This is a genomic window from Kitasatospora sp. NPDC028055 (assembly GCF_040637885.1).
In the GTDB taxonomy this organism is placed as follows: Bacteria; Actinomycetota; Actinomycetes; order Streptomycetales; family Streptomycetaceae; genus Kitasatospora.
The window spans coordinates 1-111,254 of sequence record NZ_JBEZXE010000030.1 but is presented as its reverse complement, the minus strand read 5'-3'; the positions used below and the strand labels follow the sequence as shown (position 1 = coordinate 111,254).

The following is a 111,254-nucleotide window of genomic DNA, read 5'->3' as shown; positions in this document are numbered from 1 at the left end:
CGCCGTCCCACCCGCATCCACGCACTCTGCACCCAACACGGCATCGCAACGGCAGCCTGAGCCTGACCTAGATCAAATACTTCGCCAGCAGAGTCAACCCGCCGACTTCTTACGCAGGCCAACCGGCCACCTGGCGCTGGAAAGGCCACTTGGCCCCGCCGCAACCAACACAAGAAGTCGAACCCGTCGACTTCCCACTCACAGCCACCGAATACACGCCGGGCAACCCGTGCGCGCGGCTACTGCCCGCTCGGCAGGGACGCAGACCGCACAGGACGTCGGTCCGGCCGACGTTTCTTGCCGCGAAGCCGGGCCGACGATGCAGGAAGTCGGGGCCGCCGACTTTCTGTGCAGGGCCCGGCCCGCGAGTGGGGGGCCGCGTCGGTGGGGTTGGTGAATCGTCGGGCATGGAGGGTCTACGGGTGGTTGGGGCGTGCGTGGGCGACGGGGCGTCGCGTAGCTGCCCCGGGCGGGGCCGGGGGTGATGTCCGGTGCCGGAGCGGGTTCAACCCACTCGCGCGCCCGGCCCGGCCGGGTGCGGGGCCACGAGGGGCGGGGCGTGGGGGCTGCGTGCGAGGATGGCAGGGCTGGTGGGAACGAGCTCCGGGCGGTTCTCTGGCCATGGTGGACGATGACGCGCAACGCCGGGGGGAGCCGCAGCAGGGCGCCCTGCTGATGGTGCCGATCGCCACGGCGCTGATCGAGGCCGACGGGCGGATCCTGCACTGGAGCGGCGACGCGGAGGCACTGCTCGGTTACCGTGCGGACGAGGCGGTGGGGGCGAAGGCCGCCCGGCTGCTGACCTCGGACGAGCACCGGCCGGAGGTGCTGGAGCTGTTCCGGGAGATCCTGGCGGGCCGCGAGTGGTCCGGGGTGTTCCCGGTGCGGCACCGGGACGGGCACCTGGTGAACCTGGAGTTCCGGACGCATCCGGTCCGGGGGCCCGGCGGTGAGCCGCTGGTGCTGGCGGTGGCGTCGGAGGTGACGACGCTGCGCCGGATCCAGGCGGACCTGGCCGTGCTGGACGGGTTCTTCACCCAGTCCCCGGTCGGCATGGCGGTGTTCGACACCGCCTTGCGCTACGTCCGGCTGAACGAGGCCCTGGCGGTGTCGAACGGCCTGGCCGTGCCCGAGCACCTGGGCCGCCGGCTCACCGAGGTGCTGCCCGGGATCAACGGCGACGAGTCCGAGGCGGTGATGCGGCAGGTGCTGGCGACCGGCCGGCCGGTGGTGGACTTCCGCACCCATGGCCGTACGCCCGGGGACCCGCGGCGGGACCGGGCCTGGTCGGCCTCGTACTTCCGGCTGGCGGACCGGAGCGGGCGGGTGCTCGGGGTGAGCGCGACCGTCATCGACGTCACCGAGCGCTACCGGGCCGATGCCCGGGCGGCGAAGGCGCAGGAGCGGCTGTCGCTGCTGGTCGACGCGACCGCCTCGATCGGCACCACGCTGGACCTGCGGCAGACCGCCCGGGAGCTGGCGGACGCGATGGTGCCCCGGGTCGCCGACATCAGCGGGGTGTTCGCGCTGGAGGCGCTGATCGCCGGGCGCAACGTCGAGCCGCCGGCTCCGGACGAGGCCCAGCTGGTGCGCCGGCTGGCGCTGGCCACCACCGATCCGCTGTACCCGGCCGACGCGCTGCCGGTGGACTCGGTGTACGAGCTGCCCGCGGACTCCCCGTACGCCCGGGCGCTGATCACCGGGCGGACGGTAGTGGTGCCGTCCTGGGAGCTGTCGCCGCTGGCCGACGCGCTCAGCGAGAGCCGTCGCCGGGCGTTCCTGGGCGACCGGCCGCGCTCGGTGCGGATCACCCCGCTGGTGGCCCGGGGCACGACGCTCGGCATGGTGGTCTACTCGCGGCGCGGCGAGCGGGAGTCCTTCGCGGAGGCGGACATCACGCTCGGCGACGAGCTGGCGTCGCGCGCGGCCGTCGCGATCGACAACGCCCGGCTGTACCTGCGCCAGCACCAGACGGTACTGGCCCGGCAGCAGGCGCTGCGCGAGGCGAAGGCCGCGCAGGAGCGGCTGGCGCTGGTGAACACGGCCTCCGCCCGGATCGGCACCACCCTCGATCTCGACCGCACCGCCCACGAGTTGGCCGAGGTGGCGACGCCCCGGCTGGCGGACACGGTGGTGGTGGAGGTGTTGGAGGAGCTGGTGCGGGGCGAACGGGAGCCGCGCGCCCCGGCGGACGGTTCGGCGCTGCTGCGGCGGATGGCGTTCCACTCGGTGAGCGGTTCCACCCTGGCGCCGATCGCCCGGCTGGGCGGGGTGCACCGCTTCCTGCCCGGTTCGCCGTACGCGTGGAGCCTGGCGCACCGCAGGCCGGTGCTGGTGCCGCGGATGGACGAGGAGGGGCTGGCCTGGTTCGCCGACGATCCGGTCCGCACGGCCGCGGTGCGGGAGCAGAACGTGCGCTCGTTCATGGTCGTCCCGCTGATCGCGCGCGGTAATCCGGTCGGTGTGGCGGGCTTCTACCGGACCCTGGTGGAGCGCCCGTACGAGGACGAGGACCTGGCGCTGGCCGGGGAGTTGGCCGTGCGCGCGGCGGTGTCGATCGACAACGCGCTGCTGTTCACCCGGGAACGGGACGCGGCCGCCGCCCGACAGCGGGCGCTGGACGAGGCCTGGGCCGCCCAGCAGCGGCTGGGCCTGCTGAACGAGGCCAGCAACCGGATCGGCACCACGCTCGATCTGCACCGCACCGCAAGGGAGTTGGTGGAGGTGGTGATCCCGCGCTTCGCCGACTTCGTGACGGTGGACCTGCGCGACGCGGTGCTCGGCGGCGAGGAGCCCGGGCCGGTGCCGAGGGACGGGCCGGTGCTGATGCGGGCGGTGGCGGTCGGCGAGTCGGCGCCGGACGGCAGCATGACGGCGGCCGCGGACCAGGTCGGCGCGACCTCGCAGTCGGCCGAGGTGTACGCGCAGAGCCTGCGCTCCCGGCGCTCGATCCTGGTCTCCGAGGTGACGGAGCAGGAACTGCGGCGGATCGTCGCCTCCCCCGACCGGGTGGAGCCGGGGCTGGCCGCCGGGGTGCACTCGTACCTGATGGTGCCGTTGGTGGCGCGCGGACTGGTGCTGGGCGGCGCGGAGTTCGTCCGCACCCACAATCCGGCGCCGTTCGGCCCGGCGGACCGTTCGCTGGCCGAGGAGCTGGCCGCCCGTACCGCGCTGGCGATCGACAACGGCCGGCTCTACCGGCGGGAGCGGGACACCGCACTGACCCTCCAGCGCAGCCTGCTGCCGCAGGAGATCCACCGCACCCTCGGCCTGGAGCTGGCCTACCGCTACCTGCCGAGCAGTGTGGTCAGCGAGGTCGGCGGCGACTGGTTCGACGTGGTGCCGCTGTCCTCCGGCCGGGTCGCCCTGATCGTCGGCGACGTGATGGGCCACGGCATCAGGGCCGCCGCCACCATGGGCCAACTACGGACGGTGGCACGGACGTTGATCACCCTGGAGCTCAACCCGGTGCGGGTCCTGCACCGGCTGGACGAGGCCACCGCGGCGCTCGGCGAAGGACAGTTCGCGACCTGCGTCTGCGTGATCTACGATCCGGCGGACCGCAGTTGCACCGCCGCCTGCGCCGGTCACCTGCCGCCCGTCGTCGCCGACACCGAGGGCAACGCCCACCTGCTCGAACTGCCGCCGGGTGCACCGCTGGGCGTGGGTGGAGTCCCGTTCGAGAGCGTCGAGTTCACCCTCCCCGAGCAGGCCATCCTGACCCTCTACACCGACGGACTGGTCGAGCGCCGGGGTCACGACCTGGACGAGGGGCTCGAGTTGCTCTGCCGCACGGTCGCCGACCGGCGCCGCTCGCTGGAGCAGACCTGCGACGTCGTCCTGACCCGGCTCACCGGCAGCACCCCGGAGGACGACATCGCCGTCATCATGGCGCAGGTCCGCCCGGCCGGCGCCGACCGGATCGCCGCCCTGCCGCTGACCGGCGACCACGCGATGGTCGCCCACTCCCGGCGCTTCACCCGCGAGACGCTCACCGCGTGGGGCCTGGCCTCCCTCGCCGACTGGGCCGAGCTGCTCACCAGCGAGCTGATCACCAACGCCCTGGTGCACGCCGGGTCGCCCGTCCAGCTGCGGATGTTCTGCGACCGGGTGCTCACCGTCGAGGTCGCCGACCGGGAGAGCGAGACGCCCCGGATACGGCGTGCCCACAACGAGGACGAGGGCGGCCGCGGCATCCACCTGGTCAACGAGCTGGCGTACCGCTGGGGCAGTCGCCGAACCGGGGACGGCAAGGTGGTCTGGTTCGAGCTGGAACTGCCGCCGGACTTCCCCCCGCCTGCGTGAACAACCGCGGGTTGTCGGCCCGGGCCGGGGGTTGTTGGCCGCCGGGGTGGCCGCGGGGCTTTGCTGGTGCCACGGCCGGGGAGCCCCGACCGGACGGACCACGACGAGCCCCAGGAGCCCAGCATGCCGCAGAACGATGCCCGCACCGTCGTCACCGAGTACGTCACCCGGCTCGCCGCAGGCGAACTCGACGCCGCCGTGGCCCTGTTCGCCGAGGACGCCACCTGGACCTACCCGGGCAACCTGGCGCTCTCCCGCACCTGGCGAGGCAAGCAGGAGATCTTCGGTGACTTCCTCGGCCAGGTCGGCACCCTCTTCGCCTCCGACGGCCTGCCGAGCCTCACCCTCACCGGCGTCCTCGCCGACGGCCCCCAGGCGGTGGCCGAGTGGACCGCCGTCGGGACGGCCGCCAACGGCGCCCGCTACGAGAACCACTGCCTGGGCGTGTTCACCGTCGAGAACGGGCTGATCACCGCCGTCCGCGAGTACCTGGACACCGACCACGTGGCGCGGACCCTGCTGGCCTGAACCGCTGCCGGCCTGAACCCCGGCCGACCGACCGGCAGTCGGCCGCGGCACCGGCTCAGCCCGGCAGCAGCACGGCCTCAGTTCGGCAGCAGCAGGTTGACGTCCCCGAACTCGTGCCACAGGTACCGCTGTTGCACGGCCTCGCGGTAGCAGGCCGCCAGCAGCGGGCGGCCCGCGACGGCCGCCAGCATCAGCAGGTGCGAGGCGAGCGGCTCGTGCCAGCCGGTGAGCAGGCCGTCCACCGCGCGCACCCCGCGCTCCGGGGTGATCACCAACTCCGTCCAGCCGTCCGCCTCCTGGAGCGTGCCGTCCGGCGCGACCGCCGACTCCAGCGCGCGGACCACGGTGGTGCCGACGGCGATCACCCGGCCGCCCTCGGCCCGGACGTGGCCGACCAGCCGGGCGGTGGCCGCCGGAACGTGGAAGCGCTCCGCGTACGGGGCCTCGTGCGCCTCCGGCGAGGCCACCCCGGTGTGCAGGGTGACCGGCGCCACCAGCACGCCCCGACCGGCCAGCCGCGCCACCGTGTCCGGCGTGAACGGACGGGCGGCGCTGGGCATTTCGCTGCTGCCGGGGACGGTCGCGAAGACCGTCCGGTAGGCCTCGATCGGCCAGTCGCGGTCCACGTAGCCGTACCGGATAGCCCGGCCGTGCTGGTCCAGGTACGGCAACAGGGGTGCGGGCAGCGACAGTTCGGCGTACCAGAGGCGGGCGGTGAAGGGCTGCACCAGTACCGCCGCGCCGCCCGCCGGCAGGGCGACCCGCAGGCCGGGGTGGGCCGGGGACTCCTGCGGCGGGTAGTAGGCCGCGGCCGCGCCCGGCACCGACCGGCGCAACTCGACCAGGTGGGAGCCCTGTCGGTCGGGCTGGGCGGAGGACAGGTGCAGCGCCGCCGGGCTGCCGTCGGGCAGTCGGCCCGGCAGGGCGGCCGGGACGGTGGCCGAGTTGTTCACCACCAGGAGGTCGCCCGGGCGCAGCACCTCGGGCAGCTCGGTGAAGAGGCGGTGCTCGACGCCGCCGGTGTCGCCCCGGCCGACCAGCATCCGCACACCGTCCCGGGCCGTGCCGCGGGCCTCCGCCGGTGCGCGGGCGGCCAGTTCGGGCGGGACGGTCACGTCGAGGCCCAGGGCGGCCAGGCCGGTCATCGCCCGCCCCGACCGAGGGCAGGGGCGGAGGCGGGGGCGGGACCGGGGGCGGGAAGGGCCGCCAGGTCCTCGGCGCGGTAGCGGCCGGACGGCGTACGGTGGTGCAGCAGGTCGAGCAGCAGCGGGGCGACTTGTTCGGGCAGCGGCTCGCCGGAGATGTCCTCCCCGGGGCTCGCCTCCTGCAGCATCTCGGTGCGCATGCTGCCCGGGTCGACCGCCCAGACCCGCAACTCCGGCTCCTCCCGGGCGAGTACGGCGGTGGCCTGGTCGAGCGCGGCCTTGCTGGCGCCGTAGCCGCCCCAGCCGAGGTAGGGCTCCACGGCGGCGTCCGAGCTGATGTTCAGCAGGGCCCCGGCGTGGTCGCGCAGTTGCGGCAGGACGAGCTGGGTGAGGGCGATCGGGGCGAGCGCGTTGACCTCGAAGAGCTCCAGCAGGTCCGGCAGCGGGAAGTCGGCCAGTCGGGGCAGCGGTTCGCCGCCGGGCGCGGCGGCGCCGTTGAGCGAACCGGCGTTGTTGATCAGAAGGCTCGCGCCGCCGAGGCGGTCGGCGGCCGTGGCGAGGTGGGCCCGGTGGTCGTCGTCGACGATCGAACCCGGCAGGGCGACGACCTTGGTCAGGGCGGACAGTTCGGCCGCGGCCCCGGCGAGTGCGGTCGCGCCCCGGGCGGTGATCACCAGCCGCCAGCCCTCGGCGGCGAGGGCGCGCGCGAGGGCCAGTCCGAGGCCGCGGGAGGCACCGGTGACCAGGGCGACGGGAGCGGAATCGGTGTGCTGCGCTGCGTTCATGGCCCAACCATCGCGCCACCGGGCGGGCCGCGGATCGGCCCCCGGGACCGGGACCCGGCCCTCCGTTCGTCCTAGACCGCCAGCCGGACCTAGGACCGGGACCCTGGTCGCCCGCACCCCCGTCAGCCGGTCGGCCCAGACGGCCCGCACCCCCGACAGGAGATCAGCCCCCGGCCGCCCAGCCGGACGGGTCGTCCCACGCGGCGAGCGTGCGGCGGCTCTCGAAGCGCCGCTCCCGGCCCGTCAGCGGATCGGTGAACTCGACCGTCGAGGCCAGCAGTTGCAGCGGTCGCCGGAAGTCGTCCGGGGCCGGTTCGGGCAGCACCACCGGGTAGACCGGGTCACCGAGGATCGGCACGCCGAGGCCGCTCATGTGCAGCCGCAGCTGGTGGGTGCGCCCGCTGAGCGGCCGCAGCCGGTAGTGGCCGAGGCCGTCGCGCCGCTCCAGCAGCTCGATCCGGCTCTCGCTGTTCGGCGGCGCGTCGAGCTCCCGGGCGGCGATCACCCCGCGCTCCTTGACGATGTGGCTGCGCACCGTGCGCGGCAGTGCCAGGTCCGGGTCGTACGGGGCGACCGCCCGGTACTCCTTGCGCACCTGCCGGTCGCGGAAGAGCGTCTGGTAGGCGCCGCGGTCCTCGGGGCGGACCACGAACATGGCCAGGCCCGCGGTGAGCCGGTCGATCCGGTGGGCGGGGCTGAGCGCGGGCAGGTCGAGGGCGTGCCGCAAGCGGGAGAGCGCCGTCTCGATGACGTGCCGGCCGCGCGGGGTGGTGGCCAGGAAGTGCGGCTTGTCGACCACCACCAGGTGCTCGTCGCGGTGCAGCACCACCAGTTCGAAGGGGACGGGCACCTCCGCCGGGAGGTCCCGGTAGAACCACAGGTGCGCGCCCGGGCGAAACGGTTCGTCGGGGGCGACCGGGCCCTGCTCGCCGACGATCTCGCCCGCGCGCAGCGCAACGTCGATCCGCGCCGCCGCCACTGCGGGCAGCCGCTCGACCAGGTACTCCCGGACGGTCGGCCAGTCGCCTTCCAGGGGCAGCCGCAGGTGCACCGGGTCCACGCCGAGGCGCTGCGGGAGGGGGGAGGCCGGGCGGCGGTTCTTGCGTCTCATCTCCCGGCCCAGCCTAGTGCGCGCCCCGGCCGCCCCCGGGGTGAGGTGCCGGGAGGGTCCGAGCACCGGCACGCCGCCGGTGCGCCCCCGCGCCGAGGTGCTGACCCGGGGCGGGGCGGGGAAAGTGGTTCGAAGGCCCTCGGGCCCTGGAGCTTCCCGACCACTGGAGGAGAACGCGTGAGCGCCGACGGCCCGGACGGGCTTCCGCCGCTGCACCTGCCACGGCGGACCCGGCTGCTGCTGTACGGCGCCCTCGTCCTGCTGGTCGCCGCCGTGGTGGCCGCCCTGGCGATCGGCCCCGGAGCGACCCTGTCCCCGTTGCTCGCGGTGGCCCCGGTGCTGGCCGGGGCCACCACCCGCAAGGCCCGGGTGCCGCTGCTGGTCGGCGCGGCGGCGCTGCTGGCGGTCGGCGCGCTGGAGTCCGACAACACCCAGCTGCCGCTGTCGGTGCGGATCAGCGTGCCGGTCACGGTGCTGGCGGCGACCCTGGCCAGTGCCGCCAGTGTGGTGCTGGTGGCGGCCCGGGAGCGGCAGCTGTACCAGGTCCGGACGGTGGCCGAGGCGGCCCAGCGGGCCCTGCTGCGGCCGCCCGCCGAACGGATCGGGCCGCTGCGGCTGGCCGTGCGGTACGTCGCGGCGACCGCGGAGGCCCGGATCGGCGGGGACCTGTACGCCGTGGTGGAGACCCGCTTCGGGGTGCGGATCCTGCTGGGCGACGTGCAGGGCCACGGGCTCCCGGCGGTGGAGACGGCCGCGGACGTGCTGGGGGTGTTCCGGGAGGCGGCCCGCACCGAGCCCGACCCCGGGCGGCTCGCCGAGCGGCTGGACGCGGCGCTCACCGCGCGGCCGGGCGACGGCCGGTTCGCCACCGCGCTGCTGCTGGACGTACCGGCCGGCCGGGAGCCGGTGCGGGTGGTGAACTGCGGCCACCCGCCGCCGCTGCTGCGCCGGGCGGGCCGGGTCGAGGAACTGGCGCCGGCCGTCCCCGCGCCGCCCCTGGGCCTGCGCGAGCTGACCGGGGAGGACTACTCGACCAGCCGCTTCGATCCGGGCCCGGGCGACCTGTTGCTGCTGCACACCGACGGGGTGTCCGAGGCCCGGGACGCCGAGGGCCGGTTCTACCCGCTGGCGGAGCGGCTGCCCGGGCTGCACGGCAGCAGCCCCGCCGACCTGCTGGACGCCGTGCTGGCGGACGTCCGGGGCTGGGTCGGGGACGCCGGGCTGGCGGACGACGCGGCCCTGCTGGCCCTGCGCTGGGACCACTGAGGCGGGGGCGCCGGGAGTGCGGGAGGCGGCTGCGGACGCGATTGTCAGTGGCGTGTGCAACGCTTCACGCACGGTCGCCGGAGTCGACCGTCGGGGTCGGAGTGCGTGCCGGGCGGCGTGTGTCGACGGCGCCTGAGGACGGACGAGGGGAGCGTGTCATGGCCGAGGTCAGTGGGTCGTTCGAGGTGACGGCGTTCGAGCCGGTGGAGACGGAGCAGCGCGAGGGCGCGGCGTTCGGGCGGGTGCGGATCGCCAAGACCTTCACCGGTGGGCTGAGCGGTCGCGGCGAGGTGCGGATGCTGTCCGTCGGCGACGCTTCGGGCGGGCCGGCCTCGTACGTCGCGGTGGAGCACGTGACGGGCGAACTGGACGGGCGCAAGGGCTCGTTCGTGCTGCAGCACGCGGCCTGGGACACCACGGGTGTGACGATACGCGTGGTGCCGGGCACGGGGGCGGGTGAGCTGGCCGGGATCACCGGCGAGTTCCGGCTGTCCGTCGACGCGTCCGGCGCCCACACCTACGTGCTGGCGTACGAGCTGGGCTGACGGCCGGCGGGCCGGTCCAGAGCGGGCCGGGGCCGGTGCGGGGCGGGCCGGTGGCGGGCCGGGCCGGGCCCGGCCGCGACACGGCCCGCACCGTGTCCGCTGCTCAGAGGATGGGCTGGGTCGCCTCCAGGCGCTGGATCGCGGTCCGGACGGCCGTCGCGAAGCTCCAGAACAGGGGCAGCGTGTTGGCGGCGCGCTCGGCCCGGGTGTTCTTCCCGGGGGCGAACATCGCGGCCCGCAGCTCGGTGGTCAGCTCCAGCTGGGCACCTGCGCCGAGCATGCTGCGGTTGCAGATGTTCTCCGGAGAGACGCCGGCGATCTCCTCGTCCGCCGTGGCGGTGACGGCGCGGATGCCCGCTGCGCCGAACTCCTCCATCAGGTACTGGCGGAGGGTGGAGTTCAGTCCGCCGACCAGCACCGCCCGGGCGCCCGCCTCCAGACCGGCCTGGCCGGTGGTGCAGCCGTGCAGCGAGAGCACGTTGAGGCTGCCGGAGCACATCGCCCGGACCACGGTGTCGTCGCAGTGGGTCGAGGTGACGTGCAGCGCGCTGTTGTTGGAGGGGCGCAGGCCCTCGAACATCCAGAAGTCGTGCACCGGCCCGGCGGCCGGGGTCGGGGCGAGGTCGGCGGGGTGGTATCCGGCGACGGCCAGGCACAGCTCGGAGGTGCCGGCCTCGATGCCGCCGCCGTGCGGGGCGATGACGGTGGTCCGGATGAACGCCGGACGGCCCTGCGGGCTCTGGTCGTCGATCAGGTGCCGGCGGTAGCGGCGGCCGTAGTCGACGCCCTCGACCAGGCTCGGGTCGGAGTACAGCGCGGTGTTGGAGGGGTACTGGTCGGCGGCGCTCGCGGGGGTGCTGCCCACGACGGCGCCGAGGGTGCTGAGGGCCGGGGCCGCGGCGAGCGCGGCGATCAGGGTACGACGGTTGATCACGTTCGGGATCATGACAGGAGGTGGGGCATAGGTAAAGTCAGCACAAAGCAACGACCAAGTCTGCACCCCACTGCGGTGGGGACGGCCTGAACGTGTGACACCGGCTCCGCGGACGCGCGCCGCGACCGCCGGGCCTGTCACCACGCTGCCACGATGATGCGATCAGTGCACGATCCGCATCGGAGGGTGGCACATGCCCAGCACAGCGACAGGCCCTGCCGCAACAGTTCCTGCAGCAACGGCCGCCACGCTTGCGGCCCGCACGCCGGCGTCGGTCGAGGAGGTGGTCGGACGGCTGCGGGAGATCGCGGCGGCCCTGCCCCTGGCGGACGGGGTGGCGGTGTTCAACCGCCTCTACCTCACCGTCACGGAGGCGGTCCGCGACCGGCTGGCGGACGGGTACTTCACCGACCCGCCGGCGTTGGCCGAGCTGGACGCACTGTTCGCCGGGCGGTACCTGCTGGCCGTGGCCGCCGACGCGGCCGGGCAGGACCCGCCCGCCTGCTGGCGGCCGCTGTTCGCGCTGCGCGCCCACCCGGGCGTGCACCCGCTGCAGTTCGCGCTGGCTGGAATGAACGCCCACATCCAGCACGACCTGCCGCTCGCGGTGGTGGAGCTGTGCCACCGCCGGGGCTGCGCACCGGCCGGGGTCGAACAGGACTACCACCGGATCAACGGGGTGCTGGCCGAGGTGGAGTCGGTGGTCCGGGAGCAGCTGCTGCCGGGGCCCGAGCTGCCCGGGTGCGCCGAGCCGCTCACCCACCTGCTCGGCGCCTGGTCGGTCGAGGCCGCCCGGGAGGGGGCCTGGTCCGCCGTCCAGGCGCTCTGGGAGCTGCGCGGGCTCCCGGCCGCCGCCCGGGCCTTCGCCACGATGCTGGACGGCTCCGTCGGGCTGCTCGGCCACGCGCTGCTGCTCCCACTGGTGCCGTACGACGACCGCGACGGCCGTACCGAGCACAGCGGCCGCACCGACCGTACCGACCCCGACGGCCGTACCGAGCACAGCGGCCGTACCGACCCCGACGGCCGTACCGGGCACGACGGCCGGCACAGCGAGGGCGGGCCGGGCTCCGGAACGGCCGCGGCCGCCCGGTTCCCCGAAGCGAGGAACCGGACGGCCGACGGTACGGACGCGGGCGGGCTCGACCGGCTCGGCTAGCCCGCCGGCCCGATCAGGCCCAGCTGGAGTGCAGCGGCTTGCCCTCGGCGTAGCCGGCCGCGCTCTGGACGCCCACGATCGCCTTCTCGTGGAACTCCTCCAGGGTGTTGGCGCCCGCGTAGGTGCAGGAGCTGCGCACGCCGGCCACGATCGAGTCGATCAGGTCCTCGACGCCCGGGCGGGCCGGGTCGAGGAACATCCGGGAGTGCGAGATGCCCTCCTCGAACAGCGCCTTGCGGGCCCGGTCGTAGGAGGAGTCCTGGGCGGTGCGGTTGCTGACGGCACGGGCCGAGGCCATGCCGAAGCTCTCCTTGTACTGACGGCCGTCGGCGGCGGTCTGGAGGTCGCCCGGGGACTCGTAGGTCCCGGCGAACCAGGAGCCGATCATCACGTTGGAGGCGCCGGCGGCCAGCGCCATGGCGACGTCGCGCGGGTGGCGCACGCCGCCGTCGGCCCAGACGTGCTTGCCGAGCCGGCGGGCCTCGGCGGCGCACTCCAGGACGGCGGAGAACTGCGGCCGGCCGACGCCGGTCATCATCCGGGTGGTGCACATCGCGCCGGGGCCGACACCGACCTTGAGGATGTCCGCGCCCGCCTCGACCAGGTCGCGGACACCGGCGGCGGAGACCACGTTGCCGGCCACGATCGGGATCTGCGGGTCCAGGCCGCGCACGGCGCGCAGCGCGCTGATCATGCTCTCCTGGTGGCCGTGCGCGGTGTCGACGACGAGCACGTCGGCGCCGGCGTCGATGAGCGCCTTGGCCTTGCCCGCAACGTCGCCGTTGATGCCGACGGTGGCGGCGATCCGCAGCTTGCCGTTCGCGTCCACGGCCGGGGTGTACAGGGTGGCGCGCAGCGCGTTCCTGCGGGTCAGCAGGCCGACCAGCTTGCCCTCGCCGTCGACGACGGGGGCGAGCTTGCGGTGCGCCTCGGTGAGCTTGTCGAAAGCGGTGCGCGGGTCGAGGCCCTCGTCGAGCAGCAGCAGGTCGCGGGACATCACGTCGGCGAGGCTCGTGAAGCGGTCGACGCCCTGGCAGTCGGACTCGGTGACCACGCCGACGGGCTTGTCGTCCTCGACCACCACGAGGGCGCCGTGGGCGCGCTTGGGCAGCAGCGAGAGGGCCTCGGCGACGGTGGCGCCGGGGGCGAGGGTGATCGCGGTGTCGACCACCAGGTGGCGCTGCTTGACCCAGGAGATGACCTCGGCGATGACCTCGGTGGGGATGTCCTGGGGGATGGCGACCAGGCCGCCGCGGCGGGCGACGGTCTCGGCCATCCGGCGGCCCGCGATGGCGGTCATGTTGGCGACGACCAGCGGGATGGTGGTGCCGGTGCCGTCGTTCGAGGAGAGGTCGACGGCCTGCCGGGAGCCCACGGAGGAACGGCTGGGGACCATGAAGACGTCGTCGTACGTCAGGTCGTACGAGGGCTTGAGGTCGTTCAGGAAGCGCATGAAGGGGGCTCTCCGGCTGGGGGAAGGTACACCTCGGGTGCGGTTGCGGCGATGCCGCCGGGGCGCACTCGGGCGCCCGGCACCCAGCATTCGATTGTCCGTGAGGGTGGGGGCAAATGCCAGTTCGAGCAGCATTGCTGGGTGTGCACACAAAGCATGATCAATGCTCCGCGCGTAGACATGTGCGATCCTCCAAGGCCCGGCTCCCAGCTCCGGCTTTCGCCCCGGCCTGGGCCGCTCCCGTAGCATTCAGGCGGTAACGGCGGGGCGATCGGGAAAGCAGCGGGCGTGAGCATCGAGCAGATGGACATCGAGCAGGGTCAAGGCGAGGAGGAGATCGACTACGGTCCGGGCCTCGACCCCGAGCGGCTGAAGCTCTGCCTGGAGGTGCTCGCCGAACTCGACACGCTGCACGTCGACCACCCGGACGCGATCACCGTGCGCCAGGCCGTCGGCGGCATATTCCGGACGCTCAAGCAGCGCCGCCGCCAGGAGACCCGGGCCCGCAAGACCGCGAACGACCGCGAGGTCACCGCCCGCACCGCCACCGGCGCGCCGACCCGGATCGACGACGAGACGGCCGGCGCCTTCGGCCTGACCACCGTCACCACCACCGAGATCGCCGGCATCCTGGAGCGCCCGCGCTCCTGCTACACCTGCAAGACCCGGTACGTCGAGGTCGACGCCTTCTACCACAACCTGTGCCAGAAGTGCGCCGTGCTGAACCGGTCCCGCCGGGACGCCCGGACCGACCTCACCGGCAAGCGCGCGCTGCTCACCGGCGGCCGGGCCAAGATCGGGATGTACATCGCGCTGATGCTGCTGCGCGACGGCGCCCACACCACCATCACCACCCGCTTCCCCAACGACGCGATCCGCCGCTTCACGGCGATGCCGGACAGCGCCGACTGGATCCACCGACTCAAGATCATCGGCATCGACCTGCGCGACCCCGCCCAGGTGATGGCCCTGGCCGACGAGGTCGCCGCCGACGGCCCGCTGGACATCCTGATCAACAACGCGGCGCAGACCGTGCGCCGCCCGCCGGAGTCCTACCGCGAGCTGGTCAACGCCGAGTCCGCCCCGCTGCCCGCCGGCGAGCTGCCGCAGGCCACCACGATCGGCCGCTTCAACAGCGGCAGCGTCGACCTGCCCGCCCTCCCCCAGCAGGCGGGCGGCGGCGAGCAGCGGCTGGCCGCCGAGGACGTCACCTCGCTCGCACTGGTCACCGGCTCCGCCACCCCGGCCCGGATCGAGGCCGGGACGGCGATCGACGCCGGCGGCCTGGTACCCGACCTCGCGCCCACCAACAGCTGGGTGCAGACCGTGAGCGAGGTGGGCCCGGTCGAGCTGCTGGAGGTCCAGCTCTGCAACTCCACCGCGCCGTTCATCCTGATCAGCCGACTGCGCCCGGCGATGGCCGCCTCGGCGTCCCGCCGCAAGTACGTGGTCAACGTCTCCGCCATGGAGGGCGTGTTCCAGCGCGGCTACAAGGGCGCCGGCCACCCGCACACCAACATGGCCAAGGCCGCGCTGAACATGCTGACCCGCACCAGCGCCCAGGAGATGTTCGAGTCCGACGGCATCCTGATGACCGCCGTCGACACCGGCTGGATCACCGACGAGCGGCCGCACCCGGACAAGATGCGCCTCGCCGACGAGGGCTTCCACGCCCCGCTCGACCTGGTCGACGGCGCGGCCCGGGTGTACGACCCGATCGTGCGCGGCGAGGCCGGCGAGGACCTGTACGGCTGCTTCCTCAAGGACTACGAGCGCGGCAACTGGTGACCACCCGAAGGAGCTGACGGCGAAGTGACGACCGCACCGGTGCTGGGCGCCGGGATCATCGTGCCCACCGGGGACGGCCGGGTGCTGGTCGGCCGCCGCACCACGGCCGGCGAACCGCCGACCTGGAGCCTGCCCGGCGGCAAGGTCGACCCGGGTGAGTCCTTCGAGCGGACCGCGGCCCGCGAACTGGCCGAGGAGACCGGGATCGTGCTGCCGGCCGAGCGGATGCGGGTGCTCGCCGTGCACCTGGACCACGAGCTCGGCCGGCCCCGGCTGACGGCCGCCGTGCTGGCGCCGCCGAGTCTGGCCGAGGCCGTGGTCACCGAGCCGCACGCGTGCGCCGGCTGGGAGCGCTTCCCGGTGGACGCGCTCCCGGAGCCGATGTTCTACCCGTCCGCGCTGGTGCTCGGCAGCTGGCTGTCGCAGTATGCCCCGGCGGTACGGCCCGCGACGCACGGCTACCCCGTCGCCCGCTGAGCGCGGGCGACGGGGCAAGCGACGGGGGCAACCGGCGGAGTCAAGCGACGAGGCACCCGACAGGGCAAGCGACGGGCCACCCGACGGGCCACCCGACGAGGCACCGGGCGGAGCGGTCAACTCGACTACCGCGCTCAGCCGTTGCGTGCCGCCTCCGGCCCGGTGATCCGCCGCAGCAGCGGCAGGGTCGAGGCGATGATGCCCAGCGAGGCGACCAGACCGAAGCCGGTCAGTCCGTAGTACGTCAGGCCCGGCGAGGCCAGGGCGTAGTCCATCTGGGACTTGAGGAACATCGCCGCCGCGGCGAAGCCCGTCCCGATCGCGAGCGCCGAGACCACCAGCAGCGGCAGCGCGCTCTCCAGTCCGATCACCCGGCGCAGCAGCCGCAGCGGCGCACCGGTCAGCCGGAGCATCGCGAACGGCCTTATGCGGTCGGACAGTCCGGCGACGACGCTCACCGCGAGGCTGCACCCGGCGACCGGCAGGGTGGTCAGCAGCACCACGTTGGCCAGCTGCCGCCAGCCCTGGAGCTTCCGCTGCCCCTCGGAGGAGTAGTCGTCGGCCATCCTGGTCACGTACGCCGGGAACGCCTCGGTGAACAGGGTCCGCAGCTGCTCCTTGGCCGCCTGGGAGTCGTCGGTGGTCGCGTAGACGATGAACACCGGGAGGGCGGCGGCCTCCTCGGCGGAGAGCGGCGCCGCCGGCCACTCCTTCTCCGGGTGCGCCTGGAGGTCCAGGACACCGTTCCGGTCGACGGCCGCGACCTCGGCCCCGGGGGCGCAGTGGCCGACGGCGGGGATCTGCGCCAGTTCCGAGCAGCGGACCAGGACGGGCACGGTCCGTTCCCGGCCGTACCGTGACGCACCGATCCCGGCCGGGTTGTCGTGCAGCAGCGCCATCCCCTCGAAGCCGGGGACGGCCCGGGCTCGCGCGATCACCCCGTCGGGCACCGAGGGGAGCACGGCGGACCGCTCCGGGCCGAGCAGCGGGGTGGCCACGACCGCCTTGCGGACCTCGGGGGCGCCGTCGAGCGAGCCCCGGTTCAGGTTGATGGTGGTCATGATGCCCAGGGTCGCGGTGGTCACGAACAGGGCGAGCACCAGGCCGGCGATCGAGCGGAAGCCCGCCCGTGGATCGTCCGACAGACGGCGCATCGCGATCAGCGAGGCCGGCCGACTGGTCCGCCGGGCCACCGCCCGGGCGGTGGCCATGGTGAGCCAGGGACCGGCGATCACCAGACCGAGCATCACCAGGACGAAGCTGGTCAGGTACGCCAGGGACTGCCCGTCGGTGGTCTTCGGGTGGTCGCCGACGAAGTAGCCGAGCTCGGCGAGACCGGCCACCAGCGGCGCCAGCCGCCAGGGGCTCGGCGGCTTCGGGGTGACCCGGCGGGAGACCCCGAGCGGCGAGACGGTGACCCGGCGCAGCGCGAACCGGGCGGCGAGCGCGGCCGCCAGCGGCACGCCCAGCGCCGCACCGACGGCCTGCGGCAGGCTCAGCGAGAGATCGGTGGCGAAGAACCGGTCACCGGTGAACGGCACGTCGGCCGCCAGCGGCCTCAACGCGAAGTACAGGCCGAAGCCGAGGACCGTACCGGCCACCGCCGCCACCGCGGACTCCACCGCCGAGATCACCGACACCTGGCCCGGTGTGGCCCCCACCAGCCGCATCGCGGCGTAGCGCTGCTCGCGGGTGGCGACGGACAGCCGGGTGGCGGTGCCGATGAAGATCAGCACCGGGAAGATCAGCGCGGCGGCCACCACGGTGAGCACCAGGACGAGCGCGTCCCCGTGCACGCCGGCGCCGTAGCAGCCGTACTCGCAGTCGGTGGGCAGCGTGGTGGCGATGCTGGTGACGGTGGTGGCCCGCGGCATCGCCCGGACCTCGTCGGCGGTGCGGCCGATGACCACCGCGAGGGTGTCCGGGGAGGGCAGCGCTTCCTCACCGAGGGTGCCGACCTGGCGGCCCGGGAAGCGGTCGCCCAGTTCGACGGCCGGGGTCTCGCGCAGCAGCTTCGCGAGCGCCGGGGAGGCGTAGTACTCGCCTGGCGCGGGAAGCCGGCTCAGGCCGGGCACCACCGGCGGGTGGGGACCGGTCGGGGCGAGTTCGGCCTGGAAGACGCTGTTCCCCTGGTAGTAGTCCATCCGCGCGTGCCACCAGAGCGGGTCCGCCGGGGCTGCCGCGGTCGCGCCCTTGGCACCCGTGTTCATCCAGGTCTGCCGGGCGTTGCTGCGGTCGATCGCGTTGATGCTGGAGAGCACCGACAGCAGCAGCCCGACCCCGATCGCCACCGCCGCAGCGATCATCAGCAACCGGGCCACGGCCTCCCGGCCGCCGCTGACGGCCAGGCGGAGCGAGAAGCGGATCACGGGGCCACCGATCCGGTGGAGAGCGTACGGGCCTGGCCGTCGCGGACGATCGCCTCGCGGTCGGCGTAGGCGGCGACCCGCGGTTCGTGGGTGACCAGGATGACGGTGGTGCCCTGCTCGCGGGCCGAGGCGACCATCAGCTCCATCACCTGCTCGCCGGTCAGCGAGTCCAGCGCGCCGGTCGGCTCGTCGGCGAACAGCACCCGTGGCCGGGCCACCAACCCCCTTGCCAGCGCGACGCGTTGGGCCTGGCCGCCGGAGAGCTCGCCGGAGCGGCGCTGCTCCAGGCCGTCCAGGCCGAGCCGCGCGAACCAGGGGCGGGCCTGGGCCAGCGCGGAGCCCCGGCGGACGCCGTTCAGCAGCAGCGGCAGGGCCACGTTCTCCTCGGCCGTCAACTCCGGTACCAGCTGGCCGAACTGGAAGACGAACCCGAACTTGTCGCGGCGCAGGGCGCTGCGCTGGGCCTCGCTCATCCGGTCCAGGCGCTGCCCGTCGAACAGCACCTCGCCGGCGTCGGGCACCAGGATGCCGGCCAGGCAGTGGAGTAACGTCGACTTGCCCGAGCCGCTGGGGCCCATGACGGCGAGCACCTCGCCGGCCCGGACGGACAGGCTCGCCCCGCGCAGGGCGGGCGTCTCGCCGAAGGCGAGGGCGAGGTCGCGGGCCTCGATGACGGCACTCATGCGCCCGCCTCGCTTCGCTCGGCGGGCGCTTCGCGCAACTCGCACCTCTTGATGATTCGCTCACTCCGTTCACTCATGCGCGCACCTCCGCGGCGAGCGCGTCCAGCCGGGCGGCGGTGAGGTCGATCCAGCGCAGGTCGGCCTCCAGGTGGAACAGGCCGTGGTCGGCGAGGAGGGCGTCCACCAGGGCGCCGGTGCGGCGCAGTTCGGTGAGTTCGCGCATCCGGCGCAGGTGGGCGGCGCGCTGGGTGTCCAGGTACAGCTCGGCGTCACGGCCGAGCAGCAGGGCCAGCACCACCTTGGTGAACAGCACGGACTGCAGGGTGGGTTCGGGGGCGACCGGCTCCTGGAGCCAGGTTTCGAACTCGGTCGCCCCGGTCTCGGTGATGACGTAGCGCTTGCGCTCGGGCCCGTCGCCCGGCTCGGCCTCACCGGCCATCACCTTGCCGTCGCGGGCCAGTCGGCCGAGGGTCGCGTAGACCTGGCCGTACGGGAGGGGCTTGCCCCGGCCGAAGAGGGAGTCGTAGTCGCGCTTGAGGTCGTAGCCGTGGCTCGGCTCCCGCTCCAGCAGCCCGAGGAGGGTCAAAGGAACACTCATGCGGAGGACCATACACCAGGGATATACACCGAGTGTATATCCGCCGAGAACAAGCCGCTGACCTGGTGGAACGTCAACTCCTCGACAGGGGCGGGCAGGAGGCGGCCCCCACGGCCGCCCCCTGCTCCGCCGCGGCACGGCCCGGTACCCCCACGGTCGCCGGACCCGGGCCGCACCCAGGCACGGAGGGCGCGGCCGGAGTCCAGCCTGCCCGGCCCGGCGGCCGCTGCCGAGGGCCGAACGTCCCGGGTGGACCGGGCCCGGCGGGCCTGGTGGTCCGGGGCTTGACCCAGGCTTGGCCAGGGCTTCGCGCGGGCTCGGCCAGGGCTCGGCCAGGGCGAATCGGGTCGAACCGGGTGGACCGGCACCGCGCGCACACCCCGGTCTTGTGCGAGGGGGGCGGTCGGGTGGAGATTGGGTAACGAAACCCCGTACGCGCCCGCGTCCTTGAGGAGACCTCAGCGTGTCCAGCACACCCCGCCCGGCCCGATCGGCGTCGCTCCCGCGGCGAACCGGCCGTCAGCTGCGGCGGGCCTTCGGTGCCCGGCACGAACCGTTGGCCCGTCCGCTCGACCGGTCCCGCGCCCGCGCCTGGCTGCTCACCGTCGTCGGCGGGCTGCTGGCCGCCGCCCTCTCCGTCGGCGGCGCGCTGCTGCTCTTCCGCGCCACCGCCCCGCAGGCCGACACCAACCGGACCCGGCTGCACCGGATCGACGCTGTGGTGACCGCCGGGCCCAACCGCGGTTCGGCCCCCACCAGCCGGTTCTCCGGCGGCTACGGCAACCAGGTCGAGGTCGAGGCCGCCTGGACCTACCCCGGGGCCACCCCGCACACCGGCACCGTCGAGGCCTCCGGCTCACCCACCGTCGGCGGCGTCGTCCAGGTCTGGGTCGACCCGGCCGGCAACCCCGCCAATCCCCCGCTCGACCGCGCCGCCCTCGCCGTCTCCGCGGCCTGCACCGGCGCCGGCGCGCTGCTCGCGCTGTCCGCCCTGATCGCCTTCGCGCTGCGGCTGCGCCTGAGCGCGCTCAACCGCCGGGCCGAGGCCGGCTGGACCGCCGAGTGGGCCCGGCTGGAGCCGCTCTGGAGCGGCCGCGCCGGGCACCGCCGGGAGGAGTGATCGAGGCCGGTCCGCTCACGTCACCGTCCGTTCAGGGGGGCCGAGCAAGGTCCGGAGCCGTCAGCGGCGCGCCGTCCAGGCCGGGGCCGGGACGGGCTTGGCGGCGTGGTGGGTGAGGGCGGCCACCGCGACCAGCAGGGCGAGCGCCAGGCCCAAAGCAACCGGGACGGCGGCGTGCAGGACCAGTACGGCACCGAGGAGGGCCCCGGCGAACATCCACACCGTCGAGGCGAGCCGCCGCAGTCCGGTGCGGTCCGCGGCGAGGGCGGTGATGGTCATGGTGAGCACGGTGGTGGTGAGGTCGGGGACCTTGAGCGAGCGGACCACCGCGTTCTGGCCGCCCATGGCGAGGGCGAGCAGCCCGATCAGGGTGTAGCGGGCAGGGTCGGAGCCGTGGCCGAGCACGGCCGCGAGGACGGTGCTCGCGGCGAGGAGCACCGCCTGGGCGGCGACGGCGGCGGTCAGCAGGTGCCCCCGGTGGCCGGGCAGGTGCCGGGCCAGGTGGCCGCCGGCCAGGGCGCCGAGCACGAAGGCGGCCAGGGCGGCCAGCGAGGCGGTGGCGGACAGGCCGGGGGCACCGGCCAGGGCGAAGCCGAGGAAGACCACGTTGCCGGTCATGTTGGCGACGAAGACGTGTCCGAGCTCCAGGTAGCTGACCGCGTCCACCACCCCGGTGACCAGCGTCAGCACCAGCAGCATCGGCACCAACGGTCCGTGCTCGGGGTCGGCTTTCAGCATCGGACGGCCTCCGGGGGGGTATGCGTGACGGTCCGTCCGTTCTACTACCTCGGCGTGCTCAGGCGAGCGCAGGGCTGCCCGGGTCGTCCGACTCGTCGTCCAGGTGCCAGTGCAGGTCCCGGACGCCGGGCTCCAGCGAGAGCCGGCTGACGACCTGCTCCAGCGCGGGGGCCACCTGCCCGCCGATCGCTACGGTGGCCCGCAGGCTGGTGGCGTCGCCCTCCTCGGTGCGGCGGGCGCGCAGGCCGGTCGGGGCGAGGCCCGAGGCGGTCAGGGCCTGGAGCAGCAGGGCGCGGATGTGGGTCTCGGACTTGCGGTCGCACTCCACGTGGACGGTGGCCCGGACGGTGGAGTCCGGGTCGCTGCCGGACTGCGGGGAGCGGTCGAGCAGCCGGCCGGCCGGGCGCAGCACCAGGTGGACGGCGAGCACCGCGAAGGTGCCGAGGGCGGCGAGCTCCAGCTTGCCGGAGGCGGCCAGCACCCCGACCGCGGCCGAACACCACAGCGTGGCAGCGGTGTTGAGGCCGCGTACGCCGGCCCCGTCGCGCAGGATCACGCCACCGCCGAGGAAGCCGATGCCGGAGACCACGTAGGAGGCGACCCGGGTGGGGCTGCCGGTGTCGCCGACCGCCTCGCTGTACAGGACGAACAGGGTGGCACCGGCGGCGACCAGGGCGTTGGTCCGCAGGCCGGCCATCCGGGCCCGCCACTGGCGCTCGATGCCGATCAGCGCGCCGCAGGCGACGCCGGTGGCGAGCCGGACCAGGAACTCGACGGTGGTCAGGGTGTGCACGACGGCACCTCCTCCAAGGGATTCACGGGGAACACGGACAGCAGGGGAAGCAAGGGGACCACAGGGATCGCGGGGATCACGGGAAGCACGGGGATCGCGGGGACCCCGGGCCGGGGGAACGGAGCCAGAAGGTACGGACGGGTGGCGAGCCGCTGCCCGCCACCCGTCCGTACGGGCTCCGCTCGGCGGCTCAGTGGTTGAGCGCGGTCTGGACGACCTTGATGATGACCATGACCATCGCGATCAGCAGGTAGGCGCGCAGGGCGCCCATGCCGACCTTGCGGGCGGTGGACATCGCCGGCTGGCTCAGCGTCTCCAGCGGGGGCATCCGCCAGTCCTCCCGGCCGGTGCGGTCGATGGGGTCCTCCTTGGTGCCGGTACGGCCGGCGGTGAAGAAGTAGCCCGCGACCAGGACCCCGACCATGCCGCAGCTGCCCATGATCCACAGGATCGCGTCCGAGCTGATGCCCGGCCAGACCACCGACGCGGTGAGGATCAGCGAGAGCATCACCAGGACGCCGACCACCGTGGAGGTGAAGGCGTTGGTCCGGGGCCCGTTGGCCCAGGGGCCGAGCACGGCCCGGTCGTTGCAGAGCAGCAGCAGGAAGACGGTGGCGGAGGGCAGCAGCACCCCGGCCAGCACCTGGACGAACTGGGTGATCAGGCCCTGGGTGTAGCCGTTGGACAGCAGGGTGATCGTCGCGGCGACGGCCACCAGTCCGGCGTAGACGGCGTAGAAGCCCTTGGCGCCCTTGACCCCGCGGTGCAGGGAGTGCTTGATGCCGAAGACGTCGCCGATGGCGTAGGCGGTGGAGAGCGAGACGGCGAAGGCGCCGATGATCGAGGCGTCCAGCAGGGCGATGGCGAACAGCACGCCCGCCAGGTGGCCGGCCTTGTCCTCGATGCCCTTGGCGACGGCGGCCGTGTCGGAGAATTGGCCGAAGCCGTCGGTGCCGGCGAAGGCCGCCGCCGTGAGGCCGATCAGCGCGGCGGCGCCGATGATCACGATCGCGATGCCGATCCACAGGTCGACCTTCTCGTACTTCATGAAACGCGGGGTGATCCGCTTGTCGATGACGTACGACTGCTGGAAGAACAGCTGCCAGGGGGCGACGGTGGTGCCGACGATCGAGATGATGACCATCATGACGGCCGCGAGCTGGCCGGCGCCGCCGGGCATCTGCGGCGTCACGAAGTCGTGGGCCAGCTGCGAGGTCTTGGGGTGGACCATGAAGTAGATCGGGACCAGCAGCAGCGAGCCGACGCAGAGCGTGATGGCGACCCGCTCGAAGCGCTGGAAGGAGCCGGTGAAGGCCGAGGCGATGATGATCGCCGCCGCCAGGACGACGGAGAGGACCTTGGGCAGGCCCAGGTACCCGGCCGCCATGGTGACGCCGATGAACTCGGTGACCAGGGTGAGGGCGTTGAGCAGGAAGAGGTCGATGACGCTGAACGCGCCCCAGAACTTGCCGAACCGCTCCAGGATCAGCCGGGCGTGGCCGACGCCGGTGACCGCGCCCAGGCGCAGCACCATCTCCTGGTTGACGTACAGCACCGGGACGAGCAGGAGCAGCGTCCACAGCAGCTGGGTGCCGTAGTTCTGGCCGGCCTGGCCGTAGGTGGAGAAGGCGCCGGCGTCGTTGTCGCCGACCATCACGATCAGGCCGGGGCCGACGATCGCCAGCAGGGTCTTGAGCCGGGCGGAGAGTCCGTGGCGGGGGGTGGTGTCGTCGAGCCGGATGGTGCCGAGCGCGCCCTTGATGTCGCCGACGTGGGCGTCGTCCAGCACGGCGGACTTGGCGGGCGCGACGGGCGCTGCGGGGGCGGTGGGGACTGTGGCGGCGGTGGGGACCTTCGGGTCCAGCATCACGTTGGTCATGGCGGGGCCTCCCTCCCCCTACCTTGAGGGGGCGTCAGGGGGCACGCAGCGGCAAGCCTCCCTGCGGGCGCACGGCATCCACGGCCGTACGGCGACGCTGAGCGGCGGCGGCCGTGCGGGCACGATGATGCTGACGACGCGTCAGTCGACCTGCGTCCGGGCATGGTTGAGCGCAGGACGAAGCGTCGGGTGAACGCGCAGGGAAGGTTGTTACCGCGTGCCGGAGGTGTTCGAGAGCATGCGGAGGTAGGGGCTACTGTGGCCCGGACTATCGCAGTCCATGTCTCTCGCCTCCTCCCGGTCGGGGGCGCACCGTCTGTGCGCCGCATCACGACACGGCAAGGAGCACACCGGTCTTCGACGACCGGTACACCCCAACTCGTCAGAGCTTTGGCACTCCACGGCGTGTCCAGCCGGATCGGCCGGAAGCCACTTGGGGTCAACCCTTAACTCGGGAAGACCTGTCCTGAACCTGGGCGTCTCTCGACGTCGTCGGGTCAGTGGCCTGTGTCCGTGAAGACGCCTCACCGAACGAGGTGCCTTTTCAAACCTCCCAAAGCATAGACCCGGCACGGCGACCCCGAGTCACCTTTTCGGCTGATCTTCGACAGCTTTGTAGAACCTTGACCAAACCTGCGGCGACTTGCTCATCCCCCACCGGCATATATAGTTCACCGACATATGCAGCTGAACAGCTCACGAGGGGGAACCATGTCCCACATCGATCCGAGCCGACCCGCGCCCGTCCTGCAGCTGGCCGGGGTCTCCCGGGTGCACGGCCGCGGCGCCGCCGAGGTGCACGCCCTGCGCGAGGTCGACCTGACCGTCCACGCCGGCGAGTTCGTCGCCGTGATGGGGCCCTCCGGCTCAGGCAAGTCGACCCTGCTCACCCTGGCCGGCGGGCTGGACCTGCCCAGCGGCGGCGAGGTGCTGGTCGAGGGCGTGACCCTCGGCGGCCTCAGCCGGGGCAAGCTCGCCGACCTGCGGCGGCGCTCCGTCGGCTACGTCTTCCAGGACTACAACCTGATCCCGGCGCTCACCGCCGCCGAGAACATCGCCCTGCCGCGCGAACTCGACGGCGTCTCCGGACGCACCGCCCGCCGGGAGGCCCTCGCCGCCCTGGAGGAACTGGGCATCGGCGAGCTGGCCGACCGCTTCCCCGACGACATGTCCGGCGGCCAGCAGCAGCGCGTCGCCATCGCCCGCGCCCTGATCGGCGAACGCCGCCTCGTCCTCGCCGACGAACCCACGGGGGCGCTCGACTCCGCCACCGGCGACGCCGTGCTCGCCGTGCTGCGCGCCCGCTGCGACGCCGGGGCGGCCGCCATGATGGTCACCCACGAGGCCTCGCACGCCAGTTGGGCCGACCGGGTGGTCCACCTGCGGGACGGTGCGGTCGCCTCGGAGAGCGTCGGACGCCGCTCCGGCAGCTGCCAGGCCGCCGTCCACCGCGACCACTCCTTCGGCTCCTTCGGCGAGGTGGCCCGATGAAGTTGGGAGCGTGGAAGCTCGCGCTGCGGATCGCCCGGCGCGACGCCCTGCGGGCCAAGGGGCGCAGCGCCCTGATCGTGGCCATGATCGCGCTGCCCGTGCTCGGCGTCACCGGCGCCGACGTGGTCCACCGCAGCGGCCAACTGTCCCCCGCCGAGCGGGTCGAGCGGGTGGTGGGCGGCGCGGACGCGCTGGTCACCGCGGTCAGCCCGGGCCAGACCGTCGAACAGGCCCCGATCGCCGAGGACGGCGCGTTCGCCGTCCAGCCGCGGCCCGGGCAACAGCCCACGCCCGAGCAGCTCAAGGGCGCGAGCACCGACCCGACCGCCCTGGTCGGCTCGCTGCTGCCGCCCGGCAGCGCGCTCACCCCGGTCCGGACCGGCCCGGAGACCGGCGCGAGCTCACCCGAGGGCCTGGTCCGCACCCTCACCGCCGAGGCCGACCTGGGCGACCCGGTCTGGCGCGGCCGGGTCGACCTAGTCAAGGGCCGCGCACCCGGCGCACCGCACGAACTCGCCGTCACCCAGGCCTTCCTGGACCACTCCGGGCTCCGGCTCGGCAGCGACACCACCGTCCAGGGACTGGAGCGGACCACCTTCCGCATCACCGGCCTGGTGGAGTACCCGGACGACCTCAACCGGGTCGAACTCATCGCCCGGCCCGGCGAGTTGCTCGACCAGCTGGCCGCCGCGGCGGAACCCGGACAGCCCGCCCCCGGGCAGGGCCGCACCAACCACAGCTCCTGGCTGGTGCACCTTCCGGGCGGGGCGACCCTGGACTGGGCCACCGTCCAGTCGTTCAACGCCCACGGCTACACCCTCACCGCACGCGCCGTCGCGCTCGACCCACCGCCGTACGGCGCCGTCCCCTACTACCGGGACTCCACCGTCTACCGCGACCCCGCCGGCGGCAACAGCACCAAGGTCGTGGTCGCCACCGTCACCGGCATGGGGCTGCTGGAGGTCGCCCTGCTCGCCGGCCCCGCCTTCGCGGTCGGCGCCCGCCGCTCCCGCCGCCAGCTCGCACTGCTCGGCGCCGCGGGCGGCCGGCGCACCCACATCGGCGCGGTGGTGCTCGGCGGCGGCCTGGTGCTCGGCCTGGCCGGGGCGGCCCTCGGTGTGGCGGTCGGCACCGGACTGGTCGCCGCGCTGCGGTCGGTGATCGAGGAGGTCGGCGGCGCCCGCTTCGGCCACTTCGCCCTCCCCCCGGTGGACCTGCTGGCCATCGGCGGGATCGGCGTGGTCACCGCCCTACTCGCGGCCGCACTGCCGGCCTGGCAGGCCGCCCGGCGCAGCGTCACCGCCGGCCTCACCGGGCGGGACACCGTCCGGTCACCCAACCGCCTGGTCACCGTGCTCGGCGTGGCGCTGCTCCTCGGCGGCGGCGCGATCGCGATGTACGGCGCGGGCGCCGTCCAGCACGGCTCGCCCGTGGTCAGCACCTACGACGCCCGCACCCTCACCGTGCTGGTCGGCTCGGTCTGCGCCGAACTCGGGCTGCTCGCCTGCACACCCGTCCTGGTCGCCCTGTTCGGCCGGCTCGCGGGGCGGCTGCCGCTCGGCCCCCGGCTGGCGCTGCGCGACTCCGCCCGCAACCGCTCGCGCACCGCACCGGCCGTCGCCGCGGTGATGGCCGCCGTGGCCGGAGCCGTCGCCATCGGGGTGTACAGCACGAGCACGGACGCCGAGAACCGGCGCGACTACCGGCCGGAGGCCCCGTACGGCGCCGTCCAGCTGATCAGCCACCGGGAGGGCCCGGAGTCCGCCCAGCTGCTGGCCGAGGTGGAGAAGCAGCTCTCCGGGCTCGGCCCGCGCGCCGAAGTCGGCCAGGCCCTCTACAAGTTCTGCGACAACTGCTCCAGCACCGTCACCCTCAAGGGCCCGGTGGAGCTGCGCCGGCTCGCGGCGATCCCGCACCTCGCCACCGGGGACGCCACCGTGCTGCACAACCTGTTCGACGTCCGGGACCAGGCGGCCGAGCAGGCGCTGGCCGCCGGGAAGCTGCTGGTCTTCGACCGGTCGCTGATCGGCGCCGACGGCAAGGCCGTGCTGCTGCTGCGCGGGGGCGGCGGCGCCCCACTGCAGCCCGGGCAGGTCCCCAAGCCCGACCTCCAGGAAGTCCCGGTGGACGCGGTGCTGGTCGACGACCCGGACGCCGCCCGCTACGCCCAGGGCCTGCTGCCGACCACGGCGCTGAGCAGGCTCGGCCTCGCCTCGGCACCCCAGGGCGCCGTCTGGCGACCGGCCACCCCGCCCGACCGCAAGGCCCAGCAGCGGGCCGCGGCCGCCGCCGCCCGGCTGGACCACTATGCCGAGCTGGACGTCGAGCGCGGCTACCAGCCCAAGAGCGACGCGCTCACCCTCGCCCTCAGCGGCTTCGCCGGACTGGTCGTGCTCGGCGCGGCCGGGATCGCCACCGGGCTCGCGGCCGCCGACTCCCGGCAGGACCAGGCCACCCTGGCCGCGGTCGGCGCACCGCCGCGGATCCGCCGGACCATGGCGGGCCTGCAGTGCGCACTGATCGCGCTGCTCGGGGCGCTGCTCGGGGCGGCGAACGGCTTCGTCCCGGCGGTGGGGCTGTTGAAGTCCCGGGCCAGCGGGTTCGGTTCGAAGCCGATGCTGCTCACCGCGCCCTGGGGGGAACTGCTGCTGGTGGTCCTGGTGCTGCCGGTGGTGGCCGGGCTGCTCGCGGCGCTGTTCACCCGTTCCAGGGTGCCGCTGGGGCGGCGGCTGTCCTGAGTCGTCCAGTCCGTGGGCGCCCGCTCCCCTCACCCGGGGGCGGGCGCCCGGTGCGTTACGTAGCATGGGCCGCGTTCCAGCGGGCGAAGGGCGCCGGCGGTCGGTGCGGCGAGGGAGACGAGGGCGGTGCTACGGGGTTTCGGCGATCTCGAGGCCGAGATCATGGACCGGTTGTGGGCCTGGGGCCGTCCGGCCACGGTGCGCGAGGTGGTCGACGACCTCCAGCAGCAGCGCCCGGTCGCGTACACCACCGTGACCACCGTCGCCGACATCCTGCACACCAAGGGCTGGCTGCGCCGGGACAAGGTCGGCCGCGCCTGGGTGTACGAGCCGACCTGCACCCGGGAGGCGTACACCGCCCAGCTGATGCACCAGGCCCTGGAGACCACCACGGACCGGGCCGGCGCCCTGCTGCAGTTCGTCGACCGGATCAGCGGGGACGAGGCGTCCGCACTGCTCGCCGCCCTCGAACAGGTGAAGGCCCGGGACGCCGAGTGACGCTCGCCCTGCTCGGCCTCTACCTGGCCGCGACCGGCGTGCTGCTCCCCCGCCGCCTGGCCGGCTCGGCCCGGCTCCAGGCCCGGCTCCAGACCCGCCCGCTGCTCGGCGTCGCGCTGTGGCTGGCACTGATGGCCTCCTTCACCGTCGCCCTGGTGCTCGCGGCGCACCACGCGTTCGAGCCCGCCACGCACGAGCCGGCCGGGCTGATCGGCCTGTTCCCGCACCTCGAACCGACCGGGCCGGTCCTGCCGCACACCCACGACTGGTGGCTGCTCGCCGCCACCGGGGCCCTGCTCACTGGGCCGGCGGCCGCCGTCGGCGTCCGGACCGGGCGGGCCCGGCGGCGGCACCGGGCGGTGCTGGACGTGGTCGCCGTACGGGACCGGCGCTGGGGTGCCCTGGTGCTGGAGCACGCCCACCCGACGGTCTACTGCCTGCCCGGCCGGCGCTCCCGGGTGGTGCTGTCCCGCGGGGCGCTGCGGCTGCTGGACGAGCGGCAGCTGGCCGCGGCCGTCGCCCACGAGCACGGGCACATCCGCGGCCGCCACCACCTCCTCCGCCTGCCCGTCGACACCTTCGCGCTGCTGCTGGGCCCCCTGCCACTGGCCCGGCTGGGGCGCTCGGAGGTGGCACTGCTGCTGGAGATGGCGGCCGACGACGCGGCGCTGGCCGAGGTGTCCCGGAGCGAACTGGCCTCGGCGCTCTGCGCGTTGGCGGCCTCCGGGCCAACTCCCGGGACAACTCCCGGCACCGCTCTGGGAGTCGCCTCCACCGGAGTGCTGGCCAGGGTCCGCCGACTGGCCCGCCCGGGCAACGGCCGGCGACGCCAACTGGCCTGGCGGCTCGGGGTGTTGGCGCTGCCGACCCTGCCGTACCTGCTGGCCTGCGCACCGCACCCGTAGCAGGTGCGGCGCGCAGCCGCCGGGCTCAGCGCTCTGGGCTCAGGGCTCTGGGCTCAGGGCTCCGTGGCTACGGGCTCCGTGACCACGGACTCCGACTACGGCCGGACGGCACCCATGTACGGCATCGCGGAGATCGGCAGGACCTCGACGTTCTTGCCGGTGCGCGGGGAGTGGATCATCTTGCCGTCCCCGATGTAGATCCCGACGTGGTGGATGTCCGGATAGAAGAAGACCAGGTCACCGGGCTGGAGGTCGGAGCGGGCGACCCGCGGGCCGTCGTTCCACTGGTCCTGGGACATCCGGGAGAGCTTGACGTTCGCCGCGCGGTAGGCGGCGCCGGTGAGGCCGGAGCAGTCGAAGCTGTTGGGGCCGGTGGCGCTCCACTGGTACGGCTTGCCGAGCTGGGCGTAGGCGAACTGGACGATCGCCGCGGCCCGGCCGCTGGCGGCCGCCGGCGGGGCCGGGGTGTTCAGGTCCGGGCGCGCGTCCGAGCGGGAGGCCCGGTCGGCGGCGGCCGCCTGCTGGGCCTCGGCCTTGGCCTTGTCGGCGGCCTGCTGGGCGTTGACCTTGGCGCGGTCCTCGGCGCTCAGCTTGTTGAGGGTGGCCTGGGCCTGGGCGAGCTTGGTCTGGATCTGCTGCTTCTTCGCCGCCAGTTCGGTGCCGACCGAGTCGAGCTGGGCGAGGGTGGCGGTGGCCTCGGCGCGGTCCTGGTCGAGCTTGCGCTGCTCGCCCTGGGCCTGCTTGAGCAGGGCCGTCTGGGTGCCGGCCGCCTGGTTCTGCGCAGAGGCGCGCTCCAGGTAGCCGGCCGGGTCGGAGTCGAACATCAACTGGACGGAGGGGTCGATGCCGCCGTTGCGGTACTGGTCGGCGGCGACCGCGCCGAGCCGGGTGCGCAGCTCGTTCATCGCCTCCTGGCCACGGGCGACCTTCTCCTGGATCCGGTTGGCCTCGCCCTGGAGCTTCTGCTGCTTCTCCTGGAAGCCGTTGTACTGCTCGACGGACTGCTCGGCCTCCTCGTTGAGCTTGTCCACCTGCTCCTTGACGGAGGCCAGGTTCGGGGCCGGCTCGGCGTGGGCGGTGCCGGCGGCGAGCACCGCACCGCCGGCCATCGCCGTGGTGAGGACCGCCATGCGGGCCCGGCTCGGGGGGCTGGGCTTACGGCGCTTTCCCATCGAGATGGCACTCCTTCGGGGGACGGGCGGGGGGAGGTGCGGGGGGAGATGCGGGGAGGTGCGGTGACATGCGGTGACACTGGAGGAACGTCCGAGGGGCATTCGCACGTTCATCCGACCATCCGGGAATTCGGCCGAGGCCCCGGCGGCACGCCCGGGTAGGGGTGCGCAGACGCGCAGGGGACGGCGAAGGACGGGCGGGGCCGTACGGGGGATGCCGTCCCCACCCGCCTTCTTCGAAGTAACTTAATAGATGAGGGGCGGGGTTCCGCAATCCCCCTGATCCAGGGCACTTCCGGGCGGCCGACCGACCCTCCGCCGGGCCCCGACCCCCGCCTCGTGACACTCCCCGCCGGACGGAGTGCTGGCCACGCGCCGAAAGCGCGCCAAATCGAGAACAAGGTCACACTTAACGACCCTCCTTCCGCTCCGCTGACGGGCGCTAACCTGCGGACATGAAGGTCCCGCCCGAAAGGCTCCCCCTCGCCGCCGAGTTCCCGGCCGCGCACCGTGAGCAGTGGCAGCAGCTCGTCGAGGGCGTGCTGCGCAAGTCCGGTGCCCAGCCGGAGGACGGCGCCGCCGCCGAGCAGGCGCTCACCACCGCGCTCCAGGACGGGCTGCGCGCCCGCCCGCTGTACACCGCCGAGGACACCTCGGTCGAGCCCGGCTACCCCGGCTTCCCCCCGTTCATCCGGGGCGGCCGGCCCCAGGGCTCCGCCGTCGCCGGGTGGGACGTACGCCAGCGGCACGCCGACCCGGACCGCCGGCGCGCCAACGAGGCCGTACTGGCCGACCTGGAGCACGGCGTCGGCTCGCTCTGGCTGGAACTCGGCGACGCGGGCCTGCCCGTCGCCGCCCTGCCCGAGGCGCTCGACGGGGTGTACCTGGACCTCGCCGCCGTCGCCCTCGACGCGGGACCGGACTTCACCGAGGCCGCCGAGCGGCTGTTCGCGCTGTACGAGGAGCGCGAGGTCTCCCCCGCCTCCGCCGCCGGCAACCTCGGCGCCGACCCGCTCGGCCTCCAGGCCCGCACCGGCTCCGCCGACCGTACCGAGGCCCTGCTCGCCGAGGCCGCCGCGCTCGCCGCCCGCTGCGCCGAGGGCTACCCGAACGTCCGGGCCCTGACCGTGGACGCCCTTCCGTACCACGAGGCCGGCGCCTCCCCCGCCCAGGAGCTGGGCTGCGCGCTCGCCACCGGCGTCGCCTACCTGCGCGCGCTGACCGCCGCCGGCCTGTCCGTCGACGCCGCGCTCGGCCAGCTGGAGTTCCGCTACGCCGCCGACGCCGACCAGTTCCTGACCATCGCCAAGTTCCGCGCCGCGCGCCGCCTCTGGGCCCGCGTCGCCGAGGTGTCCGGCGGCTCCGCCGAGGCCTCGGCGCAGCGCCAGCACGCCGTCACCTCCCGGGTGATGATGACCGCCCGCGACCCGTGGGTGAACATGCTGCGCACCACCGTGGCCTGCCTGGCCGCCGGGGTCGGCGGCGCCGACGCCGTCACCGTGCTGCCCTTCGACAGCGCCCTCGGCCTCCCCGACGCCTTCGCCCGCCGGATCGCCCGCAACACCCAGTCGATCCTGCTGGAGGAGTCCCACCTGTCCCGGGTGATCGACCCGGCCGGCGGCTCCTGGTACGTCGAGCAGCTCGGCGAGGAGCTGGCCCGGGCCGCCTGGGCCTGGTTCCAGGAGATCGAGCGGGCCGGCGGCCAGCAGGCCGCGCTGGCGTCCGGGCTGGTCGGCGACCGGATCGCCGCGACCTGGGCGGAGCGGTCCGCGAAGCTCGCCAAGCGGCGCGAACCGGTCACCGGCGTCAGCGAGTTCCCGCACCTGGACGAGCAGCCGCTGGTCCGCGAGCCCGCCCCGGCCGGGCACACCGGCGGCCTGCCGCGGGTGCGCCGCGCCGAGGCGTACGAGGCGCTGCGGGACCGCTCGGACGCCCACCTGGCGGCCACCGGCGCCCGTCCGGCCCTCTTCCTGGCCTCGATCGGCACGGCCGCCGCGCACACCGGGCGCACCACCTTCGCCGCCAACCTGTTCCAGGCCGGCGGCATCGCGACCACCGCCACCGAGGGCGTCGACCCGGCCGCGTTCGCCGCGGCGTTCCGGGCGTCCGGTGCGACCGTCGCCTGCCTGTGCTCCAGCGACGCCCTGTACGGCGAGCACGCCGCGGCCGTCGCCGTAGCCTTGAAGGAGGCGGGCGCCCAGCGCGTGCTGCTGGCCGGCCGCCCGGCCGAAGTACCCGCCGGAGTGGACGAGTTCATCTACGCGGGCGGGGACGCGATCGCCGTCCTCACCTCCCTGCTGGACCTCATTGGAGTGGCGCGATGATCCCCGACTTCACCGGAATCGGGCTGGACGACTCCTCCGCCGGTCCCTCCGCCGGAGACGTCACCGACGCCCAGTGGCAGGCCGCCTGGCGCCGGTCCACCGGCAAGGACGTCGACGAGCTGGTCTGGGACACCCCGGAGGGCATCGGCGTCAAGCCGCTGTACACCGCGGCCGACCTCGAGGGCCTGGACTTCCTGGAGACGTACCCCGGCATCGCCCCGTACCTGCGCGGGCCGTACCCGACCATGTACGTCAACCAGCCGTGGACGGTCCGCCAGTACGCGGGCTTCTCCACCGCCGAGGAGTCCAACGCCTTCTACCGCCGCAACCTCGCGGCCGGCCAGAAGGGCCTCTCGGTCGCCTTCGACCTGCCGACCCACCGCGGCTACGACAGCGACCACCCGCGCGTCACCGGCGACGTCGGCATGGCGGGCGTCGCCATCGACTCGATCTACGACATGCGCCAGCTGTTCGACGGCATCCCGCTCGACAAGATGTCGGTGTCGATGACCATGAACGGCGCGGTGCTCCCGGTGCTCGCGCTGTACATCGTCGCGGCCGAGGAGCAGGGGGTGCCGCCCGAGAAGCTCGCGGGGACCATCCAGAACGACATCCTCAAGGAGTTCATGGTCCGCAACACCTACATCTACCCGCCGCAGCCGTCGATGCGGATCATCTCGGACATCTTCGCGTACACCTCGCAGAAGATGCCCCGGTACAACTCGATCTCCATCTCCGGCTACCACATCCAGGAGGCCGGGGCCACCGCCGACCTGGAACTCGCCTACACCCTGGCCGACGGGGTCGAGTACCTGCGCGCGGGCCTGGACGTGGGCCTGGACGTGGACGCCTTCGCGCCGCGGCTGTCGTTCTTCTGGGCGATCGGCATGAACTTCTTCATGGAGGTCGCCAAGCTGCGCGCGGCCCGGCTGCTGTGGGCCAAGCTGGTCAAGCAGTTCGACCCGAAGAATCCCAAGTCCCTTTCGCTGCGCACCCATTCGCAGACCTCGGGCTGGTCGCTGACCGCCCAGGACGTGTTCAACAACGTGACGCGCACCTGCGTCGAGGCGATGGCCGCCACCCAGGGCCACACCCAGTCGCTGCACACCAACGCCCTCGACGAGGCGCTCGCGCTCCCCACGGACTTCTCCGCCCGGATCGCCCGCAACACCCAGCTGCTGCTCCAGCAGGAGTCGGGCACCTGCCGGGTCATCGACCCATGGGGCGGCTCCGCGTACGTCGAGAAGCTGACCCAGGACCTCGCCGCCCGGGCCTGGCAGCACATCCAGGAGGTCGAGGCGGCCGGCGGCATGGCCAAGGCCATCGACGCGGGCATCCCCAAGATGCGCGTCGAGGAGGCCGCCGCCCGTACCCAGGCGCGGATCGACTCCGGCCGCCAGCCGGTGATCGGCGTCAACAAGTACCGGGTCGAGAACGACGAGCAGATCGACGTGCTCAAGGTCGACAACTCGGCGGTACGGGCCCGGCAGATCGAGAAGCTGCGCCGGCTGCGCGAGGAGCGCGACGAGGCGGTCTGCCAGGACGCGCTGCGCGCCCTGACGGCGGCCGCCGAGGCCGGTCCGCAGCGCGGCGGGTCGCTGGACGGCAACCTGCTGCACCTGGCCGTCAACGCGGCCCGGGCGAAGGCCACGGTCGGCGAGATCTCCGACGCCCTGGAGAAGGTGTACGGCCGCCACTCCGGCCAGATCCGTACCATTTCCGGTGTGTACCGAGACGAAGCGGGCCCGTCGGCCTCCCTCCAGCGCACCCGCGACCTGGTCGAGCGGTTCGAGCAGGCCGAGGGCCGTCGCCCGCGCATCCTGGTCGCCAAGATGGGCCAGGACGGCCACGACCGCGGCCAGAAGGTGATCGCCACCGCCTTCGCCGACCTCGGCTTCACCGTCGACGTCGGCCCGCTGTTCCAGACCCCGGCCGAGGTCGCCCGCCAGGCCGTCGAGGCGGACGTCCACATCGTCGGCGTCTCGTCGCTGGCGGCCGGACACCTCACCCTGGTGCCCGCGCTGCGCGCCGAACTCGCCGCGGCCGGGCGGGAGGACATCACCATCGTGGTCGGCGGCGTCATCCCGCCGCAGGACTTCGAGGCCCTGTACCAGTCGGGCGCGGCGGCCGTGTTCGGCCCCGGCACGGTGATCCCGGACGCGGCCTTCGACCTGCTGACCGCCCTGGCCGCCGAGCTCGGCCACGAGCTGTGACGGTCTGATCGTCATGCCACCGAGGACGATCGACCTCGACAGCTACGTGACGGGCGTCCTGGACGGCTCGCGCGCCTGGATCGCGCGCGCCGTCACCCTCGTCGAGTCCACCCGGCCCGACCACCGCGCGCTCGCGCAGCAGCTGCTCCAGCGGCTGCTGCCGCACGCGGGCGGCGCGGTGCGGGTGGGCATCACCGGGGTGCCCGGTGTCGGCAAGTCGACCTTCATCGACTCCTTCGGGACGATGCTCACGGGCCTGGGCCACCGGGTCGCGGTGCTCGCCGTCGACCCGACGTCCACGCGGACCGGCGGCTCCATCCTGGGCGACAAGACCCGGATGGAGCGGCTGGCCGTCGACCCGAACGCCTTCGTCCGGCCGTCGCCCACCTCTGGGACGCTGGGCGGCGTCGCCAAGGCCACCCGGGAGTCGATGGTGGTCATGGAGGCGGCGGGCTACGACGTCGTCCTGATCGAGACCGTCGGCGTTGGCCAGTCCGAAACGACCGTCGCCGGGATGGTGGACACCTTCCTGCTGCTCAGCCTTGCCCGTACCGGCGACCAGCTCCAGGGCATCAAGAAGGGCGTGCTGGAGCTGGCGGACGTCATCGCCGTCAACAAGGCGGACGGCCCGCACGAGCGGGACGCGAAGGCGGCCGCCCGTGAACTCGCGGGCGCGCTCCGGCTGTTGCAGCCCCCGGACGCGGCGTGGACGCCGCCGGTGCTGACCTGCAGCGGGCTCGACGGGGCCGGGCTCGACGTCCTGTGGGAGCGGCTGCAGCAGCACCGGAAGGTGCTCGACGCCACAGGCGGGCTGGCGGCCAAGCGGCGGGAACAGCAGGTCGAGTGGACCTGGTCGATGGTCCACGACCAGCTGTACGCCCGGCTGCACGCACACCCGGAGGTACGGCGGCTCACCCCGGAACTGGAGGCCCAGGTGCGGGCCGGAACGCTGCCGGCGGGGCTGGCCGCGCAACGGATCCTGGACAGCTTCTTCGGTACCACCTGAGGGATTCATCGCAGTCATGAAGGAGACCCTGGAAGCCTCCTGACGGTCACACCACCCCGGCGACGTGAAGTTCGAGCGCCGTGCCCCACCCATGCGTGGGGCACGGCGCTTCGGCATTCGCCAGGTACTCGAACCACACCACCTTGCCCACCTCCGCCGGCCGCCACCCCCACGCGTGCGCGAGCGCCTGGACGAGCAACAGGCCACGCCCGGTGGTCGCTTCGGGATCCCGCTCCCGATGCGGAAGCTCCGCACCCCGATCGGCCACCTCCACCCGCACCCGCCCGCTACGCCAGCGGACGGACACGACACACCGCTCCCCGGTGTGCAGGAGCGCATTCGCGATGACCTCGCTCGCACACAACTCCACCTCCTGGAACCCGTCTTCGGTCAGCGGCACCGACCACTCCCGCAGAATCGCCCCCACCAACCGCCGCGCCGCCGGCACGGCGTCCGGCCCCGGCGGCACCCCCCACTCCAGAGGTACCGGGAATCGAGCATTACTCAGTGGGCTGACAACCACGAACAGCCTCCAAACCAGGCAGACAATGAAGGAGCCGACACGAGACCGGCGTCGGTGTCTCGCGGGCTGCCGAGACACCGACGCATCAACGCGCTCTCACACTCAGTGAACAATCCGTCACGATCGTGAGACCATCGGCAATGCGGTACCCGCATACGGATATGCACGGAACGCATCGGACTGCCTCGCCTGCTTGGCTGAGGTCGTAGCGTTTGGATGGGCTGTTGAACTGGAATTCGGCAGTGGTCCGGGAGGCGTCCCGGTCGGCGAACTACGGCAAGGTCATCGAACTGGCCCGAACTAACCAGCGCATGACCCAGGTACAGCTGGGCGAGGCATGCGGGCTGTCGCAATCCGCTATCTCACGCTTGGAGAAACGAGGGACCGGCCCCTATGCCATGGATGTGCTGCTGAGAGTGTCGCAACACCTCAGCATCCCGGCCGGATTGCTAGGACTCGCCGATACAGCGAGGCGAGCGCGAATTGGAACTGAGGACGTGCATAGACGCCAACTTCTCGGTGCAGCTGCGGCGATCGTGGCGGCACCCGTCCTCGCCGCCGTTGCCGGGCCCACCGATGAGGCCGAGCAACAGGCTGCCGCGCTTCGGCTTGCCACCACGTCATACCGTCGACTGGATGGGTCAACTCCCTCACGCGATCTGACCGATGTCGTCCACTCCCATCTTCGCCTGATTCAGGGGCTGGTCGTCGCGGCGCCGACAGATGCCCACCGAATCAGGCTCGCCGCCGTCGCGAGCGAGGCGGCGAGCCTGGCCGCCTGGCTGGCGTGGGACATGGGAGATCACGGGTCTGCTCGATCGTTCTATGGCGCCGCAATCAAAGCAGCCCGATCTGGCGCCAACCCCCTGCTCGCCGCCTACCAAGCAGGAAGCCTGGCACAGTTCGAAGCCCAGACTGGCAACGCAATCCAGGCACTCAGCCTGGTGAAGAAGGCGCGCAGCCTCCTTGAATCCGGGCGACCAGCCATCGCAGACGCCTGGCTCGCATCCGTGGAGGCCCTCGGACACGCTTCCGCCGGCGACCAGCGAAGCTCAGATCGCGCGCTGACACATAGCCGAGCTGCCGCCCGCACCACCACGGGAGATGAACCGCCCCCATGGCCCTGGGTCTTCACCTTCGACGAGTCCAAAGTCGCTGCCTCCAGGGTGACCTGTGGCGCCAAGCTCGGACTTGAAGCATGGGTGTCGGATGGTGCAAGCGCTGTTCTCGCCACAGCTCACGCAAAGCAGCGCGCGTTGCTGGTGATGGACCTGGCAACAGGCCACCTGGCTGCCGGGCGGATTGAGGCGGCGTTCACGCTCGCAACCCAAGCCCTCGAGATCGGGTTCCAGTACCGTTCAGGGCGAATCATCGAGCGAGGCCGCGCACTCCGTCGATCGCTCAACACTCCCTCACCGCCCAAGGTCGTGAGGGAGTTCGATGAACGCCTTCACAACGTCTATCTGTAAAGGGAAGCGATGCGGATCGGAATCACCGGGCACCGAGGACTCACGGCCGAGGTAGAGACGCAGGTTCGACAGATGCTCGTCGGCGCTCTCGCGGGCGAGGACCTGAGCGCACTCACCGTCGTGTCCTGCATCGCGGACGGGCCCGATTCATGGTTGGCGGAGATCGCCCTTGAGCGAGGTGGGCAGCTGGAGGCTGTCATCCCGGCCGATCAGTACCGGGACAGCCTGCCGGGCTCGCATCACCCGCTCTACGACAGGCTGTTGGAGAGCGCCTCAGCTGTTCACAGCACTGGTCTCGCGGAGTCCGACTCAGCCGCCCACATGGCCGGGAGCGAGATGCTGGTTCAGCAGGTCGACAAACTCCTCGCCGTCTGGGACGGCCTGCCCGCCCGGGGCTACGGCGGGACTGCGGACGTCGTCGCCTACGCGCGACGGCGAGGCGTGCCGGTCGTCGTACTGTGGCCACAGGGAGCACGTCGGTGAACACCGGGCCCGCCGAACCCTGTGGTCAGACTGGTCGCGCCACTGCGACCTCATCGGTGTAGAGCTCCGTAGTCAGGTCACGTACACGGTGTGGCAGCACGGACCCCGCCGGGTGTGGGGCAAGGTCGAAGCCGCGCACCGGTGGTGGCTCGACAACGGCCGTCCTGGGCCCGACCGCCTCGGGCTCACGGATCCTGGACAGCTTCTTCGGTACGTCCCGAGGGAGTTGAGGGGCATCGCCACCATCGGCGAAGACGTCCTGATCGAGGCCGACGCGGACGATTTCTGCGACGCCGTCCGGGACGTGGGCGCCACCGATCCGCTCCCCCCGAGATGGCCAAGCCGGTCCGCCTGCGCGTGAGTCGGGGCGCCCAAGTCACGCAGCAGACCCTGGAAACCGTCTGACGGCCACACCCGGCGACGAACCCCGCCACCACAGCGGCGGAGAACAGCACCCACCAGACGAGTCGGGCGGCGGTCGCCACTACGCCACCTCGCAGACGGTGTGAAGTTCCAGCGCCGTGCCCCACCCATGCGTGGGGCACGGCGCATCACCGCTCCCCGGCATGCAGGAGCGCATTGGCGATCACCTCACTCGCACACAACTCCAGCTCCTGCAACGCATCGCCCGAAAGCGGCGCCCCAGCGCCCGCAGGATCGCCACCACCAACCGCCTCGCCGCCGGCACGGCATCAGCCCCTGGCGGCAACTCCCACGCCAGAGGTACCGGGAATCGAGCGGTGTTGAGCGGGCTGACGATCAGATCCGGCGCCATTGCTCCTCCATCCCTGCAGGTGGACAGGCAGTCGAACTTGACACCCCGGCTCAACCCCGCAAGGGGTGACCGTCAGTCAGACGGCAGCGAAAGCGGGTCCATTTATAGCTCTCCGCTGCGTTATCAAGACCGAAAGTAGTCGCAGAGTCTCTGCGAGTCGAGGGGCTCTGCTACTCGCAGTTCTTCACCGAGCCATGCAAGGCTCAACCAACCAGGAAGGGGAGAACCATGGGATTCGGTCTTGTCGTTCGCTTCGTCGCCCACGACACAGCTGCCGCTCAAGCCTTCGACACCCTGGCGGAGGAGGCACTCAACGGCATCCGCGCCAAGGAACCCGGCACTCTCGTATACGTCAACCACTTCGTAGCAGACGAACCGCGTGTCCGGGTCTTCTACGAGCTGTACGCGGATCGCGCAGCGTTCGATGAGCACGAGCGCCAGCCTCATGTCCGCCGGTTCCTGGCCGAACGTGGTCAGTACCTCGAGTCGTTCGAGGTCACGTTCCTGGATGAGATCTCCGGCAAGGGCAGTTCTGTCGACCAGGCCCCCCGGTGAGCCCAGAAGAGCGGCGCGCCTTCGGCGCTCGGGTCGCTCAGCTCCGAAAGAGCCGCGGCATGAGGCAGGATCAACTTGCTGCGGCCATCAACCGGACAGCCAGCTGGGTGTCGCAGGTCGAACGGGGCGTCCAACCGGTTGACGTCGCTACCGGTCCTGCGGACAGGATCGCCGCCGCCCTCTCGTCGAGGGCGGCGGCGCAGCGGTGAGCAGTGGGCCCGCCTCCGAACGGGAGGGCGGGCCCACTGGCCCATCCGATCAGACTGGCCGCACCGCCGCGACCGCATCGGTGTAGAGCTCCGTGGTCAAGTCACCTTCTCCGATGCCGAGTTCGGCCATCACGGCACGCACGAGAGCCAGTGCCGACGCGAGTTCGACCTCCGCCGCCGCCACCGTCTCGACCTCGATGAACGTGGCGTCGTCCAGCTCCGGAACACGTACGAGCGTGGCCATCACCCGACGGCCATCACGTTCGAAGGCGTAGTTACGGCATCGCTTCTCGAACGCGATGCGCGGCGCGAAGCCCAGGCCGCGCACGATGTCGTGCGCGGCTTCGGCGTCCTCGACCCTCGTCTCGGCCTCCGGCTTCGAGCCGGAGGCCTCGTCCACCCGAGCACCCTTGTAGGTCAGCACGGTGCGCGTGTCATCCGAGCTGTGCACGGTGCGGATCCGCAGTTCACGATCGGCACCCATCAGGCTGCCGTCCGCCGCATCGTAGTAGGTGTCGCGGTAGACCTCCGCCCGGCCGACACCGTACCGACCCTCCAACTGCTCGAGCACGCCCTCCGGGTCGCGCACGACCGCCTTGAGCTCAGCCTCGATCGCCATCCTGTTCCCTCCGTGCGCCGTCGAGCGGCTTCTCACTGAGAGCAGCGCGGAGCCAGTCAAGGGAGTCGGCCGCCAGGACGGCATCAGCAAGGGCGTTGGCAGACTTCGTGGTGAGCCTTCCACGGCTGTTGTCGATCCATCGCTGCGCGTTGGCGTAACCCTGCGCCTTGTACTCGATGCCCTGGATCATGCACTCCAACTTGTCCGCGTCCCGGGCGCACACCGCCTCCGGAGTTTCCTTCCCCTCGTACTCCGCGACAAGGTCCTGGATGGCTGAGGCCAGAAGCTCCGGCATGCCGGCGACCTGGTCGACCGTCACTGCCACCGGATCCGCGCCCGGCGCATACTTCTTACCCAGGTGATTGACGTCCCCGGTGCGCGTTTCCTGCGAGTCGTGCCAGACCGCGAGGAAGGCGGCCTGCGCTGGGTCGGCACCTTCGAGCTTGGCGATGACCGACGCGATCAGCGCGGTCCGCCAGGAGTGTTCGGCGACCGATTCGGGATCGCGGACCCCGGCCATCCACCAGCCCGTGCGCTTGGTCTGCTTGAGCGTCCCGGCTTCGAACAGGAACCTCGCCACCGAGGTCAGGTCCTCCGTCATCCTCCGGCTCCTCTCACGCCTCGGCAAGGCGAATCGCGTAGTGAATGCTCTCGAGCTCGCGCCGCCCCCGCCGCGAGAACTCCCCACCATCCAACATCACCGGAAGCCGTTCGCGTAGTGCCCGAGCTGCGGTTCCGGAGCGCAGCAGGTTCGGCCGCACTTGAAGCAGCGACCACACTGTGTGGATGTTGAGCTCAACGTACCCGTGCTGAGGGGTGAGACCCTGGGCAAGGTGGGTGAGGAGCTTGTCACCTACCCACGGGCCCGGCACCCCGGCCGCAATGAAGTCGTCCGAGAGCTCGAGAGACGGGACCTCACCGATCCAGTAGGCCCAGTAGTTGAGGTTCGCAAGGGCACCGTCCTCATCACCCAGCTCCGTGTCGATGAAGTGGCTCACGCGGTCGCGGTCGCCGTGGCGGGCGGAAACCATGGCGACAGAGCGGGAGTTGAGCCAGCGGGTGAGCCAGGTCTTCGGCTGCTCGATGCGCTGCTGATGCACGAGCCACTCTCGGGTGTCGCCGCGGTCGTCGTACCCTGCGAGGTACAAGGCCTGACGGCCTACGAGGAAGTGGTCCGTCCCCTGGGCTTCCTCGGCCGTCCGCCGCATGCTCGCGAAGAACCTGATCCGGTCGGCGCGGGCAAGCTCCGGCCCACTCGCCACCGGACCTCTTCGCGCACGCGGTGGGGCCGGCAGGCCCCGTACAGCCTTCGGCGCCGCTCCGCCGAGCGGCCACATGAGGATCTCCACCAGGTCTCGCTGCATCACCATCGAGCCGAGCGGGCTGCTGCGCGTCGAGGCCCGCTCCTCAAGCGCACCAGCGAGGAGGATGTCCGCCTCGAAGGCCCGTTCCAGCGTCTGGAGGAGAATGGGGGCCGTGCCCATCTGCATCAACCGGTGTCGATGTACGAGCATCTGGCCGACGGGCACGGCCGTGAGCGGACGCCGGCCGCTCTCCCAGCCGGCGATCGTGTCCGACGAGACTGCCAGGCGCTCGGCAAACTCGCCTTGCGTGCAGCCGTGCTGTTCACGTATCACCCGAAAGACGTACCCCGAGATCGCGCCGAATCGCGGATGTGAGGTCCGTCCCTGACTCGTGGTCAGGGTTTCCTGCCAGCTCGACCGCATGAGATCCCCCACCTTCGGGAGTTCGCGCCAACGTACCTGTACTCGTGGTCACTTCACGCCGTGATCTCGGACACCTACCGTCGTAGAGGTCCCGCTTGAGGTTAGTCGGATGCGCTCTCCACCGGGTCACGCAGCCATCGCCGACACGTAGTCGCCCGCGGGCAATCGAGCTCGGAGCACCCGGTGGGCAGCACTACCGACAACACCACGACGAGCATCACGATCAGATGGGAGAACTCCATGGGATGGGGTACCGGCAAGGGCGGGAGCTCCGGCGGGAGCGGGGGGTCCAACGACGGCGGACAGGGTAAGCACGCGGGGAAGAAGGACTTCGGCAAGACCCCGCAGAACCAGGATCACCAGTCCGGAAAGTCCACCGGCAAGCACGGCAAGGACGGCGACAAGAGCAAGTGACCACTCACCAGCCCGGCTTGGAGCGGACCGCCGTGGGCGGTCTGCTCCAAGCGGTCTCCCAGTACCTCGGCCACGAGGTGGCCCCTGAGTGGCGCGGGGCCGCCGAAGCGGCCCCGCGCCATCGGTTCCTGCCCGACCGGGTTTGGCTGTCCGGTGACGACGAGGCCCTGACGCTCTGCGAGCGGGGGCGTGAGCCCGAGCGGTGGTTCGCCGCTGCTTACGGGGACGTGCCTGTGGTGACGCAGGTCAACGACGGGGAGGAGCCGTCCGATCCGGCTGACGCCTGGCCGTCCTCCTCCGCCTCCGCGCCCTCGATCGTCTTCCGGATGCTCGAACTCCTGGACCTCGCACCGGGGATGCGTGTGCTGGAGATCGGCGCGGGCACCGGGTACAACGCCGCGCTCCTCTCGCACCGGCTGGGCGATGCCAATGTGACCACGGTCGAGATCGATCCCGCCGTGGCCGAACTCGCCCGGTCCGGCCTCAAGGCCAACGGCTACTCCCCCACCCTCGTCTGCGGGGACGGAAGCCTCGGCTGGGCCGCCCGGGCGCCGTACGACCGGGTGGTGGCCACCTGTGCGGTCCAGCGTGTTCCGTACGCCTGGGTCGAGCAGACGCGGCCGGGCGGCGTCATCCTCACCCCCTGGTCCGACGACTGGAGCCACTGCGGGCTGCTGCGCCTCATCGTCGGCGAGAACGGGACGGCCTCCGGCCGCTTCTCGGCCGAAAGCGCCTTCATGCTCATGCGGACGCAGCGGCGGGATCTGCGGCTGTTCCGGGACGTGGTCATGGACGACCACGTCCCGGTCGAATCCACCACGGCCCTCGATCCCTGGGCGGTCGCGGACTCCCCGGTCGAGACCCAGTTCGCGCTCGGGCTCCGCCTCGGCGACCTCTGGTACGCCTGGCACCACGAGCCCGACGTTGAGGGCGTGGAGACCCGGCTCTGGCTGGCCACCACCGACGGCGGCTCCTGGGCGGCCGTCGACTGGGACGGCACCCGCGGCGCCGAGCGCTACACCGTGTGGCAGCACGGCCCCCGCCGCGTCTGGGAGGAGGTGGAGGCCGCGCACCGGTGGTGGCTGGGCGCCGGCCGCCCCGGGCCAGAGCGGTTCGGGCTGACCGTCACCGCCGACGGCCAGTGGGCGTGGCTGGACGAGCCGGGTGCCGGATTCGCCGCTCGGCCCGCTCTCCAGGAGACTGAACAGCGTGACTGATGTGCGAGAGATCCTGGACTACCAGACCTTCGGCCGGGCCGTACGCGAGCTGGCGCAGACGATCGCCGACGACGGGTTCGAGCCCGACCTCGTCCTGAGCATCGCCCGGGGTGGCGTGTTCGTGGCGGGTGGGCTGGCGTATGCGCTGGACTGCAAGAACATCCACCTGGTGAATGTGGAGTTCTACACCGGCGTGGGCACCACCCTCGACATGCCCGTGATGCTGGCGCCCGTCCCCGCCGCGATCGACTTCACCGACAAGAAGGTGCTGATCGCCGACGACGTGGCCGACACCGGCAAGACCTTGAAGCTGGTGCACGACTTCTGCCTCGACCACGTCGCCGAGGTCCGCTCCGCGGTGATCTACGAGAAGTCGCACTCCCTGGTGAAGTGCGAGTACGTGTGGAAGCGGACCGACGACTGGATCGAGTTCCCGTGGTCGGCCCAGGACCCGGTGGTCAAGCGCCCCGGCCAGGTGCTCGACGCCTGATCCGCCGGCCTCCCGGACGGCGCGGCCTCAGTGGGTCGCGCCCTCCGGGACGCGGAGGTCCACCGTGCGGATGGCGGCCGCGGTGAGCAGGGCGCGCAGGGCGTGGGCGGCGAGGTCGGCCGGCAGGGCGGGTGCGGAGCCGTCGAGGACCTGCTCGGGCAGGGCCGGGATGTGGACGAACCCACCCCGGGCGGTGGGGTGTTCGGTGGCGAGCGTGTGCATCAGGGCGTAGAAGACGTGGTTGCAGACGAAGGTCCCCGCGGTGTGGGAGAGGGAGGCAGGCACGCCCGCCGCCCGGACGGCGGCCACGCAGGCCTTGACCGGCAGGGTGGCGAAGTAGGCCGCCGGGCCGCCGGGGACGACGGGCCGGTCGACCGGTTGCCGCCCGGCGTTGTCGGGGATGCGGGCGTCGTCGACGTTGACGGCGACCCGCTCGACGGTGACGTCCGGTCGGCCCGCCGCCTGGCCGAGGCAGACGACCAGGTCCGGGGAGCACTCCGCCATCGCTGCGCGCAGTTCCTCGGCCGCCCGGCCGAAGACGCAGCTCAGCCGGGTGGCGGTGACCAGGAGCCCCTCGGGCGGGTCGTCGGCGACGAGACGGGCGACCTCCCAGGACGGGTTGACGTCGGCGCCGTCGAACGGTTCAAAACCGGTGAGCAGGACCCTGGTCATGGGACGGCCTTTCTGGAAGCGGGGCGGGCGGGGCGGGTCAGAACGCGAAGAGCGACATGATGGCGATGTTGCAGACCAACAGCGCCCCTGCAGTGGGCAGTTGGGCCTTGATCGGCCCGTACTGGTCCTTGAGTTCGAGCAGTGCCGCCGGGACGAGGTTGAAGTTGGCCGCCATCGGGGTGACGAGCGTGCCGCAGAAGCCGGCCAGCATGCCGACGGCCAGGACGACGCCCGGGCTGCCGTGCAGTTGGGTCACCAGGACCGGCCAGCCGATCGCGGCCGTCATCACCGGGAAGGCGGCGAAGGCGTTGCCCATGATGATCGTGAACAGGGCCATGCCCAGGCAGTAGACCGCCACCGCCGCGTACTTGCTGCCGTCCGGGAGGAAGTGGGTGGTGATCCTGCCCACCTGGGCACCGACGCCGGCGCCCTGGAAGATCGAGCCCAGGACGGCGAGGAGTTGCGGCAGCAGCAGGGCCCAGCCCATGGCCTCCAGCAGCCCGCGGCCCGAGCGCAGGGCGACGGCGGGGTTGCGTTCGCGGGTGAGCAGCAGGGCGAGGCCCAGAGCGACGAGCGAGGCGATGCCGAGCCCGAGGAGCGTCTCGCTGCCGGTCTGCAGCAGCACCCCGCCGCCCAGGTGCACGCCCTTGAGGAGCGTGCCGCAGGCCAGCGCGACCAGCGGGAGCGCCAGCGCCGGGATGAACAGCCGGTTGCCCAGGCGCGCGGCGGAGGCGGCCCGCCGCTCGGGGGCGGCGGCCGTGGGGGTGCCGCGGCCGGTGAAGCCGAAGCCGGCCAGGCAGATCATCGCCAGGACGGCGACGCCCAGTGGCGCGGCGGGGGCGGTCTTGTCGGCGACCCAGGAGCCGTAGACGAAGCTCGCGCCGAGCAGGCCCCAGAAGGCGGCGCTGCCGTACCGCCTGGGGTTGCCTCGGTCCGCGGCCATCTGCGCGGCCATCGCGAGGAAGACGGCTCCGACCAGCCAGTACAGCCACTCGACCTTGATCACTTGGTGCTCTCCTCGGTGCGATCGACGGCGGCGGTGGCGGTGGCGGCGGTGGTGGCCCCAGTGGTGGCCGTGGCGGACGGCGCAGCGGACAGGTCCCGGGCGAGGGTGCGGTCCAGCCGCAGCAGGCGGGCGCCGTGGACGAGGAGGGCGCAGACCGCGGTGGGGACGGCCCACACCGCGAGCTGCACCGGCTCCAGGGCGGTGTGGTAGGTCGCGTTGACGAACCCCGTGATCAGGAGGATCGAGCCGACGGCGAGGAAGCAGTCCTCGCCGAAGAACAGGCCGACGTTGTCGGCGCTGGCGGCGAAGGAGCGCAGGCGTTCGCGGGCCTTGTCGGTCAGGCTGCCGTGACGGCGCTCGGCGGCGGCCTCGGCCATCGGCGCGACCATCGGGCGCACCGCCTGGGCCGGTCCGCCGAGACCGGTGAGGCCGAAGGCGGCGGTGAGCTGGCGGACCACCAGGTAGACCGCGAGGACGCGCCCGGCGCTGGCCTTGGCGAGCTTGTTCATCAGGGTGCGGGCCTGCTCCTGGAGGCCGTGGCGCTCCAGCAGGCCGATCACCGGCAGGGTGATCGCGAAGAGGGTCACCGAGCGGCTGGAGGCGAAGCCGGTGCCGAAGGCCTCCAGGACCTTCAACGGGCTCATCCCGCCCAGCAGTCCGGTGAGGATGCCGGCGGCGCCGACGACGAGGAGCGGATTCCGCCGGGTGGCGAACCCGGCCACCACGACGAGAATGCCGACAAGAACGATCATGTTCCTGACCGCCTTTCAGAGGACCTCCGCCGTACGGGTGGCCGCCTGGGCGCCCCGGGGCGGAGGCGGTCGCGGTTGGGTGGACCGCGACCGTTCGGGGGTTGCCGAGAGGCTAGGGGATTGTGGAACAATCCGACAAGAGTTCAGGAGGTGGAACGTGACCGGAGTTTTCGACGCGCTCGCGGCCGACCGGGGTCGCATCGAACGCGCCAGCGCCGCCCAACGCGTGGCCGATCTGCTGCGCGAGCACATCACCGAGGGCCGGCTCTCTCCGGGCACCCGGCTCTCCGAGGAAGCGCTCGGCGAGGCGCTCACCGTCTCGCGCAACACGCTCCGCGAGGCGTTCCGACTGCTGGCCGACCAGCGGCTGGTCGTGCACGAGCTCAACCGCGGCGTGTTCGTCCGCGTCCTCGAACCGGCCGACGTCGCCGACATCTACACCCTGCGCCTCGCACTGGAGACGGCCGGGGTACGGGCCCTGCGCAGCGCGACACCCGAACGCCTGGCCGCGGTGCGGACCGCGCTGGCCCGCGCGGAGGCCGCCGAGGCGTTCGGCGACTGGGTCACCGTCGGCACCGCCGACCTGCACTTCCACCAGGCCATCGCAGGGCTCGCCGGCAGCCGGCGGATCGACGAGTGCATGGCCCGCCTGATGGCCGAGCTGCGCCTGGCCTTCGCCGCCGTCCCGTCGGCCAGCGGGCTGCACGAGCCGTTCCTGCGCCGCAACCAGACGCTCGCCGGACTGCTGGAGTCGGGCGAGATCGACGACGCCGAGGTGGAACTGACCAGGTACCTGGACGACGCGCGCGCGGTGATCGTCCGCGCGATGACGGACGGCACGGCGTGACACCGCCCGAAGGCGGCGTGACACCGCCCGAAGGCGCTGCAGGCACCGAAGGCGCCCCCACGACGGTCGTCGACCTCAACGCCGACCTCGGCGAGGGCTTCGGCCGCTGGACGCTCACCGACGACGACGCCCTGCTGTCCGTGGTCACCAGCGCCAACGTCGCCTGCGGCTTCCACGCCGGGGACCCGAGCACCATGCAGCGGGTGTGCGAGCTGGCCGCGGCCCGGGGCGTACGGATCGGCGCACAGGTCTCCTACCGGGACCTCGCCGGGTTCGGCCGCCGGGCGATGGACGTCCCGCCCGACGAACTGGCCCACGAAGTCGCCTACCAGATCGGGGCGTTGCAGGTGTTCGCCCGGGCGGCCGGAGCGGACGTGGCGTACGTCAAACCGCACGGCGCGCTGTACAACCGGACGGTGCACGACGAGGAGCAGGCGGAGGCGGTGGTCCAGGGCATCCGCCTCGCCGGGCCGGCGTCGGCGCTGCCGGTCCTGGGGCTGCCCGGTTCACGGCTGCACGAGGCGGCCGGGCGGGCCGGACTGCCGGCGGTCGCCGAGGCCTTCGCCGACCGCGCCTACACCCCGCAGGGCACCCTCGTACCGCGCCGCGAACCCGACGCCGTCCTCCACGATCCCGACGCGGTCGTCGCCCGCTCGGTCGCCATCGCCCGGGACGGCGAGGTCACCGCCCGCACCGGCGAGCGGATCCGGCTGCGGGCCCGCTCGCTGTGCGTGCACGGCGACACCCCGGGGGCCGCCGAGCTGGCCCAGCGGGTGCGGACCGCGCTGTGGCGGGCCGGGGTCCGCGTCGAGGCGTTCGCACGCGTCCCGGGCGGGGCGGGGAGAGGTACGGGATGAACCTGCGAGTCCTGCGGGTCGGCCCGGACGCGCTGCTGGTCGAACTCGCCGGGGCCGACGAGACGATCGCCTTCCACGCCGAACTCCAGCGCCGCCGCGCGGCCTCCGGCTTCCCGCCCGTCACGGAGGTCGTGCCGGCCGAGCGCACCGTCCTGCTCGACGGCGTGGCCGATCCGGACGCCCTGGCCGCCGAACTGCCCGGCTGGCGCGTCCCGCCGCTGCGGACGAGCACCGACGGGACCGTGACCGTCCCGGTGCGCTACGACGGCGCCGACGTGGCGGAGGTCGCCGCGCTGTGGGGCGTCACCGAGCGGGAGGTCGCGCGGATCCACTCCGCGACCGAGTTCCGGGTCGCGTTCAGCGGCTTCTCCCCCGGCTTCGGCTACCTGACCGGCCTGCCCGAGCGGTACCGGGTACCGCGGCGGGCCGCGCCGCGTCCCGCCGTCCCGCCCGGGGCGATCGCCCTCGCCGGCCGCTACACCGGCGCCTACCCGCGCTCCTCCCCCGGCGGCTGGCAGCTGATCGGGCACACCGACGCCGTGCTGTGGGACCCCTCCCGCGAACCCGCCGCCCTGCTCAGCCCGGGTACCCGGGTCCGCTTCGTGATCGAGGAAGCATGAGCGGGGAGGTATGAGCAAGGAAGATGATCGAGGAAGATGAGCGAGGTCGGCGAGGAGAGCGAGGAAGCATGAGCGTCACCGTCATCCGCTCCGGCCTGCTGACGACCGTCCAGGACCTGGGCCGCCCCGGGCACGCGCACCTGGGCGTGCCGCGGTCCGGCGCGCTGGACCAGCCCGCCCACCGGCTGGCCAACCGGCTGGTCGGCAACCCCTCGACGGCGGCCACCCTGGAGACCACCCTGCTCGGCTGCGCGCTGCGCGTGGACCGCGCGGTGACGGTCGCCGTGACCGGAGCGCCGTGCGCCGTACGGGTCGACGGGCGGCCCGCCGCCTGGGGCGCCCCGGTGCGGCTGCCCGCCGGGGCGACGCTGGACGTGGGCCCGGCGACGCGGGGCGTGCGCAGCTACCTGGCCTTCGCGGGCGGGGTCGCCGCCGCCCCGGTCCTCGGCAGCCGCTCGACCGATCTGCTGTCGGGGCTGGGCCCCGCTCCGCTGGCGCCCGGGGACGTGCTGCCGCTCGGTGAGCCGGTCGGCCCGCCCGCCGCGGTGGACCTGGTGCCGACGCCCGCACCGCCGGACCCGCTGCTCCTGCCGGTGTTGTTCGGCCCGCGCGACGACTGGTTCACCGTCGGCTCCCGTACCGCCCTGACCGCATCCGACTACCGCGTCTCCCCGACCAGCAACCGGATCGGCCTGCGCCTGAACGGCCCGCCCCTGGAGCGCGCCCGCGACGGCGAACTCCCCAGCGAGGGCATGGTCCTGGGCTCCGTCCAGGTCCCGCCGGACGGCCGCCCGGTGGTCTTCCTCGCGGACCACCCCACCACCGGCGGCTACCCCGTCATCGGCGTCGTCCCCGCTGCCGCGCTGGCCGCCGCCGCCCAGGCCGCCCCGGGCACCCCGGTCCGCTTCACCCCGGCGCGACGCAGGGGCTGACCGCCCGAAACCCGGCCACGGACCAGCCACGGACCAGCCACGGACCGGGCCTACTTCCGGCCGGTGTGGCGGTGGGCGAGCCTGGTCTCCGCCTTGAGCAGGAGCGGCATCAGGGCGTAGACGACGACGGGGACGACGAGCGCGGTCATCACCAGGGTGCGCAGCGGCACGGGCAGGCTGCCGAGGTGGGGGCCGAGGACGAGGAAGGCGGTGGTGATGGTCGGGTAGACGGCCAGCCAGGTGAGCAGGGCGCGGCGGTGGACCGAGGGGGCCGCGGCAGCGGTGCGGGCGGGGGCTGCTGGGGTGATGGTGTCGGTGGTCATGGCGCGGGTCCTCCCCTTGGTGAGCGGGCGGAGACCTCATCTCCAACCCTTCGGTTGGAGTTTGGCATGCGCGGACGCCGATGTCCAACCATTGGGTTGGAAATCTGGGATACCCTTGGGCCATGGCCTGGGACACCGCACGCACGCAGCAGCTCCTCCTCGACGCCGCGGTCGAGGAGTTCGCCGAGTTCGGCCCGGACGGAGCCCGGATCGCCCGGGTGGCGACCCGGGCCGGGGTGAACAAGGAGCGGATCTACCAGTACTTCGGCAACAAGGAGCAGCTCTTCTCCGCCGTGCTGACGTCCGAGCTCGGCAAGCTGGCGGAGGCGGTGCCGCTCGCCCCGGTGGGCGGGCTGGACCTCGGCGACTACGCCGGGCGGGTCTTCGACTACCACTCGGCCAACCCGCACTTCTCCCGGCTGCTGGCCTGGGAGGGTCTGCAACGCGGTTCGGACGCCGAGGAGTTGGCGGCCGGACCGGAGCGCACCGCGCACTACGGGGAGAAGGTCGCCGCCGTCGCCGCCGCGCAGCGCGGCGGCGGGGTGGCCGGGGAGGTGGATCCGGCGCGGCTGATGTTCGCGGTGATCGGCCTGGTGAACGCGTGGTTCACATTGCCGCAGATGGTCCGCTTGCTGCTCGCCGATACGGCGGACCCGGCCACGGACCGGGCCGCCCTGGTCACCCTGGTCCGCCGGCTGACGGCACCCTCGGGAGGCTGACCGGTCCGCCGGCTGACGGCGCCCTCGGAAGGCTGACGGCACCCGCCGAGGACCGAGCGCCCCTCCCGGTCAGCCCCGGCGCACCGCCTGGGCGGCCTGGCGGGCGCGCCGGACGGTGCGGTGGAGGCGCTGGACGGCGATGAAGCGGTTCATCGCATCGGCCTGGGTCAGACGGTACTTGAGCCGCAGCTGGCCGTTGAGGTCGGCGATCCGCTCCGGGCCGATGGCGTTCAGGAGCCGGCCGACGTGCCGCTGGTAGACCTCCCAGTAGTTGCGGTCGCCGTCCGGGATGGACCAGAAGAACATCGGGATCTCCTCGACCAGGCAGTTCCGGTCGTAGGCGCGCAGGTACTGCTCCGCGAAGAGGGCCTCGGGCCGGGCGAGCAGCCACTCCCGGACGAGTTCCATCGAGCGGACCCGGTCGATCAGGCCGCGCGGGTCGGTCTTCTTCTGGGTGATGGAGAGGTTGCCGTCCTCGCGGACCCGCCAGTGGTAGATCGGCTCGGAGAGCACGTCGACCCGTTCGGCGAGGAAGTGGTGGGGGACGCTGACCGGGGCGTCCTCGTACAGGATGCCCTCGGGGTAGCGGATGCCCGCGGTGTCGAAGAACGTACGCCGGTAGACCTTGTTCCAGGCAGTGCGGTCGGTGACCAGGGCGGGCAGTTCGCTGACGTGGGTGCGCAGCCGGGTCTCGCGGAAGGGGCGGCGGTGGGCGTGCGAGGGGGTGAGGCCGGTGGTGCGCAGGCGCATCGCGTTGCCGGTGGCGAAGTCGGAGCCGGTCTGGTCGAGCGTGCTGATCATCAGCTGGTAGGCGTGCGGCGGCAGGGTGTCGTCACTGTCGACGAAGGTCAGGTACTGGGTGCCGGGGGTCAGGTGGCGCCAGCCGGTGTTGCGGGCGGCGCCGAGGCCCTTGTTCTCCTGCTGGACGAGCCGGAAGCGCCGGTCGCGGGCGACGTACTCCTTGGCGATCACCGGGCCGTCGTCGGTCGAGCCGTCGTCGACCAGCACGCACTCGAAGTCCGCGAAGGTCTGGGCCGCGATCGAGTCCAGGCACTCCGCGAGGTAGCGCTCGACGTTGTAGATCGGGACGACGACGGACAGACGAGGGGCCATCGGACGGCCTTTCGCTCGGGAGCGGACGGGCCGGTCGGCCGGTCGGCCGCCGACCGCCGGTGACCGGCGGTAACCCGAGCGTAGCGACCGCGCGCCGTTCACGGGCGAACAACGGGTGGCGGCGAGTCTTCGGTTCGGTGTGGCTGACGTGACGGAGATCAACGGCCGTGGCGGGAAACCACGGTGGGGACGCAGGGGGAAGGCCCCGGACCGCCCGACCGGTCCGGGGCCCTCCTGCTCGCTCGGTGCTCAGGCGCCCTTGACGGCGGCGAAGCGGGAGGAGACGTCCTGCCAGTTGACGACGTCCCACAGACGGGTGACGTAGTCCGGGCGGACGTTGCGGTACTGCAGGTAGTAGGCGTGCTCCCAGGCGTCGAAGGCCAGCAGCGGGGTGGTGTTCTGCCCGACGTTGCCGTGGTGGTCGTAGACCTGCTCGACGATCAGGCGCTGCCCGAGCGGCTCCCAGGACAGGATGCCCCAACCGGAGCCCTGGACACCGGTGGTGGCGGTTGAGAGCTGCTTCTTGAAGGCCTCGAAGCTGCCGAAGTGCTCGGTGATGGCGTCGGCCAGCTCGCCCTCGGGGCGGTCGCCGCCCTCCGGGGACAGGTTCTGCCAGAACAGCGAGTGCAGCACGTGGCCGGAGAGGTGGAAGGCGAAGGTCTTCTGCAGGCCGACCAGGCCGCCGAACTGCTCCTTGTCGCGCGCCTCGGCGAGCTGCTCCAGGGTGTCGTTCGCCCCCTTCACGTAGGCGGCGTGGTGCTTGGAGTGGTGCAGCTCCAGGATCTCGGCGGACATGGCCCGCTCGAGCGCGGAGTAGTCGTACGGCAGGTCGGGAAGCGAGTAGGTGCCCATCAGGACACGGCCCCTTTCGGCGGGTTGAGCGATGACGATCGTGCCGGGACAACACTATTGCGTATGGGTTGCAGGAACGAAGCATGGGCTCCTGCTTATTCCAGCGTTCACATCGGGCACAATGGTCACCTGCACGTGTAATGAGTGAAGAGGGTGAGTGACTGTGACAGGGGCGCCGGTGGTCGTACTGGGCATCGAGTCCTCCTGCGACGAGACCGGTGCCGGTCTGGTCCGGGACGGCGTGCTGCTCGGGCAGGCGGTGGCCTCCTCGATGGACGAGCACGCCCGCTACGGCGGGGTGGTGCCGGAGATCGCCGCCCGGGCGCACGTCCACGCGATGGCCCCGGTGGTGCAGGAAGCCCTGGACCGGGCCGGACTGACGCTGCGGGACGTCGGGGCCGTCGCCGTCACCACCGGCCCCGGCCTGTCCGGCGCCCTCCAGGTCGGGGTCGCCGCCGCCAAGGGGTACGCCTTCTCGCTCGGCGTCCCGCTGTACGGGGTGCACCACCTCGCCGGGCACGTCGCCGCCGCGACCCTGGACGGCGGGCCGCTGCCCGACCCGTGCATCGTGCTGATCGTCTCCGGCGGGCACACCTCGCTGCTGCTGGTCCGCGACCTCGCCCGGGGCCGGATCGTCCACCTCGGCGACACCCTGGACGACGCGGCCGGCGAGTGCTTCGACAAGGTCGCCCGGATCCTGGGCCTGCCCCACCCCGGCGGACCGGCCGTCGACCGCGCCGCGCGCGACGGGGACCCGGCGGCGGTACGGCTGCCGCGACCGCTGACCGGGCCGCGGGACGACCCGTACGCCTTCTCCTTCTCCGGCCTCAAGACCGCCGCCGCCCGCTGGGTCGAGGCGCGGCGCACGGCCGACGAGGAGCCGCACGTCCCGGACGCGGCGGCGGCCCTCCAGGAGGCGATCGCGGACGTGCTCACCCACAAGGCGGTCCGGGCCTGCACCGACCACGGGATCGACACCCTGGTGGTGGTCGGCGGGGTCGCCGCCAACTCGCGGGTGCGGGCGCTCGCCGAGCAGCGGTGCGCCGCGGCCGGGATCGCCCTGCGGGTGCCGCCGCTGCGGCTGTGCACGGACAACGGCTCGATGGTCGCGGCCGTCGGCGACCTCCTCGTCCGGGCCGGGGTCGAGCCGGCTCCGGCGGACGTGTCGGTGGACCCGTCGGCGCCGTTGGAGTTCGCGGCGCTCACGCCCCGGGCACGGTCGGCGGCCTGACTGATCGTCAGATAACGCACCGGGCGGCTTATCCGGCGGCGCGTCGGGCGGCATGTCGGACGGCACGGGAGGGCACGGTTCGGTCTCGTCGACCGGAAGCCCGGCTCCCAGGCCTTCCCTTTACCTGAATGAGTGTGCCATTTTACATGTCACACATCAGGCTCCGCCCGTGCGCCCCCAACCGCACGGCCCCCTCACGGTCCCGGAGGCCCCCACCCCATGCGTCCCTTCCGGATATCGAAGGCGAACGTGCGCAGACTGCCCGCGCTCGGCGTCGCCTTCCTCCTCGCAGCCGGCCTGTTCGCCCCGCAGGCGCACGCGGCCGACCGCGCTCCGACGCCAACCGCACCGGCTGCCAGGCCGGTTGCCCCGCCGGTCGCCGCACCCGTCGCGCCCGCCGCACCCGCCGCCCCGCGCGCGATCCCGGTGCCGAAGTCGCCCGACACGCCCCAGGACCCCCGTCCGCTCGCCGCCGAGAGCCAGGGCAGGCCAACGGCCCCGACCGCGGCCGGTGCCGTCGGCGCCGCCCGGACGGCACGGCAACTGACCGCCTGCGACACCGCGGCGTTCACTGGCAAGTCCGGCGCCGCGCTGGTCCAGCAGGTCAAGGCGGCCGGCCTCGACTGCGTCAACACGCTGTTCACCCTCACCGGCAACGACGCCAAGGGCGCCTTCGCCGAGGCCCAGATGGTGACCGTCGCCGACGCCCTGCGCGACACCGCCGCCGCCGGCTACCCGGGCGACAACTCCACCTCCGCAGGGCAGTTGGTGCTGTTCCTGCGCGCCGGCTACTACGTGCAGTGGTACCACCCCGACGCCGTGGGCCCGTACGGCGACGGCCTGCGGAGCTCGATCCGCGGCGCGCTGGACGCCTTCTTCGCCGCCCCGCACAGCAAGGACGTCACCGAGGCCAACGGCGCCACCCTGGCCGAGGCCGTCACGCTGATCGACAGCGCCCGGGAGAACGCCCGCTACACCGGCGTGGTCAAGCGCCTGCTCGACGGTTACACCGGCGGATGGAGCGGCTCGATGGCCGCCGCCGTCGGCAACACCGAGACCGTCATCGAACGCGGCTTCGAGCTCCCGGAGTTCACCGCCGCCCTCCAGGCCGACCCGTCCTTCGCCACCACCATGGCCTCCTTCGTCACCCGCAACAGCGCCCAGCTCACCGGCGCCGACCCGGTCACCCGGATCGGCATCCAGCTCGGCCACCTGGTCGCCGTCGACGCCCTCCGGGCGCAGGGCCGACCGATCGTCAAGGACCTGGTCAACCGCTACCCGCTGGTCGGCGCCACCGGCCCGCTCACCATGAACCTGCTCTGGTTCGCGGAGCAGAAGGACGCGGGCAACTGCTCCTACTACGGCACCTGCGAGGTGCCCGCGAAGCTCGTCCCGCTGGTGCTCAAGAGCGACAGCACCTGCAACCCGAACCTGCGGATCCGCTCGCAGAGCATGACCGCCCGGCAGAACGCCGACACCTGCACCAGCCTGGTCGACCAGGACGCGTTCTTCCACCGGGTGGCCAAGGACAACGGCCCGGTCGCCGACGACCACAACACCGGCCTGGAGGTCGTCGTCTTCGACGACTACTACAACTACAGCCTCTACGCCTGGGAGATGTACCACATCGCCGTCGACAACGGCGGCATGTACGAGGAGGGCAGCCCGGCCACCCCCGGCAACCAGGCCCGCTTCATCGCCCACCAGGCCGACTGGCTGCGCCCGAGCTTCCAGATCTGGAACCTCAACCACGAGTACACCCACTACCTCGACGGCCGCTACGACATGTACGGCGACTTCGAGGCGGGCATGACCACCCCGACCGTCTGGTGGGTCGAGGGCCTGGCCGAGTACGTCTCGTACAGCTACCGGGGCGTCCACTACGACGACGCCGTCACCCAGGCCGGCAAGGGCAGCTACCCACTGAGCACGCTGTTCGACACCACCTACGACAACGCCGACTCCACCCGGATCTACAACTGGGGCTACCTGGCGGTGCGTTACATGCTCCAGTCGCACCCGCAGGACGTCGACGCACTGCTCGCCAAGTACCGCGCCGGCGACTGGAACGGCGCCCGCACCCTGCTCAAGACCACCATCGGCACGCGCTATGACGCCGACTTCGCGAGCTGGCTCAAGGCCTGCGCCGCCGACAACTGCGGCAGCCTGCCCACCGGCCAGGCCCCGCTGTGCGCGGCCGCCGACGCCCGGCAGTACGACAGGAACTGCCGCCGTGACGGCGTCGCCGCCACGACCGGCAACTACGCCTACAGCTTCCTCTACCTGCCGGCCGGGGTGAAGCAGCTGACCATCACCACCGCCGGCGGCACCGGCAACGCCGACCTGTACTACAACGGCCCGTCCTGGGCGACCACTTCGTCGTACCGGGCGAAGTCCACCGCCGCCGGGAACGGCGAGACCCTGACCATCGCCGACCCGCCGTCCGGCTGGGTGTACTTCAGCCTGTACGCCCAGCAGGGCTTCGGCGGCGTGACCGTCACCACCACGTACAACTGACCGGCCCCGCACGCACCGGAGGGTCCCGCGTCCGCGCGGGGCCCTCCCCGTGCGTTCCGGCAGCGAATGCCCCCACCGGAAAAGGTTATAACGATTCGACATTCGAATTGGCTGTCAATGCCTCGTAGAAATCGAACTCCGGTTGTCGAAGGGGTGTCATGATCGCCGTCGTTCGGTTAAGGTCCTGAGTCAGTTGAAGCAGTTCGGCCGTCCGGACCGGAAAGCCGGACTTTCACCACCGGTGCGACCACACCTATTCGTCGCGCCCGTATTCCCGGAAGGGGACAGCCATGAAGATGATCAAGGCGATCGTGAAGAAGTTCAAGCGTGACGAGGACCTCGCCAACCACGCGTGGGTTCTGCACGTCATCTGATGCACCACGGCCGGTGGGGCGGCGGCAGTACCGCCGCCCCACCGGCGCCGCATTTCATCGCTATTCCCACGGAGGCGGGATCCTCGTGCAAGAAATGGCGCCGGAAACGGTCCGTGAACATTCCGTCGTCTACGCCCCGCGAATTCAGGACCTCCTGGCCCGGGACGCGAAGGTGTTCCGCGTCGACGCCACCACGGTCGGCGTCGCCGACGCCCGGCTGATGGCCGAAATCGTGGCGGCCCGGCCGGTGCTCCAGACCGAGCGCTCCGTCTACAAGCCCGCCGCGGGCGCCGACATCCCCCACGACAGCGCGACCAGGACGATCCGCGCCCTGGGGCAGGACGTCATGGCGGGCATCCGCAAGCCACCGCCCCCGGCCGGCGGGCTGGCGGGCGCCTGGCCGTACGCGCCCACCTCGTACCTGCGCCGGTGGCTGTTCGGATCCGACCCGCTGCCGGTCTCCCTGCTGGCCAGGCGCGGCATCACCCGCTCCGACACCCTCTCCCGGCTCGTCGACCGGGCCGTCACCACCTGGCCGGGCGGCGCGGGCGGGAACCGGAGCAGGAACGGCAACGTCAACGGCAACCGGAGCGGGGACAGAACCGGGGCCGACCACCCGCCCACCGCCATGGCCGGACTGATCCGCGGCGCCGACGACCCGTTGGAGCGCAGACAGGCCGTCGCCATGTACCGGCGGGCCTCCGCCACCCTCTGCGACGGCGTGGCCGCCCTGGCCGGCAACGCCCTGTGGCTGCTGCGGACGGCGCCCGAACCCCGCCAGGACCTCACCGCCGTCCTGTGGGAGACCCTGCGGCTGCTCCCGCCCGCGTGGATGCTCTACCGCAACGGCGGGGACGCCTACGCCGGGCTGCACCCGGAGATCCGCACCGAGGACAACGTCGCGCTGCTCCCCCTGCTGATGCACCGTCATCCGGACTACTGGTCCGACCCACTGGAGTTCCGGCCGCGGCGGTGGGACGGGGTCGCCGACCCGGAGAAGACCCCCGGGTTCATGCCGTTCGGCTTCGACGGCGCCCGCTGCTGGGCCAAGCACCTGGTCGTCCCGCTGGCCGAACGCCTGCTCACCGTCGCCCTCGACCACGGCCTCACCATCCGCAGCCCCCGGCAGGACGCGCCCGTCCCGCTGCGCTCCCTGCTCTCCGTACGGTTCGAGGCCTCCGTCGGCCGCTGAACCGGCCGGCCCTCCCGACAGCTCTGGACACCCCATGGAATCGCCCACGCTCGCCGACTGGGTCGGCGACCTCGCAGCCTTCGCCGACCACCGGTGGCAGCGCGAACCCGCCGTCTTCACCCCCGCCCGGCCCGCCTCGCCGTTCGACCTCGACGCACTGGACGCCGCCTTCGACAGCGGACTGCTGCGCACCCCGTACCTGGAGCTGGTCCGCTCCGACAAGGTGGTCGTCCCGGCCGAGGCCTTCACCACCTCCCGCACCGTCAACGGCACCACCCACCACGGCTTCGCCGACCGCGCCAAGGTGCTCGCACTGCTGCGCACCGGGGCGACGCTGCTGCTGCGCTGCGTCGACCAGTGGCACGGCCCGACCGGGGACCTGGTGGCCCGGCTCTCCGAGGAGCTGGACCGGCGGGTGGAGGCGTTCTTCTTCCTCACCCCGGTCGGCGGCCAGGGCCTCGCGGTGCACCGGGACGACGCCGACGTGTTCGTCCTCCAGGTCTCCGGGCGCAAGACCTGGTACGTCCACGACGCACCGGCCGCCGCCGAGTGGTCGCTGGGCGAACTCCCCGACGGCGAACGCTCGGCGCAGCGCCTGCACACCGTCCTCGGGCCCGGCGACGTGCTCTACGTCCCGCGCGCCTTCGCCCACCGCGCGGTGGGCGCCGAGGGACTGTCCGGTCACCTGTCGCTGACGGTCCGCGACCTCTCCGTCCCGGACCTGCGGACGGCCCTGGACCAGCTGCTCGCCGAAGGGCTGGCGCTGCCGACCCGCCCGCTGGGCGAGCCCGCGATCGCCGCCGCCGGGGCCGCCCTGCTCGACCACGCCCGGGCCCGGCTCGACGGCATCACCTCGGAGCAGCTGCTGCGCGCCGCCCGGACGGGCCGGGCCCGGCCACCGGCCGCGACGGGCACGGGCACGGGCACCGTCACGGGCGCGGACACCTTCGCCGGGACGGCCCGGGACTGGGCGGACGACGCCCCCGCGGGCGGGCCCGCCGGGCGCACCTGGCGACGGCTGCGGGCCGTGGCCCGCAACGGGCGCTGAGCCGTCGGCCGACCCGTCGGGCCACGCGGCCCGGCAGGGTCAGTCGACGGGCGGGAACACCACGTGCTCCCCGCCCCGGACCACGAACCGCCAGCACTCCTCGACCTTCGAACTGGTCGGCAGGACGTCGATCCTGAGCTCGTGCTCCAGGGTGATCCGCAGGTCGCCCTCCGGCGCCCGCTCCACCGACAGCACCCGGGGCGAGCGCCGCGCCAGGAACTCCCGCAGCGCGTCCGCCCCATCGTCGTAGGCGAGGCGGTCGCCGCCCCCGCCCGGCACCAGGTCGTCGGAGCCGAGGTACACCTCCCCGCACTGGACGATCCGGAACGGGCACTGGGCGTGCACGGCGTACCGGCTGCCCGTCGACACCTCCCCGCCGTCGCCCAGCGGCCAGGAGACCGTCCCGCCGAAGTCGACGACGCCCATGCCGCCGAACCGGTAGACGTTCACCCACACTTCGCCGACCAGGCGTTGCAGCAGCTCGTCCTCGTCCTCGTCCGTCGCGTCCGGTTCGGGTTCCCCGTTGTTCAGCATGCCGTCATCGTCGTGCATCGGGGCCCGTCCGTCGCCCGAATTCCGGCCCGTCGGGCGGGCGGTGGGGAGCCGCCCGCCCGACGGGGTCACCGGGTCAGGCCCCGGCTCGGTCCCCGGCCGGCCGGGGACGGTCCGCCGCCGACCGCTGGGCGGGGACGGCGCGGTCGCGCTGGAGGTCCAGCAGCTCGCGGAACAACCCGTCCGGACGGGCGGCGAGTTCGGCCCAGGTGCCGGTCTGGACGATACTGCCCTTGTCCATCACGATCACCCGGTCGGCGACCGCCGCGTTGGCGATGTTGTGGGTCACCAGCAGGGTGATCCGGCCCTCGGCGAGGCCGCGCAGGGCGTGCAGGATGCGGTGCTCGGCACGCGGGTCGAGGTCCGAGGTGGGCTCGTCCAGGATCAGCAGTCCGGGGCTGCGCACCGTGCGGTACAGGGCCCGGGCGACGGCCGCGCGCTGCCAGCCGCCGCCGGACAGCTCGGCGCCGCCCCACCACCCCTGGGCGAGCAGGGTGCGCCAGCCCGAGCGCAGCCGGGCGACCGTCTCGTCGAAACCGGTCCTGGCGGCGGCCTCCACCACGTCCGCCATCCACCGCTCGGTGAGGTGGCCCAGGTGGACGTTCTCGGCGGCGCCGAGCGGCCAGCGGGCGAACTCCTGCGGCACCCGGGCGACCCGGGACCACATGCCGTCCGCGTCCAGTTCCTCCACCGGCACGCCGTCCCAGGTGATCCGGCCGGACTGCGGCAGGTAGAGGCCGGAGAGCAGCTTGAGCAGGGTCGACTTGCCACTGCCGTTCTGCCCGATCACGGCCACCACCTCGCCGGCCCGCAGGGTCAGGCTGACCCCGCGCAGGGCGGGCTCCTGCTGCTCGCCCGGGTAGGCGTGGCTCAGGTCGGTCACCTCGACCAACTGCGGTGCGCCCGGCACCAGTTCGCCGCGGTCGATGCGGTGGCCGCCGGCCTCGTCCAGGAAGGTGAAGTAGTCGTCCAGGTAGAGGCCCATCCGGTACAGCCGGGCGCCGTTGCCGACCAGGCCCTGCAGCCCGGAGGAGGCGGTGCGCAGCGCGAAGGTGGCGGTGCCGGCGGCGGCCAGGTCGATCCGGCCGGAGGCCACCAGGTAGAGCAGGGTGCCCCAGATCAGTGCGCTGCCGGCCCCGGTGCCGAGCGCGGCCAGCAGCGAGACCTTGGCCGCCTGCCGGGTGGCCCGGTCGGTGGCGGCGACGATCTTGGCCTCGGCGCGACGGTACTTGGCCATCAGGAACGGCGTGACCTGGTCCGAACGGACCTGGTCGGCGCGGGTCTTGTCGATCAGGAACCAGCGGTAGACGCGCAGCGCGCCGCGGTCCTCGTTGGTGACCACCGCGGCCAGGTAGTGGATCCGGGCGGTACGGACGGCGGCGACGGCGGTCGGCACCGAGCCGAGCAGCAGCAGCGGCACCAGCCAGGGGTGGAGCGTCGCCAGCACGCCCGCGGCAGCGGCCAGCGAGACGGTGGAGGCGATCACGTCCTGGGCGTTGGAGAGCAGGTCGGGCGTGGTGGAGGCGCCCCGGTCGGCGGCCTCCCACTGCTCGTTGTAGGCGGGTTCGTCGTACGCCTCCAGCTCGGCGGCGCACCCGGCGGCGATCAGCGCCAGCTCCGCCTCCCGGGTGATCCGCGGCGACACCCGGCCGGACAGGCCCACCACCGCGATGCCCAGGACGGCCCGCAGCCCGGCCGAGGCGGTCAGCAGGAGCAGGGAGGGCGTGGCGGTGCGCAGGTGGTCGGTCACCGGCCCGGGGACCAGCAGGGCGCCCAGGGTGCCGGTGGTGGCGTACAGCGCGAGCGCCCCGGCCACCCCGGCCAGCGCCTGGCAGACCAGCAGCAGCACGGTGGACGTGCGGTCCGCCGCCCAGGCCAGCGCCAGCGCCCGGCGGACCAGGTGGGGCAGGCGGCGCAGCATCGCGCCGGTGGACATCGAGGCGCCGGCCTCGGCGCGGCGGTCGCCGGGGAAGCGCAGGCGCAGCTCCTCGTCGTGCTCGGCCCCGGCCGGGGACTTCTCGGCCAGGCGCTTCTCGGCCGGGGGCTTCGTGGGCTTCACGACCTGTTTCGACACGGGGTTCCTCCCAGGTACGGCGGCCGACGGCCGCAGCGGTCCCGCACGCGGGCAGCCCTCGGCGCCGGGTGGGCGCGGTGGGTCGGCAGCGGTGCCGGTGGGCACTCTGCGAAGGGCTGGCTCTCGGTGCGGACCCCGATCCTGGCAGCGGCCGACGGGCCCGCTCGGCGTGTCCCGTCCGCTCTCACCCGATCCGGGCGATTCCGTGTCGGCGACGGCGAGTTGGTGGATGTCGATCACCGGGGAGGTCCGCGATGTTCGATTCGGGCCGGGCCCGGGCGGACCACCCGCGCGCGATCCGCTCATCGGATGACCACCCCATCGGGCCGGGTCCGCGGGCCGGTTCCTGTGGCCGGGTCCGCGGGCCGGTTCCTGTGGCCGGGTCGCGCGGCGGCGGTCACGATGGAGGACCGAGCCGAGCCCAGTCCGATCGGAGTGCGATGAGCGAGCAGCACAATGTCGTCCTGCTGACCTTTCCCGACGGCGGGGCCTGGCGTCCCGCGTTCGAGGAGGCGCAGCACCTGCCGGGGCTGCGGTACGCGGCGGCGATGGAGCGCAGTGCCGACGGCCTGCTGGAGATCAAGGACACCTTCACCCGGGGCGCCGGGGTGGCCACGGTCGGCTCGGGGGTGCTGGGCGGCCTGGTGGGGCTGCTCGGCGGGCCCGTGGGGGTGCTGCTGGGCTTCGCGGCGGGCGCGGCGCTCGGCAACGCGGCCGAGGAGCACGCGGCGTCGGAGGGCGGCGCGGCGCTGATCGTGCTGTCGCCCCGGGTGCCGGACGGCGGGGCGCTGGTCGCCGTGGAGGTGCGGGAGGCCTCGCCCGGGCCGGTGGACGAGCTGGCCGCCAAGCATGGGGCTGGCGTCGAGCGGATCGACGAGCACGCCTTCACCGAGCAGGTCCGGGCGGCGGAGCGGAAGGCCGAGCAGGGCCGGGCGGACGAGGGGTCCTGAGCCGCTGGCCCGCCCAGGGCCTCACTCCTCCCGCAGCGCGGGCGTGCCGCCGCGTCCGCCGCCCGCCACGTCCGCCGCCCGCCGCAACTTCCGTACCGCGCCGGACGTACGGCCGCCGGTGTCATCCTTGCGAGGTAGTCGCCAGGTGCAGCGGCTGCCGCCATTCGCCGGGCTGTCCCCGGCGGCGGCCGACCGCCACAATGACCCGGTGATCAACCACCCCACCGTGCGACGGCTGCTGGACGGCGGCGCAGACGACGCGCCGCCCCCGCCCCGGCCCACCCGGCGCGGCCAGGTCTTCGACCTGGCCCTGGCCCTGCTCCTCGTCTCCGTCTGCGCCCGCTACGCCACCGTCGCGGCCCGCGCGCACAGCCAGGACGCTCCGCACTGGCACGGATCGCCCTGGGCCGGGTTGCTGCTGGTCCCCTTCGTCCCGCTGCCGCTGGTGCTGCGCCGGCGCCACCCGGTGGCGGTGCTGTGGACGGTGCTGCCGGCCGCGCTGCTGGTGCGGTCGCAGCACGAGGACATCGCGTTCTGGGCGGGCGTGGTGGTGGTCGTCGCCGCCTACAGCGCGGCCGCGTACGGGCGCCGCCCGAGGGCCGTGCTGCTCGGCCTGGCGGCCGCCGCCGCGGTGCTCGTGGCGCTCTTCGACGACGCCAAGCTGCCGAGGTTCCCGAACTCGGTGATCGCCGTGCTCGTCCTGGTGCCGGTGCTCGCGGTGGCCTACGAACGGCGGATGTGGCGGCGCCGGGTGGCGGAGGGCCGGGAGCGGCTGTCCGCCCTGGAGCGCGAGCAACTGGCCGCGCTGGACCGCGCGGTGGAGCTGGAACGGGCGCGCATCGCCCGGGAGTTGCACGACGTGGTGACCCACAACGTGAGCATGATGACGATCCAGGCCGGGGCCGCCCGCAAGATCCTGGACACCGCTCCGGACCGGGCCCGCGAGGCGATGGCCGCGGTGGAGGCCGGCGGGCGCGCGGCGATGACCGAACTGCGCCAGGTGATGGGCCTGTTGACCATCGACTCGGAGACCGGCGGCGATCCCGCGGCCACCGCCGATCTCAGCCCGCAGCCCGGCCTCGGCCGGCTCGACTCCCTGGTGGAGGGCGTGCGCCGGGCCGGCCTGCCGGTGGAGCTGACGGTACGCGGGGAGCGCCGGCCCGTCCCGCCCGGGGTCGAGCTGGCCGCCTACCGGGTCGTCCAGGAGGCGCTCACCAACACCGTCAAGCACGCGGGCGGCGCCGACGCCGCGGTGACCGTCGACTACGCCGCCGACCACCTCACGGTGGAGGTCACCGACACCGGCGGCCGCCCCACCGGTGCCGCCGCCACCGGCAACGGGCGCGGCCTGCTCGGCCTGCGCGAACGCCTCGCCGTCCACGGCGGCACCCTGCACACCGGCCCCCGGCCACGCGGCGGCTACCGCGTCAAGGCCTCGATACCGCTGGAGAGTTGAGAGTTGACAGACGTCGTGGAGCAGCAGCCGATCCGCGTGGTGGTCGCCGACGACCAGGCCCTGGTCCGGATCGGCTTCCGGCTGATCCTGGAATCCGAGGGGATCGAGGTGGTCGCCGAGGCCGAGGACGGCGAGCAGGCCGTCGCCGCCGTCCGCCGCAACCGGCCGGACGTGGTGCTGATGGACATCCGGATGCCCGGCCTGGACGGACTGGAGGCCACCCGGCGGATCCTCGCGGACCGCGCCGCAGACGCGCCCCGGATCATCATGCTGACCACCTTCGACCTGGACCACTACGTCTACGCCGCGATGGCCGCCGGGGCCAGCGGCTTCCTGCTCAAGGACGTCACCCCGGAGCACCTGGCCGCCGCCGTCCGGCTGGTCCGCACCGGGGACGCCCTGCTCGCCCCGGCGATCACCCGGCGGCTGGTCGAGCGCTTCGCCCGCCCGGCCGCCCCCGAGGCGGCCGCCCCGCACCGCGAGCTGGCCACCCTCACCCCGCGCGAGCTGGAGGTGATGGGGCTGCTGGCCCGCGGCCTCGGCAACGCCGAGCTGGCCGGCCGGCTGCAGCTCTCCGAGGCGACGGTGAAGACCCATGTGGCCCGGATCCTGGGCAAGTTGGGGCTGCGGGACCGGGCCCAGGTGGTGGTCGCGGCGTACGAGACCGGGCTGGTCAGCGTGGGCGCACCGGGAGCACCGTAACGGCGGAGCGGAGTTCGGGGCGCCGTAACCACGCGCGGGAGCCCGGGGGTTCGTCGAACCCCCGGGCTCCCGCCGCCTTGGACTACCGCGTCACACCAGGTCGAAGCGGTCCGCGTTCATGACCTTGACCCAGGCCGCGACGAAGTCCGCCACGAACTTCTCCTTGGCGTCGTCGGCCGCGTACACCTCGGCGACCGCGCGCAGTTCGGAGTTCGAGCCGAACACCAGGTCGGCGCGGGTGCCGGTCCACTTGACCGCACCGGAGGCGTCCCGGCCCTCGAAGGTGTGGGCGTCCTCCGAGGTGGCGGACCAACTGGTGCCCAGGTCCAGCAGGTTGACGAAGAAGTCGTTCGTCAGCACGCCCGGGGTCTCGGTCAGCACGCCGTGCGCGGACTGCTGGTGGTTGGCGCCCAGCACGCGCAGACCGCCGACCAGCACGGTCAGTTCGGGCGCGCTCAGGCCCAGCAGGTTCGCCTTGTCGAGCAGCAGGTACTCGGCCGGCAGCCGGTTGCCCTTGCCGACCCAGTTGCGGAAGCCGTCCGCCTTGGGCTCCAGCGCGGCGAAGGACTCGACGTCGGTGAGCTCCTGCGGGGCGTCCACCCGGCCGGCCGCGAACGGCACCTCGACGGCCAGCCCGGCCGCCTTGGCCGCCTGCTCGACGCCGACGCCGCCGGCCAGCACCACCAGGTCCGCCAGCGAGACCTGCTTGTCGCCGGCCTGCGCGTTGAAGTCCCGCTGCACGCCCTCCAGCGCCCGCAGCACACCGGCCAGCCGGTCCGGCTCGTTGACCTCCCAGCCGGCCTGCGGCTGCAGCCGGATCCGGCCGCCGTTGGCCCCGCCGCGCTTGTCGCTGCTGCGGAAGGAGGAGGCCGCGGCCCAGGCGGTGGAGACCAGCTCGGAGACCGACAGGCCGGTCTCGGCGATCCGCCGCTTGAGGTCGGCGACGTCCGCGGCACCGATCTGCTGGTACGAGACCGCCGGCAGCGGGTCCTGCCAGAGCAGGTGCTCGCTCGGGACCTCCGGGCCGAGGTAGCGCACGACCGGGCCCATGTCGCGGTGGGTCAGCTTGTACCAGGCGCGGGCGAAGGCGTCGGCGAACTCCGCCGGGTTCTCCAGGAAGCGGCGGGAGATCGGCTCGTACACCGGGTCGAAGCGCAGCGACAGGTCGGTGGTGAGCATGATCGGGGTGTGCCGCTTGGCCGGGTCGTGGGCGTCCGGCACGGTGCCCTCGCCGGCGCCGTCCTTCGGCTTCCACTGGTGGGCGCCGGCCGGGCTCTTGGTGAGCTCCCACTCGTAGCCGAACAGCGTCTCGAAGAAGCTGTTGTCCCAGGTGATCGGGGTGGCCGTCCAGGTGCCCTCGAGGCCGCTGGTGATGGCGTCGCCGCCGACGCCGGTGCCGTAGCGGCTCTTCCAGCCGAGGCCCTGCTGCTCCATCGGCGCGGCCTCCGGGTCCGGGCCGACGTTGTCCGCCGGGCCGGCGCCGTGGGTCTTGCCGAAGGTGTGGCCGCCGGCGATCAGCGCGACGGTCTCCTCGTCGTTCATCGCCATCCGGTAGAAGGTCTCGCGGATGTCGCGGGCGGCGGCGATCGGGTCCGGGTTGCCGTTGGGGCCCTCGGGGTTGACGTAGATCAGGCCCATCTGGACGGCGGCCAGCGGGCTCTCCAGCTCGCGGTCGCCGGTGTAGCGCTCGTCGCCGAGCCAGGTGGTCTCGGGGCCCCAGTAGACGTCCTCGTCGGGCTCCCACTCGTCGACCCGGCCGCCGCCGAAGCCGAAGGTCTCGAAGCCCATGCCCTCCAGCGCGACGTTGCCGGTCAGGACGATCAGGTCGGCCCAGGACAGGCTGCGCCCGTACTTCTTCTTCACCGGCCACAGCAGTCGGCGGGCCTTGTCCAGGCTGGCGTTGTCCGGCCAGCTGTTCAGCGGGGCGAAGCGCTGCTGGCCGCCGCCGGCGCCGCCACGACCGTCACTGATCCGGTAGGTGCCGGCGCTGTGCCAGGCCATCCGGATCATGAACGGGCCGTAGTGGCCGAAGTCGGCCGGCCACCAGGGCTGCGAGGTGGTGAGCACCTCCTGGATGTCCCGCTTGACGGCCGCGAGGTCCAGGGCGCTGAACGCCGCGGCGTAGTCGAAGTCCGCGCCGAGCGGGTTGGCGACGGCGGGGTTCTTGGCGAGGATCTTGAGGTTCAGCCGCTCCGGCCACCACTGGCGGTTCCCGCCGCCCTGGGTGGGGTGGAGCGCGCGCCCGTGATCGACCGGGCAGCCGCCCGCGCTCGCCTCTACAACGGTTGCATCGTGGTTCTCAGACATGGGAATCCTTCCGTACAAGGCGGATCACGGTGTCTATCTGCTACCTACGGCACCTACTGCTACTGCCTGCTCCTGCTGCGGCTGCGCTGGCCGCGTGTGCAGGATGTGCACTGCTGCTACCCAGGCTAGCGCCGGAGCCGATCCTACGATGGACGGAATCCAAGTCAAGAAAGGCACCAAGCCCGTACCCGATCGGGAACCGGAGCAGCCTGGCTGTTGGTTGGTAAACTCCGGTCTTCCCCCATGACCCGAATAGGTGAACCGTGATGAGTGACCTGCTGGAGCGGCTGCGCGAACGCGGCTGGCGCCTCACCTCCCAGCGGCGTGTCGTGGCCGAGGTCCTGGACGGCGAGCACGTGCACCTGACCGCCGACGAGGTGCACGCCCGCGCGGCCGAGCGCCTCCCGGAGATCTCCCGCGCGACGGTCTACAACACCCTCGGCGAGCTGGTCACCCTCGGTGAGGTCATCGAGGTGTCCACGGACGGGCGCGCCAAGCGCTACGACCCCAACGCCCACCACCCGCACCAGCACCTGGTCTGCACCGGCTGCGGGGCCATCCGCGACGTCCACCCCCTCGGCGACCCGCTCGCCGACCTCCCGGCGGAGCAGCGGTTCGGCTTCGCCGTCTCGGGCGCCGAGGTCACCTACCGGGGCCTCTGCCCGGCCTGCGCGGGCTGAGCCTCCGGGACCGGGGTGGCCGGGCGCACGCGTCACCCCGGGACCGTCCAGCGCACCGGCAGGCTCTTGAGCCCGTTCTGGAAGTTGGACACCAGGCGCCGCGGCGGCCGCTCCGGGTCCAGCTCCAGCCCCGGCAGGCGGTCGAGCAGGTGGCGCAGCACCGACCGCAGCTGCAGCCGGGCGAGCTGGGCGCCGACGCAGAAGTGCGGGCCGTACCCGAAGCTCACGTGGTCGTTCGGGGTGCGCGAGACGTCGAAGCGGTCCGGTTCCGCGAACACGGCCGCGTCCCGGTTCGCCGAGGCGTGGTACACCACCACCTTGTCGCCCCGGCGGACCGGCTGCCCGGCGATCCGGGTGTCCCGGGTCGCGGTGCGGCGGAAGTGCACCACGGGCGGCCAGCAGCGCAGCATCTCCTCCACCGCGGACGGAATCAACTCCGGCCGCTCGCACAGGAGTCGGTACTGGTCCGGATGCCCGAGCAGGGTCAGCAGGCCGCCCGGCAGGCCGTTGCGCACGGTCTCGTTCCCGGCGACGGCGAAGAGGAAGAACATCGTCTCGAACTCCTCCGCCGTCAGCCCCGCCCCGAGCATCCGGGCCAGCACGCCGTCCGGGCCGGGCCGGCGGGCCAGGGCGTGCGCGTAGGCGAACATGTCGGCCAGCGCGGCCCGCGAACGCGGGTTGACCGGACGGCCGTCCGGGGTGGTCCGGGCCGTCGGGCGGTGGGCGAGGGCGGCCCGGCCGAGGTCGGTCAGCGCGGCCGGGTCGACCGTGCTCGCGTGGGCGTAGTCGGCGTCCTGGTAGCCGATCACCCGGTTCGCCCAGTCGAGCAGCAGGCCCCGGTCCTGCTCCGGCACGCCCATCACCCGGGCCAGCGTCCACACCGGCAGGTCCGCCGCCATCGCCGTGAAGTCGGCCGCCCCGGCGGGCCGGACGGCCTCCACCAGCTCGCGCGCCCGGCCGTCCACCGCCGCGGCCAGCTCGGCCAGGGCGCGCGCGGTGAACGCGGCGGCGACGATCCGGCGCAGCCGGGCGTGGTCCGGCGGGTCCTGGTTGAGCATCATGGTGCGGACGAAGGCCAGGTCGGCGGGGGTGTCCGGGTCGCGGATCTGGGTCGCCCCGAGGTGCGAGGAGAACAGCTCCGGGCTGCGCAGCACGTGCTTCACGTCCGCGTGCCGCAGCACCGCCCAGTAGCCCGCCCCGGGCGGCCAGTCCCCCACCGCCGGCTCCTCCACCCAGCAGACCGGCGCCGCCGCGCGCAGCTCGCGGAACAGCCCGTACGGCACGCCCTCGGCGTACGTGCCGGGCAGGAAGATCCGGTTCACCCTCGCCTGGTCCGCGCCCATGGTGACCGACCGTACGCCGCGGCCCGGCGCTCCGCCAGCAGTCTGCCGGCGGTCCGCCGACGGTGGCCGACAGTTGGCGGGTGACGCGGTACGACGCGGTTGCGGCGATCAACGGGCGGGATCCCGTAAGGTCGGCCAATGGCCAAGTACTTCGACGTGCACCCCGAGTCCCCCCAGCCGCGCACCATCAGCACCGTGGCCGACAGCCTCCGCTCCGGGGCCCTCATCGCGTACCCGACCGACTCCTGCTTCGCGCTCGGCTGCCGCCTGGACAACCGCGACGGGCTCGAGCGGATCCGGTCCATCCGGCGCCTCGACGAGCGCCACCACTTCACCCTGATGTGCGAGGACTTCGCCCAGCTGGGGCAGTTCGTCCAGCTCGACAACAACGTCTTCCGGGCCGTCAAGGCCGCGACGCCGGGCAGCTACACCTTCATCCTCCCCGCCACCAAGGAGGTGCCGCGCCGGCTCATGCACCCCAAGAAGAAGACCGTCGGGGTCCGGATCCCCGACCACGCCGTCACCCGGGCGCTGCTCGCCGAACTCGGCGAGCCCCTCCTCTCCAGCACCCTGATCCTCCCCGGCGAGGACGAGCCGATGACCCAGGGCTGGGAGATCAAGGAACGCCTCGACCACGTGCTGGACGCCGTGGTGGACTCCGGCGACTGCGGCACCGAGCCGACCACGGTCATCGACTTCTCCAGCGGCGAGGCCGAGATCACCCGCCGGGGGGCCGGCGACACCGCGCGCTTCGAGTGACGGCCCGGCCGCCGGGGGCCGCGCGCTCGGGGGCCGGGCGCGCGGGGGGCCGGCGGGCCCGCGCTCAGCGGTGGCGGAGGTCCACGAACGAGCCCACCAGCCCGCCGAGTGCGACCGCCGGGATCACCGACGCGTCCCACGGCTGACCGCCCGCCAGTCCGGAGGCCACCACCAGGGCGGCGACCGCCAGCGCCGTCGCCAGCGCGGGGAATGACTGCGGAATCAGCGGCGAGGGCTTGCCGTTTCGCCGCCCGCGGGCCAGTTTGATGACGAGCAGGAGCACTGCTACTGCGAGCAGTGGCGGCACCATGTCGTGGGTCATGCCGCCAGGATGTCATGGACGGTGATGAGTTGATCGAGTTGGGTGGGGTCATCGGTCCGCAGGAAGGCCGCCTCGACGGCCAGTTGGAGCTCGGGCCCACGCAGCCAGGCCGCGAAGGTCCGGTACGCGGCGCCCTGTTCGTCCCAAAAGGCGTCCCGCGGTTCGAGCTCACCGCCGAGGGCGAACTCGTACAGGCGCTCCACGGCCACGGGGTCCGCGAACCGGGCCCATTCTGCTAGCCGGCCGCCGGTCCCGTCCGGATCGGCGGCCCCCAGGGCGCAGAGCACGGCGTCGGCGTCCCACCACTGCCCGGCGTCGTGCAGGACGTCGAGCCACAGGGCGTCGAGGAGCCGGCGCAGGTACGGCGCCTCCGGCCAGTCCTGCCAGCCGGCCTGCGCCAGCTTGCGGCCGACCAACGGCAGCTCGGGCCGGGCGAGTTCGCTGGTCAGGACGAGCTGGAGGATGCGCGGCAGGAAGTAGCGCAGGTCGGCGGGCGCGCCGACGGTGTTCAGCACGGAGGCGGCGTAGGGGCCGAGCTCCCCGGGCGTCAGCTGCTCGCGGGGCGTGCGCAGGAGGCGGTCCAGCCCGGCCCGGGAGGCACAGCAGGGGCAGCCGTCGATCCGGCTCGGCCGCGGGGCGGTCGAGAACGCCTCGGGGAGACCGGCGAGGAGGCGATCCAGAACCGTCAACGGGTGACCTCCCAGGAGAGCAGCAGGCGGAGGGCGTCGTCGGAGGGGGTGCCCGGGTCGGCGGTGTAGGTGATCAGGGCCTGGTCGGGGTCGTCGGCGGGGCGGAGGGTCTCGTAGGCCAGTTCCAGGGGGCCGACGACGGGGTGGTGGAAGCGCTTGCGGCCGGAGGTCTTGTCGGCGACCGGGTGGTCCGCCCACATCCGGTGGAACTCGGGGCTGCCGAGGCAGAGTTGGCCGATGAGTTCGGCGAGCCGGGGGTCGTCGGGGCGGCGGCCGGCCTCGAGGTGGAGGAAGGCGGTGTTCTCCCGGGCGCAGGTGGTCCAGTCGGCGTAGAGGTCGCGGGAGGCCGGGTCGAGGAAGGTGATCCGGGCGATGTTGCGGTGCTCGGGCGGGAGGGCCCCGTAGTCGCCGAAGAGGGCGGTGGCGGCCCGGTTCCAGGCCAGGATGTCCATCCGGTGGCCCATGACCACGGCGGGGGTGTGGTCGAGGCGGTCGAGGAGGCGCAGCAGGGAGGGCCGGGGCTGCTGGCGGGCGGGGCGGCCGCGGTGGGTGCGGTCGGCGGGGCGGGCGAGGCGGTGGAGGTGGCCGGTCTCGTCGGGGGCGAGGCGCAGGGCCCGGGCGACGGCGTCGAGGACGGTGGTGGAGGGGTTGCCGACGCGGCCCTGTTCGAGGCGGGTGTAGTAGTCGACGCTGACGCCGGCCAGGTGGGCGAGTTCCTCACGGCGCAGACCGGCGACCCGGCGCAGGCCGCCGTAGTCGGGGAGGTCGACGTCCTCGGGGCGGAGCCGGGCGCGGCGGGTGCGGAGGAACTCGCTGAGGGCGGTGGTCGGGTTCACGGGGTGATTGTGACCCGGACGGGCGGTGGCGTGCCTGGCCCCGGCAGGACCAGGCACGCGCGGCGGGCTCAGCCCGTGAGGGAGGGGAAGGCGGGGACGAGGCCGCCGTCGATGACGAGGTCCTGGCCGGTGATGTAGGAGGAGCGGTCGGAGAGCAGGAAGGCGACGGTCTCGGCGACGTCCTCGGGGCGGCCCAGGCGGCCGAGCGGGACGTGGGCGCGGATCGGCTCGTGGTCGGCGGGGTCGGGGACGGCCGCGTGGAACATCTCGGTGACGATGTAGCCGGGGCTGACGGAGTTGACCCGGATGCCGCGCCCGGCCAGTTCGGTGCCGAGGGTGCGGGCGAGGCTGAGGACGCCCGCCTTGGCGGCGGCGTAGACAGTGGCGCCGGGGAGGCCGCGGTGCGGGGTCCAGGAGGCGTTGAGGACGACGGAGCCGCCGCCGGCCGCGTCCAGCAGCGGCAGGGCGTGCTGGACGGTGTACAGCACGCCCTTGAGGTTGGTGCCGATGACCTGGTCGACCTCGGCCTCGGTGAGTTCGGCGGCGGGCCGGAAGATGCCGACGCCCGCGTTGGCGAAGACGCCGTCGAGCCTGCCGAAGCGGGCCCGGACGGTGTCGGCGAGGCGGGCCAGGTCGGCCGGGACGGAGACGTCGGCGCGGACGGTGAGCAGGCGGTCGCCGCCGTCGAGCCGTTCGGCGGCGCGGGCGAGGCGGCCGTCGTCGCGGCCGGTGACCACGACCCGGGCGCCGGTGCTGAGGAGGTGGCGGGCGGTGGCGAGGCCCATGCCGCTGGTGCCGCCGGTGACGAGGACGGTGGAGTCGTTCATGGGCCCCACCCTCACGGCGTGCGGCCGGGCGGTACCAGACCCGCGTCAACCCGGGGTTCCGGAGGACCACCCTGGGGTGGGGAACAGATCCGATCACCGCCTGGTTGGGGCAGGACGACGGCCAAGTACGGCACTCACGAAGGGGCTTACCCATGAAGATCGGCATCATCGGCGCGGGCAACATCGGCGGCAACCTGACGCGCCGTCTGACGGCGCTCGGGCACGAGGTCTCGGTGGCGAACTCGCGCGGGCCGGAGTCCTTGAAGGCCCTGGTCGAGGAGACGGGCGCGAAGGCGGTGACGGCCACGGAGGCGGCGAACGGCGCCCAGGTCGTGGTGGTGACGGTGCCGTTGAAGAACGTTCCGGACCTCCCCGCGGGCCTGTTCGACGGCGCCGCCGAGGGGGTGGCGGTGATCGACACCGGCAACTACTACCCGAAGGAGCGCGACGGCCGGATCGACGCGATCGAGGACGGCGGGCTGACGGAGAGCCGCTGGACGGAGCAGCACCTGGGCCACCGGGTGGTGAAGGTGTTCAACGGCACCTACGCGCAGGACCTGCTGGACCGCCCCCGCCCGGCGGGCGACCCGGAGCGCCTCGCCGTGCCGGTCGCGTCGGACGACGAGGCGGCGAAGGCCGTGGTGCGGGCGCTGGTCGACGAGTTGGGCTTCGACACCGTGGACGCGGGCGGCATCGACGACTCCTGGCGCCAGCAGCCGGCCACGCCGGTGTACGGGCTGCGCGCCGGGGTGGAGGCGGTCACCCGGGCGCTCGCGGAGGCGTCCCCGGAGCGCCCGGAGGCGCACCGGGCCTGAGTCACCGCGGAGGGGCCGCCGGTCAGGCCGAACTCGCCCGCACGACCAGCTCGGTGGGCAGCTCCAGGCCGCCCGTCGGCGCGGCCTCGCCGTGCACCTGGTCCAGCAGCCGGACGACCAGCCCGGCCGCCAGGGCCCGCAGCGGCAGCCGGACCGAGGTCAGCGGCGGGTGCAGGTGCCGGCACAGCGGCGAGTCGTAGAACCCGGTGACGGCCACCCCGGCGGGCCCGACCGCCAGCCCCTCGGCCCGGATCGCCTCGTACGCGTCCAGCGCCAGCAGGTCGCTGCCCGCGGCGACGGCCGTCGGCCGGTCGGGCCCGCGCAGCAGCTCCCGCACGGCCGCCACCGGGCCGACGGTCGGGGCCGGTTCGGCCCCGGCCGCTGGGCCTGTCGTCGTCACCGCCGACAGGCCCAGCCGGCGCGTCTCCGCGAGGAAGCCCGCCCGCCGGGCCGCCATCCAGGGCAGCTCCTCGGCGGCACCGAGGTAGCCGATCCGGCGGTGGCCCTGCGCCGCGAGGTGCCGCACCACGGCGGCCATCGCCGCGTCGTTGGCGATGTCCGCCCAGTGCTGCGGCTCGCCCGGTCCGGTCCGGCCGAAGCTGACGAAGGGGACGCCCAGCCCGGCGACGTGGGCGATCCGCCGGTCCTCGGTCAGCACGTCCGCCAGCACCAGCCCGTCCACCTGCCGGGCCGCCACCAGTTCGTCGATGGCCGCCACCGGGTCCGCCTCGGGCGGGGCGGGCCGGAACAGCAGCACCCGCTGCCCGCGCTCCCCGGCCGCGTCGACCAGGGCCTCCAGGAAGCCGGCCATCAGCGGGTTGGGGTCGAGCGGGTCGTCCACCGGCGCGAGGTAGCCGATGGTGCGCCGGGCGCCGCTGCGCAGCGACCGGGCCGACTGGTCGGGCTGGTAGCCGAGTTCGCGGATCGCCGTGCTGACCCGGGCCAGCGTCTCGGCGCGGACCCGGTGCGGGGCGTTGAGCACGTTGGAGACGGTCTGCCGGGAGACCCCGGCCGCGCGGGCGACCTCCTCGATGGTGCTGGCGCCACGGCGCGGTCGGCGCGCTCCCTCGGGCATGCGGGGTCCTCCGGTCGTGGGTCAGGGGCGGCGCAGCGACAGCAGCCCGCCGCGCGGCACCGCCAGGGTGTCCGTCCAGTCGAGGTCGATCTCGTCCTGCCGGACGATACGCCCCCGGGCGTCCTGGACGGTGGCGGTGGCCCTCCCGCTGCCGCCGATCAGCCGGACGTCCGGGTCGGCGTCGGCGTTGGCCACCAGCAGGGTGTGCCAGTCGTCCGCCGAGACGTCCACCGGCAGCGCCGCGTACCGGGCGACCACGACCGCCCCCTCGCCGCGGGCGGTGACCAGCGGGTATCCGAGGTCGGGCCGGCTGGGGAGCAGTTCACCGCGTTGCAGGGTGTCGAGGTGCTCGCGGAACACCCCCAGCCAGAAGGCGATCGCCTCGCGCTGCCCGGGGCCCTGGGCAGCGAGGTCGACGGAGATCTGGGGCACCGCGAAGAGCACGTTGACCAGGTGGCAGGCGATCTGCTCGGGCGGCTCGGCCGGGTGCCACATCAGCATGTCGGCGTGCACGGGCACCGGCCCGGCGGCCAGCCGCACGTCCAGGGTGCGCTGCCGGTTCTCCTGCGGGCTGAGCGGGCAGTCGGTGGCCCGGATCATGGTGACGTACGGCCACAGGGCGGGGCTGACGTACGGCTGCCGGTGCTCGATCATCGCCTCCGGGTGGACGGCGGTGGTCCGGGCCCGGATCGCGGCGAGCAGCTTCGCCACACCCTCGGCCACCTCGGCGCAGTCCGCCTCGGGGCCGGGCACTGGGGCGTCGGGGCGCTCGGCGGCGCGGGCGAAGGAGTCGACGAAGTCGACCTTGAGCCCGTCCATGCCCCACTCCTCGACGGCCCGGGCCAGCCGGTCGGTGAGGAACTCGCGGACCTCGGGGTAGCGCGGGTCGGCGACCACCGCGCCCAGGTGGGGGACGTCGGCGAGGGCGTGCCGGCCGATCTTCCGGTAGGCGGCGCTGTCCTTGCCGATGAACGGCAGCGCGTACCAGAGCAGGTACCGCACGCCGAGGTCGTGGACGCGCCGGACGTGCTCGGCGGTGTCGGGCAGCGAGACGGGCTCCCAGTCGCCGCAGTGGGCGTAGCCGCGGGTGCGGTCGGCGGTCATCCAGCCGTCGTCGACGATGATCACGTCCAGCCCGAGGGCCTTGCCGAGCGCGGCCTGGGTCTCTATGCGCTCGGGCGAGACCTCCTGGTGCATCGAGTACCAGGTGGAGTAGGCGGGGCGGCGGGCGTCCTCGGGGACGACGACGGTGCGGCCCTCGCCCCACCAGGCGGTGAGGTCGGCCAGGCAGCGGGCGAACTGCCGACGCGAGGTGTCGATCCGGACGGTGATCCGGCCGGTGGCCTGGGCCCAGAAGCGGAAGTCGCCGGTCTCCTCGACCACTCCGGCCCCGGCCAGCACCTCGGTCTGCTCGGCCGCGAAGGCGCAGACCGCGGTGTCCCCGGTGCCGACCAGCGCGGCGATCGGGGCGCCGGCGGCAAGGCCGGTGCGGCGCGGGGCGCTCCAGGCGGCGGGCAGCCAGCCGGTGCCGCGCGGTTCCGGGGTCCAGAAGGAGCTGACGTCCACGCAGGGCACCCGCCACTCGATCCGGACCTCGGCGGGGCCCTCGGCGGTCACCTCGACCACGCCGTCGGCGACCTCCCGGGCGGTGGCGGTGCCGCTCGCCCGCAGCTCCGGGCCCCCGGCGTGGAGCAGCGGGTGGAGCGCTCCGGGGGCGGGGGCGTGCGGCTCCCAGACCTCGGTCGTGGCCTCGGCCTCGCTGCCGGTACCAGTGCCGGTGCCGGTGCCAGTGTCGGTCTCGGTCTCGGTCATGCCGATCAGCCCTTCGTCGCGCCGGCCAGCAGGCCGGAGATGAACTGCCGTTGCAGGACCAGGAACAGGACCATCATCGGCAGGGTGGAGAGCGCGGTCCCGGAGAGGATCGCGCCGTAGTCGGTGGTGCTCTGGTTGCCGTACAGGGTCGCCAGGGCGACCGGCAGGGTGTGCATGTCCGGGCTGCGCAGCGCGATCAGCGGCCAGACGAACTGGTTCCAGGAGCCCAGGAAGAGGAAGATCGAGAGCGCGGCGAGCACCGGCCGCATCACCGGGACGACGACGTTCCACAGCACCCGGAACTCGCCCGCGCCGTCGACCCTGGCGGCGTCCAGGAGTTCGTCCGGCAGGCTGCTCAGCGACTGGCGCATCAGGAAGACCGCGAAGGGCACGCAGAGCCCGGGCAGGATGATCGCCCGGTAGGAGTCGAGCAGGCCGAAGTCCGTCATCATCCTGAACAGCGGTACCAGCACGACCTGTTCGGGCACCACGAGGGTGGAGAGCAGCAGCGCGAACAGCAGGGTGCGGCCGCGGAAGCGGAACTTGGCGAAGGCGTAGCCGGCCAGCAGGGCGACGACCAGGGCGCCGAGCGTCTGGACCCCGGCCACCAGCAGGGAGTTGCCGAGCACCCGGAGCAGGCCGATCCGCTGGTCCAGCCGGTGGAGGTTGTCGCCGAGGCCGCCGCCGGGCAGCAGGTGCGGCGGCCAGTCGAAGATCTCGGTGTCCTTGCGGGTGACGGAGACCAGCAGCCAGTAGAAGGGGGCGACCGAGAGGCCGGTGAGGCCCGCCAGGAGGAAGGTCAGCGGCCAGCCGCGGAGGTTCTTGGGGTTCATCCGTCCTTCTCCCCCATCAGGCGCATCTGGACCGCGCCGAGTACGGCCACCAGCAGGGTGAGCGCGTAGGCGATGGCGGAGGCGTAGCCGAAGTCGAAGTAGCGGAAGCCGTTCTGGTACAGGTACATGGAGACGGTCAGGCTCGCGTTGTCCGGGCCGCCGCCGGTCAGCACGTACGGCTCGTCGAAGAGCTGGAGGGTGCCGATGGTGGAGAGCACGACGGTGAACAGCAGCACCGGGCGCAGCGCCGGGACGGTGATCGCGGTGAAGCGGCGGACGGCACCGGCGCCGTCGACCATCGCCGCCTCGTACAGCTCCTTCGGGACGGACTGCAGGCCGGCCAGGTAGATGACGGCGTTGTAGCCGGTGTAGTGCCAGGTCAGCACCAGGACGACGGACATCCGGGCCCAGAACGGCTGCCCCAGCCAGTCGACGGAGGGCAGACCGACGGCGTGCAGCAGCCAGTTGACCGCGCCGTCGTCGCGCTTGAGCAGGAAGGCGAACATCACGCCGGTGGCGACCAGGCCGGTGACGGCGGGCATGAAGACGCCGAGCCGCCAGACGGCCCGCCAGCGCACCAGGGTGGAGTTGATGCCGACGGCCAGCAGCAGGGCCAGCCCGAGCATCAGCGGGACCTGCACCACGAGGATCTCGCCGGTGTTGCGCAGGGCCGTCCAGAACAGTGGATCGTCCAGCAGGCGGCGGTAGTTGGCGAGGCCGGCCGGGCGGGCGGCGGGGCCGGAGCCGGTGGTGAAGGAGAGCAGCAGCGAGTCGACGATCGGGTAGGCCTTGAACACGCCGAAGGTGATCAGGGCGGGGGCGAGCAGCAGGTACGGCAGGGCGGTGCGGCGCAGCCGGGCCCGGCGGTGGGCGCGCGCGGCCGGGCCGGCGGGGCGGGCGGGCCCGGCCGCCCCGCTGACGGCGGGCGCGGTGACGGCGGTGGTGGCGGTCATACGACGGTGCGTCCGGTCTGCTGGGCGAGCTGCTTGGCGGCGTCCTGGAGGACGACGGCGGGGTCGCCGCCCTTGAGCAGGACCTTGGTCTGAGCGTCGCTGGCGAGCTTGAGGGCGCGGGCGTAGTCGCCGGAGTAGTTGGTGGGGTCGCCGCCGTCGGTGGCCAGGTCGGCGAAGGTGCGCAGCGGGGACTGGCCGCCGTAGTAGTCGCTGGGCCTGGCGTACATCGGGTCGCCGTAGGCGTCGAGGAGGGCGGGGAAGACTCCGCCGGCCTCGAACATGGCGTTCACCGAGGCGGGGCGGGTGAGCGCGTACTCGACGAACTTCCAGGCGGCGCGGCGGCGCGGGCTGGAGGCGGCGACGGTGAGGTGGGTGGAGTTCACCAGGGCGGTGCGCCTGCCGCCCGCGGTGACGGCCGGGGGTTTGGCGAGGCGCCAGTTGCCGTGCTGGTCGGCGAACTTGGCCTCCAGGTAGTGCGCGGCCCAGGCGGGCATCGGGGCGACGGCGAGTTTTCCGGCCTTCATCAGGTTGGCCCACCCGTGGTCGCCGGGGGCGTCGGCGACCAGCCCGGCGTCGTCCAGGCGCCTGAGGGTGGCCAGGGCGCGGACGTCCGGCTCGGAGCCGAGGGTGATCCGGCCCTGGAGGTCGAAGTAGAAGGCGCCCTGGAGCTGCATCAGGGACTGGACGAAGTCCAGGTCGGGGCTGGGGTTGGCGGCCTTGTTGATGCCGATCAGCGAGATGCCGGGGTTGGCGGCCTTGAAGCGGTCGGCGGCCGCGGTGAGGTCGTCCCAGGTGGCGAAGGTGGTGGGGTCGAGGCCGGCCTTGTCGAAGTAGTCCTTGCGGTAGAAGAAGCCGAGCGGGTTGGCCTCCCAGGGCAGGGCGTAGGCGTGGCCGTCCTTGCCGGTGACGACCGGCCACAGGCCCTTGGCGAACTTCTCCCGGTGCGCGTCGGCGCCGAGGGCCGAGAGGTCGGCGAGGCCGCCGGGGAACTTCTCCAGGTAGCCGGGCAGGTAGTCGCAGCCGATGTGCAGGACGTCGCCGAGGCCCTGGCCGCCGGCCGCCAGGCCGACGGTGATCTTGTCCCAGATGGCGGGGTTGCCGATGTCCTGGACGTCCACCGTGATGCCCGGGTTGTCCTTCTCGAAGGCCGGAACGACGGCGCGCAGCGCGACGGCCGCGGTGGCCCACGACCAGACGGTGACCTTGCCGGTGTCGGCGTCCCCGCCGGAGGCGCTCCCCGAGCCCGAGTCGCCGCAGGCCGCGAGGGCTCCGCCGGCCGCGAGGGCCAGCAGGCCGGCGCCGGAGGCGCGGAGCAGATCGCGGCGGGAAAGGTGTGACATTGCATTCCTCCCGATGGGTGGCTCTGGACGGAGGCGGGGCATGGGGGTGGTGTACGCTCGACGGCTGAGTTTGAACGTTCAAAACAACAAAACAGACCACAACTCAACAGATTCGCACGAGCGGGACACAGCAAACGCCCGCCCTCCCCGCGCCGTCAACCCCTGCGCACCGAAGGACGGGCTCCGCAACCGTTCCGTTATGAGCGTCGGGGGTCAGGGGCGGACCACCGGGGCGCCGGTGAGGTCGACGCCGGCGTGGCGGAGCTCGGCGAGCGCGGCGTCGGTGGTGTCGGGGGCGACGCCGGCCGTGTAGTCGAGCAGGACGCGGGCGTCGAAGCCGGCCCGGCGGGCGTCCAGGGCGGTGGCCTTGACGCAGTGGTCGGTGGCGATGCCGACGACGTCGACGGCGTCCACGCCGCAGTCGTGCAGCCAGTCCGCGAGCGGGGTGCCGTCGGCGGTGAAGCCCTCGAAGCCGCTCTTGGAGGCGGAGCGGGCGCCCTTGTAGAACACCTCGTCGACCGCGCCGGCCTCGACCGCGGGCAGGAAGTCGGGGTGGAACTCGCCGCCCTCGGTGCCGACCACGCAGTGCACCGGGAAGGAGTCCCGGTAGTCGGGGTGCTCGGAGAAGTGGCCGCCCGGGTCGACGTGGTGGTCCCGGGTCGCGACCACCCGGGACCACCCCTCCCGCTCCGGGCCCTGGATCAGCGCGGCGATCGCCCGGGCCCGGTCGGCACCGCCGCCGACCGGGACGCTTCCGCCCTCGCAGAAGTCCTTCTGCACATCCACCACGATCAGCGCGCGCGTCATCGAACGGCCTTTCCTCACCTGGTTCTTACGCATCCGCGGCCCAGCTTGGCGGGTCGACGGCCGTGGACGAAGCAACCGGGCGGCCGTTCACTCGAACGGGTTCCACCGGTTCCGGCGGGGGTACGCCGGGGCGCGCCGGGCGGCCGCCGTCGACGAAAGGGCGCCGAACCCGCGTCGAACGGGCCATTGAGAGCCCGCCGACGACCCGCCTACACTCGCGCCCGTCCGTGACCCCGCGTCCCGGATTCCGCTCCGTGTTCCGCCCCGTGTTCCGCCCTGCATTCCCCCCGTGCCCAGGGCGCTCGATCCGCCCCGGGCCGATCGCCCACGTCCCCCAACCAACCCTCGTGGAGGACTACTTGAAGGCTCGAACGATACGCCGCATGCTCCTGGCCGGGGCGAGCAGCCTGGCCCTCGCGGCCTCCGGCGCGCTCGCCGCACCGGTGGTCGGCGGCACCGTGGCCGGCAGCGCCGTGGCCGCCGACTACCCGACGGTGCACCCCACCGTGGCCGACTACGCCCAGGTGTCGGCGAGCACCACTCCCCCCACCCCGGCACAGTGCGCCGGTGCGGGCCGCCGCTGCTTCGACCCGCAGGCGATCAGGGCCGCCTACCACCTGGGCCCGCTCTACGCGGGCGGCTTCGACGGCCGCGGCCAGACGATCGCGATCCTCGACTCGTACGGCAGCGACACCATGGCGCACGACCTGCACGTCTTCGACCAGGCCTTCGGCGTCGCCGCGATGTGCGGCGAGGAGGCGGTGACCTGCCAGCCCGGGATGCCGTCCTTCAGCGAGCTGCACGTCCAGGGTGATCCGGGCACCACCGCGCCACCGCCCACCAGTCACGGCACCGGCCAGGAGAGCAAGGCCGCGTGGGCGCTGGAGGTCGCGCTCGACGTGGAGACCGCGCACGCGATGGCGCCCGGTGCCAACATCCTGCTGGTCAGCACGCCGACCGCGGAGACGCTCGGCGTCCAGGGCCTGCCCGCGATGATGAACGCCGAGCAGTACGTGGTCGACCACCACCTGGCGAACGTCATCTCGCAGTCCTTCGCCTCCGCCGAGGGCGCCTTCGGCAGCGCCCAGTCCATCGAACCGCTGCGGCACGCCTTCAAGTCGGCGGCCCTGAACGGGGTCACGGTGCTCGGCTCCTCCGGCGACAACGGCACGACCGGCTCGGAGAAGACCCCGGTGAAGTCGGGCGGCTCGACCCTGCCGTACCCGTCGGTGGAGTGGCCGGCCTCGGACCCGCTGGTGACCGGTGTGGGCGGCACCTACCTGTGCACCGACCCCGGGGCGACCGGCGCCCGGACCGTGGACAGCACCGACAACCCGGCCGTCTGCCAGCACGACTCCGGCTCGGCCGAGGTGGGTTGGACCTACTCCGGCGGCGGGTTCAGCCGGGTCTTCGACCGGCCCGACTACCAGTCGGCGCTGCCGGCCGGCTCCACCGCGATCGGCGCCAAGCGCGGCGTGCCGGACATCTCCCTCCAGGCCGCCTCCAGCACCGGCGCACTGGTCTACCTGTCGCTGCCGCCGGACGGCTCCTCGGGCCTCAAGTGCGGTGCCACCCCGTGCAGCACGGGCTGGTACGACATCGGCGGCACCTCGCTGTCCTGCCCGCAGTGGGCCGGCCTGGTCTCGATCGCGGACCAGATCAACGGCGGCGGCCTGGGCCTGATCAACCCGGCCCTGTACAAGCTGGGCACCGACCCGGCGAAGTACGCGGCCGACTTCCACGACGTGACGCTCGGCGACAACACCACCGACCCGACCGTTCCGGGCTACCCGGCCGGTACGGGCTGGGACCCGGTCACCGGCCTGGGCACGCCCGACGCGGCGAACCTGCTGCCGGACCTGGTCAGCGCCGTCCGGGCGGGCTGACGGCGGCACGGTGCTCCGCCCCGTCGAGTCGTGCGGCTCGACGGGGCGGAGCCGTGCGCGGAAGGTCGGCCCGGCCGACTTCCCACGCACGGCCCCCGTACGGCGGTCGGTCAGCGGGGTGACCGGATGCCGTCGATGATGCGGGTCCAGTTGTCACCGCCGTGTCCGTCCTCGATGGCGCGCCGGTAGTGGGCCTGGACGGCCAGCGGGAGGGCGAGGTCGAGGCCGAGCGAGCTGTTGGTCTCGACGATGTGGTCGGCGGTCGCCCCCATCATGGTGACCGTGCTGAGGTCACCGGGGTGCTCACCGGCGTCGAGCGCCGTGCCGGGGTTGGCCTCGCCGGCCCGCAGGATGGCGCCGATCGTGTCGGCGGAGGCCAGCAGCTCGGGCAGTGCCTCCCCGGCCTTCATCCCCGCGGTGCCCAGCATCGCGGTGGCCTGCATCAGGGCGGACAGGGTGGTGAGGAAGACGGCGAGTTGGGCCTGGTACATCATCTGGGCCAGGCCCGGGTCCTCGCCCAGGTACTTCGGCGCTCCGACCAGGGCCAGCGCCGGCCGGTGGCGCTCCATGACCTGCGCGGGGCCGCTGTAGTAGACCTGGGCCGCCGCCGTGCCGACCATCGGCGCGGGGACCATGACGCCCCCGGTGAGGAAGGCGGCGCCGTGGCCCGCCGCCCAGGCGGCGGCCTCGCGCGAGCGGTCGGGGGTGTCGGAGCTCAGGTTGACCAGGGTCCGCCCGGCGAGCGCCGCGGTGGCGCCGTCGAGGATGTCGTACATCGCCCGGTAGTCGGTGAGGCTGAGGAGCACGAGGTCGCTCGCCCCGACCGCCTCGGCGGGCGTCGCGGCGAGCGTCGCCCCGGCTGCGACGACGCCGTCGGCCCGGGCGGCGGTACGGTTCCAGACGGTGACCGGGTGGCCGGCGGCGAGGAGGGCACGGGTCATCGCCTGCCCCATCGGGCCGAGCCCGATCACGGTGACGGCGCTGTGCTGACTGCTGGTGTGGTTCTGTCGTTCGTTCACCCCTCCATGCTCGACCAGGGTCACTATCCTTGGAAGTACCCACTGTTTTCTGCGGTACTTACCTTCTCGTAAGGGGGATCGGTGATGGCCAAGGCACCGAGGAACGGGCCCTACATCTGCGGGATCGACGCCGCGCTCGACGTGGTGAGCGGCAAGTGGAAGGGGCTGATCCTCTGGGAACTCGCCACCCACGGCATGCGCCGCTTCGGCGAACTCCGGCGCGCCCTGCCGGGCGTGAGCGAGAAGATGCTGACGCAGCACCTGCGGGAGATGGAGCAGGACGGCCTCGTCCACCGGGAGGTCTTCGCGGAGGTGCCACCGCGGGTGGAGTACTCCCTGACCGAGGACGGGCGGACGCTCAACGAGGCGCTCCGGCCGCTGGGCGCCTGGGGAGCCGGGCGGGTCCACCGCGAGGGCCTCGGCCTGGTCACCGTGGCCGAGGCCTCGCTCGGGTAGACCGGCTAGGCCGGCTAGGCCGGTTGCGGCTCGACGGCCATGGCCGGGATCGGCCACCAGCTCGCCGGGGCGTCGCGCAGCACCAGGGCGCAGTCCACGGTGGCGCTCCCCGGCGGGAAGCGGTCCGGGTCGTCGAAGAAGGAGGACGCGGCGGAGCGGACCCGGCAGGCCTCCACCGGCCAGGCGTCGGGGCGCAGTTCCATGCCGTCCAGGCGACGGCCGGAGCCGGTGGCCGAGAAGCCCTTCGCTCCGTTCCGGAAGAACCGGGAGGCCTCGGCGAGGTCGGCGAAGAGCTCGCTGCCCCGCAGTTCGTCGGACAGCTCGACGGTGACGTCCACCCGGGTACCGCCGTCCCTGGCCGCCAGTGCGACGCGCAGCCGGTCGGGCGTCTCGTCCACCTCGAAGTCGGCCCGGCCGTGCTCACCGGGGAAGAGCCGGCCGCCGGCCCAGGCGTTGAGCCGCGAGGCGGTGTCGCGGCGGGGGATGTAGACGCCGGTCTCGACGCCGTCCGGTCCGTCCCACTCGACGGCGAAGCGATGGGCCGCGTTCTCGCTCCGCAGCCCGAACGCCCTGGGCGCCCAGGCGGGTCGCACGCTCCCCAGGCGCAGCAGGCAGATGCCCGCGACCGCGTGGCCGTGCACCAGTTGCGGGCGCAGCGGCCCGGGGAGCAGACTCGCCGCGACCTCCGGCGCGACCCGGTAGTTCACCAGCAGCCGTCGTTCGACGACGCTGGACAGTCGTGGCTGCCTCATGATCCCTCGCTCTGCGCCCCGGGGCGCCATTTGGTGTGGCGGAGCACGATCTGCTCGGGGCAGACCGCGCTGAGGAACCGGCCGACGCAGGTGGCCAGGCGCTCCTCGGCCAGCGCGTAGATGATCCGGTTGCCCTCCCGCCGCTCGGTGACGAGCCCGGCTCCCTTGAGCACGCCGAGGTGTCGTGAGATGGAGGGCGCGCTGATCGCGAACCTGGCGGCGATCTCGCCGGCCGCGAGCTCACCGCCCCTGAGGTCCTCGAGGATCTGGCGCCGCGTCGGATCGGCGAGGGCGCGGAAGGCTCCGGCCTCGGCCTGGGCATCGGTCATCCCTAATATTTAGCACCTTGGCTAAATGTCTAACAAGGGGTCATGGGAGAACGGCCGCGCGGGCCCGGTGAGTCGTGGGGGAGACTCACCAGACCCGCGCGGGCGCGTGTCGGCTCGGGGCCGTCGGGATCCTGCGTCAGCAGGTGAACCTCGGCGACTGCACCGAGCCCTGGCGGACGTCGTTGTTGGTGATCCAGGTGTCGATCACCAGGGTCCCGCCGAGCGCGCAGTAGAGGTCGTGCCCCATCCACTGCTGCGAGACGTTCACGGTCAGATCGCTGTCGACGGTGTAGAGGACGCTCGGGTAGAAGTCGCTGATGGAGCCGTCCGGGTTGACCCGGGCGACCGCCTGCCAGACGCGCAGCTGGGTGTCCGGCGTCCCGTAGACGGTCACCGACGAGGCCACGCTGTTCTGGTAGTTGTCGGGCCGCGCGCACGGCAGCAACGAGACGCCGTGGCCCACGTACACCGAGTTCGCCTTGATGTCGATGCCCCCGCGGCAGCCGCCGCCTCCGATCGCCTGCGCCGAGGCGCTGCCGGCGGAGCCGGCGACCAGGCCGAGGGTGGCCGCCGCCGCGAGGGCGAGGCTGGTGAGCTTGCGCATGGGTGTGTTTCCTCCGCTGTCGGATTGGCCGTACACCGCCACCCTCGCCGTCGGGGCCCCTCCGGCGACAGCTTTTCGCCGCTGGGCCTCATAGTTGAGAACTCACCCACGGCGGCCCGGTCGCGTGGCACCATCGGCTGTGCTCGAAATCGGCTTCCGGCCGGCCGACCTGGCTCGCGTCCGGTTCGCGGTCTCTCCGCTGGATCACGTGCTGGGCGGCGTGGCCGGCCCGCAGCACCACTGCGCCCGCGACTCGGTGAACCGCGACCGGTGGTGGCGCCGGGTGAAGGGGCATGTCCCGCAGCAGGCCGCGGTTTTCGTCGAGCTGGTCAACGCGAGCCCGCTCGGCGTGCCGATGTTCCTGACCCCTGACCGCACGGGCGCGCGGGCGACCATCGGCGACGAACTCGACGCCCTGCTCGCCCTCCCCGAGGCCGAGGTCCACCAGGAGATGCAGGGCTACGGCACCGGGCCGCACCTCCCCCGCGTCATCGCCGAGTTGCGTGACGACGGCACCCGCCAGTTGCGCCGGATCACCGACGCCGCCTGGGCGCTGTTCCGCAGCTGCCTCGCCGCGGACTGGCCCGACATCCAGCGCGCCCTACGGGCCGACATCGAGCAGCGCTCGCGCGCCGTCGCCGAGACAGGCCTCGGCGCGATGCTGGCGCAGCTCCACCCGGACCTGTCCTGGCACGACGAGGGCCTCCTCCGGTACCCCGGTCCGGAGTGGCAGTTCGCATACGACCTCGGCGGGCGCGGGCTGGAGTTGCGCCCGAACCTCTTCCTCTCCGGCCTCACCGCACCCCTGGGCGACCACCGGTCGTCGGCCCTGCTCTACCCCGGCCGCGAGCACCCGGCCCGTCGCGCGGACGGCCTGGCCCGCCTGATCGGCGCCGCCCGTACCCGGGCCCTCCGGGCGATCGCCCAAGGCGCCTGCACCACGGGCCAGTTGGCGGAGAGCCTCGGCGTCTCCGCGCCGACCGCCTCCGCCCACGCCACCGTGCTGCGCGACGCCGGGGCCATCACCACCGAACGCCGGGGCCGCGAAGTCCGGCACAGCCTCACCGCCCTCGGCCGCGACCTCCTCGGCTGAACACGGTTACGCGGGAAGTCGGCCGGGCCGACTTCCCGCGCGGTCCGTCGGACCTACCGGGTGGGCATGAGGTCGACGTCGAGGTCCAGGGCCGCCAGGTCGTCATCGTCGACGGTGCAGGCGCGGACCTGGAGCTTGAACTTCCCGCGCGGGACGTCCCCGGGGAGGTCGATGACGGCGGTCAGCACCGTGCCGCCCACCGGGACGGGGCCCTTCCCGTCGCTGGTGTCGCAACTCAGCCTCAGGGCCTCCGAGCCGCCTCCGCGCAGCTCCTCGAAGAGGTCGAACCTGCGTTGGAGGAGCTTGACCAGGCCGAGCTTGATGGTCAGGTCGAAGTAGGCGCCGTCCTTGATCTCCCGCTGCACCGTCCCGCCGATCCGGAGCGTGGCGGCGCTCCCCGGCTTCAGCGGATCCGGCGTGACCGAGACGGAGTCGATCCGCAGCGGATCCGACGGCAGACCCTGGTTCGTGTAGCTCCAGCCCGGCATGGCGGACCCCTTCTGTCGCGACGCGCCCCAGCGGCGCGTCGCGACAGTCTTGACCGCGGCCGGCAGTCGTCCCGGACGGAGACACGTCAATCCACCCGAACGGATGAATGAACGGGTGGAGCGAAGGTCTCAGCGCCCCACCTCGCGCAGTCGGAAGTCCTCGACCGTCTCGCGGCGGATCAACAGCCGGGCGCGGCCGTCCTTGACGGCGGCCACGGCGGGGCGGCCGACCAGGTTGTAGCCGGAGGCCATCGAGAGCTGGTAGGCGCCGGCCGCGGGGACGGCGAGCAGGTCGCCGGGGCGCAGGTCGGCGGGCAGGACGGCGTCGCGCACCAGGACGTCCCCGGCCTCGCAGTGGCGGCCGACGACGTCCACCCGGGCCGCACCGGCGTCGGAACGGCGGCCCACCAGGCGGACGCTGTAGGGGGATCCGTACAGGGCGGGGCGCGGGTTGTCGCTCATGCCGCCGTCGACGGCCACGAAGGTGCGGCCGTCCGCCAGGTGCTTGACGGAGAGCACCCGGTAGACGGCCACCGCCGCCGGTCCGACGATGGCGCGACCCGGCTCGACGATCAGCCGGGGCACCTCCAGCCGGGCCTCGGCGCAGCGGACCGCGAGCCGGTCGGTGACCCGGACGGCGAACTCGGCGAGGTCGAACTCGGCTTCCCCCGGCAGGTACTTGATGCCGTGGCCGCCGCCGAGGTCCAGTTCGGCCAGTTCGACGCCGTGCCGCTCCCGCACCTCGGCGAGCAGGCCCACCAGGGCGTCCACGGCCTGGAGGAAGGGTTCCAGCTCGGTGATCTGCGAGCCCAAGTGGCAGTGCAGTCCGGCCAGTTCGAGGCCGGGCTGGTCGAGCACCCGGGCGATGGCGTCGGCCGCGTCGCCGCCCTCGATCGGGAAGCCGAACTTCTGGCCGCCGACGCCGGTCCGCACGGCCGCGTGGTGCCCGGCCGCGATCCCGGGGACGACCCGGACCAGCACCCGCTGCGGGGTGTCGGCGGCGACCAGCGCGGCCAGCCGGGCGATCTCCGCCGGGCCGTCGATCACGATCCGCCCGACCCGCAGCCGCCGGGCCAGCCGCAGTTCCTCCGGGGACTTGGCGTTGCCGTGCAGCAGGATGCGCTGGGCCGGGAAGCCGGCCGAGACGGCCAGCCACAGTTCACCGGAGGAGCAGACGTCCAGGCCGAGGCCCTCCTCGGCGACCCAGTCGGCCATCGCGCTGCACAGGAAGGCCTTGCCCGCGTACAGCACCTCGGCGTGCGGCAGCGCCCGCCGGTAGGCCCGGGCGCGGCCGCGCACCTCGCCCTCGTCCAGGACGTACAACGGGGTGCCGAACCGTTCGGCCGCCTCCGCCAGTCCGACGCCGCCGACCAGCACCTCACCGCCCGGGCCGGGCCGCGCCGAGGCGGGCCAGGGGCCGCCGAGCGCGTCGGCGGGGGCGGGGGTCGGAACCGGCGGGGCGATCAGCTGGGTCATGGCGGCTACTCCTACGGGTGGTCGGGAAGGGCGGCTCGGCTAGGCCGTGCTGGCCTAGTCCTCGTAGTGCACGGCGAAGCGGCAGTGCGCCGGGCGGGTGCGCGCCCGGTCGTCGGCGCTCGGCGCGGGTGAGGGCGGCTCGGGCCGGTCCTGCCGGTCCTGGTGGTCCTGGTGGTCGACGGCGGGCACCAGGCGGATGGTGCGCCCCAGCGGCCGGTCGACGTCGATGACGGCGGTGGCGGTGGTCACGGCGGGCTCCTCGGGTCTGCGGCGGGGGCCGTCGTCCGGCGGCCCGCATCCAGTGGAGACCCTCCGGGCACCGTTCGCACCCGGCCTTGACGCACGGCCTACGCATCGGGGGCGTACCTTGACGACTCCCTGACGTGCCCGGGATTCCCGTCTTCCGAACGGCTGTTCGCGCAGGTCAGGGGCCAGGCGCAGGCCGGGCGCTCACAATGTCAGGGAAGCGTCAAGGACGGCCGCTTCGCCGCCAAGCCTGCGTCAAGGCCCGCATGGCGCGGCGGACTCCGATGGTGGGCTGTGGCCCGTCCCCGTCGCCCCCGAGCACGCCGCCCCGCAGCTTCGGGGCGCCCCGGAAGGTCCCCCGAGACGATGCGCCGTTCGGCCCTCACCCCACCGGACACCACACCCGGCACCACACCCGGCACCACCCCGGGCACCGGCCCGGACACCGGCCCCGGGCGGCAGAACTGGTTCCGCCGCCCGGAGCCCGCCGCACCGCAGCCCGCCGCGCCGGAGCCCCCGCACCCGAGCCACCGCCCGTCGACCGCCAAGGGCCGACGGCAGCTGATCACCCGGCAGCAACTGGCCGAGGCACTGCCCGCCGCCGTACGCAAGCTGCATCCGCGCACCATGCTGCGCAACCCGGTGATGCTCGTGGTCGAGACCGGCTCGGCGCTCACCACCATCAGCGCCGTCATCCACCCGAGCGTCTTCGCCTGGCTGATCTCCTTCTGGCTGTGGCTGACCGTGCTGTTCGCCAACCTCGCCGAGGCCGTGGCCGAGAGCCGGGGCAAGGCCCAGGCCGCCTACCTGCGCCGCGCCCAGGCGGCCACCACCGCCCGACGGCTGCTGCACTGGCGGGTCGGCATCCGCGACCACCGCCACGAGGTGCTCCCCGCCGAGGAGTTGATGCTGCACGACATCGTGCTGGTGCCGGCCGGGGAGGTGATCCCGCAGGACGGCGAGGTGGTCGAGGGCGTCGCCACGGTGGACGAGTCCGCGATCACCGGCGAGTCCGCGCCCGTCATCCGGGAGTCCGGCGGCGACCGCACGGCCGTCACCGGCGGGACGAAGGTGCTCTCCGACCACCTGGTCGTCCGGGTCACCTCGCGCCCCGGGCAGAGCTTCGTGGACCGGATGATCGCCCTGGTCGAGGGCGCGAACCGGCAGAAGACGCCGAACGAGATCGCCCTCAACATCCTGCTGGCCTCGCTCACCATCGTCTTCGTGCTGTCCGTGGTCTCGCTCCAGCCGATGGCCATCTACGCCCACGCCCCGCAGACCACCGTCGTGCTGGTGGCGCTGATGGTCGCGCTGATCCCGACCACCATCGGCGCCCTGCTGTCCGCGATCGGCATCGCCGGAATGGACCGGCTCGTCCAGCGCAACGTGATCGCCCTGTCCGGCCGCGCCGTCGAGGCCGCGGGCGACGTGGACGTGCTGCTGCTCGACAAGACCGGCACCATCACCCACGGCAACCGCCGGGCCGTCGCCCTGCACCCGCTGCCCGGCGCGACCACCGAACAGCTCGCCGAGGCGGCCCAGTTGGCCTCCGTCGCGGACGAGACCCCGGAGGGCCGCTCCCTGGTGGAACTGACGAATCGTCAGTACTGGGTGCCGCCGCGGACCCCCGGCGAACTGGGCGAGCAGCGGCCCGTCCCGTTCACCGCGCACAGCAGGATGAGCGGCGTCGACCTCAGCTGGCCGGACGGCTCCGGCTGCCTGATCCGCAAGGGCGCGGCCGCGGCCGTCGCCCGCTGGGTGGTGGACTCCGGCGGACGGATGCCGATGGAGGCGAAGCCCCTGGTCGACCGGATCGCCGCGGCCGGCGGCACCCCGCTGCTGGTCGCCGTGCACGACCGGCACGGCGCCCGGGCGCTCGGCGTGGTCGAGCTCAAGGACGTGATCAAGGAGGGCATCGCCGAGCGCTTCGCCGAACTGCGCCGGATGGGCATCCGCACCGTCATGGTCACCGGCGACAACCCGCTGACCGCCCGGGCGATCGCCGAGGAGGCCGGGGTGGACGACTTCCTCGCCGAGGCCACCCCCGAGGACAAGCTCGCCCACCTCAAGCGCGAACAGGCCGCCGGGAACATGGTCGCGATGACCGGCGACGGCACCAACGACGCCCCCGCCCTCGCCCAGGCCGACGTCGGTGTCGCGATGAACTCCGGCACCCCGGCCGCCAAGGAGGCCGGCAACATGGTCGACCTCGACTCCAACCCGGCGAAGCTGATCGACATCGTCCGGGTCGGCAAGCAACTCCTCATCACCCGGGGCGCGTTGACCACCTTCTCGATCACCAACGACGTGGCCAAGTTCTTCGCGATCATCCCCGCGATGTTCGCCCACGCCTACCCCGGGCTGCACCACCTCAACATCATGGGCCTGCACAGCCCGCAGTCGGCGATCACCTCCGCGATCATCTTCAACGCGCTGATCATCGTCGCCCTGATCCCGCTCGCCCTGCGCGGCGTGCGCTACCAGCCCGCCTCCGCGACCGACCTGCTCCGGCGCAACCTGCGGGTGTACGGACTGGGCGGGCTGGTGCTGCCGTTCCTCGGCATCAAGGCGATCGACCTGCTGATCGAGTTCGTCCCGGGCCTGGGCTGAACCCCACGGCTGTCAGGAGGCCGTCAAGATGTGTGCGACCGGCGTCATGGCGGTGTCAGCGCCGGGCCGGACGGCACGGTTCCGGGGTTCACTGGAGGCATCCGAAGCAAGGAGCACCTCACCGGCACAACCCGACCGGAGTGCACTACCGGAGAGACGGAGGCGAACCGCCATGACCGGCACCACGACCGACACCACCACCGGCACCATCACCGGCACCACGACCGGCACCACCCGGGTGATCGTCGGCCTGAGCGGATCGCTGAGCAGTCTGGCCGCCCTCTACCACGCCGTCGGGGAGGCGGCCCGGCACGAGGCCGTGCTGGTGCCCGTCGCCGCCTGGACGGTCGGCGACCGGGACGGGCTGCGCCCGCTGTCCGAACTGGAGCACGCCGCCCGCCGGCGGCTGGACGTCGCCTTCGAGCAGGCCTACGGCGGCTACCCGTCCGGCCTGGTGATCCACCCGGTGGTGGTGAACGCCGAACCGGGGCCCGCCCTGGCCGCCGCCGTCAGCGGACCGGACGACCTGCTCGTCCTCGGTGCCGCCACCCGGCGCCGCTTCGACCTGCTGCGCGGCAGCTCCGTCGCCCGGTACTGCCGGCACCGGGCGGGCTGCCGGGTGGTCGAGGTCTCGCCGTCGGCGCTGCTGACCCGGCTGGAGCTGACCGCCCGCACCGGGGCGCCGCTGCCGCTGCTGGCGCGGTAGCGGCCCGGGCGAGGGCCTTCGGGCCCGGCCTGGCCCAGCCCGGCTCGGCCCGGTCGACGAGCCGCTGAGGAACCGCCGACGAACCCGAGGGACCCGAGAACGCCCCGCCGCCCCGGCGCACCCCGCCGGGGCGGCGGGTGCCAGCCGTCCTCTCCACGCCCTCAGGACGGGTCCGGCAGGCGCGCGCTGAGCCAGCCGAGCGCGGGCGGGATCAGCCGGTCCCAGGTGGTGAAGTTGTGCCCGCCGCTGTCGACCGTCTCCTGGGCCACCACCAGCGGGGGACGGGCCGCCGCCGCGAAGGCGCTGGAGTCGGCGTAGGTGCTGCCGTCCTCCTTGCTGTCGGCGAGCAGCACCGACAGCGCGGGCAACGGCAGGTGGGCGAGGCGCCAGTTCAGGTCGGCCTCGTTGCGGCGCTGCTGGCTGCCGCCGAAGAGGTCGCCGGTGGTGATGTCCTCCGCCGCCTTGAAGTAGCCGGAGAGCGAGACCGCCGCCGGGAAGGTGCCCGGGTGCACCATACCGAGCTTGACGGCGCAGTAGCCGCCGGTGGAGTCGCCCATCACGCCCAGGCCGCCCGAACTCCCGCCCCCACTCCCGCCCCCACTCCCGCCCCCGCCCCCGAGCACCCGGTAGCTCGCCCGCAGGTCGGCGGGCACGTCGGTGGTGAAGTAGGTCTGCGCCTGCGGGCCCTTCGGGACGTCCTCGCACTCGCTGTCCCGGGGCATGCTCGGCGAGGGGCGCATCAGCACCAGGACGGTCGGCTTCATGGCGCCCTTGCCGAGCAGGTCGAGTTCGGTGGCCGGGTAGCGGAGCTTGGTGACCAGGTTGGTGGCGTCCCCGGGGAACCCGGTCATCACCAGGACCGCCGGGAAGTGCCGGCCCTCGTTGCCGGGCTGGAAGTACTGGGGCGGCAGGTAGACGTAGCCGTCGGTGCTCAGCCCGGTGGTGCCGCCGGGCAGCCGGACCTTGTCCAGGCGCCCGATCCGGGCCGGGTCGTGGCTGCCCGGGCCAGCGCCGGTGATCTCCGCCGTGCCGAGCACCTGCACCCCGGCCGGCCTGCCACCCGGGGTGCCCGGGGTGGCGGTGGCGCCCGGGGTGCTCGGCGCTCCCGGGGTGCCCGGCGCTCCCGGGGAGGCGCCCTGGATGACGCCGGCGCCGTGCTCTCGCCCCAGCAGGTCGGACCAGCTGCTGTAGAAGACGAAGTAGTCGTTGACGGCGAGCCCGAGCGTGGCGAGCAGCGCCACCTGGGTGACGGCGATGGTGCCGAGCCGCAGGAACATCGCGGGCCAGCTGCGGACGGCGAGCCTGGGCCAGACCCAGAGCGTGCCGAGCACCGTGGCCACCGCGAGCAGCGCGGCCAGCGCCAGCAGTTTGTGACTGGTGAGTCCCATCCGTCCCGGCCTCCCCCACCACTGTGGACCACCGGGCGGGGAACGCGCCCCCGTCACTCGGCCCCATCACTCGGAGTAGTGGCTCCCCCGCCGCTCGGCCAGCGCCTGCCAGACCTGGTCGCGCAGGAACGGCGGGTCGGTGAAGCGGATGCCGGTGGCGTCGCGCAGCGCGTTGGCGAAGGCCGGGGCGACCGGGTTGAACGGGCTCTCGCTCATCGACTTGGCGCCGAGCGGGCCGATCGCGTCCGAGGTGGTGCTGAAGTGCACCTCGGTGCGCGGCACGTCCGCGTACGCCGGGAGCCGGTAGCGGCGGAAGGCCGCGGTGGTGACCTCGCCGTGCTCGTCCAGCAGCACCCGTTCGAACAGGGTCGCGCCGAGCGCCTGGGCGACCCCGCCCTCGACCTGGCCGCGGCACTGCATCGGGTTCATCACCCGCCCGGCGTCGGCGCCGTGCACGCTGCGCAGGATCCGGATCTCCCCGGTGTCCGGGTCGACGGCGATCCGGAACCACTGCGAGTTGAAGGCGATGGAGCGCGGCGAGCCGCCGAAGTGGCCGTCGGCGGCGAGCTCGACGCCCTTGCCCCGGGCGGCCTCGAAGACCTCCTTGAGGGTGATCGTCCGCCCGTGGCACTCGACCGCGTCGGCACCGAGCCGCAGCAGGCTGCGCGGGGTGCGGGCGTACTCGGCGGTGAAGGTGAGGAGGCGCTCGGCGAGGGCGTTGGCGGCCTGCATCACCGCCTTGCCCGCGACCACCGTGCCGGCCGAGCCGAAGGCACCGGTGTCGTGCCGGACCACGTCGGTGTCGGACTGCCGGACGGTGATCCGGTCCACGGTGGTGCCCAGGGCCCCGGCGGCGATCTGCCGGTGCACGGTGGTGGTGCCGTTGCCGAACTCGGCGGTGCCCACGGCGATGTCGTACCCGCCGTCCTCCAGCAGCCGCACCGTGGCGTCGGCGATGTGCCCGCCGGGCGGGCCGCAGGCGATGGCCGCCATCGCGAAGCCCTGGCCCACCAGCCAGCCCTCGGGGGCGAGTTCGGCGCTGGTGTCGTTCGCGAGGGCCTCCCGGACGACGCCGAGGCACTGGTCGAGGCCGTAGCTGGCGATGTGGAGGTCCTCCTCCTCGCCGAGCGGTCCCTCCATGTGCTCGCCGGGGCCGATGATGTTCTTCTCGCGCAGGACGAGCGGGTCGATGCCGAGGCGCCGGGCGAGCTCGTCCATCGCGGACTCCACGGCGAAGGTGACCTGCCCGAGGCCGTAGCCGCGGAAGGCCCCGGCCGGCACGCCGTTGGTGTAGACGGAGTACGCCTCCACCTTCTTGTTCGGCGCCCGGTAGACGCCCATCGACTCACCGACGCTGTGGAACATCACCGCCGGACCGTGGTTGCCGTACGCGCCGGTGTTGGACACCACCCGGAACCGGATCGCCGTCAGGGTGCCGTCCCGCTTGGCGCCGAGCTTGACGGTGATCAGGAACGGGTGCCGGGTGGTGGCGCCGTGGAACTGCTCGGCGCGGGTGAACTCCAGCTTCACCGGCCGGTGCAGCCGCATCGCCGCGAGCACCGCGATGTCCTCGGTGAGCATCTCCTGCTTGCCGCCGAAGCCCCCGCCGACCCGGCCGGCCACCACCCGGACCTTCTCCATCGGCAGGTCGTACAGGGCGCACAGGGCGCGCCGGGTGAGAAAGGGCACCTGGGTGGAGGAACGGACCACGATCCGCTCCTCCCCCGCACCCCCTCCGGCCTCGCCTGCTTCCCCGAGTTGCCCGGCTTCCCCGGGTTGCCCGGCCGGCTCGAAGGTCACGACGCAGCCGTGGGTCTCCAGGCTGGCGTGCTGGACCCGCTGGGTCCGGAAGGTCTCCTCGTACACCACGTCCGCCTCGGCGAACCCCTGTTCCACGCTGCCGAGTTCGCCGTGGGCCTCGCCGCAGACGTTGTTCTCCGGGCGGGCGATCCGGGACTCCGGCCCCTTGGGGTGCAGCACCGGCGCGCCGGGCGCCATCGCCTCCTCCGGGTCGAGCACGTACGGGAGTTGCTGGTACTCGACGACGATCCGGCGGCAGCCCTCCTCGGCGGCCGCCTCGCTGTCCGCGACCACGGCGGCCACCCGCTGGCCGACGAAGCGCACCACGTCGTCCAGCACCCGGGTGTCGTCCGGGTCCTCGGTCGGGTGCTCGTGCCGGGCCGAGGAGTAGAGCCGCTCGGGCGCGTCGTGGTGGGTGAGCACCAGGTGCACGCCGGGCACGCGCAGGGCGGCCGCCGTGTCGATGGCGAGGATCCGGGCGTGCGGGTGCGGGGAGCGCAGCAGCTTCATGTGCAGCAGGCCGGGCACCTCGACGTCGAAGGTGTAGCGGGCGGTGCCGGTGACCACCTGCGGGCCGGCCGGGGCGCCGAGGTTGCGGCCGACGGCGTGGCCGGGGTCGGGCTCCTCGGTGTGGCGGACGCCGTTGATCGCGTCCTCGATCGCCCGGTAGCCCGTGCAGCGGCACAGGTTGCCCTTCAACGAGCGTGGCAGGTCGGTGAGTTGTTCCTCGTCCAGGGCGCTGGTGGTCATCAGGAAGCCGGCCGTGCAGAAGCCGCACTGGAAGCCCTGGGCGTCCAGGAAGCGCTGCTGCATCGGGTGCAGTTCGCCGTCCGGTCCGGCCAGCCCCTCCACCGTGGTGACGGACCGGCCCTCGGCCCGGGCCGCCGGGTAGAGGCAGCTGTGCACCGGGGCGCCGTCGACCTGCACGGTGCAGGCGCCGCAGTCGCCCGCGTCGCAGCCCTTCTTCACGCCGAACCAGCCGCGCTCGCGCAGGTAGGTGCGCAGGCACTGGCCGGGGCGCGGCTCGACCCCGGTGGGGCGGCCGTTGACGTGCATCGCGAAGCTCATCGCGCTGCCTCCTGGGTGGGGGTCTGGAAGCTCGGTACGGAAGCTCGGTACGGGGGCCGGGGCCGGGGGACGGGGGCCACGGCCGGGGCTGCGGGGCTCAGCTCGGGGAACCCAGCTCGCGCCGGATCTGCTCGGCGAAGTGGAAGGTCAGGTGCCGCCGCCAGGCGGGCAGCCCGTGGATGTCGTCGAAGTAGTCCTCCGGCCGGATGCCGTCCCGGATCGCCTCCTCGACGGCCGCCGCACTGGGTGCGGGCGGGAACCAGAACCGGAACGGGCGGACGGTGGAGGCGGTGACGGTGAGGGTCAGCGAGCCGTCCACCGGGTCCAGGGTGCCGACCAGCAGTGCGGCGGAGCGGCCCAGCCCGTACAGCGAGGCCTGGCGGAAGGCCGTGCGGCTCGCCAGCGCGCGGGCCGGCAGGGTGATCGAGCGCAGCAGTTCGCCGGTCCGCAGGTCCTTGCGGCCGGAGCCGGTGACGAACTCCGCCACCGGGACCTTCCGGTACTCGCCGGAGGGGGCGCGCAGCAGGCAGACGCCGTCCAGCGCGGCGGTGAGCGAGATCATCGGGCCGGCCGGCAGGCCGTTGCAGAGGTTGCCGCCGACGGTGGCCGTGTTCCAGATCTTCCAGGAGGCCAGGAAGGCCCGGCAGCACTGCTCGACCAGCGGCGCGGCCGTCCAGTCCGCCTCCTGGCGGCCGTACCGGGAGAGCCGGGCGACGGTGCAGGTCGCGGCGATCTCCAGGCCGCCGTCCGGGGTGCGGGTGAGCGGCTCCCAGCCCATCCGGCCGAGGTCGATCAGGCGGCGGATGTGCGGCTGCGGCTCGGAGAACAGGTACGTCCCGCCGCCGAGCCAGGCGTCGCCGGTCCGCCAGGGGCCGCCGAGCCGGGCGTCCCGCAGTTCGGCCACCGTGTTCAGATCCATGTCGCCCCTCCGTCCTCGGCCGGTTCCGTTCGTTCGGTAGGGCGATTGAAGCCGTCGGCGGGCGGGCGTCACGAGTGGTCCCGGGCACCATTCCGACCGGCCCGCCGCTGGTCGATCCTCCAAGCCGGGCGCGGCCCGTCCGGCCGTGGACCGGAGGGGAGTTGGCCGCTCCGCATGCCAACTTCGTCTGTCAACCTCGACTGTCAACTTCGACAAGCCTGTCGATGTCGGCATGGCCGGGCTATGCTGTCGGCAGGTCCGAAGGTGGACTCCTGTACCCGTCGACGTCCGCACCGCCCTGGCGCGCCCGACCGGAAGGAGGCGAGACACGCGGACCGCACCCCGGTGGGCCCCCGCCCGCGCGGCACCCGCGCCCGGGCCCACTCCCGGCCCCGTACCCGCGGGTCCGCCTCCGGCAGAACTCCCTTCCAGGGATGAACTGCTGACGCGGCGTCAACTCCGTGCGCAGTCCTTCACCACCTGGCCGTCCGGGCGTACCCCGAGCCGCTCGCCACCGTTGTACGGAAGGTGATCCGCCGCGCCCGCCCCCGCCCTCCGCACCCCCCGCCGAGGAAGAGGTACCCCATGACGACGTCCAGGCTCCTCCCGGACCCCCGTGAGGCGGCCGTCCTGGCCGCCGTCCTCGGGCTGCTCGTCCTGGAGGAGATCGCCCTCGGCCTCGCCGAGGAGGAGGACCGCCCCGTCATCGGCGGCATCCTGATCGGCGCCTCCTGTTCCGGCCTGCTGGTCGTCGGCGCGGTCCTGTTCAGCCGCTGGCTCGAAGCCCGCCGTCCGCTCCCGCTGCCCCCGCCCGGCCCCAACGGGCGCGAGTACAGCGCCCGGGCGCTCGAAGGCTTCCCGATGGAGGCCGTCCGCCCACTCCTGCTCGCCGAACACGCCCCGCAGCTCGGCCAGTTGTACTCCGCCTGGATGCTCGCCCGGGCCGGCCGCACCGCCCCCTGGATCGCCCGCCGGCTGGCCCTGCCGGTCGAGGCCGTCCAGTTGCTGGTCGACGCCGCCCGCCCCCACACCGAACCACCGCTGCCGGGGGCGTGAGAGCCGGAGGCAGCGGCGGCGTGGTAGCGGCGAAGCCCCGGCACCGCAACACGCGGTACCGGGGCGGACGTTCGGGTACGGGATCAGCTCTCCCGGCCCGAGGCGTCGTCGACCAGGAACGCCGTGGTCGGGCTCGTCCCGGCCTCGTGGGAGACCAGCTTGAGACCGATGGTGGTCCCCCAGCCGACCTGGCCGATCACCGAGGAGAGGTCCACCGACTGGTACTGGTAGCCGTTGGTCGGGTTCCGGCTGCTCCAGGTCTTCACCGTGCCGAGCGGCTGGCCGGTGTACTGGTCGACCGCCACCAGCGACAGGGTGTCGGGCGCGGCGGCGGAGGTGTTGCTCGACTCCACGTCCAGCCAGAACGAGAAGCTCGCCTGTCCGTAGCCCGGGTAGGTGTTCAGGTAGGTGGTGATGGAGTCGTCCGTCCCGGTGTTCTGGCCCAGCCAGGCGTACCAGGAGCCGGAGTGCGGCGCGTGCAGGCTGGACGGGGTGATGATGTTGTACCCCGACGGGCTCCACGCGTCCGTCATCACGGTGTGGTTGACGTCGGCCGAGCCGTTCTCGAACCCGGCGTCGGTGAGCTGCTCGATCGAGCCGCAGCCGGAACCGCCGGCGGCGCTGATGTTCTCCCAGAAGCCGGTGGACGCCGCCTTGCCCGCCGCGTCCGTCGCCGTCACGTCGATCCGCTGGTAGCCGTTGGTCGCGGCGGCGGTGCCGGCGATCACCCCGCTGTGCGGGTCGATGGCCAGCCCCCGCGGCAGCCCGGTCGCGCTGTAGGTGAGGGCCGAGCCGGTGCCGGAGACGCCCACCGCCGGGATGGACAGCGGCTGGCCGGCCCTGTCCGTACGGTCGCACATGGTGCTCACCGAGACCGGCGGGGAGGCCACGATCGGGTCCGAGGCCATGCACAGGTGGTCGGTGTTGGACCACAGCGTCTGCAACGGGAAGCTGCCGGTCGCCAGGTCCTCGAAGAACAGCCCGCCGTTGGCGCCCTTCGGGATCCAGGCGCACTTGTCACCGATCTCCTGACCGGTGGCGTCCGTCCAGCCGCCCGGGGTGTTCGGGTCGCTCACCGTCTCCGCGTACTCGTGGCCGCCGATGATCCCGTAGCCGTCCAGCCGGCCCCGCGGGGTGTTCTCGCCGAACCAGTTGGTGCCGCAGCCGGCCACGTCCGTCAGGTACGGCATGTTGGTGTAGGCGAGTTGGCCGTACGGGGAGCGCTGGAAGTCGTGCCAGGCGCAGTAGCCCAGCTCCTTCCACTTGTCCGGGTCGGTGCCCTGCGGCGAGTCGATGACGTACTGCACGTTGCGGTTCTGCGCCTCGGTCAGGTTGCCGAAGTGTTTGGCCGCGGCCAGCGCCTCCGCCCCGAGCTGCGGCTCGGTCGCCGCCTGCGGAGCGGGCGCGGCGTTGTCCACCCAGACGCCCGCCAGCACGCTGCCCTGCTGCGGGTACGGGATGTGCGCGGCCCCGGCCGGGCACTGCACGGAGCCGGCGGCGATGCCCTCGCAGTACTGGGTCAGCACGGCGCTCCAGCCGTCGCCCTGGCTGCCCAGGCCCTTGAAGAAGTCCTGCTGGTAGGGCGCGGCCTGGTCCGGGTCGCCGGTCACCACGGTGTCGCCGGTCGCGTTCGTCGACGGGGTGCCCCACTGGGAACCCCACAGCACCAGGTACACCTTGGGCGCGCCGATCACCACACCGGTCGACTCCTGGCCGCCCTTGTAGGTGACCTGGAGGTCGTACTCGTTGGCGACGCTGCCGTCGCCGTCCTTGCCGCCGGTGCCCGGGTCGGCGCCGTCCACCAGCTGCGGCGCCTTCGTCGTGGTGCCCACCGGGCCGGCCTTCGCGGCCCCGACCCGACGCGGGCCGGACTTCTTCGGGGCGACGGCCTTGTCCGCCCTCGGGGTGCCGGGCTGGGCGACGACGGTGGCGGCCTGCGGCGCATGGGAGTCGGCCATCGCGGACAGCGGACTGCTGAGCGCGGCACCGGCCAGGGCGGCGGCGAGCGCCACCAGGGCGGTCCGCGGGGCGCGGACCGGGCGGCGGGCGCCGCTGGGCGTGCGGGATCGGAATCTGAACACGGGTCGGGTTCCGTCTCTCGAGACGTGGGGGGGGAGGGCGGGACGCACACGCGGTCCGGGCGGACGGGGAACCGGGCCTCACTCCGGGCCGAGCGCTGTGCAATGCGCCATATGATATTTCACTGATGGTCGCGCACAAGGTCCCCCACCCGGGGCCCGGCAGCGACACCCCCGGGGGCCGAACAGACCCGCACCACACCCCACCAGGGCCGATCACCCCACGACCACCCCCCTGGCAACTCCCCCGGCGGGCGCGGATTTTAACTCCCCCTTACCAGGCCCCGCCAGGACCTTGGCATTCCTCAGACCCGCCGCCCCGCATGCGCCGGCGCATACCCCACATACTCCGGCGCGGCAGCGGCCAGCACGCAGCCCTGCTCAGGGGTGGACTCGGCCGCTACGAGGACTCCGCCATCGGCACCCGGGCCAGCGCAGCACGGACAGTCTCGGCGAGATCGGGGATGTCGACGCCCCACTCCTGCAGCCAGGCATGGATCTGCCAGGCGGGCGTGCGCAGCTGCTGCGCCGCTCGGATCAGCGCATCCAGCGACGTGTCGGAATCGCCCGTCCTCGCGAAAACACGGACCAGTTCCTGCGCATAAGTCGGGGCCAGCCCCGCCGGAAGGGCCTCACAGGACACCGGAATGCCGCGGGACTTGAGATGGCGAGCGAGTTCCTCGGGATCCCGACCGAGCACGGGTGCCGCTTGAATCAGGCTGGTGAACGGCACCACCTGCGCTGTGGTGATCTCCGCCCAATCGATCGCTCCGTAGTTCGTGAACAGCCGGAGGTCCATCGGCGCGAGCACGTCCGGCACCGACAGGGTGCACTCGAAGCCGTACGCCCGGTACCGATCGACCACCTCCCGAAAGGTGAACGCGTCGTGTTCCACCAGGTCGAAGATGTGCCGATAAGGCACACCGTTCTCGGGTCGAATCCGGTCGGAATTCCATCGTTCGAACAGGGCTGCGTCCTCGGCCCGGGCGTCCCCGGGCAACTCATCGACGGTGAAACCCAGGTCCGTCAGCCGCGACACCACCTCTCCGACCGTGCACGCTCCCTGCCCCGCCGCTCGCAGGACCCACCCGACCGGCACCGCGTCCGAGCGCTTGAGCCAGTCGCCGGAACCGTCCAGGCGGCAGCTGAGGAACCTGACATCCTCCTCTGAGGGAAAGTCCGGGAGTCCCGTCGGATCGGTACCGATCCTGTGTCGTGCGAAAGCTGCGCAAACCTCAGGGACGGGCATCCCCAGCGCTCGGCTCGCCCGAGCCAAGTGGCCAGGTGGAATTGACCCGTCGGCCTCGAACGCCACGTCGCTCAACCGGGACAGCCTGACCCATTCCGGATAGTCCACGTCCTCGAACGGGGTATAACTCGGCCAGGGCAAACTGATCCCGGCGCGGAACACCGGATCGGCCTGCAACTCCTCAGGAATCACCTTCGATGCCGAGGCTGCCGTCCGGAACCGGTCGGCGGCAGCGGCGCTCTCCCACGTGACGCTACCGGGCGCGCGCTGACACTCGTCCCGACCTGCCAATCCGAGCCGGCGGGCTCGCAACTCTGCTTCCTCGACCGTCATACCGAGCTTGGCCGCCGCCCGCGAGAGCAACGCGTCGGTCAGGTAGGACCTCCAGTTGAGCCGCACACCGTGGGACTCGAACGGGGCAAGGACGACCAGATCGCTGGGCATCGCCACCCGCACGTCAACGGCGGCCGGAAATTCCTCGCAGAGATCTCCGAAGTGTGTCCGCAGCTCCGGCCAGTCGTGGGCCAGTAGCCTCCAGAGCAACACGTAGTCCGGGATGTCCCTCCGCTCGCCCAGGCGACCACCCACACCCACCTGCACGAGGAAGTCAAGGTCGGCCGGAAAGCATCCGGTCCGCCTGAGATCGAACGTCAACTCGTTCCACCGCCGGACACATCCCTGCCGTACGGCCTCCATGACCACCAGATCGGCGACCTGGGCGCACTCGTCCGTGACCCGGCCGATCCAGTCGATCTCGAACAGCCCCGAATCGGAGCACACGAGAACCCCTGCGGCTCCGGCCAGCAGTTCGGCAACCGTCCCGGACACGTCGTCGATGACTCGGCGTCGATCCACCGAGAGCTTCCTCGGCGCGAAGCGGCCGGACAGGTTCACCACCGCACCGAAGAGACCGCGGCTCTTGGCCGTCAGAACCCCGCGGGATACCTCCGGCTCGACGACCAGCCCGTCCACGAGCACGGCCCCGCCCCGCCCGCACCAGACCACCTGCGCACCGTCCGGGGCATCCTGCCACGGAACCAGGGGTCCGGCCGCATCGAGCCCGAAAGCCTCCCGCTCCGGACGCACCCGGGGCCCGAGCACGCCCGCTTCCCAAGCGGCCTCGCGCTCTCCGTGGGCGACGGTCGTGGGGAACTCCGCGATGCCCAGGAGGCGTTCTAGGACGTCCAGGACGGACCACGACTCGGCTAGCTCGATGTCATCCCTCAAGTACATGCGGACGGTGGTGCCGGGTGTGCGTCCCTGCGCCGACCGTTCGGCGATGCGGAAGAGGTGGCTTGGGCCGTAGATGGAAACGTCGAGGAGCGGGCCGAGGCGGCCGGTGGCGTCCATGCGGCAGGTGGTGACCTGGATCTCGTCGGCGAGCATGAAGTAGCTCAACACACCAATGCCGAAACGGCTGTTGGGGTAGAGCTCGACGGGTGGGTCGGCCTTCCGCCACTCCGCCCGTTCGAGTTTGAAGTCGAGTTGCTCGGCGAATCGCGCCCCCGCGTTGGAGAAGACTCCCCGCAGCTCCGCCTCTCCCATCCCCACCCCGTTGTCCTGGCACTCCAGGTAGGCCCGGCCGTTCTCGTCGACGCCCTGGCGGAACTCGATGCGACCTTCGTAGGTGTAGGTCGCCAACGGGTTGGTGCGGTCCAGAAACTGCGTGCGGGCGCGGCGGTAGCGGCAGGCGTCCAGGGCGTTCTGGTAGAGCTCCCGAACGGCCAGGTCCCGGTCGCGGTAGAGCTCGACGCCCATCAGCAGGCTGCGCACCCGTCGTTCGTCGAGGCGGAATCTCGCCCAGCCGGTGAAGGCGCCGCTCGCCGGGGCGGCTTCGTCGGAGGTGAGGCGGGTGGGTAGGGGGTGGTCCTTGAGAACCCGGCGGACGGTGTGGAGCAACTCGTCGGCCCGGGCGGTGTATTCGCGCAGGCCTTCGACCACGGCCTCGTGGTGGCACTCGGCCCGTAGGACGGGCAGGTCGTAGGAGCCACCCCACACTGCCTCGTCGAGGGTGCGGCGCAGCTCCCCGAGGTCGACCTCGTGCGGGATGCCCAGGTGTTCGGCAACGATCTCGGGCAGCGCCGTCATCTCGATGGCGGTGCCGTACGCCAGGGCCAGCAGCAGCGCCAACCTGGGCTCGCGGACGTGCTGTTCGCCCGGAGCCCTCAGGTGGTCGTCCTCGCGCAGGCCGGCGAGGTAGTCGCGGTTGCCGACGTCGGGACCTCGGCGGAGACCGTGCAGAAAGGCGCAGACGCGCTTCAAGGAGAAGGTCTCACCGAGCTGCTCGGCGAACATCGGCAGCTCGTCGAGGAGCGTACGGACGCCGTCCGGGTCGGCAAGGTCCTCGTGTTGGTCGAGCCAGCGGTGGAAGAGCCACCAGCTGAGAGGGGACGCGGCGCCCCGGCGGGCACGGTGCACGAGCAGGTCGTGGGATTCGATGAACTGCTCGTAGGCCGCCCGGTCCGCGTCGGGTTCGGCGCACGGCTGGAGGTCGGTCGGGCGGACGGCGGCCCGCGCGGCGGCGAGCTGCAGGGAGCGGACCCGGTACAGGAACGGCACCACGACCAGCAGTGCCGCCTCGGCCGGGTACAGGTCCAGGGACTCGTCGCCGAGCAGCCAGCCGAGCCGTTCGGCGAAACGGACGGCGATGCCCGGGTCCTGCCAGGGGTCGTCGGCGAGCACCGTCCCGTCGCGCAGTCGGGCCAGCTCCCGTACCGCGTCCAGGGCGACGCGCCGGTACGGTTCCGCGTCGCGGTCGGGCCTGACGTGTCGCCAGGCCCGGGACTGCGCCGCGCACCGTACCCACGGGTCGTCGGCGTCCGTGGGGCCGAGCGGCGCCGCGCCCAGGTACAGGTTCTGGATGGTGTCGGCCTGCACGGCCGACCCGCCGACGACGACGCCGCTCATCGAGTTCGACGTTTCGCTGACCACTCGTGCCCTCCCTCACGTGCAGGGCAACGAGCGTAGGGCAATCAGCCGACGGCGAGTTTCACCCGGCGGGAGTCGGCGGCGGCGGACGGGGTGGAGCCGATGTTGGAGACGGTGGCGATGAGGACGGCGTCCGCACCGGGGATCCAGTTGACGGTCTTGGACTGGACGAGCAGTTGCCGCTGCTGGACGGTGCCGTCGCAGACGATGTCGGCCTCCGGGGTGCGGCTGGAGCCGAAGGCCTTGGAGGAGGAGTCCTCCGGGTCCTGCTGTTCGACCGAGACGGTGAGCGAGCGGGCCTCGTCGGCGACCGAGCACAGGTAGCTGACGTCGACCCGGGCCCGGCTGGGGATCTTCGGGTCGATCACGACGTCACCGAGGGTGACGGAGGTCGTGGCCGCGTCCTCGGCCGGGGCCGCCACCGGAGCGGAGGCCTGGGCCGGGGCGGCGAGGCCGACGAGGGCCGAGGTCAGTACCGTCAGGACGATCCACCGCTGCACTGCAACCTCCGGGGGTGTGGGGCGTGGTTCGGCCGACGCTAACCGCCGGTCAGCGGGTCCGCGCGCCGGGTCGTCCGATCGTCGTACGAACGACCCGGCGGCGGCGCGGACCCGCCCCGGCCCCTCACCGCCGCCGCAGCCACACCGCCCAGGTCAGCGCCGAGCACAGCAGGTACGCCACCAGGAAGCCGAGGTATGCGGCGTCCCCGTTGTGGCTGCTCAGGAAGGATTGCCGGAAGGCCAGGTTCACCAGCACCCCGCCGAAGGCCCCGACCGCGCCCGCCAGGCCGATCAGCGCCGCCGTCCGGCCATCGAGGAGGCGAAGTTGCCGCCGCCGACGCCGGCCGCGCAGGCGACGGCGAGAGCCACTGGCTCAGCCCGCGCGGCGCCGCCGTGCTCCGGACCCTGGCCGAACGCCCCGGCCGGGTGCTTAGCCGCGCCGAACTGCTGCGCGCCGCCTGGCCGGACGCGGCCGCCGACGAGCACGCCGTCGCGGCGGCGGTCGGCCGGCTGCGGGCCGCGCTCGGGCCGCACGCCGCCCTGATCCGCATCGTCCCCAAGCGGGGCTACCGGCTGGCGGCGGGCTGATGCCACCGGTGCTGCTCGCGGTCGGGCACGGCAGCCGCGACCGGGCGGCCGCCGCCTCGACCTGCGCCCTGCTGCGCCTGGTCCGCTTGCTCAGGCCCGAACTGACCGTCCACTGCTGCTTCCTGGACCTCGCCCGCCCCTCGCCCGCCGAGGCGCTGTCCCGGCTGCGCGGCACGGAGACCGTCCTGGTCCCGCTGCTGCTCGGCACCGGCTACCACGTCCGGGTCGACCTCCCGGAGGCGCTCGCCGCCGCCCGCCTCCCCCGCGCCCGGCTCGCCCCGGCCCTCGGCCCCACCCGCTGCTCGCCGAGGCCATCGCCGACCGCCTCGCCGACCGCCTCGCCGAGGGCGGCGCCCCGCCCGGGGCCCCCGTGGTCCTGGCCGGGGCCGGCTCCTCCGACCCCGCCGCCCTCGCCGACACCGAGCGGATGGCCGGGCTGCTCGCCGGCCGCCTCGGCCGCCCGGTCACCCCCGCGTACCTGTCCGCCGCCACCCCCACGCCACAGCAGGCCGTCGCCGCCCTCCGCGCCGCCGGCCACCCCGGGGTCGCGCTGGCCGGCTACCTGCTCTCGCCCGGCTTCTTCGCCCGCCGCGCGGCCACCACGGCGGCCGCCTGGACGACCGCCCCGCTCGGCACCCACCCGGCCGTCGCCCGGCTGGTGCTGCACCGCTACGACGAAGCGCGTGCGGCGACGGCGCTGTCACGCGCGGCTTGAGACCGGCGACGCGGCAGCGGGCGGCCCCTGCAGCTACTCCGCGACCGGCTCCGGGGCGGCTCCGACGAAGGCCAGCAAACGCTCGTTGACCGCCTCGGGCTGCTCCAAGTTGAGCCCGTGGCCCGCCCGTTCGAGGATCTCCGCCCGCACGCCCGGGATCAGCGCCGTCACCCGCTCCACCACCTGGCGCGGCCGCAGCAGCGCACTGCGCCGGCCCACCAGCACCAGCACGGGCAGCCCGATCGACTCCAACTCCCCGTCCGTGAACGGCCGGGCCGGCGGGCGGCTGCCCGGCTTGTAGCTGCGCATCGCGAGCATCAGCGGGGCGATCATCTCGCGCGGCGCGCTGAGCGCCGGGTTCGCCAGCAGCCGCCCGACCGCGGGGCGCAGCGGCCGCGGCGCGAGCATGCCGAACAGCCCGCCGATCATGTGGGCGTAGAACCGCGCGGGGACCTTCTCGATGCCGCCCGGGTCCAGCGAGGCGACGGAGGCGAGCCGCTCGGGCGCGTGGATCGCCTGGTTGAGCGCCAACCAGCCGCCGTACGAGACCCCCATCAGGTGCACCCGCGCCAGCCCGAGCCCCGCCAGCACCTCCCCCAGCCATTCCGCGTTCTCCGCCGACCCGGGCGCGACGGCGCGCTGCACGCTGCGGCCGGGGTCGTCCAGGGTGTCGACGGCGTACACCGGGTGGTGCGCGCCCAGTGCCGCGATCTGCGGGTACCAGTTGGCCGGGTGCCCGGCGTGGCCGTGCAGCAGCACGATCGGTTCGCCGGTCCGCGCGCCGTAGCGGTGGACGTGCACGCTGCCGTACCCGGTCTCGACGTCGAACTCCTGCCGCGGGCCGGGCCACAGCTCCATCGCCCGGTCGTACGCCTCGAGGAACTTCGCCTTCGCCGCCTCACTGGTGAAGTGCCCGACGCTCGTCCTGGTCATGATCCCTCCCGGTTTGGTGGTATGGTTGTACCACAAAAACATCCGGAAGGAACCCGATGCCAAAGCTGGTGGACCACGAGGAGCGACGGGCCCACATCATCGACGCCCTGCTCCGCTCGGCGGCGAGCAGCGGCCTCCACTCCGTCACCATGCGCTCCGTGGCGACCGAGGCCGGCGTCTCCGTGCGGCTGGTCCAGTACTACTTCGACACCAAGGAGCAGCTGCTGCTCGCCGCCATGACCCGCCTCGCCACCCGGATGGGCGAGCGCGTCCAGCACCGCGTCCGCGCCGGCGGCGCGGGAACCGACCCGCGCGCCGTCATCGAGGCGGTGCTGCTCGAAGCCGTCCCCACCGACGAGGAGAGCCGCGCGTTCCACCTCATCTACACCGAGTACGCCGTCCTCTCCGTCACCGACCCGGCCCTCGGCGGACAGCCCTTCCTCGCCGCCCCCGACAAGATGGAGGCCTTCCTCACCGCCCAGCTCACCGCCGCCGGAGCGGCCGACCCGCGCCAGGAGGCCGTCGTCCTGCTGGCGGTCTCGGCCGGCCTCGGCCTCAGCGTGCTGCTCGACCAGCGGACGGCGGAGGACGCCACCGCCGTCCTCCGCTACCACCTCGGCCGGGTCCTCCCCGGCTGACGCACGCCCTGGTCCCACCCGGCTCCGCCCGACTCCGCCGGCTTCCCCCGGGCTCCACCCGGCTTCACCCAGGGCAGAATGCCGCCCCCTTCCCCCCGCGCCCGGGATCCCTAGGCTGGAGGGGTGAGCACTCATGCGCCGAACGAAGCCCGCGTCATCCCGCTGCGCCCACCGGCCACGCCGCCCGGCCGCGGTGAGTCCAGCCACCGCGAGTCCAGCCACCGCGAGCCCAGTCGCGGTGAGTCCAACCGCGGCGAGTCCGGCCGCGCCGCCCGGCCGGAGCACACCCCGCAGCGGCCCGCGCCGAAGGAGCCCCTGTGGCGCGACCTCGTCGGCGACGCACTGCGGCGCGAACGGATCGCCCAGGAGCGGACGTTGAAGGACGTCGCGGAGGCGGCCCGGATCTCGATGCCGTACCTGTCGGAGCTGGAGCGCGGACGCAAGGAGGCCTCCTCCGAGGTGCTCGCCGCCGCCGCCAAGGCCCTGGGGCTCGGCCTCGGCGACCTGCTCTCGCTGGCCCAGGACGAACTGGTCCGGCACACCCGGAGCCGGGTCGGCCACGACCGGGTGAGCCACGCCCGGGTGAACCAGGGCCGCACCGCGCCCACGGCGCAGTACGACGGGCTCTGCATGGCGGCCTGACCGCACCGGCGGCCGGTACTCCCCCGTAGTACCGGCCGCCGACCGGGCTCAGTTGAACGCGAGTCGCCGGCTCAGCACCTCGTCCGCCAGCCCGTACGCGACCGCCTCCTCCGCACTGAGCACCTTGTCCCGGTCCATGTCCGCCCGCAGCGTCGCCACCTCGTGCCCGGTGTGCCGGGACAGCACCTCCTCCACCTGCGCGCGGATGCGCACCATCTCCTTGGCCGCGAGGCTGAGGTCCGAGACCGTCCCGCGCTGCCCGCCGCTGGCCGGCTGGCCGAGCAGCACCCGCGCGTGCTGGAGCACGAACCGCCGCCCGGGATCCCCGCCGGCCAGCAGCACCGCCGCCGTCGACGCCGCCTGCCCGACGCAGAACGTGGAGATCGGCGCCTGCACGAAGGTCATCGTGTCGTAGATCGCCATCAGCGAAGTGAACGACCCCCCGGGCGAGTTGAGGTAGATCGAGATCTCGCGCTCCGGGTTCTCCGACTCCAGGTGCAGGAGCTGCGCGATGACCACGTTCGCGACCCCGTCGTCGATCTCGGTGCCGAGGAAGATGATCCGCTCGTTCAGCAGCCGGCTGAACACGTCGTAGGACCGCTCACCCTGCGCGGTCCGCTCGATCACGTACGGAACCGTGTACGACCCCATGTCACAACCCCATCCGTCGGCGGGACGAGGCCGGGCGGATGTCGGCGACCGACTCCACCACCCGGTCCACGAGCCCGTACTCCTTGGCCTGTTCGGCCGTGAACCAGCGGTCCCGGTCACCGTCCCGGGCGATGGTCTCCACGCTCTGCCCGGTGTGCTCGGCGGTGATCTGCTCGATGGTGCGCTTGGTGTACTGCAGGTTCTCCGCCTGGATCTCGATGTCCGCGGTCGTACCGCCGATGCCCGCCGACGGCTGGTGCATCATGATCCGCGCGTTCGGCAGCACGAAGCGCTTGCCGCGCGCCCCCGTGGTGAGCAGGAACTGCCCCATGCTCGCCGCGAACCCCATCGCCAGCGTCGAGACGTCGTTGGGGATCAGTCGCATGGTGTCGTAGACGGCCAGCCCGGCCGACACCGACCCGCCGGGGCTGTTGATGTACAGGCCGATGTCGCTGCGCGGGTCCTCCGCCGACAGCAACAGCAGCTGGGCGCACACCCGGTTCGCCGACACGTCGTCGACCTGGGTGCCGAGCAACACGATGCGCTGGGCGAGCAGTTGGGCGGCGAGGTGGTCGTCGAAGGGGCCGGGCCGGGTATCACCGTCCTCCGCGCGGGGCGCGAGCACGGTGGCGAATGGAGTCATCTGGTCCTCCTGGTCGAGGCGGAGCTGCCGTCCCCTCCACTCTCACCCCCGAACCGGCCCCGGACGCCTCCTCTCTGCCCGCCGCAGATTCGCCGACGGCAGAGCCAGCCCCCACGGCCCGGGTCAGCTGCGGGACACCTCCGTGGGGCCGTCGACGTTCACGAGTCGTCCCGTTCGCCTGCGGTGCCCACCACCCGCTCGTTAGCGTGAGAACCAAGACCGCCACCGGACTTGGGGAGGACTCGGGGTGGGTGGATACATATCGGAGCCGGAGCGGCTCCCGTAGCGGCGGGGAGGAGCACCGAGGTGCCAGGCGTGGGCCGGGTGACCGACGCCGACATCCAGCGGCTCCACCGAACCGGTTTGGCCAGGGAGTTCGACATGGGGGGCGCCGGCAATGCCAGGACCAGGAGGCTCTGATGTGGCGTCCGGAGGTGTCGATGGCCGACCGTGGAGGCGTCGGCTCCTGGGCGGCCTTCTCGGGTTGTGCGTGCTGATTACCCTGGGGTGTGTCTGGTGGGGGGTGGCCGAGTTCCGTCGGAGCCTCGATCCGACTCTGACCGACGCCGACCGCGCGGAGCAGCTCGCAGGTCTGTACTACGAGCAGCATCCCAGCAAGGGGCGGTACTACGTCCCGGCGGACGCTGTGCTGTCCCGGAGCGCCGACGGGAAGCCTGTCGCCTACCTGCACTATGCGATCGGTGGCGGCGACTCCGCCACCATCGACGACTTCCTCGACACATACGACCTGCCGCAGCCCGGTGCCTCTGGACGGCTGCCGGAGGACCTCAAGGCCGCGCTGCCGGGCGAGGAGCCGGCCGAGGGGGTGCTGCTGCCGGAGGGGCGGGCCGGGCGGCAGGTCTTCTTGGTGGCCCACCCCTCCGAGCATCACGGCGCGGCCGACGTGTACGTGCGGGCCACGGGGGCCTGACGGGCGCTGCACGGCGACGAAGCGCGGGCCCGCGTCCGAGGTGACGCGGGCCCGCCCTTCTCATGACTGCTGCGCAGGAAGTCGGTCCGGCGACTCTGCTGGCGAAGTCGGTTGGGGTGGTTGTGGGACAGTAAGTGCCTGTTGATTTGGGTGGGTTGGCTGACTGTGGGG

At 73.1% G+C, this 111,254-nt stretch carries 99 protein-coding genes, 3 pseudogenes and 1 riboswitch; of the genes and pseudogenes, 49 read left to right on the top strand and 53 right to left on the bottom strand.

Annotated features, from left to right (window positions below; genetic code table 11):
- Positions 1–621 precede the first annotated feature (621 nt).
- Complete coding sequence (locus AB0F71_RS26255; protein WP_360238698.1) at positions 622–4,305, top strand: SpoIIE family protein phosphatase; 3,684 nt, start codon at positions 622–624, stop codon at positions 4,303–4,305.
- A 123-nt stretch (positions 4,306–4,428) separates the two neighbouring features.
- A complete protein-coding gene (locus AB0F71_RS26250) occupies positions 4,429–4,833 on the top strand; it encodes a nuclear transport factor 2 family protein (RefSeq protein WP_360238696.1) in 405 nt (134 codons plus the stop codon).
- Positions 4,834–4,910: 77 nt separating this feature from the next.
- Here the strand turns inward: AB0F71_RS26250 and AB0F71_RS26245 are convergent, their stop codons facing one another.
- The 3 genes from AB0F71_RS26245 to AB0F71_RS26235 form a co-directional block, all read right to left on the bottom strand.
- Positions 4,911–5,978 (bottom strand): S-adenosylmethionine:tRNA ribosyltransferase-isomerase, encoded by a 1,068-nt coding sequence (locus tag AB0F71_RS26245; protein WP_360238694.1) that lies wholly within the window; start codon positions 5,976–5,978, stop codon positions 4,911–4,913.
- Positions 5,975–6,763, bottom strand: a complete 789-nt coding sequence (locus AB0F71_RS26240; RefSeq protein ID WP_360238692.1) for an SDR family NAD(P)-dependent oxidoreductase — start codon at positions 6,761–6,763, stop codon at positions 5,975–5,977. The genes AB0F71_RS26245 and AB0F71_RS26240 overlap by 4 nt, the downstream gene beginning before the upstream one ends.
- Positions 6,764–6,926: 163 nt before the next feature.
- Positions 6,927–7,874, bottom strand: a complete 948-nt coding sequence (locus AB0F71_RS26235) for an RluA family pseudouridine synthase (protein ID WP_360238690.1) — start codon at positions 7,872–7,874, stop codon at positions 6,927–6,929.
- 177 nt (positions 7,875–8,051) lie between these two features.
- Between AB0F71_RS26235 and AB0F71_RS26230 the strand changes: the two genes are divergently transcribed.
- Complete coding sequence (locus AB0F71_RS26230) at positions 8,052–9,140, top strand: PP2C family protein-serine/threonine phosphatase (RefSeq protein WP_360238688.1); 1,089 nt, start codon at positions 8,052–8,054, stop codon at positions 9,138–9,140.
- A gap of 158 nt (positions 9,141–9,298) precedes the next feature.
- A complete protein-coding gene (locus AB0F71_RS26225; RefSeq protein ID WP_360238686.1) occupies positions 9,299–9,685 on the top strand; it encodes a DUF3224 domain-containing protein in 387 nt (128 codons plus the stop codon).
- A gap of 103 nt (positions 9,686–9,788) precedes the next feature.
- Here the strand turns inward: AB0F71_RS26225 and AB0F71_RS26220 are convergent, their stop codons facing one another.
- Positions 9,789–10,619 (bottom strand): poly-gamma-glutamate hydrolase family protein, encoded by an 831-nt coding sequence (locus tag AB0F71_RS26220; RefSeq protein ID WP_360238684.1) that lies wholly within the window; start codon positions 10,617–10,619, stop codon positions 9,789–9,791.
- Between the two features lie 283 nt (positions 10,620–10,902).
- Between AB0F71_RS26220 and AB0F71_RS26215 the strand changes: the two genes are divergently transcribed.
- On the top strand, positions 10,903–11,778 hold the full coding sequence (locus AB0F71_RS26215) for a DUF5995 family protein (protein ID WP_360238682.1): 876 nt from the start codon (positions 10,903–10,905) through the stop codon (positions 11,776–11,778).
- Between the two features lie 13 nt (positions 11,779–11,791).
- Here AB0F71_RS26215 and AB0F71_RS26210 read toward each other — a convergent pair whose 3' ends face one another.
- Positions 11,792–13,231 (bottom strand): GuaB1 family IMP dehydrogenase-related protein, encoded by a 1,440-nt coding sequence (locus tag AB0F71_RS26210; protein WP_360238680.1) that lies wholly within the window; start codon positions 13,229–13,231, stop codon positions 11,792–11,794.
- A 303-nt stretch (positions 13,232–13,534) separates the two neighbouring features.
- Between AB0F71_RS26210 and AB0F71_RS26205 the strand changes: the two genes are divergently transcribed.
- Both AB0F71_RS26205 and AB0F71_RS26200 read left to right on the top strand, forming a co-directional pair.
- Positions 13,535–15,019, top strand: coding sequence for an SDR family NAD(P)-dependent oxidoreductase (locus tag AB0F71_RS26205; protein ID WP_360238700.1), 1,485 nt, complete (start codon positions 13,535–13,537; stop codon positions 15,017–15,019).
- A 24-nt stretch (positions 15,020–15,043) separates the two neighbouring features.
- The gene (locus AB0F71_RS26200) at positions 15,044–15,496 is read left to right on the top strand and encodes an NUDIX domain-containing protein (RefSeq protein WP_360238678.1); all 453 of its coding nucleotides are present in this window, start codon (positions 15,044–15,046) and stop codon (positions 15,494–15,496) included.
- 134 nt (positions 15,497–15,630) lie between these two features.
- Here the strand turns inward: AB0F71_RS26200 and AB0F71_RS26195 are convergent, their stop codons facing one another.
- The 3 genes from AB0F71_RS26195 to AB0F71_RS26185 all read right to left on the bottom strand — a co-directional run bounded on the left by AB0F71_RS26195 (position 15,631) and on the right by AB0F71_RS26185 (position 19,146).
- Complete coding sequence (locus AB0F71_RS26195) at positions 15,631–17,865, bottom strand: ABC transporter permease (RefSeq protein ID WP_360238676.1); 2,235 nt, start codon at positions 17,863–17,865, stop codon at positions 15,631–15,633.
- Entirely contained in the window at positions 17,862–18,548 is a 687-nt protein-coding gene (locus AB0F71_RS26190) for an ABC transporter ATP-binding protein (protein ID WP_360238674.1), read from the bottom strand. Before AB0F71_RS26190 ends, AB0F71_RS26195 begins: the two co-directional genes overlap by 4 nt.
- A gap of 73 nt (positions 18,549–18,621) precedes the next feature.
- Positions 18,622–19,146 carry a PadR family transcriptional regulator gene (locus AB0F71_RS26185; protein WP_360238672.1) on the bottom strand — a complete coding sequence of 175 codons (525 nt, stop codon included), beginning with the start codon at positions 19,144–19,146 and terminating at the stop codon, positions 18,622–18,624.
- 463 nt (positions 19,147–19,609) lie between these two features.
- Here AB0F71_RS26185 and AB0F71_RS26180 point away from each other — a divergent pair, with 463 nt between their 5' ends.
- A complete protein-coding gene (locus AB0F71_RS26180) occupies positions 19,610–20,266 on the top strand; it encodes a hypothetical protein (RefSeq protein WP_360238670.1) in 657 nt (218 codons plus the stop codon).
- Positions 20,267–20,326: 60 nt separating this feature from the next.
- On the opposite strand, the gene AB0F71_RS26175 is transcribed toward AB0F71_RS26180, so the two are convergent.
- The 3 genes from AB0F71_RS26175 to AB0F71_RS26165 form a co-directional block, all read right to left on the bottom strand.
- On the bottom strand, positions 20,327–21,004 hold the full coding sequence (locus AB0F71_RS26175) for a YoaK family protein (protein ID WP_360238668.1): 678 nt from the start codon (positions 21,002–21,004) through the stop codon (positions 20,327–20,329).
- Between the two features lie 58 nt (positions 21,005–21,062).
- The gene (locus AB0F71_RS26170; RefSeq protein WP_360238666.1) at positions 21,063–21,797 is read right to left on the bottom strand and encodes an MgtC/SapB family protein; all 735 of its coding nucleotides are present in this window, start codon (positions 21,795–21,797) and stop codon (positions 21,063–21,065) included.
- Between the two features lie 190 nt (positions 21,798–21,987).
- Complete coding sequence (locus AB0F71_RS26165; protein ID WP_360238664.1) at positions 21,988–23,676, bottom strand: NRAMP family divalent metal transporter; 1,689 nt, start codon at positions 23,674–23,676, stop codon at positions 21,988–21,990.
- 366 nt (positions 23,677–24,042) lie between these two features.
- Positions 24,043–24,219, bottom strand: a riboswitch (M-box (ykoK) riboswitch).
- A gap of 168 nt (positions 24,220–24,387) precedes the next feature.
- On the opposite strand from AB0F71_RS26165, the gene AB0F71_RS26160 reads away from it, so the two are divergent.
- The 4 genes from AB0F71_RS26160 (at position 24,388) to AB0F71_RS26145 (ending at position 29,308) form a co-directional block, all read left to right on the top strand.
- Positions 24,388–25,167 carry an ABC transporter ATP-binding protein gene (locus tag AB0F71_RS26160; RefSeq protein WP_360238662.1) on the top strand — a complete coding sequence of 260 codons (780 nt, stop codon included), beginning with the start codon at positions 24,388–24,390 and terminating at the stop codon, positions 25,165–25,167.
- Entirely contained in the window at positions 25,164–27,905 is a 2,742-nt protein-coding gene (locus tag AB0F71_RS26155) for an FtsX-like permease family protein (RefSeq protein WP_360238660.1), read from the top strand. Before AB0F71_RS26160 ends, AB0F71_RS26155 begins: the two co-directional genes overlap by 4 nt.
- A gap of 126 nt (positions 27,906–28,031) precedes the next feature.
- Entirely contained in the window at positions 28,032–28,403 is a 372-nt protein-coding gene (locus AB0F71_RS26150; protein WP_360238658.1) for a BlaI/MecI/CopY family transcriptional regulator, read from the top strand.
- A complete protein-coding gene (locus AB0F71_RS26145) occupies positions 28,400–29,308 on the top strand; it encodes a M56 family metallopeptidase (RefSeq protein ID WP_360238656.1) in 909 nt (302 codons plus the stop codon). Before AB0F71_RS26150 ends, AB0F71_RS26145 begins: the two co-directional genes overlap by 4 nt.
- Positions 29,309–29,403: 95 nt before the next feature.
- On the opposite strand, the gene AB0F71_RS26140 is transcribed toward AB0F71_RS26145, so the two are convergent.
- Entirely contained in the window at positions 29,404–30,480 is a 1,077-nt protein-coding gene (locus AB0F71_RS26140; RefSeq protein WP_360238654.1) for an NlpC/P60 family protein, read from the bottom strand.
- 455 nt (positions 30,481–30,935) lie between these two features.
- Between AB0F71_RS26140 and AB0F71_RS26135 the strand changes: the two genes are divergently transcribed.
- From AB0F71_RS26135 to meaB, 3 genes are read left to right on the top strand one after another with little or no spacing between them, the layout of a single operon-like run.
- Complete coding sequence (locus AB0F71_RS26135) at positions 30,936–32,804, top strand: methylmalonyl-CoA mutase family protein (RefSeq protein ID WP_360238652.1); 1,869 nt, start codon at positions 30,936–30,938, stop codon at positions 32,802–32,804.
- Positions 32,801–35,017 carry a methylmalonyl-CoA mutase gene (gene scpA, locus AB0F71_RS26130; protein WP_360238650.1) on the top strand — a complete coding sequence of 739 codons (2,217 nt, stop codon included), beginning with the start codon at positions 32,801–32,803 and terminating at the stop codon, positions 35,015–35,017. The genes AB0F71_RS26135 and scpA overlap by 4 nt, the downstream gene beginning before the upstream one ends.
- 13 nt (positions 35,018–35,030) lie before the next feature.
- Entirely contained in the window at positions 35,031–36,023 is a 993-nt protein-coding gene (meaB, locus tag AB0F71_RS26125; protein WP_360238648.1) for a methylmalonyl Co-A mutase-associated GTPase MeaB, read from the top strand.
- Positions 36,024–36,069: 46 nt separating this feature from the next.
- Here the strand turns inward: meaB and AB0F71_RS26120 are convergent, their stop codons facing one another.
- Positions 36,070–36,492 carry an ATP-binding protein gene (locus tag AB0F71_RS26120; RefSeq protein WP_360238646.1) on the bottom strand — a complete coding sequence of 141 codons (423 nt, stop codon included), beginning with the start codon at positions 36,490–36,492 and terminating at the stop codon, positions 36,070–36,072.
- Positions 36,493–36,770: 278 nt separating this feature from the next.
- Here AB0F71_RS26120 and AB0F71_RS26115 point away from each other — a divergent pair, with 278 nt between their 5' ends.
- The 4 genes from AB0F71_RS26115 (at position 36,771) to AB0F71_RS26100 (ending at position 40,037) form a co-directional block, all read left to right on the top strand.
- Positions 36,771–38,015, top strand: coding sequence for a helix-turn-helix transcriptional regulator (locus tag AB0F71_RS26115; protein WP_360238645.1), 1,245 nt, complete (start codon positions 36,771–36,773; stop codon positions 38,013–38,015).
- A gap of 9 nt (positions 38,016–38,024) precedes the next feature.
- The gene (locus AB0F71_RS26110; RefSeq protein WP_360238643.1) at positions 38,025–38,498 is read left to right on the top strand and encodes a hypothetical protein; all 474 of its coding nucleotides are present in this window, start codon (positions 38,025–38,027) and stop codon (positions 38,496–38,498) included.
- Between the two features lie 1,003 nt (positions 38,499–39,501).
- The gene (locus tag AB0F71_RS26105; RefSeq protein WP_360238641.1) at positions 39,502–39,828 is read left to right on the top strand and encodes an antibiotic biosynthesis monooxygenase; all 327 of its coding nucleotides are present in this window, start codon (positions 39,502–39,504) and stop codon (positions 39,826–39,828) included.
- Complete coding sequence (locus AB0F71_RS26100) at positions 39,825–40,037, top strand: helix-turn-helix transcriptional regulator (protein WP_360238639.1); 213 nt, start codon at positions 39,825–39,827, stop codon at positions 40,035–40,037. The genes AB0F71_RS26105 and AB0F71_RS26100 overlap by 4 nt, the downstream gene beginning before the upstream one ends.
- A gap of 49 nt (positions 40,038–40,086) precedes the next feature.
- Here AB0F71_RS26100 and cyaB read toward each other — a convergent pair whose 3' ends face one another.
- Genes cyaB through AB0F71_RS26085 form a run of 3 tightly spaced genes read right to left on the bottom strand, consistent with a single transcriptional unit; the run spans position 40,087 to position 42,383 of the window.
- Positions 40,087–40,656: a class IV adenylate cyclase gene (cyaB, locus tag AB0F71_RS26095; protein WP_360238637.1), complete on the bottom strand. Its 570-nt coding sequence runs from the start codon at positions 40,654–40,656 to the stop codon at positions 40,087–40,089.
- Positions 40,640–41,257, bottom strand: coding sequence for an HD domain-containing protein (locus AB0F71_RS26090; RefSeq protein ID WP_360238635.1), 618 nt, complete (start codon positions 41,255–41,257; stop codon positions 40,640–40,642). Before AB0F71_RS26090 ends, cyaB begins: the two co-directional genes overlap by 17 nt.
- Before the next feature lie 13 nt (positions 41,258–41,270).
- A complete protein-coding gene (locus tag AB0F71_RS26085; protein ID WP_360238633.1) occupies positions 41,271–42,383 on the bottom strand; it encodes a helix-turn-helix domain-containing protein in 1,113 nt (370 codons plus the stop codon).
- 240 nt (positions 42,384–42,623) lie between these two features.
- Between AB0F71_RS26085 and AB0F71_RS26080 the strand changes: the two genes are divergently transcribed.
- Genes AB0F71_RS26080 through AB0F71_RS26070 form a run of 3 tightly spaced genes read left to right on the top strand, consistent with a single transcriptional unit; the run spans position 42,624 to position 44,504 of the window.
- On the top strand, positions 42,624–42,797 hold the full coding sequence (locus AB0F71_RS26080) for a hypothetical protein (RefSeq protein WP_360238631.1): 174 nt from the start codon (positions 42,624–42,626) through the stop codon (positions 42,795–42,797).
- On the top strand, positions 42,794–44,014 hold the full coding sequence (locus AB0F71_RS26075; RefSeq protein WP_360238629.1) for a methyltransferase domain-containing protein: 1,221 nt from the start codon (positions 42,794–42,796) through the stop codon (positions 44,012–44,014). Before AB0F71_RS26080 ends, AB0F71_RS26075 begins: the two co-directional genes overlap by 4 nt.
- Positions 44,007–44,504, top strand: coding sequence for a phosphoribosyltransferase (locus tag AB0F71_RS26070; RefSeq protein ID WP_360238628.1), 498 nt, complete (start codon positions 44,007–44,009; stop codon positions 44,502–44,504). Before AB0F71_RS26075 ends, AB0F71_RS26070 begins: the two co-directional genes overlap by 8 nt.
- A 27-nt stretch (positions 44,505–44,531) precedes the next feature.
- Here AB0F71_RS26070 and pcp read toward each other — a convergent pair whose 3' ends face one another.
- Genes pcp through AB0F71_RS26055 form a run of 3 tightly spaced genes read right to left on the bottom strand, consistent with a single transcriptional unit; the run spans position 44,532 to position 46,934 of the window.
- Positions 44,532–45,176: a pyroglutamyl-peptidase I gene (gene pcp / locus AB0F71_RS26065; protein WP_360238626.1), complete on the bottom strand. Its 645-nt coding sequence runs from the start codon at positions 45,174–45,176 to the stop codon at positions 44,532–44,534.
- 37 nt (positions 45,177–45,213) lie between these two features.
- Positions 45,214–46,182, bottom strand: coding sequence for a DUF979 domain-containing protein (locus AB0F71_RS26060; protein ID WP_360238624.1), 969 nt, complete (start codon positions 46,180–46,182; stop codon positions 45,214–45,216).
- A complete protein-coding gene (locus AB0F71_RS26055; protein WP_360238622.1) occupies positions 46,179–46,934 on the bottom strand; it encodes a DUF969 domain-containing protein in 756 nt (251 codons plus the stop codon). The genes AB0F71_RS26060 and AB0F71_RS26055 overlap by 4 nt, the downstream gene beginning before the upstream one ends.
- A gap of 157 nt (positions 46,935–47,091) precedes the next feature.
- Between AB0F71_RS26055 and AB0F71_RS26050 the strand changes: the two genes are divergently transcribed.
- The 4 genes from AB0F71_RS26050 to AB0F71_RS26035 all read left to right on the top strand — a co-directional run bounded on the left by AB0F71_RS26050 (position 47,092) and on the right by AB0F71_RS26035 (position 50,190).
- Entirely contained in the window at positions 47,092–47,781 is a 690-nt protein-coding gene (locus AB0F71_RS26050) for a GntR family transcriptional regulator (RefSeq protein ID WP_360238620.1), read from the top strand.
- Positions 47,782–47,798: 17 nt separating this feature from the next.
- The gene (locus AB0F71_RS26045; protein ID WP_360238618.1) at positions 47,799–48,638 is read left to right on the top strand and encodes a 5-oxoprolinase subunit PxpA; all 840 of its coding nucleotides are present in this window, start codon (positions 47,799–47,801) and stop codon (positions 48,636–48,638) included.
- Positions 48,635–49,258 carry an allophanate hydrolase subunit 1 gene (locus AB0F71_RS26040; RefSeq protein WP_360238616.1) on the top strand — a complete coding sequence of 208 codons (624 nt, stop codon included), beginning with the start codon at positions 48,635–48,637 and terminating at the stop codon, positions 49,256–49,258. Before AB0F71_RS26045 ends, AB0F71_RS26040 begins: the two co-directional genes overlap by 4 nt.
- Positions 49,259–49,326: 68 nt before the next feature.
- Complete coding sequence (locus AB0F71_RS26035; protein WP_360238614.1) at positions 49,327–50,190, top strand: biotin-dependent carboxyltransferase family protein; 864 nt, start codon at positions 49,327–49,329, stop codon at positions 50,188–50,190.
- A gap of 50 nt (positions 50,191–50,240) precedes the next feature.
- Here the strand turns inward: AB0F71_RS26035 and AB0F71_RS26030 are convergent, their stop codons facing one another.
- Positions 50,241–50,513 carry a hypothetical protein gene (locus AB0F71_RS26030; RefSeq protein WP_360238612.1) on the bottom strand — a complete coding sequence of 91 codons (273 nt, stop codon included), beginning with the start codon at positions 50,511–50,513 and terminating at the stop codon, positions 50,241–50,243.
- 122 nt (positions 50,514–50,635) lie between these two features.
- On the opposite strand from AB0F71_RS26030, the gene AB0F71_RS26025 reads away from it, so the two are divergent.
- Entirely contained in the window at positions 50,636–51,232 is a 597-nt protein-coding gene (locus tag AB0F71_RS26025; RefSeq protein ID WP_360238610.1) for a TetR family transcriptional regulator, read from the top strand.
- A gap of 69 nt (positions 51,233–51,301) precedes the next feature.
- On the opposite strand, the gene AB0F71_RS26020 is transcribed toward AB0F71_RS26025, so the two are convergent.
- Both AB0F71_RS26020 and AB0F71_RS26015 read right to left on the bottom strand, forming a co-directional pair.
- Positions 51,302–52,345, bottom strand: coding sequence for a glycosyltransferase (locus AB0F71_RS26020; protein ID WP_360238608.1), 1,044 nt, complete (start codon positions 52,343–52,345; stop codon positions 51,302–51,304).
- 249 nt (positions 52,346–52,594) lie between these two features.
- Positions 52,595–53,197: a superoxide dismutase gene (locus tag AB0F71_RS26015; protein WP_360238606.1), complete on the bottom strand. Its 603-nt coding sequence runs from the start codon at positions 53,195–53,197 to the stop codon at positions 52,595–52,597.
- Positions 53,198–53,354: 157 nt separating this feature from the next.
- Between AB0F71_RS26015 and tsaD the strand changes: the two genes are divergently transcribed.
- From tsaD to AB0F71_RS25995, 4 genes are all read left to right on the top strand, one after another.
- Positions 53,355–54,428, top strand: a complete 1,074-nt coding sequence (gene tsaD / locus AB0F71_RS26010) for a tRNA (adenosine(37)-N6)-threonylcarbamoyltransferase complex transferase subunit TsaD (RefSeq protein ID WP_360238604.1) — start codon at positions 53,355–53,357, stop codon at positions 54,426–54,428.
- A gap of 249 nt (positions 54,429–54,677) precedes the next feature.
- Positions 54,678–56,945, top strand: coding sequence for a M9 family metallopeptidase (locus AB0F71_RS26005; protein ID WP_360238602.1), 2,268 nt, complete (start codon positions 54,678–54,680; stop codon positions 56,943–56,945).
- A 468-nt stretch (positions 56,946–57,413) separates the two neighbouring features.
- A complete protein-coding gene (locus tag AB0F71_RS26000; RefSeq protein ID WP_360238600.1) occupies positions 57,414–58,511 on the top strand; it encodes a cytochrome P450 in 1,098 nt (365 codons plus the stop codon).
- A 34-nt stretch (positions 58,512–58,545) separates the two neighbouring features.
- Complete coding sequence (locus tag AB0F71_RS25995; RefSeq protein ID WP_360238598.1) at positions 58,546–59,559, top strand: cupin domain-containing protein; 1,014 nt, start codon at positions 58,546–58,548, stop codon at positions 59,557–59,559.
- A 39-nt stretch (positions 59,560–59,598) separates the two neighbouring features.
- Here the strand turns inward: AB0F71_RS25995 and AB0F71_RS25990 are convergent, their stop codons facing one another.
- Together AB0F71_RS25990 and AB0F71_RS25985 are read right to left on the bottom strand one after the other, a co-directional pair.
- Entirely contained in the window at positions 59,599–60,093 is a 495-nt protein-coding gene (locus AB0F71_RS25990) for a hypothetical protein (RefSeq protein ID WP_360238596.1), read from the bottom strand.
- Positions 60,094–60,187: 94 nt separating this feature from the next.
- Complete coding sequence (locus AB0F71_RS25985; RefSeq protein WP_360238594.1) at positions 60,188–62,170, bottom strand: ABC transporter ATP-binding protein; 1,983 nt, start codon at positions 62,168–62,170, stop codon at positions 60,188–60,190.
- A 455-nt stretch (positions 62,171–62,625) separates the two neighbouring features.
- On the opposite strand from AB0F71_RS25985, the gene AB0F71_RS25980 reads away from it, so the two are divergent.
- From AB0F71_RS25980 to AB0F71_RS25970, 3 genes are all read left to right on the top strand, one after another.
- Entirely contained in the window at positions 62,626–63,135 is a 510-nt protein-coding gene (locus tag AB0F71_RS25980; RefSeq protein WP_360238592.1) for a hypothetical protein, read from the top strand.
- 208 nt (positions 63,136–63,343) lie between these two features.
- Complete coding sequence (locus tag AB0F71_RS25975; protein ID WP_360238590.1) at positions 63,344–64,591, top strand: sensor histidine kinase; 1,248 nt, start codon at positions 63,344–63,346, stop codon at positions 64,589–64,591.
- A 3-nt stretch (positions 64,592–64,594) separates the two neighbouring features.
- On the top strand, positions 64,595–65,293 hold the full coding sequence (locus AB0F71_RS25970) for a response regulator transcription factor (protein ID WP_360238588.1): 699 nt from the start codon (positions 64,595–64,597) through the stop codon (positions 65,291–65,293).
- A 90-nt stretch (positions 65,294–65,383) separates the two neighbouring features.
- On the opposite strand, the gene katG is transcribed toward AB0F71_RS25970, so the two are convergent.
- Positions 65,384–67,600: a catalase/peroxidase HPI gene (gene katG / locus AB0F71_RS25965; RefSeq protein WP_360238586.1), complete on the bottom strand. Its 2,217-nt coding sequence runs from the start codon at positions 67,598–67,600 to the stop codon at positions 65,384–65,386.
- Positions 67,601–67,866: 266 nt separating this feature from the next.
- On the opposite strand from katG, the gene AB0F71_RS25960 reads away from it, so the two are divergent.
- Positions 67,867–68,280 (top strand): Fur family transcriptional regulator, encoded by a 414-nt coding sequence (locus AB0F71_RS25960; RefSeq protein WP_360238584.1) that lies wholly within the window; start codon positions 67,867–67,869, stop codon positions 68,278–68,280.
- Between the two features lie 32 nt (positions 68,281–68,312).
- Here the strand turns inward: AB0F71_RS25960 and AB0F71_RS25955 are convergent, their stop codons facing one another.
- Complete coding sequence (locus AB0F71_RS25955) at positions 68,313–69,623, bottom strand: cytochrome P450 (protein WP_360238582.1); 1,311 nt, start codon at positions 69,621–69,623, stop codon at positions 68,313–68,315.
- 138 nt (positions 69,624–69,761) lie between these two features.
- Here AB0F71_RS25955 and AB0F71_RS25950 point away from each other — a divergent pair, with 138 nt between their 5' ends.
- Positions 69,762–70,382, top strand: a complete 621-nt coding sequence (locus AB0F71_RS25950; RefSeq protein WP_360238580.1) for an L-threonylcarbamoyladenylate synthase — start codon at positions 69,762–69,764, stop codon at positions 70,380–70,382.
- A 64-nt stretch (positions 70,383–70,446) separates the two neighbouring features.
- On the opposite strand, the gene AB0F71_RS25945 is transcribed toward AB0F71_RS25950, so the two are convergent.
- The 4 genes from AB0F71_RS25945 to AB0F71_RS25930 all read right to left on the bottom strand — a co-directional run bounded on the left by AB0F71_RS25945 (position 70,447) and on the right by AB0F71_RS25930 (position 73,056).
- The gene (locus AB0F71_RS25945) at positions 70,447–70,704 is read right to left on the bottom strand and encodes a hypothetical protein (protein ID WP_360238578.1); all 258 of its coding nucleotides are present in this window, start codon (positions 70,702–70,704) and stop codon (positions 70,447–70,449) included.
- Entirely contained in the window at positions 70,701–71,393 is a 693-nt protein-coding gene (locus AB0F71_RS25940) for a hypothetical protein (RefSeq protein WP_360238576.1), read from the bottom strand. Before AB0F71_RS25940 ends, AB0F71_RS25945 begins: the two co-directional genes overlap by 4 nt.
- Positions 71,390–72,229, bottom strand: a complete 840-nt coding sequence (locus AB0F71_RS25935) for a helix-turn-helix transcriptional regulator (protein ID WP_360238574.1) — start codon at positions 72,227–72,229, stop codon at positions 71,390–71,392. The genes AB0F71_RS25940 and AB0F71_RS25935 overlap by 4 nt, the downstream gene beginning before the upstream one ends.
- Positions 72,230–72,297: 68 nt before the next feature.
- On the bottom strand, positions 72,298–73,056 hold the full coding sequence (locus tag AB0F71_RS25930; protein ID WP_360238572.1) for a glucose 1-dehydrogenase: 759 nt from the start codon (positions 73,054–73,056) through the stop codon (positions 72,298–72,300).
- Positions 73,057–73,208: 152 nt separating this feature from the next.
- Between AB0F71_RS25930 and AB0F71_RS25925 the strand changes: the two genes are divergently transcribed.
- The gene (locus AB0F71_RS25925) at positions 73,209–73,871 is read left to right on the top strand and encodes an NAD(P)-binding domain-containing protein (RefSeq protein WP_360238570.1); all 663 of its coding nucleotides are present in this window, start codon (positions 73,209–73,211) and stop codon (positions 73,869–73,871) included.
- Between the two features lie 22 nt (positions 73,872–73,893).
- On the opposite strand, the gene AB0F71_RS25920 is transcribed toward AB0F71_RS25925, so the two are convergent.
- The 6 genes from AB0F71_RS25920 to AB0F71_RS25895 form a co-directional block, all read right to left on the bottom strand.
- Entirely contained in the window at positions 73,894–74,946 is a 1,053-nt protein-coding gene (locus AB0F71_RS25920) for a LacI family DNA-binding transcriptional regulator (RefSeq protein ID WP_360238568.1), read from the bottom strand.
- Positions 74,947–74,967: 21 nt separating this feature from the next.
- On the bottom strand, positions 74,968–76,758 hold the full coding sequence (locus AB0F71_RS25915; RefSeq protein WP_360238566.1) for a glycoside hydrolase family 36 protein: 1,791 nt from the start codon (positions 76,756–76,758) through the stop codon (positions 74,968–74,970).
- Between the two features lie 5 nt (positions 76,759–76,763).
- Entirely contained in the window at positions 76,764–77,591 is an 828-nt protein-coding gene (locus AB0F71_RS25910) for a carbohydrate ABC transporter permease (RefSeq protein WP_360238564.1), read from the bottom strand.
- Positions 77,588–78,544: a sugar ABC transporter permease gene (locus AB0F71_RS25905; RefSeq protein ID WP_360238562.1), complete on the bottom strand. Its 957-nt coding sequence runs from the start codon at positions 78,542–78,544 to the stop codon at positions 77,588–77,590. The genes AB0F71_RS25910 and AB0F71_RS25905 overlap by 4 nt, the downstream gene beginning before the upstream one ends.
- Positions 78,541–79,884 (bottom strand): extracellular solute-binding protein, encoded by a 1,344-nt coding sequence (locus tag AB0F71_RS25900; RefSeq protein ID WP_360238560.1) that lies wholly within the window; start codon positions 79,882–79,884, stop codon positions 78,541–78,543. Before AB0F71_RS25900 ends, AB0F71_RS25905 begins: the two co-directional genes overlap by 4 nt.
- Positions 79,885–80,097: 213 nt before the next feature.
- Entirely contained in the window at positions 80,098–80,691 is a 594-nt protein-coding gene (locus AB0F71_RS25895; protein ID WP_360238558.1) for an isochorismatase family protein, read from the bottom strand.
- Positions 80,692–81,074: 383 nt separating this feature from the next.
- Between AB0F71_RS25895 and AB0F71_RS25890 the strand changes: the two genes are divergently transcribed.
- Positions 81,075–82,577: a S53 family peptidase gene (locus AB0F71_RS25890; RefSeq protein ID WP_360238556.1), complete on the top strand. Its 1,503-nt coding sequence runs from the start codon at positions 81,075–81,077 to the stop codon at positions 82,575–82,577.
- 110 nt (positions 82,578–82,687) lie between these two features.
- Here AB0F71_RS25890 and AB0F71_RS25885 read toward each other — a convergent pair whose 3' ends face one another.
- Positions 82,688–83,596 carry an NAD(P)-binding domain-containing protein gene (locus AB0F71_RS25885; RefSeq protein WP_360238554.1) on the bottom strand — a complete coding sequence of 303 codons (909 nt, stop codon included), beginning with the start codon at positions 83,594–83,596 and terminating at the stop codon, positions 82,688–82,690.
- A gap of 84 nt (positions 83,597–83,680) precedes the next feature.
- On the opposite strand from AB0F71_RS25885, the gene AB0F71_RS25880 reads away from it, so the two are divergent.
- Positions 83,681–84,052, top strand: coding sequence for a helix-turn-helix domain-containing protein (locus AB0F71_RS25880; RefSeq protein WP_360238552.1), 372 nt, complete (start codon positions 83,681–83,683; stop codon positions 84,050–84,052).
- A 14-nt stretch (positions 84,053–84,066) separates the two neighbouring features.
- Here AB0F71_RS25880 and AB0F71_RS25875 read toward each other — a convergent pair whose 3' ends face one another.
- The 3 genes from AB0F71_RS25875 to AB0F71_RS25865 all read right to left on the bottom strand — a co-directional run bounded on the left by AB0F71_RS25875 (position 84,067) and on the right by AB0F71_RS25865 (position 85,737).
- Positions 84,067–84,804, bottom strand: a complete 738-nt coding sequence (locus tag AB0F71_RS25875) for a DUF2071 domain-containing protein (protein WP_360238550.1) — start codon at positions 84,802–84,804, stop codon at positions 84,067–84,069.
- A complete protein-coding gene (locus tag AB0F71_RS25870; protein ID WP_360238548.1) occupies positions 84,801–85,133 on the bottom strand; it encodes a metalloregulator ArsR/SmtB family transcription factor in 333 nt (110 codons plus the stop codon). Before AB0F71_RS25870 ends, AB0F71_RS25875 begins: the two co-directional genes overlap by 4 nt.
- 136 nt (positions 85,134–85,269) lie before the next feature.
- On the bottom strand, positions 85,270–85,737 hold the full coding sequence (locus tag AB0F71_RS25865; RefSeq protein WP_360238546.1) for a hypothetical protein: 468 nt from the start codon (positions 85,735–85,737) through the stop codon (positions 85,270–85,272).
- A 208-nt stretch (positions 85,738–85,945) separates the two neighbouring features.
- Between AB0F71_RS25865 and AB0F71_RS25860 the strand changes: the two genes are divergently transcribed.
- Positions 85,946–86,830: a helix-turn-helix domain-containing protein gene (locus AB0F71_RS25860; RefSeq protein WP_360238544.1), complete on the top strand. Its 885-nt coding sequence runs from the start codon at positions 85,946–85,948 to the stop codon at positions 86,828–86,830.
- 53 nt (positions 86,831–86,883) lie between these two features.
- Here the strand turns inward: AB0F71_RS25860 and AB0F71_RS25855 are convergent, their stop codons facing one another.
- From AB0F71_RS25855 to AB0F71_RS25845, 3 genes are all read right to left on the bottom strand, one after another.
- Positions 86,884–87,318, bottom strand: coding sequence for an ML domain-containing protein (locus tag AB0F71_RS25855; protein WP_360238542.1), 435 nt, complete (start codon positions 87,316–87,318; stop codon positions 86,884–86,886).
- A gap of 129 nt (positions 87,319–87,447) precedes the next feature.
- A complete protein-coding gene (lysA, locus tag AB0F71_RS25850; protein ID WP_360238540.1) occupies positions 87,448–88,794 on the bottom strand; it encodes a diaminopimelate decarboxylase in 1,347 nt (448 codons plus the stop codon).
- Positions 88,795–88,848: 54 nt separating this feature from the next.
- Entirely contained in the window at positions 88,849–89,043 is a 195-nt protein-coding gene (locus AB0F71_RS25845; RefSeq protein ID WP_360238538.1) for a hypothetical protein, read from the bottom strand.
- Positions 89,044–89,406: 363 nt separating this feature from the next.
- On the opposite strand from AB0F71_RS25845, the gene kdpB reads away from it, so the two are divergent.
- Positions 89,407–91,650: a potassium-transporting ATPase subunit KdpB gene (kdpB, locus tag AB0F71_RS25840; RefSeq protein WP_360238536.1), complete on the top strand. Its 2,244-nt coding sequence runs from the start codon at positions 89,407–89,409 to the stop codon at positions 91,648–91,650.
- 172 nt (positions 91,651–91,822) lie between these two features.
- Complete coding sequence (locus AB0F71_RS25835) at positions 91,823–92,356, top strand: universal stress protein (protein ID WP_360238534.1); 534 nt, start codon at positions 91,823–91,825, stop codon at positions 92,354–92,356.
- Between the two features lie 161 nt (positions 92,357–92,517).
- On the opposite strand, the gene AB0F71_RS25830 is transcribed toward AB0F71_RS25835, so the two are convergent.
- The 3 genes from AB0F71_RS25830 to AB0F71_RS25820 form a co-directional block, all read right to left on the bottom strand.
- Entirely contained in the window at positions 92,518–93,744 is a 1,227-nt protein-coding gene (locus AB0F71_RS25830) for an alpha/beta hydrolase-fold protein (RefSeq protein WP_360238532.1), read from the bottom strand.
- A 66-nt stretch (positions 93,745–93,810) separates the two neighbouring features.
- Positions 93,811–96,612, bottom strand: coding sequence for a molybdopterin-dependent oxidoreductase (locus AB0F71_RS25825; RefSeq protein ID WP_360238530.1), 2,802 nt, complete (start codon positions 96,610–96,612; stop codon positions 93,811–93,813).
- Positions 96,613–96,709: 97 nt separating this feature from the next.
- Positions 96,710–97,531 (bottom strand): FAD binding domain-containing protein, encoded by an 822-nt coding sequence (locus AB0F71_RS25820; protein ID WP_360238528.1) that lies wholly within the window; start codon positions 97,529–97,531, stop codon positions 96,710–96,712.
- Between the two features lie 585 nt (positions 97,532–98,116).
- On the opposite strand from AB0F71_RS25820, the gene AB0F71_RS25815 reads away from it, so the two are divergent.
- The gene (locus AB0F71_RS25815) at positions 98,117–98,587 is read left to right on the top strand and encodes a hypothetical protein (protein ID WP_360238526.1); all 471 of its coding nucleotides are present in this window, start codon (positions 98,117–98,119) and stop codon (positions 98,585–98,587) included.
- A gap of 83 nt (positions 98,588–98,670) precedes the next feature.
- Here the strand turns inward: AB0F71_RS25815 and AB0F71_RS25810 are convergent, their stop codons facing one another.
- The 4 genes and pseudogenes from AB0F71_RS25810 to AB0F71_RS25795 all read right to left on the bottom strand — a co-directional run.
- Positions 98,671–100,668, bottom strand: a complete 1,998-nt coding sequence (locus AB0F71_RS25810) for an Ig domain-containing protein (protein WP_360238524.1) — start codon at positions 100,666–100,668, stop codon at positions 98,671–98,673.
- A 397-nt stretch (positions 100,669–101,065) separates the two neighbouring features.
- Positions 101,066–104,845, bottom strand: coding sequence for an ATP-binding protein (locus AB0F71_RS25805; protein WP_360238522.1), 3,780 nt, complete (start codon positions 104,843–104,845; stop codon positions 101,066–101,068).
- Between the two features lie 41 nt (positions 104,846–104,886).
- Positions 104,887–105,342, bottom strand: a complete 456-nt coding sequence (locus tag AB0F71_RS25800) for a hypothetical protein (RefSeq protein WP_360238520.1) — start codon at positions 105,340–105,342, stop codon at positions 104,887–104,889.
- 124 nt (positions 105,343–105,466) lie between these two features.
- Positions 105,467–105,640: pseudogene (locus AB0F71_RS25795) on the bottom strand (MFS transporter); the annotation flags it as partial.
- A gap of 74 nt (positions 105,641–105,714) precedes the next feature.
- On the opposite strand from AB0F71_RS25795, the pseudogene AB0F71_RS25790 reads away from it, so the two are divergent.
- The 3 genes and pseudogenes from AB0F71_RS25790 to AB0F71_RS25780 form a co-directional block, all read left to right on the top strand.
- Positions 105,715–105,930, top strand: a pseudogene (locus AB0F71_RS25790) (winged helix-turn-helix domain-containing protein); the annotation flags it as partial.
- A pseudogene (locus AB0F71_RS25785) lies at positions 105,930–106,163 on the top strand (CbiX/SirB N-terminal domain-containing protein); the annotation flags it as partial. The pseudogenes AB0F71_RS25790 and AB0F71_RS25785, both read left to right, overlap by 1 nt.
- Before the next feature lie 137 nt (positions 106,164–106,300).
- On the top strand, positions 106,301–106,645 hold the full coding sequence (locus AB0F71_RS25780) for a CbiX/SirB N-terminal domain-containing protein (RefSeq protein ID WP_360238518.1): 345 nt from the start codon (positions 106,301–106,303) through the stop codon (positions 106,643–106,645).
- Between the two features lie 33 nt (positions 106,646–106,678).
- On the opposite strand, the gene AB0F71_RS25775 is transcribed toward AB0F71_RS25780, so the two are convergent.
- A complete protein-coding gene (locus tag AB0F71_RS25775; protein ID WP_360238516.1) occupies positions 106,679–107,578 on the bottom strand; it encodes an alpha/beta fold hydrolase in 900 nt (299 codons plus the stop codon).
- 56 nt (positions 107,579–107,634) lie between these two features.
- On the opposite strand from AB0F71_RS25775, the gene AB0F71_RS25770 reads away from it, so the two are divergent.
- Both AB0F71_RS25770 and AB0F71_RS25765 read left to right on the top strand, forming a co-directional pair.
- Positions 107,635–108,216 (top strand): TetR family transcriptional regulator, encoded by a 582-nt coding sequence (locus AB0F71_RS25770; protein WP_360238514.1) that lies wholly within the window; start codon positions 107,635–107,637, stop codon positions 108,214–108,216.
- A gap of 123 nt (positions 108,217–108,339) precedes the next feature.
- The gene (locus AB0F71_RS25765; protein ID WP_360238512.1) at positions 108,340–108,858 is read left to right on the top strand and encodes a helix-turn-helix transcriptional regulator; all 519 of its coding nucleotides are present in this window, start codon (positions 108,340–108,342) and stop codon (positions 108,856–108,858) included.
- Between the two features lie 48 nt (positions 108,859–108,906).
- On the opposite strand, the gene AB0F71_RS25760 is transcribed toward AB0F71_RS25765, so the two are convergent.
- Positions 108,907–109,509, bottom strand: a complete 603-nt coding sequence (locus AB0F71_RS25760) for an ATP-dependent Clp protease proteolytic subunit (RefSeq protein WP_360238510.1) — start codon at positions 109,507–109,509, stop codon at positions 108,907–108,909.
- A gap of 1 nt (position 109,510) precedes the next feature.
- Positions 109,511–110,152: an ATP-dependent Clp protease proteolytic subunit gene (locus AB0F71_RS25755; RefSeq protein WP_360238508.1), complete on the bottom strand. Its 642-nt coding sequence runs from the start codon at positions 110,150–110,152 to the stop codon at positions 109,511–109,513.
- Positions 110,153–110,675: 523 nt separating this feature from the next.
- Here AB0F71_RS25755 and AB0F71_RS25750 point away from each other — a divergent pair.
- On the top strand, positions 110,676–111,083 hold the full coding sequence (locus AB0F71_RS25750; protein ID WP_360238506.1) for a hypothetical protein: 408 nt from the start codon (positions 110,676–110,678) through the stop codon (positions 111,081–111,083).
- Positions 111,084–111,254 lie beyond the last annotated feature (171 nt).

Excerpts from the sequence above, each read along its gene's own strand:
- AB0F71_RS26255 (WP_360238698.1), top strand. The coding sequence starts at position 622 with ATGGTGGACGATGACGCGCAACGCCGGGGGGAGCCGCAGCAGGGCGCC.
- AB0F71_RS26250 (WP_360238696.1), top strand. The coding sequence starts at position 4,429 with ATGCCGCAGAACGATGCCCGCACCGTCGTCACCGAGTACGTCACCCGG.
- AB0F71_RS26245 (WP_360238694.1), bottom strand. The coding sequence starts at position 5,978 with ATGACCGGCCTGGCCGCCCTGGGCCTCGACGTGACCGTCCCGCCCGAA.
- AB0F71_RS26240 (WP_360238692.1), bottom strand. The coding sequence starts at position 6,763 with ATGAACGCAGCGCAGCACACCGATTCCGCTCCCGTCGCCCTGGTCACC.
- AB0F71_RS26235 (WP_360238690.1), bottom strand. The coding sequence starts at position 7,874 with ATGAGACGCAAGAACCGCCGCCCGGCCTCCCCCCTCCCGCAGCGCCTC.
- AB0F71_RS26225 (WP_360238686.1), top strand. The coding sequence starts at position 9,299 with ATGGCCGAGGTCAGTGGGTCGTTCGAGGTGACGGCGTTCGAGCCGGTG.
- AB0F71_RS26210 (WP_360238680.1), bottom strand. The coding sequence starts at position 13,231 with ATGCGCTTCCTGAACGACCTCAAGCCCTCGTACGACCTGACGTACGAC.
- AB0F71_RS26205 (WP_360238700.1), top strand. The coding sequence starts at position 13,535 with ATGGACATCGAGCAGGGTCAAGGCGAGGAGGAGATCGACTACGGTCCG.
- AB0F71_RS26190 (WP_360238674.1), bottom strand. The coding sequence starts at position 18,548 with ATGAGTGCCGTCATCGAGGCCCGCGACCTCGCCCTCGCCTTCGGCGAG.
- AB0F71_RS26185 (WP_360238672.1), bottom strand. The coding sequence starts at position 19,146 with ATGAGTGTTCCTTTGACCCTCCTCGGGCTGCTGGAGCGGGAGCCGAGC.
- AB0F71_RS26175 (WP_360238668.1), bottom strand. The coding sequence starts at position 21,004 with ATGCTGAAAGCCGACCCCGAGCACGGACCGTTGGTGCCGATGCTGCTG.
- AB0F71_RS26165 (WP_360238664.1), bottom strand. The coding sequence starts at position 23,676 with ATGACCAACGTGATGCTGGACCCGAAGGTCCCCACCGCCGCCACAGTC.
- AB0F71_RS26160 (WP_360238662.1), top strand. The coding sequence starts at position 24,388 with ATGTCCCACATCGATCCGAGCCGACCCGCGCCCGTCCTGCAGCTGGCC.
- AB0F71_RS26155 (WP_360238660.1), top strand. The coding sequence starts at position 25,164 with ATGAAGTTGGGAGCGTGGAAGCTCGCGCTGCGGATCGCCCGGCGCGAC.
- AB0F71_RS26140 (WP_360238654.1), bottom strand. The coding sequence starts at position 30,480 with ATGGGAAAGCGCCGTAAGCCCAGCCCCCCGAGCCGGGCCCGCATGGCG.
- AB0F71_RS26135 (WP_360238652.1), top strand. The coding sequence starts at position 30,936 with ATGAAGGTCCCGCCCGAAAGGCTCCCCCTCGCCGCCGAGTTCCCGGCC.
- scpA (WP_360238650.1), top strand. The coding sequence starts at position 32,801 with ATGATCCCCGACTTCACCGGAATCGGGCTGGACGACTCCTCCGCCGGT.
- meaB (WP_360238648.1), top strand. The coding sequence starts at position 35,031 with ATGCCACCGAGGACGATCGACCTCGACAGCTACGTGACGGGCGTCCTG.
- AB0F71_RS26110 (WP_360238643.1), top strand. The coding sequence starts at position 38,025 with ATGCGGATCGGAATCACCGGGCACCGAGGACTCACGGCCGAGGTAGAG.
- AB0F71_RS26105 (WP_360238641.1), top strand. The coding sequence starts at position 39,502 with ATGGGATTCGGTCTTGTCGTTCGCTTCGTCGCCCACGACACAGCTGCC.
- cyaB (WP_360238637.1), bottom strand. The coding sequence starts at position 40,656 with ATGGCGATCGAGGCTGAGCTCAAGGCGGTCGTGCGCGACCCGGAGGGC.
- AB0F71_RS26090 (WP_360238635.1), bottom strand. The coding sequence starts at position 41,257 with ATGACGGAGGACCTGACCTCGGTGGCGAGGTTCCTGTTCGAAGCCGGG.
- AB0F71_RS26085 (WP_360238633.1), bottom strand. The coding sequence starts at position 42,383 with ATGCGGTCGAGCTGGCAGGAAACCCTGACCACGAGTCAGGGACGGACC.
- AB0F71_RS26080 (WP_360238631.1), top strand. The coding sequence starts at position 42,624 with ATGGGATGGGGTACCGGCAAGGGCGGGAGCTCCGGCGGGAGCGGGGGG.
- pcp (WP_360238626.1), bottom strand. The coding sequence starts at position 45,176 with ATGACCAGGGTCCTGCTCACCGGTTTTGAACCGTTCGACGGCGCCGAC.
- AB0F71_RS26055 (WP_360238622.1), bottom strand. The coding sequence starts at position 46,934 with ATGATCGTTCTTGTCGGCATTCTCGTCGTGGTGGCCGGGTTCGCCACC.
- AB0F71_RS26040 (WP_360238616.1), top strand. The coding sequence starts at position 48,635 with ATGAACCTGCGAGTCCTGCGGGTCGGCCCGGACGCGCTGCTGGTCGAA.
- AB0F71_RS26035 (WP_360238614.1), top strand. The coding sequence starts at position 49,327 with ATGAGCGTCACCGTCATCCGCTCCGGCCTGCTGACGACCGTCCAGGAC.
- AB0F71_RS26030 (WP_360238612.1), bottom strand. The coding sequence starts at position 50,513 with ATGACCACCGACACCATCACCCCAGCAGCCCCCGCCCGCACCGCTGCC.
- AB0F71_RS26025 (WP_360238610.1), top strand. The coding sequence starts at position 50,636 with ATGGCCTGGGACACCGCACGCACGCAGCAGCTCCTCCTCGACGCCGCG.
- AB0F71_RS26020 (WP_360238608.1), bottom strand. The coding sequence starts at position 52,345 with ATGGCCCCTCGTCTGTCCGTCGTCGTCCCGATCTACAACGTCGAGCGC.
- AB0F71_RS26015 (WP_360238606.1), bottom strand. The coding sequence starts at position 53,197 with ATGGGCACCTACTCGCTTCCCGACCTGCCGTACGACTACTCCGCGCTC.
- AB0F71_RS26000 (WP_360238600.1), top strand. The coding sequence starts at position 57,414 with ATGGCGCCGGAAACGGTCCGTGAACATTCCGTCGTCTACGCCCCGCGA.
- AB0F71_RS25995 (WP_360238598.1), top strand. The coding sequence starts at position 58,546 with ATGGAATCGCCCACGCTCGCCGACTGGGTCGGCGACCTCGCAGCCTTC.
- AB0F71_RS25990 (WP_360238596.1), bottom strand. The coding sequence starts at position 60,093 with ATGCTGAACAACGGGGAACCCGAACCGGACGCGACGGACGAGGACGAG.
- AB0F71_RS25980 (WP_360238592.1), top strand. The coding sequence starts at position 62,626 with ATGAGCGAGCAGCACAATGTCGTCCTGCTGACCTTTCCCGACGGCGGG.
- katG (WP_360238586.1), bottom strand. The coding sequence starts at position 67,600 with ATGTCTGAGAACCACGATGCAACCGTTGTAGAGGCGAGCGCGGGCGGC.
- AB0F71_RS25960 (WP_360238584.1), top strand. The coding sequence starts at position 67,867 with ATGAGTGACCTGCTGGAGCGGCTGCGCGAACGCGGCTGGCGCCTCACC.
- AB0F71_RS25955 (WP_360238582.1), bottom strand. The coding sequence starts at position 69,623 with ATGGGCGCGGACCAGGCGAGGGTGAACCGGATCTTCCTGCCCGGCACG.
- AB0F71_RS25950 (WP_360238580.1), top strand. The coding sequence starts at position 69,762 with ATGGCCAAGTACTTCGACGTGCACCCCGAGTCCCCCCAGCCGCGCACC.
- AB0F71_RS25945 (WP_360238578.1), bottom strand. The coding sequence starts at position 70,704 with ATGACCCACGACATGGTGCCGCCACTGCTCGCAGTAGCAGTGCTCCTG.
- AB0F71_RS25930 (WP_360238572.1), bottom strand. The coding sequence starts at position 73,056 with ATGAACGACTCCACCGTCCTCGTCACCGGCGGCACCAGCGGCATGGGC.
- AB0F71_RS25925 (WP_360238570.1), top strand. The coding sequence starts at position 73,209 with ATGAAGATCGGCATCATCGGCGCGGGCAACATCGGCGGCAACCTGACG.
- AB0F71_RS25920 (WP_360238568.1), bottom strand. The coding sequence starts at position 74,946 with ATGCCCGAGGGAGCGCGCCGACCGCGCCGTGGCGCCAGCACCATCGAG.
- AB0F71_RS25915 (WP_360238566.1), bottom strand. The coding sequence starts at position 76,758 with ATGACCGAGACCGAGACCGACACTGGCACCGGCACCGGCACTGGTACC.
- AB0F71_RS25910 (WP_360238564.1), bottom strand. The coding sequence starts at position 77,591 with ATGAACCCCAAGAACCTCCGCGGCTGGCCGCTGACCTTCCTCCTGGCG.
- AB0F71_RS25905 (WP_360238562.1), bottom strand. The coding sequence starts at position 78,544 with ATGACCGCCACCACCGCCGTCACCGCGCCCGCCGTCAGCGGGGCGGCC.
- AB0F71_RS25900 (WP_360238560.1), bottom strand. The coding sequence starts at position 79,884 with ATGTCACACCTTTCCCGCCGCGATCTGCTCCGCGCCTCCGGCGCCGGC.
- AB0F71_RS25895 (WP_360238558.1), bottom strand. The coding sequence starts at position 80,691 with ATGACGCGCGCGCTGATCGTGGTGGATGTGCAGAAGGACTTCTGCGAG.
- AB0F71_RS25890 (WP_360238556.1), top strand. The coding sequence starts at position 81,075 with ATGCTCCTGGCCGGGGCGAGCAGCCTGGCCCTCGCGGCCTCCGGCGCG.
- AB0F71_RS25880 (WP_360238552.1), top strand. The coding sequence starts at position 83,681 with ATGGCCAAGGCACCGAGGAACGGGCCCTACATCTGCGGGATCGACGCC.
- AB0F71_RS25875 (WP_360238550.1), bottom strand. The coding sequence starts at position 84,804 with ATGAGGCAGCCACGACTGTCCAGCGTCGTCGAACGACGGCTGCTGGTG.
- AB0F71_RS25870 (WP_360238548.1), bottom strand. The coding sequence starts at position 85,133 with ATGACCGATGCCCAGGCCGAGGCCGGAGCCTTCCGCGCCCTCGCCGAT.
- AB0F71_RS25865 (WP_360238546.1), bottom strand. The coding sequence starts at position 85,737 with ATGCGCAAGCTCACCAGCCTCGCCCTCGCGGCGGCGGCCACCCTCGGC.
- AB0F71_RS25855 (WP_360238542.1), bottom strand. The coding sequence starts at position 87,318 with ATGCCGGGCTGGAGCTACACGAACCAGGGTCTGCCGTCGGATCCGCTG.
- lysA (WP_360238540.1), bottom strand. The coding sequence starts at position 88,794 with ATGACCCAGCTGATCGCCCCGCCGGTTCCGACCCCCGCCCCCGCCGAC.
- kdpB (WP_360238536.1), top strand. The coding sequence starts at position 89,407 with ATGCGCCGTTCGGCCCTCACCCCACCGGACACCACACCCGGCACCACA.
- AB0F71_RS25835 (WP_360238534.1), top strand. The coding sequence starts at position 91,823 with ATGACCGGCACCACGACCGACACCACCACCGGCACCATCACCGGCACC.
- AB0F71_RS25830 (WP_360238532.1), bottom strand. The coding sequence starts at position 93,744 with ATGGGACTCACCAGTCACAAACTGCTGGCGCTGGCCGCGCTGCTCGCG.
- AB0F71_RS25825 (WP_360238530.1), bottom strand. The coding sequence starts at position 96,612 with ATGAGCTTCGCGATGCACGTCAACGGCCGCCCCACCGGGGTCGAGCCG.
- AB0F71_RS25820 (WP_360238528.1), bottom strand. The coding sequence starts at position 97,531 with ATGGATCTGAACACGGTGGCCGAACTGCGGGACGCCCGGCTCGGCGGC.
- AB0F71_RS25815 (WP_360238526.1), top strand. The coding sequence starts at position 98,117 with ATGACGACGTCCAGGCTCCTCCCGGACCCCCGTGAGGCGGCCGTCCTG.
- AB0F71_RS25775 (WP_360238516.1), bottom strand. The coding sequence starts at position 107,578 with ATGACCAGGACGAGCGTCGGGCACTTCACCAGTGAGGCGGCGAAGGCG.
- AB0F71_RS25770 (WP_360238514.1), top strand. The coding sequence starts at position 107,635 with ATGCCAAAGCTGGTGGACCACGAGGAGCGACGGGCCCACATCATCGAC.
- AB0F71_RS25760 (WP_360238510.1), bottom strand. The coding sequence starts at position 109,509 with ATGGGGTCGTACACGGTTCCGTACGTGATCGAGCGGACCGCGCAGGGT.
- AB0F71_RS25755 (WP_360238508.1), bottom strand. The coding sequence starts at position 110,152 with ATGACTCCATTCGCCACCGTGCTCGCGCCCCGCGCGGAGGACGGTGAT.